Raw genomic sequence first — 111,578 nt, forward strand, 5'->3', positions numbered from 1 at the left:
GTCGCGCGGTCGTTCGGCTGGAGCGCCCAGCGAGGCGCCCTGCGTGTCTAGTTCGCGAACGCCTGTTGCACCCTGCGAACAGGCGGGCGCAACTGCTTCTCCACACGAGGAAGAGTATTGAGCTGCTGCTTGATCGCCGCGGCCTTTGCGACCCGAGTCACGAGCTGAAGCGTGCTATGGCAACAGGAGCATTCATATACTTTCAGGGCATATCCTCTGGCGATCGGAACGATCTCGACGACCGTTCTTGCCCTGCTACACACAATGCAACCGGCTTCTCCGCTCATTGATTACCCCCAAAGCTAACCAATCGATTCGCATCGCCGAGATCACATCTGATTCAGAGTCGCGTGCGAAGCGCAACGCCTGGAAGGTTGTGGGTGCGTGCGCTCAGCAACTCGTCAAGGCAGCACATCAAGCTCCCGTTGCGGGTGCAGCCGCGGCAGGCAGCATCTTCTGAGACTGCGGTGAGTTGACGCGCGCAGGTGTGAAGTGGCGGACAGTGGCGCTCAAGGCGCCGTCGTAGGCTTCGGCCATTCGCAATCAGCAACGCAGGAGGAGGGGGCCATGAACTACTCGTCCGCAGCAGAACGCGTAATCGAGGCCGTCAACCGGCTCCTCATCGCGGCGATGACGTCCGCCTGGACATCCGCGCTAAGCCATCAGCATGCAGCGCCGCCCGAGGGCGACGACGGCAACGATGATGAATCTACTCTCGATCAAGAGAATTCCTCCGCGCCGGATGGCGCCGGCAATCAACACTAAAGACGCCATCGGCTTGCGGGCGTCACACGATCAGATCGTGCAACACATGGCCTTGAACTGTACCTGCTCCGTAAGCTGGATCAACTTCAAGCGGGGATGTTTCCGGCATGGACGCCAGTTCGGACCCGCGGAATGCTCCAGCGTGGTCGTGATGACCGGCGACGTCTGAAAGATGATCCAGCACCGCGCTGTGCTGTGAACCCTGCGAAGCGTCATCCTTGAACAGGAACGAGTCGCCGAGCTGCTGCGGATCGGCGGGCTTTGACGCGGACGCTCCATGGGGCGGGTCGTGCTGCTCCGCCGCCTTGCTTGAGAGCGAGGGGTGGGCGCCGGCGGCCGATGACTTCAGAAGGTCGGGGTTGAGCGCCGTCTCTGCCGCGTCGTCGCTGGTATGACCAGCCGCTTGTGCGGCGTTTGCGGGGCGCGAGACGCCGTGATTCCCAGAATCGCTCCCTAGCGCGAGCCCGCGCCCGGCGTGCGGTTCGGCGGCGTTATGATCGAAATTCAGTGCGGCGACAGCGATGTCAGGCATCTGGCCGCTTCCGGAAATTGCGCCATTTTTGCCAGCCGTCGTGTCTGTGTCGAGCACGTGGTTGAAGACAAAACTGACCTCCGTCGGTGCGGCCATGTGCTGCAGGATCGCAGGCAGTCCGCTGGCTGAGGGAGCTACCGCGTCACTGCTGATCGTTTCGGTCGCGCGCGTTTGCGCTTCGTCTGAACCGGAGAGGCTGGAATATTCGGTCCATCCGATCTGGTCCCAGCCCCAATTCAGGCTGGAGGTCGCCTCGCTTGATTGGATTGTGGAACTCCCATCGGCGAGGAGCGTGCCGTCGCCGCTTCCGGAATCGGACGAGACCTCGGAAGTGGTCGCCATCACGGCGGTCGCGTCACTCTGCGCGGTTGCGGTGAGGTCGAGCGTTTCGCTGGCAGCCGCCATCACAGGTGCCGCCGGCGGCGCCAGGATGAAGTCCGACGCGTCGATGGTTGCAATCCCCTGCAAATGGATTTCGACCAGACCGGAATCGCCGATGTGACGGGTCTGGTCCGTTGCATTGACGTACACGATGGTTTCATTCGCCGCGCTGTCATAGAGCCAGGCGATCGTATGTGCCGGCACGGCCGTGCTTGTTGAGCTCAAGGCCAAGATGACGAACCCAAGCGCGCCAAGAGCGGTCAAGTCGATCTTGTCGGCCCCCGAGGCGAAGTCGGTGATGGTGTCGAACTGGCTTGCGTTGGAATCGGCCACGAACAAATAAGCGAAGCGGTCGTTGCCATTGCTGCCGGTGAGTTGGTCCGCACCAAATCCGCCGGTTATGGTGTCGCCGCCGTTGTTGCCGTTGATCGTATCGTTGCCCGAGCCCCCGTAGATGACGTCATCGCCGTCGTTGCCTTTGATCGTGTCATTACCGGAGCCACCATAGAGAGCGTCCGCTTTGCCGGTGCCGTTGACGGTATCGCTGCTGGCCCCCGCGTAGATGATCTGACCTGTATGGCCGCCGCCCGCGATGGTTTCGCTCCCCGGCGTCCCATAGACGTTGGGTGGATCGGAGATCACGACAGATCCGGTGGCCAGGTTATCAAAATCGTTGGGATCTGCGTCACTAGCGCCATGGATGGCGATGGTCACCGCCTGGGTCGTACCATCGATGGCAGTTACCGTGAAAGTGTCGGTCAACGTGTCGCCGACCTCGAGCGCCTGAACCACGCTATTGTTGTTGTCGAGGGTGTAAGTCCATACGCCGGCGGCCGTCATAGTGAAGGTGCCGTATCCGTCGTCGCTCGCAGTCGGCGAAGAGACCGCGGTGAAAGCGGTCGGCGCGTTGTCGACATCCGTATCGGTGAGCGCTCCGGTCGCGGTGGGAGCGCCGGGCGAGAAAGTTCCTGCCTCGGTCACTGAGCCGGTCGTGGTGCCGGAAATGATGGCCGCGTCGTTGGTGCCGTGGATGGTGATCGTCACCACCTGCGGCGTGCCGTCGACGGCTGTCACAGTGAAACTGTCGATGAGTGTGCCGCCGACATTGAGCGCCTGCACCGCACCGTTGGCGTTGTCGAGCGTGTAGGTCCACACGCCGGCGGCGGTTATCGTAAAGGTGCCATAACCACTCGTGCTTGCTTTGGGCGAACTCACGGTTGTGAAGGTATTGGACGCGTTGTCGACGTCGGTGGCAACGAGCGTGCCTGTTGTGCTCGGCGCGCCGGGTATCGCGTTGGTGACGCCTCCGGCTTCGGTCACCGAGCCGGCCGTTGTCCCGGAAATGACAGCGGCATCGTTGGTGCCATGGATGGTGATCGTCACCACTTGGGCAGTTCCGTCCAGGGTGGTCACCGTGAACGTATCGGTCAGTGTCTCGCCGGAATTGAGGGCCTGCACCGCAGCGTTGGCATTGTCGAGCGTGTAGGTCCACACGCCCGCTGCCGTCATGGTGAAGGTGCCGTAGCCAGCGGCGCTCGCCGTTGGCGAGCCGACCGCCGTGAAGGCATTTGCGGTCGTGTCGACGTCGGCGTCGGTGAGCGTACCACTCGCGCTGGCGGTGCCTGGGTTTGCATTGGCGATGCCGCCAGCCTCGATCACTGCGCCAGTCGTCTCACCGGAGATGATCGCGGCGTCACTGGTGCCGTGGATGGTGATCGTCACCACCTGGGCGGTGCCTCCGATCGTGGTTACCGTAAAGCTGTCGGTGAGTGTTTCGCCGGCGTTGAGCGCCTGCACAGCGGCGTTGCCGTCGTCCAAGGTGTAGGTCCACACGCCGGCCGCCGTCATCGTGAAGGTGCCGTAGCCACCGGCGCTGGCTGTTGGCGAGCTCACTGCGGTGAACGTATTGGGCGGATCGTCGACGTCGGTGTCGGTGAGGGTGCCGGTCGCAATTTGCGTACCGGGCGTTCCATTGGCGATGCCGCCAGCCTCGATCGTCGAGCCGATCGTGGTGCCGGAGATGATTGCCGCGTCATTGACACCGTTGATGGTGATTGTGAACGTCTTGCTCGCAGAGTTAAGGCCGTCGGAAACCGTGATAACGAAATCGTCGGTCGTGGGCGCCTTCAGCGCGTTGATCGCGACGCTGTTAGGCACGAACGTGTAGGCGCCGCTCGTACTGTTGACGTAGAGCGTCCCGTACGGACCTGGCTTTGACAGATCGTATGTCACTCCGTTGAGGATCGTCTCGCCGCCGGTCGCCCCTATGACACCAAAGGTCAGCTTGGCGCCGCTGCTGGTGCTGCTGGCGGCGAAAATTCCGCTCGTCGGAGTAAATGTATCAAACACCACCGTATCGAGCTCGGTTGGCCCCGCTCCGGTGTTGAGCGTCGGCGGTATAGGATCGAAAATGGGAATAGCAAATGGTGACACTGGGGCGAGCAGGTTCTGCGGCGCGGGCGCATCGGGCGGAATGAAATTGATCGGCTGCAGCGGCTGGGATTTGACAAAGGGTGGCGTGCTCGATCCATGTGGCCCTCGCCCGTCTGCGAGATTGGCGAGCACATCCTGCTGAGCGGCGCGCAACTCGTCCATGCGAGCGGCCGTGTTCGCGACCTGGTTGACACTGATGGTGGATCCGACCTTCTTGAGGACGATCGTCTCGCCGGGATCTTCAACGATGATGCGTCGTGGGATCCGCTCCTTGGTCACGAGTTCAAATGCACCGTGCGCAAGGTCCTTGTAGGTGATGGAGTCGTCATCCAGCAATGTGACATCCGGATCCGCGGCTTCGGCATTTTGCGCGGCCGAGAAAGTCAATGCTGCAAGCGTCAGCATCCCGAATCCGCCGGCGTGGCCCCGGGCGCGGATACCTGCAATGGGTGTATTCACCTGTAGTGATCCGGTTTCTGCCAGCCGGCCTGGTACGAAACTGAAGCTCCCTCGGGCCACGTCGAACAGGGCCCTCGGTGACATGCCTTCGGCGTCGAAGAGGAATTCGCTCAGCACGACGTGAGTGCCGCAGGCGATGTTGAACAAAGTACCGTCGATAAAGCGAAGTGTGATCTGTCCGTCGGCAACGGTCTCGATCACGTCAGCCCGGTGGACAGGCGCGTCAGCTACCGCCTGTGTGGCGACGCCGCTCGCTGGCGTGAGCGTTCCGCAACCGATCACGGTATGGATATGGCCAATGATTTGGACGGGCAGGGCCATGGCGGCCCCGCTACCAACCTGGATGCCGGACGCAACTGACATGGTTCAACCTCGCCTGGGTGATCGATTCAGGCTCGGCGTGCTGCCATGGTCTTGCTCGGGGCGCCCTCGCCAAGGGACGAAAATATCCTAGGCGCCGGCAGCCCAAAGGCTTGCCCGCCGAAATAATCAAGTTTGCTTTTGAGAGAGACGCATTTCGCGGGGGACAGTCACGCTTACTGCCATTCCCGCGCCGCCCTCCCGCCAATGTGATTAAATTAAAAAGCGAGACGTATTCAAATTGGTGGCATTTATCTAACGTTGGGCTTAATTAAGCCGGTCGAGCAAATTAAACAACAATTATATTTATTGCAGCTGCGCTTCGCGGCTCAAAAGATGGGCCGCCGATAGCGACAAGATCTTCTCAGAAAGGGGGGATCGTGTGCAGACCTACGATAGCCGCTTTGGCAACCGGCTTTGTTTTGGCGCTCGCCATTTTCGTGCCGAGTGCGGCTCGAGCGCAAATCGATTCCGCCAAGCCCGCTGTCGCTACCCCGGCTTCGAAGCCGATTGGGAAGGTGGTGGCGGCAACAGGCTCGGTCACGATCGAACATGAGGGCGCAGTGGTCGTTCAGGCGAATGTCTCGAGTGAGCCCGCCCGGACCAAGACGGGTGATTCCGTATATCTGGGTGACGTGGTGCTGACCGGGGCCGACGGCCGAGTCGGTATCAACTTTACCGATGGCAGCTCGTTCAATCTATCGAGCAACGCCCGCATGGTGTTGGATCATTATGTGTATGAGCCGGACGGCAAGTCCAATGCGACCCTGTTCAATCTCGCCAAGGGAACGTTCACTTTTGTTGCGGGCAGTGTCGCCAAGACCGGTGACATGAAGGTCGATACTCCCGTCGCCACGCTGGGGATCCGAGGCACGACGCCGCATATCGAGATTTCGGATGATGGGTCAGCCAGATTTTCGACCCTGATTGAAGAGGGCAACAGCAAGCTCCTGAAGAAGCCGCCGGCAGTCGCGGCGCCGAAGCCCGATCGAAGCGCCAATCGCAGACTCAATATCTGTCGCGGATGCTGAGAAGTCGACCTGAAGCCGCCATGATGACGCGCGGCCGATACTGGGATTAAGGCTTCGTCACTCTCGGAGTTCGGCGCCTGGTGCGAAAATGACCGCAAGAGCCAGTGTCATCAAGGCAGTGATTCTCATTCTCATTGTTGTGCTGTCCGGTTCGTCGGGCTTCGCGCAGAAGCCAAAGAAGGGCGGCTCACTCAAGAATGTTGAACTGTGTAACGGCTCAGATCGGGTGTTGCCCGAAGCTCGGATCGATGGCTGCACGGCGTTTATCGATGCGGGCGAGGGGACTGCGAACGGCTTCGCTGTCGCCCACAACAACAGAGGCAATGCCTATAGCGCCAAAAGCGACTACGAACGCGCGATCAAGGACTTCGCTGAAGCGACCAGGCTCAATCCAAATTATGCCAAAGCTTTCAACAATCTTGGCGTGGCTTATCTGAGGAAAGGCGCGCACGACCTCGCCCTTGGCGCTTTTGAGGAGGCGCTCAAGCTGAATCCAAACTATGGCGCTGCGTTTGCCAACCGTGCGGCAGCCTACCTGAAGAGCAATGCGTACGAGCGTGCAGCGCAGGACTATGATGAGGCAATTCGTCTTGATCCGAATCTGGAGGCGGTGTGGAGCGGACGCTGTTGGGCTCGAGCCGTCCTCGGCGCTTTGCAGGCTGCGCTGGACGACTGCGACAGGGCGCTTCGATCGGAAGCAAACAACGCCGCAACATATGATTCGCGAGCTCTGATAAATCTGAAAATGGGGCAACTCTCCGCGGCGATCGAGGACTACAACTCAGCGCTGCGATTCGCGCCCAAACTTGCGAGCGCGCTCTACGGCCGCGGGGTTGCCAGACTCAAGCTCGGCGACAAAGGTGGCGGCGATAGCGATATTTCGGCGGCAAGAAGAATCGACGCTGGAATCCGCGAGGATTTTGCTCGCTATGGAGTGCCGTCGAACGATTGACCAATCGCGACAGCGCTGTTGTGCAGGTGTTAACAGCTTCTTAACCGCCTGCCTCTCAAATCCAGACTTGACGGACCCGCCCTCGCTCGATCCGGCACGCCGTGCTGTCCCCAGAGCAAATCAAGATATAGCATTAACAAGTCCTTAATTGGCGAGACCTACAGTCGACGGCACCGGCCGGCGCCATTGCCGGCTTGGATTGTCGGACCGGAAGAAATGCCGCCAATGGCGCGAGAGGCTGCCGATGGATTGTGGTCGCGAGCCCGCGCAATGGCGCCGGGACTGTCGCGTCATGTCCGAAAAGCTGGCGCGCTGGCGGTCTGCCTGCTGATCGGCCTCGGCGCGCCTGCCCGGGCGGCCGATTCTGTCAGGGGCGAGGCGACCTTTTCGGCCGGCGGCGGCTTTGCCCGCCTCGTCATCAAGCTCGGCGAGGACGTTCCCTCCGAGGTGACGACAGCGGGCTCCATCCTCATCATCCGCTTCGACCGGCCCGTCGACGTCCCCGTCGACCGCGTTCCGGAGGGCGCGCCCGATTACGTCAACTCCGCGCGCCGCGATCCTGACGGCGGCGCCATCCGCCTGTCGCTGGCGCGGCGCGTCACCGTCAACACCATGAACGCCGGCGAGCGCACCTTCGTCGATTTGTTGCCGGAGGGCTGGAAGGGACCGCCGCCGAGCCTGCCCATGGACGTGGTCAAGGAGCTCGCCGAGCGTGCCCGCGTGGCCGAGCGGGCGCTGCGCGCCCAGCGCGCCGCGGCCGAGAGCAAGAAGCGTCCGCAGATCCGCGTGCGCGCTTCGGTGCAGCCGACCTTCGTGCGCTTCGTGTTCGAGATGCCCGACGGTGTCGGCGTCTCCTCCGTGCTCAACGAGCAGAAGCTCACGCTCGCTTTCAACGCCAACCTCAATTTCGATCTGGCGGACGCAATCGTCGCGGCGCCGCCGAACGTCGCCTCGATCAAGCAGAAGGCCGACATCGACCAGACCAACGTCGAGATCGCGCTGATCGGCGATTCCGACGTTCATTCGTTCCGCGACGAGAAGAACTACGTCGTCGACGTCTCCTCCCAGCCCGACAAGGGCAAGACGGCGGCGACTCCCGAGGCGGCGATCACGCAGATGAAGCCTGCCGCTCACGGACCGGCGCCTGCGCCGGAAAAGCCGGTGGCCGAGAAGCCGAAGGATGTCCATCGCGAGATCACCCCGCCGACCTCCGAGACGATCGCGCGCGACGCCAAGGTCGATGTGAAGCCTGAGGTGAAGCCGGAAGCGCCCGCCGCGATGCCGCCCACTGACGCGCCGAAACCGGCGCCTGCGACTGAGGCGGCGCACGCTCCGGAAGCGCCCAAGGAAGCTGCGAAGGAGGCCGCGAAGACGGCGCCGCCTGTTGTCGAAGCCGCTCCTGCCAAGCCCGTAGCTGCCGAAGCGCCGAAAGAGGCCGCGAAGGAAGTCGCCAAGGCTGTGCCCGCCGAGGCGCCGGCCGCGCCGCAGCCGACCGTCGCCAGCGTCGATGCGCGCCGCGACAGCGACGGCTTGCGCGTGACGTTCCCGATCCAGGTCGCAACGCCAGCGGCGGCGTTCCGCCGAGGCGACACCGTGTGGCTGGTGTTCGATACACCGAAGCCGATCGATGTCGAGGCGATCCGCGCCAGGGGCGGCGCGATGATCGGCGAGGTCGGCCGCATCCCGCTGGACAAGGGGCAGGCGGTGCGCATCCGTCTCACCCGCCCGCTGGTCTACTCGCTGGCGAGCGAAGAGGTCGGCAAGGAGACCAACTGGCTCTTGACGCTGGCCGACAAGATCCAGACGACGCCGCTGCCGCTGATGATGTCGCGCAACATCACCGACCCCGCGCTCGCCAACATCGCGATCCCCTTGGCCAATCCGGGCGTCCTGCACAAGCTCACCGATCCCGACGCCGGCGACACGCTCTATGTCGTCACCGGGCAGCGGCCGGTGCGCGGCTTCATCAAGCGGCAGGATCTCGTCGATCTCTCGCTGCTGGAATCCGCGCACGGCATCGCGATCCGGCCGAACTCCGACGAGATCGGCGTCGAGGTCGGCTCCGACAAGGTGATTCTCGGCAAGAAGGGCGGATTGACGCTGTCGCCGGTCGACATCTCGGCCGAGCGCGCGCCGACCGCGGTGCGCCCGGTCTTCAGCCCCGAAGGCTGGCGCAAAGGCCAGTCGGAAAATTTCGTGGCGCGCCAAAGCGAACTGATGACTTCGATCTCCAACGTCGAACCGGCGCTGCGCTCGCTGCCGCGGCTCGACCTTGCGCAGTTCTACATGTCGCGCGCGATGTATCACGAGGCCAAGGCCGTGACCGAATTGATGTTGAGCGATCCGCTCAACAAGGAGGAGAGCGGCGCGCTGATCATGCATGCGATCGCCAGCATCCTGATCGGCCGGCCGGCGCAGGGTCTGAAGGACCTCGCCAATCCCGTGATCGGCAACAGCCACGACTCCCAGCTCTGGAAGGCGCTCGCCTATGCGCGCCAAGGCAAATGGGCGGACGCGCGCGAGAAGTTCAAGAACGTCGAATTCGCCATTGCCTCGCTGCCGCTCGACATCCAGCGCATCGTGACGATGGACGCGATGCGCGCCTCGCTCGAGGTGAAGGACTATGCCGGCGCCTCCAAGCGCCGCAGCGAACTCGAAGTGGTCGGTGTCCCGCCAGAGGCAGCGCCCGGCTTCGCCGTGCTGCGCGGCCGGCTCGCCGAGGCGCTCGGCCACGACAAGGACGCGCTCGACGATTACAAGCTAGCGGTCGCCTCGGCCGATCGGTCGGCTGCGGCCGAGGCCAAGCAGCTCGAGGTCGCGCTGCGGCAGAAGCGCGACGAGATCGGCAAGGAAGACGCGCTGCGCGAGCTCGAGACCCTGTCGATGACCTGGCGCGGCGACGCGATCGAGGTCAAGACGCTGCAGATGCTGTCGCGGCTGTATGCCGAGAACGGGCGCTACCGGGACGCGCTCACGGCCGCGCGCACCGCGACGAAACTCCAGCCGAACGCTGAAGCCTCGCGTCAGGCGCAGGATCTCGCCTCCGAGCTGTTCACGCAAATCTTCCTGGGACCGAAGGGTGACGAGCTGCCGCCGGTCGAGGCGCTCGGGATGTTCTACGAGTTCCGCGAGCTGACGCCGATCGGCCGCCGCGGCGACGAGCTGATCCGCCGGCTCGCCGACCGTCTCGCCTCGATCGATCTGCTCGACCAGGCCGCCGAGCTGCTGCAATACCAGGTCGATCACCGCCTCGAAGGCGCCGCGCGCGCCCAGGTCGCCGCGCGCCTTTCCATGATCTATCTCGCCAACCGCAAGCCCGACATGGCGATCACCGCGCTGCGCGCGAGCCGCATCAGCGATCTCTCCGGCGAGCTCAGGCAGCAGCGCCTGCTGCTGGAAGCACGCGCGCAGAGCGACGTCGGCCGTCACGACCTCGCGCTCGACATCGTCTCCAACGTCTCCGGGCGCGAAGTGCTTCGCCTGCGTTCCGACATCTTCTGGGCAGGACGGCGCTGGCGCGAATCCGCCGAGCAGATCGAGCTCTATTACGGCGAGCGCTTCCGCGACTTCAAGCCGCTCAACACGGTGGAGAAGAGCGACATCATCCGTGCCGCCGTCGGCTATGCGCTCGCCGACGACTCGATCGGCCTGTCGCGCTTCCGCGAGAAATACGCGCCGCTGATGAGCGAGAGCGCCGACCGTCTCGCCTTCGACATCGCCAGCAAGCCGGCCGCGGCGTCCAGCGCCGAATTCGCCGAGATCGCCAAGCTCGCCGCCAGCGTCGATACGCTCGACGGCTTCCTGCGCGAGATGAAGCAGCGCTTCCCCGACGCCACAGCCCGCGCGCCTAGCTCGCCGCAGGCCAAGGAAGAGAGCGACCACACCGGCTCGCTGCCAACGATCCCCGTCGTGCGTCAGATCAAGATGACGCGGTAGGACCGGCAGAGCTTTCAGGTTGAATCAATTGCTGCGGCGGCTGGGTTCACCTCTCCCGCTTGCGGGAGAGGTCGGCGCGAAGCGCCGGGTGAGGGTTTTCTCCTCTTGGAGATTGTCCCATTGCGGAAACACCTTCTCCCCAACCCTCTCCCGCAAGCGGGAGAGGGAGTGCACACCACGGTTGCGGCAATCAAACCGGGTCTTGTCACGCGGAGTGTTATGCGACGCGGGACGGAGCCAGCTTCGTTGCGGAGGGGCGGGAAGCCCGCCTTACCCCCCGTAGCTCTGCACCAAACTCCCCGCCACCAGCGACCAGCCGTCGACCAGGACGAAGAAGATCAGCTTGAACGGCAGCGAGATCGTTGCGGGGGGTAGCATCATCATGCCCATCGACATCAGCACCGAGGCGACGACGAGATCGATGATCAGGAAGGGCAGGAACAACAGGAAGCCGATCTCGAAGGCGCGCTTCAGCTCGGAGATCATGAAGGCGGGGACGAGGATGCGAAGGGCGAGGTCGTCGGGCGTGGCCGGGAGCGGGTCGCCCGAGAGATCCAGGAACAGCTTGAGGTCTTTCTCGCGCACGTTCTTCTGCATGAAGCCGCGCAAGGGCACGGAGGCGCGCTGGAGCGCGTCCTCGACGCCGATCTGATTGGCGACGAGCGGGCGGATGCCGTCGTCGTAGGATTTCTGCAGCACCGGCCCCATCACGAAGAAGGTGAGGAACATCGCGAGCGCGATGATCACCGAGTTCGGCGGCGCGGTCGCCGTGCCCATCGCGGTGCGCAGCAGCGACAGCACGACCACGATGCGCGTGAACGACGTCATCATGATCAGGATCGACGGCGCGATCGACAGCACGGTGAGCAGCGCGATGAGCTGGATCGCGCGCTCGGTGACGCCGCCACCGCCGGCGCCGCCGCCGCCGAGATTGATGCTGATGTCCTGCGCATGCGCAAGGCTTGCGAACAAAGCCGCGCTGAACAGGACAGAAAGGAAAAGAACTCTACGCGGGAGGGACGGCAGCCTCACGAAGACGGCTTCGGACGGCCGAGCAGCGAGGCCATCTCGTCTTCGAGATTTTCAAAGCTGGTCTTTTCCGCGGCCGGCTTCGGAGGCGGGGCCGGGGGCGCCGGCGGCTCGCTGCGAGCTGCCCGCGGGGGAGCGGCCGGCGGTTCCGGCGCGACGGGAGGCGCGACCGTTTCGCCGGCGGGGCGGCGCAGCGCGGCCTCGAGCCGCTGTGCCATTTCGGCGAGGTTCTGCTCGGCGCTCGACGGGCTCGCGGCGGGCGCCGGCGGCGGAACGGGCGGCGCCGGCGGCACGGGGGGCGGAGGCGGCGGTGCAGGGACGCGCTCGGCACGCACGGGCGGCATCTTCATCGGCTCGCTCTGGCGCGGCGGACGCGGCATCAGTGGCGGCTCGCCGCGCGGGGCGCGCGGCGGCAGCGGCTCGGGCCGCGGTTCGCGCTCGGGACGGGGCGCGATCGGTTCGGGCGGAAAGCCGCCCATTGGCGGTTCGCTGCGACGCTCGGCCAGCGCGGGAGCGGGCCGGCGCACCTCGTCGGCGAAGGACGGGCGCGCGGGCCGCGGCGGCGGCTCGGGCATTTGCGGCTCGGGATGATCGAGCAGTTCCGGCCGCGGCGCTTCGTCGGCCCAGCCGCCGGCATCTGGCATGGGGGCAAGGCGCGGCGACTCGGCGGCGTTGGGACGCTGGGGAAGCTGGTCGCGGCCATGCGCGGCGCGAACGATGTTGGGCTCGACGACGATGTCGGTGGGGCCGCCGATCATCAGCAGATGCTCGACATTGTCACGCCGGACCAGCACCAGCCGGCGCCGGCCGTCGACCGCGGCGGCATCGATCACGGCGAGCCGGGGCATCCTGCCGCGCTGGGTGTTGGCGCCGAGCCGGCTGCTGGCGAATCGGCGAACCAGCCAAGCAGCGACACCGATCAACGCCAGAACGACGATGAACGCGACGATGAAGGTGATAGGGCTGCCTTGCATACTTGTCCCCGACAAATGGCGCTTTTCTCGTGCCCGTGGTCAGATGTGCCAACCACCGGCCTACGATGCCCCAAACTGCGATTTCTTAACGTCCCACGGCAAGTTTTGCCGTCCCCAACTCTTAATAACCTATGAATCGCTCGATCCAAAACGACTTCTTGGGCTGTGCACGCGCCGCCAAATGGTTGGGTTAATGCCACTTTTGGAGGCGTAGAATCACGGGGCGGAAAATCGTGTCCCAAGCGGGGACAGGTGTCGGGAACGTCCTTAACCAGCTGTTAACCATACACGCGGCAAATTCTGCCTAGCTTCGGACTTTAGAGGTCCGCAAGAGGCGGAAGGAGCCGCGACGATGTCCATCAACGACCTCCCGGTGCTGTCGGCGCTTCGCACCAAGATGCAGTGGCACCAGGAACGCCAGCGCGTCCTGTCCGAGAACGTCTCCAATTCCGACACGCCCAAATTCCGGCCGCGCGACCTGGTCGAGCCGAAACTCGACAAGGCCGGGGTCGTCACGGGCTCGATGGGGCCCCTGGCGCTCGCCCGCACCAGCGGTTCTCACATGACGCCATCGGGCGCGGCATCCGGATTCGACCAGAACAAGAATGCGGGCTTCGAGACCCGCCCCGCGGGCAATGCCGTCAATCTCGAAGAGGAGATGATGAAGGCCGCCAGCAACCAGATGGACTACGCGGCGGCGACCTCGCTCTATTCGAAGAGCCTGCATCTGCTCAAGACCGCGATCGGCAAGGCTTAGGCCATGATCCGGAAACAGAACAGCTAGAGGAGGCGCATCATGGCCAATGACAGCAGCGACTTTGCCCGCTCGATGGCGATCGCGACCTCCGGTCTGCGGGCGCAAGCCGGCCGCATGCGGGTGATCTCGGAAAACATCGCGAACGCGGATTCGACCGCGCAGACCTCAGGCGGCGATCCCTACCGCCGCAAGGTTCCGACCTTCTCCTCCGCGCTCGACCGAACGCTCGACGCGCAGGTCGTCACGCTCGGCAAGATCAAGCCCGACCAGTCCAACTTCCGCGTCAAATACGAGCCGAGCAATCCGGTCGCGGATGCCAGCGGCAACGTCAAATATCCCAACGTGAACTCGGTGGTCGAGATGACCGACATGCGCGACGCGCAGCGGTCCTACGAGGCCAATCTCAACATCATCAGTGCGACGCGCCGGATGATCCAGCGCACGCTCGACATCCTCAAGAGCTGAACAGGACAATTGAGCCATGGCATCACCGACAATCGCCGCCAATGCTTATGCCAACCTTGCCCGGGTGCTGGAGAACAGCGGTGCCGGTGCCGGCAAAGGCACCGAGGCCAGCGGGCAATCCTTTGCCTCGCTGCTGAAGGACGCCGTCGGCAGCGTCATGGAGTCCGGCCGCAAGTCGGATGCGCAGACGGTCGCGATGGCCGCCGGCAAGGCCAACGTGATGGACGTGGTGACGGCGGTCGCCGACACCGACGTCGCGGTGTCCACGCTGGTGTCGGTCCGCGACCGTGTGATCGCGGCCTATGAAGACATCATGAAGATGCCGATCTGAATTTGGATGGCGCTCGCCCCAATCGTCATTGCGAGCGCAGCGAAGCAATCCAGAATCTTTCCGCGGCGGCAGTCTGGATTGCTTCGCTGCGCTCGCAATGACGAGGGGATAGGTCTTCGCATCGCTCGGAATAGCGGTGGGGAGGTGGATAACAAAGGAAGTTTGAAATGACCGGCCCCGAAACCCTCGACGTTGCGCGCGATGCGATCTGGACCATCGTGATCGTGTCCTCACCCCTGATGGTGGTCGGTCTGGTGGTCGGCGTCATCGTGTCGCTGTTCCAGGCGCTGACGCAGATTCAGGAACAGACGCTGATCTACGTGCCGAAGATCCTGGCCATCTTTGCCACGATGCTGCTGGCGCTGCCGTTCATGGCCGACGCCCTCCACGCCCACATGCTGCGGATCTCGTCGCGAATCATCGGCGGCTGAGGCAAGATGCGTCAATTATGCGCATCGACGTCTCGCTGCTGCCGGCGCTCGCCGCTTCCTTCATGCTCGCCTTCGCCCGGGTCGGCGCGATGGTGATGCTGCTGCCTGGGCTGGGCGAGACCAATATTCCGACGCGGATCAAGCTGTCGATCGCGCTGCTGCTCACGCTGATCATCCTGCCGCTGCACCGCAACGCCTACCAGGTCGACATGGGCTCGCTCGCGCCGCTCCTGGTTCTGATGCTGCATGAGATCGCGATCGGCATCGTGCTGGGCGCGACCGCGCGCGTGACGCTGTCGGCGCTCCAGGTCGCGGGCTCGGTGATCGCGCAGCAGATGGGGCTAGGTTTCGTCACCTCGGTCGATCCGACGCAGGGACAGCAGGGCGTGCTGGTCGGCAATTTCCTGACCATGCTGGGGGTGACGCTGCTGTTTGCCACCGACAGCCATCACCTGGTGATCGCGGCGCTGAACGACAGCTATACGATCTTCTCGCCGGGCGAGACCGTGTCGAGCGGCGATGTCGCCTCGCTCGCGACGCGCGCCTTTGCCGCCGCGTTCCGCCTAGGCTTGCAGCTGTCGGGGCCGTTCCTGGTGTTCGGCCTGGTCTTCAACATCGGGCTCGGGGTGCTGGCGCGGCTGATGCCGCAGATGCAGGTCTATTTCGTCGGTGTGCCGCTCTCGATCTTCGCGGGCTTCCTGGTGCTCGCCGTGGTGCTCACGGCGATGATGGGCACGTATCTGGATTACTTCATCGGTGTCATGCACCAATTGATGCCGCTCAGGTAACGATAGACCGATGGCAGAAGACAACGATCCAGAGAGTCAAACAGAAGACCCGACGCAAAAGCGCCTGGACGATGCGCTCGAACGCGGCGACGTCGCCAAGAGCCAGGAGATCAACACCTGGTTCATGATGGCAGGCGGCACGCTCGTGGTCTCGACCTTCTCGGGCTCGGTGGGCAGCGGGCTGCTGACGCCGATGCGCAATTTGCTGGCCAATTCCTGGATGATCAAGACCGACGGCAAGGCTCTGCTCGCGCTGATGCAGCAGATCGAATTCGCCTTGCTCGCAGCGATCGGCATGCCCTTGTTGATGCTGGTGCTGGCGGCGATTGCCGGCAACATGCTGCAGCACCGCCTGGTCTGGTCGACCGAATCCCTGACACCGAAGTTCAGCAAGATCTCGCCCGGCGCCGGCTTCAAGCGCATCTTCGGCAAGCAGGCGGCGGCCAATTTTCTCAAGGGCATCGGCAAGCTGGTGCTGCTCGCCGTGGTCATGACCATGATCCTGTGGCCGGAGCGGCATCGCATGGAGGCGATGGTCAGGCTCGATCCGGCCGCCATGCTCGGCGCCAGCACCAGCATGACCATTCATCTGCTCGGGGCGGTGGTCGCGGCGCTCGCGGTCATCGCCATCGCCGATTATTTCTTCCAGTACCGCAGCTGGTTCCAGCGCCAGAAGATGTCGCTGCAGGAGATCAAGGAAGAGTTCAAGCAGTCCGAAGGCGATCCGCACATCAAGGGCAAGCTCAGGCAGTTGCGCCAGCAGCGCTCCAAGAAGCGCATGATGGCAGCGGTTCCCAAGGCCTCGGTGATCATCACCAACCCGACCCACTATTCGGTGGCGCTGTCCTACGAGCGCGGCATGTCGGCTCCGATCTGCGTCGCCAAGGGCGTCGACAACCTCGCTTTCAAGATCCGGGAGATCGCGCGCGAGCACGACATCCCGATCGTGGAGAACGTGCCGCTCGCCCGCGCGCTCTACGCCACCGTCGAGATCGACCAGGAAATCCCGACCGAGCACTATCATGCGGTCGCCGAAGTGATCGGCTACGTCATGCGGCTGAAGCAGGGATTCAGCGCGGGGCGGGGATAAAACACCCGAAAAGTATCGGAAATGGCCGTAATCTGGGAATCAGCGTACCTTTCGCCACTGCTGCCCTTGCACCTCAGGGTCCGATTCAGGCAGGGAGGACCCCACGCGCCCCGTGGCGCGTTGATTCTCTGCCGACAGGCCGCGCCAGCTTGAGATGACAGCCGAGACCGACCACGACCTCCCACGCGAGCCCGTTGCGGCGCACGAGCCGTCGCCGCGCTCGGGCAGCATTGCGCTGGTGCTGCTGGTGGCCGCCGGCCTCGTCGCCGTCGCCGTCGGGCTGATGACGCTCGGGCGGGCGCAGGCGCAGCCCTATATTCTCGGCATCCTTGCCGTGCTGGCCATGGTCGGCCTGTTCAACCTGTTCGCCTTCGCCGCCGGCATCATCCGCTTCGCCGACCGCAGTCTCGATGATCCGGTCGTGGGGCGGATCGCCGATCATGGATTCGACGGGCTCGCGGTCACCGATGCCCGCGGCCACGTGGTCTATTCCAATGCCGCCTATCTGACCCTGACCGGCGCCTCCGGCCCGCAGGACGTGCGCCCGGTGGAACGCGTCTTCATCGGCAACCCCGATGTCTCCGAAGCCGTGTTCCGTCTGCTGAAAGCCGCGCGCGAAGGCAAGCGTCAGCAGGAAGAGGTGCGCATCTCCGGCCAGGACGGCAGCCAGGGCCGCTGGCTGCGCATGCGGGTGCGTCCGCTCGGGACCGGCAAGCGCGAGTCGAAATACGCGGTGTGGTCGATCGCCGACATCACCCGCGACCGCGAGCGCCAGGAGGACGTGTTCCAGGAGCTCCAGCACGCGATCGAATATCTCGATCACGCGCCTTGCGGCTTCTTCTCGGTCAATCCCGCCGGCGAGCTCGCTTATGTCAACGCGACGCTGGCGAACTGGCTCGACTACGACCTCGCCGAGATCGGCTCGGGCGGCCTGAAGCTGACCGACATCGTCTCCGGCGACGGCGCCTCGCTGCTGACCTCGATCGTGGCAGTGCCGGGCGAGGTGAAGACCGAGGTTTTCGATATCGATCTGCGCATGCGCACCGGCAAGACCATGCCGGTGCGGCTCTATCACAAGCTCGCCTTCGGCGCCGACGGCGCGCCGGGGCCCTCGCGCACGCTCGTCATCAGCCGTGCCCGCGACGAGCGCAGCGATCCCGACCGCGCCGCCGAAGTGCGCTTCATGCGCTTCTTCGACCATACGCCGATGGCGATCGCGACCGTCGATCGTGGCGGCAACGTCGTCCGCGCCAATGCGCGCTATGCCAAGCTCGGACAGGCCCTCGGGCTCGACAGCGCCTCCAAGTCGATCTTCCGTGCGGTCAATTCGCGCGACCGGCACCTCCTGATCGCGGCCATCAACCAGGCCGCCGAAGGGCAGGCCGACATCGCGCCGGTCGAGGTGGCGCTGGAAGGGACCAAGGAGCGCTGGGGCCAGTTCTTCGTCACACCGGTCGATTCGGCCGAGAACGACGCGGAAGCCGCCATCGTGCACATGCTCGAGACCACCGAGCGGCGCGCGCTGGAGAACCAGATCAACCAGTCGCAAAAGATGGAGACCGTCGGCCAGCTCGCCGGCGGCATCGCCCACGACTTCAACAACGTGCTCTCCGCCATCATGATGGCGAACGACTTCCTGCTGAACGCGCACAAGCCGACCGATCCGTCGTTCCAGGACATCATGCAGATCAAGCAGAACGCGACGCGCGCTGCGACGCTGGTGCGCCAGCTGCTGGCGTTCTCGCGGCGGCAGACGCTGCGGCCGCAGGTGCTCGATCTCGGCGACGCCTTGAGCGATCTTGCGATGCTGCTGCGGCGCCTGATCGGCGAGAAGGTCAAGCACGAGACCATCCACGGGCGCGATCTCTGGCCGGTCAAGGTCGACGTCTCCCAGTTCGAGCAGGTGATCGTCAATCTCGCGGTCAACGCCCGCGACGCCATGCCCGACGGCGGCAAGCTGATCATCCGCACCGCCAACGTCACCACTGAGGAAGCGGCCAAGCTCGCCTACAAGGGCATGCCGGCCGCGGATTATGTCCGGATCGAGGTCGCCGACACCGGCACCGGCATTCCCGCCGACATCCGCGACAAGATTTTCGAGCCGTTCTTCTCGACCAAGGAAGTCGGCAAAGGCACTGGCCTTGGCCTTTCGACGGTCTACGGCATCGTCAAGCAGACCGGCGGTTTCATCTACGTCGATTCCGAGCCGGGGCAGGGTACCTCGTTCCACATCTTCCTGCCGCGCCACCATGCCGAGCCTGAAGTGCAGGTCGAGCAGCCGGCGGCTGCGGTCAGCGCGACCAACGGTGCCGGCAAGGACGCCGCGGCCGGCGAGGCCAAGCCGCGTACCGATCTCACGGGGCAGGGCACCATCCTGCTGGTCGAGGACGAAGAGGGCCTGCGCGCTCTGAACGCACGTGGCCTGCGCTCGCGCGGCTACACCGTGGTCGAAGCCGAGAACGGCGTCGAAGCCATGGAAATGCTGGAGGAGCAGAGCGGCGGGATCGATCTCGTCGTTTCCGACGTCGTCATGCCCGAGATGGACGGCCCGACGCTGCTCAAGGCGATGCGGGAGAAGAATCCCGACATCAAGTTCATCTTCGTCTCCGGCTATGCCGAGGACGCGTTCGAGAAGAGCCTGCCCGAAGGCCAGCAGTTCGACTTCCTGCCGAAGCCGTTCACGCTCAGCCAGCTCGTGGCGGCGGTGAAGGAGACGATGACGAAGCAGGGGTGAGGTTGGAGGCGGCGCGCCGTTCCGCATTCTCCGTCATTGCGAGCGCAGCGAAGCAATCCAGGCTGCCTCCGTGGAAAGACCCTGGATTGCTTCGTCGCAAGGGCTCCTCGCAATGACGAGGTGAGAGAGCTGGGCCCGCAATGACGGGGAAAAAGCGGGATTCCTGTCCCAAACCTGCCGGTAACCGGCGACCACGGTTCCGCCCCGGATCCCGCCAAATCCGCGTCAAATATGGGCTTTTGCCACATCCCCGCGACTGAGGGCCGCAGCCACAGGTTCCGAAACCGGCTTCACTTTTCGGGAAGTCTGCCCATCTTAAGCGCATGTCCCCATGCCGGGGATTTGGGAAACGCACATGAAGTTCTCGCTACGCTCCCGCAATCTCTTCAAGACGATCGCCGTCGTGCTGGCGCTTGCGCTGCCGACTGCGCTGGCGATCTCGTCCGCCGATGCGCGCGTCGGTGGCGGTTCCTCATCGGGTTCACGCGGCTCGCGCACCTATTCGGCCCCGCCGTCGACCACGACGGCGCCGGGATCGGCCTCGCAGTTTAACCGCACCTACACCCAGCCGGGTACAGGCATGAACTCGGCCGCAGCCGCGCCCGCGCGCGGCGGCCTGTTCGGCCGGGCTGGCGGCTTCATGGGCGGCCTTGCGGCCGGCTTCCTTGGCGCCGGCCTGCTCGGCATGCTGTTCGGCGGCGGCCTGTTTGGCGGCCTCGGCGGTCTGTCCTCGATCCTGGGCCTGATCATCCAGATCGTGCTCGTGGTGCTGGTGGTGCGGCTGGCGATGTCCTGGTGGCAGCGCCGTCACACGCCGCAGGCGGCTTATGCCAATGCCGATGCAGGCGCAGCTCCCGGACCGCAGCCGAATCAGCGCAGCGGCCTCGGCGGCTTCGGCTTCGGCGCCAATGCCAATAACGCGCCGCTCGAGATCAAGCCGAACGATTACGAATCGTTCGAGCGCCTGCTCGGCGAGATCCAGGCCGCTTGGTCGAACGAGGACGTGGCCAAGCTGCACACGCTCGCGACGCCGGAGATGGTCTCCTATTTCGAGCAGGACCTCGCCCAGAACCGCGCGCGCAACGTCGTCAACAAGGTGACCGACGTCAAGCTTCTGCAGGGCGACCTCGCCGAAGCCTGGCGCGAAGGCGAGACCGACTACGCCACGGTGGCGCTGCGCTTTGCGCTCACCGACAAGACGCTGGACCGCAACAGCGGCACGGTCGTCGCCGGCAGCGAACAGCCGGGCGAAGTCACCGAGGTCTGGACGTTTGCCCGGCGGCCCGGCAGCGGCTGGGAATTGTCGGCGATCCAGCAGACCAACTGATCGCTCGCGGAATGAGAAACCAAGGCGTCGTGCTTCCGCACGGCGCCTTTTTCTTTTCGGCGTCTGGTATCGCCGCATCGGAATAAGCAGGCGCGCGACGGGTTGAAATCAGGCGGCCAACGACAAGCACAATGGGAGGACAACGTGATCCGCATCGAGAGAACCGTGACGATTTCAGGCCTCGCGCTCGCCAAGGCTGTATTTGTAATGGCCTTGCTGGCGGCGCCATCGGCGCAAGCGCAGTCGGCCGACATGACGTTCTTCGTGACCTCCAGCGGCCCGGGCAAGGGCGCCGATCTCGGCGGGCTCGAGGGAGCCGACGCGCAATGCCAGAAGCTCGCCCAGGCCGGCGGCGCCGGCACCAAGACCTGGCGCGCCTATCTCTCGACGCAGGCCGCCGACGGCAAACCGGCCGTCAATGCCAAGGACCGCATCGGCAAGGGACCGTGGCAGAACGCCAAGGGCTCGGTGATCGCCAAGGATGTTGCCGAACTGCACGGCGCGGCCAACAACCTCACCAAGCAGACGGCGCTCAGTGAGAAAGGGGAGGTCATCAACGGCGCCGGCGATACGCCGAACCGGCACGACATCCTGACGGGAACGCAACCCGACGGCACCGCGTTCGCCGCCGGTGACGACAAGACCTGCAAGAACTGGACGTCGAGCACGCAAGGCGTCGCGGTAGTCGGCCATGCCGATCGGCGAGGTCTGCGCGACGACGAACCGTCGAAGTCCTGGAATAGCTCGCACCCCTCGCGCGGTCCCGAGGGCGGCTGCTCGCAGGCCGATCTGAAGAGCACCGGCGGCGACGGCTTGCTGTATTGTTTTGCAGCGAATTGAGTTAAGGGCGCGAAGCTCTCTCGATACGTCATTGCGAGCGTAGCGAAGCAATCCAGACTGCCTCCGCGGAGACACTCTGGATTGCTTCGCTTGCGCTCGCAATGACGTGTGGGGCCGATGTTCCGTGCCACGACGACGGAACTTGCGGCTCTATGCTACATTGGTCCGATCGTCCCCACGCTGACGGACCTCTCTCATGAAATACGAGCTCTACTACTGGCCCGAGATCCAGGGCCGCGGCGAATATGTGCGGCTGGCGCTGGAGGAGGCGGGCGCCGCTTATGCGGACATCGCGCGCGGAGCGCGCGGGACGGCTGCGATGATGAAGATGATGGATGCGAAGGGCACGCCGCCCTTTGCGCCGCCGTTCCTGAAAGCGGGCAAGCTCGTCATCGGCCAGACCGCCAATATCCTGCTCTATCTCGGCGCCCGTCATGGGCTTGCGCCCAAGACGGAAGCCGGCCGGCTCTGGTTGCACCAGCTTCAGCTCACCATCACCGACCTCGTGGTCGAGATCCACGACACGCATCATCCGCTCGGGCCCTCGCTCTATTACGAGGACCAGAAGCCGCCGGCGAAGAAGCGCACCGCCGATTTCTGGAGCGAGCGCGTGCCGAAATATCTCGGCTATTTCGAGCAGCTTCTCAACGAGAATGGCGGCGCCTATGTCACCGGCCGCAGGCTGACCTATGTCGATCTGTCGTTGTTCCAGATCGTCGCGGGGCTGCGCTATGCCTTCCCCAAGCGCATGACGGCGTTCGAGACAGACATTCCGGGCCTCGTCGGTGTGCACGATCGGGTCGCTGCGCGGCCGAACATCAAGGCCTATCTGGAAAGCCGGCGCCGCATTCCCTTCAACGAGCAGGGCATTTTCCGCCGCTATCGCGAGTTGGATGGCTAGAGCGTTTTCGAGCGAAGTGGATACCGGTTCGCGTCAAGAAAACGCGTCAAGACAAGAAACTCTAGCCGGTCCGGAGGGAGGCTGGCGGCAGCCCCCGTTCCGGACCGGCCGCGTCGGGCGCGATCAATCGCCCGAACGCGTCGTGGCCGGCGCGCACCTGTGAACGCTGCGGCCGAGAGCGGTCGTCTGAATCATCGTGGACGGGAGAGAGGTCATGCTCGTCGCGGCAGGGGGGCTTGCAGAACATCTCGCGTCTCGCGTTGTGGGTGCGGGTTCCTCTAGCGAGGTTTGCTTGCTGCGACGTCAGTCGATCGGAGGAGAGGAAGCGATTTTCTGTGCGGCGCACGGGAGAGTGGGGCGCCCTCACCAGACGCCTGGCACCAGGCGATAGCGCACCCGTGCGGCGTAGTCGGCATAGCCCGGCAGGCCCTCGCGCAAGGTGCGTTCCTCGATTCCGATGCGGATCGCGAACAAGAGGACCAGGATCGGGACCATCAGAAGTCCCCACCACGAGCCCAGCAGCAGCGGCACGCCGGCAAAGAACAGGATCATGCCGCCATACATGGGATGACGCACATGGGCGTAGGGGCCGGTCGAGATCACGCGTTGCGCGCGCTCGGCTTGCAGCTTCACCACGGGGGCAGCGAACGAGTTCTCGCGGAACACCCAGAGTGTGAACAGCGTCGAGAGCAGGAACAGCGCGAGGCCGAACGCCTGCAACGCGACCGGCATGTCAGACCATTGAATGCGCCGGTCGATGCCTATCAGCACCAGCCAGGCCAGCATCGCAATGACGAAGACGCTCATGAACACCTTGTCGGCGGCGGGCTGGTCCTGCTGCAGGACCGGCCGCAGACGTTCGGCGAGCAGCGCCGGATCGATCCGGTAGAGCCACCAGCCGCAGAGCGGGCCGAGCAGGGTACATGTTGCGAGGAACACCCAGGCCGAGGGCCAGCGCAAGGTCCCTGCAGACGCGAACAGCAGCGCGCCCATCGCGACGGTGGTGATCGTGTTCTGCAGCAGCAGTTTGGCGATCATTGTCGATCTTGTTCCATCCCACGCCGGTGCATTGATCGCACTTGTTTCCGGCAAACATGCGACCGCGACGCGACAGCGATTGTGGTCAGACCTTGATCGGTGGCGTAATGGCCGCCACGAGCCGAACCAGATCCGCCTGTCGTTTGGTTCCGGTCTTGGCGAAGATCCGGACGAGATGAGTCTTGATCGCCGTTTCGGCGATACCCATGCTTCTGGCGACGTCAGGAACCCCGCCGATCTCGACAATGGACAGCAAGACGCGCAGCTCGGTCGACGTCAGCTTGAACAGCTTCCGGACGAGGTCGGGCGCGACGATCGTATCGAGCGCGGCCTTGCTGACGAACAGCAGGGCGCAGGCGTCGTAGCTGGCTGCGAATCTTTGCCGCCGCCCGGCGGTCAGCGGCAGGAGATGGGCGACATAATGCGAGCCGTCGCGGGCCGTCGGATGCAACGAGATGCTCCGGATCGACCGAATTGGGCGATCCGTCTTCGAGAGGATCGATCAGGCGAGCTGATCGATCCGCGTGCCCTGACCCGGCGGCAGCGGCGCGGGCGGCTGCGGCTTGTAGGTCGGGTCGGCGTCCTTGGTCTTGGTTTGATCGTCCTGCTGCTTGGTCGTGTCGTAGCTCGGAACCACGATCGCGATCGGCGGCGGTGCTACGGTAGAAACCTTCATCCGCAAATCCTCACACATGGAAACAATTGACCCTGCGCTGAGAGGACCGAAAATTCCTTCAAGCCAATCGTTAAAATGCGAGGGATCTGGTGCGGTGGAAGAGGCTGCTTTCGCGTCCGCCACGCGCCAATTGCGTGAGACGACGAGACGTCTCCTCGTCATTGCGAGGAGCTCGTGCGACGAAGCAATCCAGACTGCCTCCGCGGAGAGGTTTCTCGATTGCTTCCGCCTTCGCCAAGGCTTCGGCGGACAAGTCGCTGCGCTTGCAATGACGGAATGTGTGGTGGGCGGCGTCGCGATGCGTTGCGACGCCGAGCGCGTAATAAGAGCGAAGGCAGTGCCCCGCCTATTCGTCCTTGCCGCGCGTGATGGCGATCGACGCATCCTTCTTGGTGCGCGTGCATTCCATGTTGAGCCGCCGATAGCGCATGCTGATCCTGTCGCCGCGCAGCAGCCCCATCCGCTTCAGGCAGCGTGTCGCGCCCGTCGTGGTGTCGTCCTTCGTCACGGTGAAGACGATCGCCGCCATCGATCCCACCAGCGCATAAAACTCCGGCGTGGGCTTGCGATCACCCTTGGCATAAAGCTCGATGGAATATTTGTCGCCGCGGCAGCCGACGGACAACTCCTTGGCCGCCGGGTGCGTCAGGTAAACGACGTTGGCTGCCCGGAAATTCACCTTGAGGCGATCGACCTGGTTCGCCAGCTCCTTGGCGCTGTCGTCGCAGCGGTCGGCGCGCGCAGGCGAGGCGAGGGTCACAAGGCCGGTGATGGCGGCGGCGACCAGGATCGCGCCGCGGACGTTCAGTTTCAATGTCATGATGAAAAGCCCCTTAGGGCGCGCATTCAACCGTCGTCGCGCCCGGAGTGCAAGGGCGGGCGCGAGCCTTTCCACGTGCTGTACCAGTGCCTTCCTGAGCCCGAGCCTACCTCCCCCATGCGCGCCGTTCCCTTCCCTTTCCGCTCAAAATGGGCTTAGAACGCTTCTACGCCGAGGCCCCGAGAGGCCCAAACCCCGAGATTCGCCCATGAACGCTCCCACCGCCTTTCCCGACCCGTCAAAACCCGTTCCGCCCTACAAGCACACCCCGCTGTTCCCGCTGGGCAAGGATGAGACGCCCTACAAGAAGATCACGGCCGAGGGCGTGCGGGTCGAGAAGGTCCTGGGCAAGGACATGCTGGTGGTGTCGCGCGAGGCGCTGCGGGCGTTGTCGGAAGCGGCTTTCGGCGACATCAACCATTACCTGCGGCCGGGCCATCTGAAGCAGCTCCGCGCCATCCTGGAGGACGGCGAGGCGAGCCCGAACGACAAGTTCGTCGCGCTGGACTTTTTGAAGAATGCCAACATCGCCGCCGGCGGCGTGCTGCCGATGTGCCAGGACACCGGCACTGCGATCATCATGGGCAAGAAGGGCTGCAACGTCATTACCGACGGCGACGACGAGGCAGCGCTCTCGGAAGGCGCGCGCGATGCGTACCTGCGCCGCAATCTGCGCTACTCGCAGGTCGCGCCGCTCTCGATGTACGAGGAGAAGAACACCGCCAACAACATGCCGGCGCAGTGCGAGATCTACGCCGAGGGCGACGACGCCTACAAGTTCATGTTCATGGCGAAGGGCGGCGGCTCCGCCAACAAGAGCTTCCTGTTTCAGGCGACGCCCTCGGTGCTGACCAAGGACCGGCTGCTTGCCTTCCTGAAGGAGAAGATCCTCACATTGGGCACGGCGGCATGCCCGCCCTATCACCTCGCCATTGTGATCGGCGGCACCTCGGCCGAGCTGTGCATGAAGACGGTGAAGTTGGCCTCCGCGCGCTATCTCGACGCGCTGCCGACCCATGGCTCGCCCGACGGCAACGCCTTCCGCGACGTCGAGATGGAGAAGGAAATCCACAAGATGACGCAGTCGCTGGGTGTCGGCGCCCAGTTCGGCGGCAAATATTTCTGCCACGATGTGCGTGTGATCCGCATGCCGCGTCACGGCGCCTCGCTGCCGATCGGGCTTGGGGTGTCCTGCTCGGCGGACCGCCAGGTGCTCGGCAAGATCACCAAGGACGGCGTCTATCTCGAGGAGCTCGAGCACAACCCGGCGCAATATCTGCCTGAGGTCGAAGAGGCGCTCGGCGGCGAGGTCGTCAAGATCGACCTCAATCAGCCGATGAAGGACATCCTGGCGACGTTCTCGAAGCATCAGATCAAGACGCGTGTCTCGATGACCGGCACCATGATCGTGGCGCGCGACTCCGCCCATGCCAAGCTGCGCGAGCGGCTGGAGAAGGGCGAGCCGCTGCCGGATTACTTCAAGAACCATCCGGTCTACTACGCCGGCCCCGCCAAGACGCCCGAGGGCTACGCCTCCGGTGCGTTCGGTCCGACCACGGCCGGCCGCATGGATTCCTTCGTCGACCAGTTCCAGGCCGCCGGCGGCTCGATGGTGATGGTGGCCAAGGGCAATCGCGCCCCGGCCGTACGCGAGGCCTGCAAGAAATACGGCGGCTTCTATCTCGGCTCGATCGGCGGCGCCGCGGCGAACCTCGCCGAGCACTGCATCAAGAAGGTCGAGGTGCTCGAATATCCCGAGCTCGGCATGGAAGCGATCTGGCGCATCGAAGTCGTCGACTTCCCCGCCTTCATCATCGTCGACGACAAGGGCAACGACTTCTTCAAGGAGTTGAATCTAGGCTAGGTTACATCACCGCGCTGGCGCGCAGTGATGTTGCATGTATCTCCGCAGGAGACCGTCATGCCCGGGCTTGTCCCGGGCATCCACGTTCTTCGTGCTGCGAGCAAGGCGTGGATGGCCGGGACAAGCCCGGCCATGACGATGCGGAAACTTCAGCGGCCTAACTGCAATTCGTGACCTGGTTGGAGCACAGCGAGCGCCACCAGCCGCGGACGCCGTCATGGCTCTCGACGAGGCCCCAATATCCGCTGCAGGCGAGAATGCGCTTCGGCCCGCCGTCGCCGTCGATCGGGCCGCCGAGTTCGCGCTGGGCGGGCATCCATTTGGCGTCGACGAAGGGCGCCTGGAAAAGTCCGCCGGCGCGCGTGTAGCCGTTGGCATAGCTGGCGCCGACCTTGTTGGCCGCGACCCAGCCGCGCCCGGCATAGGGTTTTGGCGCGCTACGTGGATATTTCTTGTCGTCCTCGTAGTCCTTGCCGGGCGGCTTCGCGCCTTCGATCAGAAACCAGCCGCTCTTGAAGCCGATGATACGGAATTCGGTGAGCCAGCCGCCCTCGGGCGTGTTCTCGGCGCCGCCCAGTTTGAGCCGATAGGGCGGCGGCAGCGTGCCGAGCACGCGCGCTTTCACCGACGGCTCGGCGCGCACGTTGAGGCCGCTGGGATCCTTGTCGACGGACCGAGCGCCGAGACTGCAGGGCTCGGTGCCATCGGGCAGTGCCCCGCGTCTGGCGGCAAGATCGGCGTGCAGCTTGGCGAAATCGGTGTCGTCGTCGTCAGGGGCTGGCTCCGCGCGCGGCTTCAACTCGGCTGATATCGCGCGCGTCGCATCCGGTATCAGCCTGACGACGAGGCTCTCGCGCGCAGCGAACACGCTGGCCGGCGTTTTCGGATCGTTCGATGTCTCGGGATAGACGGCGAGGTAGCCGGTCGCACCTTCGGTGCGATAGGCGGTGCCGGCCACGTAACCCGCCGGCACCAGGGCGAGCGCGCTTGCGCGCCACGCCGGGTCGGTGTCATCCGCGCGCGCCGCTTGTGTCGCGACGCACAGGATCGTCGCCGCGATGAGACGGAGCACGCGCACTGTGCGGCCTTACGCGCGGGCGCCCGTGAAGGGGAAGCTGCCCATCGGACCGATGCCCATCTCGCCGCTGATGCTGTCGCCGGAGACCGTGCCGGCAAATTCGAGCGTGAGCGGCATCGGGTTGTCGATCGAGACCTTCCACGAGACGTTGTCGCCAGAGACGGTGCCGTCGAAGATCTCGGCGGTATTACCTTCCGCGCCTTGCGTGCCCGTGAGCGTGCCGCCGGCGGCCTTGAGGCTCAGCGTCGCCTGGCGCTCGCCCATCGGCGTCGTCATGGTCAGATTCCAGTTGCCGTCTACGGCCATTCCCGTCTCCCAAAATCCCGGCAGGCCACGACGATCCGCGGCCAGTCCTGAGCGAGCCTATAGCCCAACTCGTCGCGCGTGCCTAACGCTGCATTGGAGGCATTTAGGCGCGGGCGGCGGCGCGCCGGCGGCTGGTGACGATGAGCCGGAGCACAACATACTGCACGGCGAAGGCGAGGATCTTGGCGCCGCCTGCGACCACCGTGAGGTAGAACGCCCACAGCTTCAGATCGCCTGTGGAGGCGACGGCGATCATGCCGACGCCGATCACGAACATCAGCACCGCCCAGGCATAGCCCGCAGCCGTCACATATTCCGGGACGGTCTCGACGACGATCGGTGGCATATAGCGCAGCATCCAGCCGCGCTTGAGCATGATCGCGCCGATCGCGAAATGCGCGATCGAAGGCTTTGCCATCATGAAGCGGGGATCATGGGTCAGCAGTGTGATCGCGCCGAGTCCGACGACGAGCGCGAGGCTCGCATAGGTCATGTAGTTGAGTTGCTGCCCCTTGATACGCGCGTAGATCACCTGCGCGATCGCGCCGGCGATCGCCACCGATGTCGCCAGGATGACGTTGTCGGTGACGAGATAGACGACCAGGAAGACGATGGCGGAGAAGAGATCGGAGGCGAGGCGGGCGAATACGTCCTTCATCTTCAATCCTGTTCAGCGAACGTTGGGCAATGTGCGGGCGGGCGTACCGTACTTGATCTGGCGATACTCGGGATACCACTTTGTGAAGTAAATCGCGCTGTTGCGCGCGGCGAAGGCGACCGCAAGGCTCGACCAGAGCGGCAGGCCCGGGACATAGAGCAGCACGACATTGGCGGCCGCCATCAAGAGTGTGGCCGCGGTCCAGGCGCCGGTGATGACGTAATTGGCGTGGAGAAAGCCCGGCATCGCCGCGGTCTCGGCCGGCACCGCTTCAAGCGCATATTGCAACGTGAAGGGACGGCGGACCAGCATCGAGCCGAGCGAGATGGCGAAGATGCCGAGATCGACCGACAGCTTGACGCCGAGCGCTCCCAGCGTCGGATCGAGCAGCGCGAGGTAGAGGCCGATCGCAGCGAACACGACAGCCGAGCCCGCGGCCAGGGTCTTCACCGAACGGCCGCAAGCCACATCGATCGCGACGGTGCCGAGGCAGATCGTGGAGGCCGCGAACATACTAACCGTGGCCGACGTCACCAGCATCAGGAAGGTGTAAGCGCCGTAGGGCGCGAGGATCAGGAAAATCGCCATTGCCCACCTCGGTCAGGCCGATCTTTACGATGTAAAGATCAATAATTCAGGAGAGATCCCGGGTCAAGCGAAATCTTTACAGTGTCAAAATAACGTAAGCGACCTCCAAAAAATGAAGCGCTGCAACGGCTTGGTCGGACGCCTCGCCGGCCAATTCCATCCAAGACAGACGCGACAGGATCGGCAGCGCGGCGGCGATGAGAAGGCCGGCGGCGAGCAGGATGCCGCCGTTGAAGATGACGTGGCTGCTTCGCCGACGCCGGATCATCTGGAGCGTGAGCGCGACGCAAGCCAGGGTGAGGACAGCGAGAAAACTCGCAGTGATCGAGGGCATGTGCATGAGACATCTCTTTGGTAACGCATCTGCGCTGTCATTCCGGGCGTGCTAAACCGCGCTCACCCAGTTGCCGTGAAAACCATCGGGCACGCGGTGGCCGAGCTGCACCAGCGCGACGGGGCCCGCCTCGATATCGGTGGCGTTGAACACGGCGAGGTCGCTGCGGTTCTCCCGCGCGCGCCAGACCACCGCCAGCAGCCAGCCATCGCCCTCAGTCGCATCCTTCGATCGCTCGACGAACACCGGTTCGGAGATGGTGTCGCCGGCGGGCAGAAGATAATGGCCGAGCCGGCGGCCGTTGCCGTCGACATGGACGACGCCGCAGAGCGCGCCGAACATCGGCAGCCGCGGATTCGCGCAGGCGTACCAGCCGTGACGGTTTTTCAGCCCGGCGCGGCGGTCGTCGATGCGCGGGAATTCGCCGGTGAGATCGTCCAGGTAAGTCTGCTGGAAGCGGTCGGTATTGCCTGAGAGGTCGAAGGTCCAGCGGCAATGCCGGGCGCGCGACTTCTCCGGATCGGTCGGCCGGCCGTCGGGATGCGGAAACAGCGGCGCTTCCTCGAACTGCATGACGTCGGCGACGATGCGGTTCTCGTCCTCCCACGCATTCATGACGTGGAAGACGTAGCAGGCCTCAGCTCGAAACCAGACGATCTCTTTGGCCGTGCCGCTCCGCTTCATCACGCCGACATAGGCGCCCTTGTCCGGCTCCCAGGCGTAGGGCGGCCGTCCGCTCATTGCACGCTCCATGCTGCCGGTGACCGGGAGGATCGGAAACAGCACATGGTTCGCGGTGACGATGAAGTCGTGCACCATGCTGGCATAGGGCGCCTCGAACCGCTCGAATCGCGTCGTCTTGCCGGAGGCGTCGATCGAGCCGTAGGAGAGGGCGGGCGTCAGCGGACCTGCCGCGTTGTAGCCGAAGAACACCAGTTCGCCGGTCGCAGGGTCGATCTTCGGATGCGCGGTAAAACTGCCGGCGACGCGGCCCTGGTAGTTGTGATAGCCGCGCGTCGCCAGCGTGCCCGGCTCGATCTCGGTCGGCAGATGCGCCTCTTCCAGCGCCAGCAGCTTGCCGGCATGGAAAATGATGTTGGTGTTGGCGACGCCGCTATCGGTGAGATCGGCCGGCGCATCCGGCAGCTTGCGGCCGAAGCCGCCGAACAGGGCGCGGCCGGCATCGTGCTCGGCAAGCCATTTCGGAGTGCGGACCCAGCGGTTGCGGTAGCTGGCGCGCCCATTGTCGAGCTGGAACGCGTGCAGCATGCCGTCGCCGACGAACCAATGCGCGCCGGGCGAAGCGAATTGCGGATTGGGGCCGTTGCGATAGAGCGTGCCGTTCAGCTCGCGCGGCAATTCGCCGATGATCTTCAGGAATGGCGCGTCCGCTTCGAACGGGATCGGCGCGATATTGTTGCGGCGCTCAGTGATGGAGTCGTGCTGCACGGCATATCCTCCTGATCTTTACATCGTAAAGATTCGATAGCGCCGATTGCCGCATTGGTCAAGCGAAATCTTTACACTGTCAATATTGCGTCTTATAGCTTGTCTCATGAGCAAGAGTGAACCCAGGACCGAAACCGCGCGCGGCGCGCGTAGGCCGCGAAAGACATCATCGTCAGCGGGCGCGCCGACGCGGTCCGCGCGTCGTCCGCCGAGTGTCAAGACCGAGACGCCCTATCATCACGGTGCCCTGCGCGAGGCGCTGCTCGAGGCCGCCGAACGAGTGCTGGAACGCGATGGGCTCGCCGGTCTCACATTGCGCGCGGTGGCACGCGAGGCGGGCGTCTCGCATGCCGCGCCGACCCATCATTTCGGTGACCTCACCGGGCTTCTCAGCGAGCTCGCCGCCGTCGGCTTCCGCCAGTTCAACGCCGCGATGGCCTCGTCCTCGGACGCAGCCAGCACCCCGCTCGAATGCGCATTGGCGCGGCCGAAAGCCTATGTCGCCTACGCGCAGGCTCATCCCGGCATGTACGGGATCATGTTCCGCACCGAGCGGCTCGATTATTCGAGACCCTCGCTGCACGAGGCCGCCGAAGCCTCCTTCGCCGGACTTGCGAATGCCATCGGCGCGATGCGGCAGGAGCAGATCAGCGAAGATGCGCTGACGCTGAACCAGGGTGCGGCGATCGCGCGCGCCTGGTCGATGGTGCACGGCTTCACCATGCTGCTGCTGGACGGTCGGCTGAAGGACATTCTGGAGCGGCTGCCCGAGGGGACGACGGCCGAGCGACTGCTGGAGGCGATGCTGACCGCGCCCATCACGGCGAAGCTGCCAAGCCGCTGATCGACCCGCGGCGCCCTAGCGCATCGTCGCCAGCTCGACGGCGCGGCCGCGCGCGCCGATGATCTTCACCTCGTCCTTGCCGCACGCGAAGCCGCGCGCGAAATCGTCGGCGGCCTTGCGGGCAAGCTCGTTGGCGGTGGGGTTGGCGACCGCATCGACATAGGCGACGTGGCAGACCGGGCCCGGCGGCAGCCGGGTCACGACCAGTATGGCCTTGGTGTTCGGCCGCCCCTGCTTGTCGGGATCGGTGCTGTCGGCGATGTGCCAGCGCTGGATGATCGCGAACGGCTTCGTGCCCGCGGCGCGCCATTCGATCGTGGTCTCGGATGAATTGAACGGGGCGAACCAGACCTTGGCCGCAGGTTCCTCGGCCGCTTCCTTGCGATTGCGGCCGACCGAGACGATTTCGCGAAGATCGTCCTCGGCAATCAGCAACATGAGGCCGTCCTTGCCCGGACAGATGCGCGTCGTGCTGCCGTCGAGCTCGCTGGGCTTGCCGATCTGGCGGCAGTTCTTTGGCGCCCTCGAGGTGTAGGTGCTGCCCACGGATTGGGCGTCGGCGCTGTTCGTGCCGATGCAACTCATCAAGGCAGCGAGGCCTATGCGGGTGACGTGGCTCATCATGAGGGCTTTGATAGTACGGGAACTCCGTCCCATCAGACGTCTTCATTGTGGGCAAGGTTCAAACAGGAGTGGGATATACCTGACAGCGGCGCGGAATCGTTCTAGAAGAGCGGCTTCGCTTGGGCTCTTCCAGCCTCGTTCGCGTCCTCGTTTACTTGATCATGCCAGCCATCTCCTCGCAAAAACCCTATCGCGTCGGCCGCTCCAAGACCGGACTCGGCCTCTTCGCCACCAAGCCGATCAAGAAGGGCACCCGGATCGTCCGCTATTTCGGACCGATCCTGGATTCGCGGATCCCGGCACATGACGAGATCGAGAACAAATATCTGTTCGAGCTCAACGGCCGCTGGACCATCGACGGCTCGGTGCGCAAGAACCTCGCCCGCTACATCAACCATTCCTGCCGGCCCAACGCCGAGTCCGACGTCCGCCCGCGCGAGCGCAAGGTGTTCATTCGGGCCATCAGGAACATCGAGCCGGGCGACGAGATCAACTACGATTACGGCACCGACTATTTCAAAGCCTATCTGAAGCCGATCGGCTGCAAGTGCGACTCCTGCGAGAAGAAGCGCAAGAAGCTGCGCGCCGAGGCGCGGGCGGAACGTGCCAAGGTGAAGGCGGGCACCGAACGCAAGGCCAAGAAGGCGGGGGCCAAGAGTGCCAGCAAGGCCGCCAAAAAGAAGAAGCTCAACGGCCACGCCGTGGCCAAACCGAACGGCCGCGCGCGGGCGTAGCCTCCGCTCTCGTGCCCCGGACGCGGCGCAGCGCCTCTTCGGCGGTGCGCTGCAGAGCCGGGGCCCATCCCAGCGCAATTCGTACAATCTGGGTCCCGGCTCTGCGCCGCAACGCCAAAAGCGTTGCAGCGCGTTCGGGACACGAGAGGCCTCACGCCGTCACCACACTCCCACTTCTGCGCAATCCCACATATTGCAGCTCGGCGAACACGCCGGTCGCGATGGCCTGCGCCACGACCATCAGCTCGCCCGCAAGGTTCGGCGACACTGCGCCAGACAGTAGCAGCGTGATGCTGCCCACCGTCCATGCGGCGTTGCCGATCACGACCAGCAGCACGAGCGCCCTGGAAACGTATGGGCGCGAAGCGAGCCAGCCGACCAGCGCGGTATAGGCGATCAGGAACAGGCCGGTCTCGCGCAGCAACGCCTCGGGCAGGTTGAACAGCTCAGCGAACGCGCTCGCGCCGAAGGTGAAACCGAGAGCGGCAACGCCGCTGAAGATTGCGTCGGCGAGCAGGGCGCGGCGCAGGAAAGTGGATGCTTCGATCATCGTAGGTCTCCTTGCTTGGGTTGGGCTCGGGTGGAAATCAACGCAATCCGCGCCACCAGGCGCGGAGCAGGCGGGCGAGGCGGTACGGACAGAGGCTCCTGCCGACGCCATGCTCGAAGGCGATGACCTGCGCGACGACATAATCGCCGGTCGAATGCACGAGCGGCTCCGGCATGTTGAGGCTGCGCGCCAGGATGCGGGTCGCGAGCGTCATGGCCCACGGAACAACATGGTCTGCAACGGTCCGATAGAGCAGCAGCGCGATCATGATCATCTCCTGTTGCAGCCGAAGATGCGCCGGCCCGAGGGCCAATTCGATTACCTCGCGGGTAATGGAAGGGCCGAAATCCGCATGATAGGTTTCTGGTCATGAACGCACATGCATCCACGGCCCAGGCCGAACGCAGCCAGCCGATCCATATCGGCGACCATTTGCGCGAATGGCGGCAGCGCCGCCGCATGAGCCAACTCGATCTCGCCGGCGAGGCCGAGATCTCGGCGCGGCACCTGAGCTTCGTCGAGACCGGCCGCGCCGCGCCTTCACGCGACATGGTGCTGCGGCTCGCCGAGCGTCTCGACGTGCCCCTGCGCGAACGCAACGTGCTGCTGGTCGCCGCCGGCTATGCGCCGGCATTTCCGCAGCGCCAGCTGGAGGATCCGGCCTTGAAATCAGCTCGCCAGGCGATCGACCTCGTCCTTAGGGCGCACGAGCCCAATCCCGCGCTTGCGGTGGACAGGCACTGGAACCTTGTCTCCGCCAACCGCATGGTGGCGCCGCTGCTCGACGGCATCCCACAGCATCTGCTCGGCCAGCCCCTCAACGTGCTGCGGCTAGCGTTCCATCCCGAGGCGCTGGCGCCGCGCACGGTCAACCTTGCAGAATGGTGCGGGCATCTGTTGGAGCGGCTGCACCGGCAATGCGAGGCGACCGCCGATCCTGAGCTGATCAAGCTCTACAACGACCTGAAGAGCTATCCCATTCCGGCGCGCGCGGCCCCGCTGTCGAGCGACAATGTCGCGATCCCGTTCAAGCTGCGACATGACGGCGAGATCCTCAGTTTCTTCTCCACCACCATGGTGTTCGGCACGCCCGTGGACATCACGCTGTCGGAGCTGGCGCTGGAGACCTTCTTTCCGGCGGACGAGCGCACCGCCGAACGGCTGAAGCAGATGGCAGCCGGTTTGCCATAGCGGCGTTTACAGGCAGGAGCGGCCCCCGCATAATCTGCGGATGGACACACGCGCGTTCCGGCGATTGCGGCCGGCCAATCCCGTCGGTGATCTCCTGCGCGGCTGGCGCATGCGCCGCGCCTCGAGCCAGGCGCAGCTGGCGTTCGAGGCCGGCATCTCGGTCAAGCATCTGAGCCATGTCGAGACCGGCAAGGCGGCAGCAAGCCGGGACATTTTGCTGCAACTCGCATCCGCTCTCGATTTGTCGCTGCGCGACCGCAACGCGCTGCTCGAGGCCGGCGGCTTCGCCCGGCAATATGGCGAGCGCGACCTTGCCGCGCCCGAACTTGCCGATGCGCGGCGCGCCATCGATCTTCTGCTGCGACGGCACGAGCCGTTCCCAGCGATCGTGACCGATCGAGGCTGGAATGTGAAGCAGGCCAATCGCGCCGCCTCGCGCCTGATGACCATGCTGCTCGGCTCTGAGCGCATGCAGCGGCCGCTCAATCACATGCGCATGTTCCTGGCGCCGAATGAGCTCAAGCCGTTCGTCGAGAACTGGCCCGCCGTCGCTGCTGCTCTGCTGTCGCGGGCGCGCCATGAAGCGATGGCCGCGCCGCTCGATGAGGCCCTGCAATCGACCTGGCGCGAATTGATGCGGCTGCCGGAGCTTCCCGCACTTGGGATCGAGGACAGCGCCGTGCCGGGGCCGCTCTGCGAGGTGCGCCTGCGCAAGGGCGACGTCGGCATCGGCCTGATCGGTGCGGTGCTGACGCTCGGCACGCCGCAGGACGTGACGCTGCAGGAGCTTCGCGTCGAGATGTTCATGCCTGTTGATGCCGCATCCGAGGCCGCCCTGATCACGCTCGCGGCTCAGGACGCCTGAGCCTGCACGGCGTCGCGGCGCTCGAAGCTCATGGCCTGCATCACCTCGGCGAACGCTCCGTTGCGGTCGCTCAGTGTCGCCGTGGTGAGACCCGCGCTATTGGCGCCAACACGCGTCGTGGCGCGGATCAGGATCCATTCGCCCTCCGGCGGACGAAAGAAATAGAGGCTGATCTCCGGATTGATGAAGGTCCAGTCGCGCATGTCGACGATCTGCGCGACGCCGCTGGAAAAGTCCGCGGCCTGCACTGCTTGCAAGAGCGGCGTGTTCGGCTCGCCCTCGACCAAGGCTGCGTCGAGCCGCATCCATGCCGCCGCCGGGCCCGGCTTCTCCAGTGCGCCCTCGATCAGCCGCACCGAGACGTTCTGGAAATAGCGGCTCCATTTCTGCGTGAAGGCCGGCGGCGGAGCGCCCGCCTCGGGCCCCTTGTCAACCGCCGCAGGCCTCGCAAAGGGATCGACGGGCGAGTCTGCGCTCGGCGCCGTCAGCAGTGCCGTGCAACGGCCGATTTCCGTCTCGCCGTCCATCAGGCGCACCTGCAAGGTCTTGGCCTTGCGGCCGTCGCGCAACAATTCGCTGACCGTCCTGAAGGTGCGCAGGCCCGCCGGCCGCCACAGATCGAAGGTCAGGCGCCGCACCGCGAAGCCGGATTCGGCGGCGAGACGCTCGACCTCGCGGGTCATCAGAGCGTGGTGGCGCTTCCCTGCAGCATGTCCGGCGACCACGGGCCGCCGGCACGCTCCGTGGCCCGGAACTGATGGCCTTCCGGCTTGAAAATGGCGCTCATTGCGGTCTCCCCTTCTTGTCCCCGGGCTTGATCGTGGCCGCGAGTATCGGGGCGGGTGGGACCTGTCACAATAACCGCAGAGGTGAAGTCGTGAGCCATGCAGAGCCGGTGCCTTGCGCCGTCTTCGGTTCGGCTTATCTTCCGGCGAACCCGCTACCCGCCCGAAGGAGGCGCCTGACATGAGCACGCTCAAACCGCTCCAGATCGACGTCGTCTCCGACGTGGTGTGCCCCTGGTGCTATATCGGCAAGCACCGGATCGAGAGCGCGCTGGCGCTCGTGCCGGACGTCCCGGTCAAGCTCAATTTCCGCCCGTTCTTCCTCAATCCCTGGGTGCCGCGCGAGGGCATCAGCCGCGAGGCCTATCTCACCCAAAAGTTCGGCTCGGTCGAGGCCTACAAGGGCATCGCGGGCCGCGTCGTCGCGGCCGCGAGCGAGGAGGGGCTCGTCTACAAGCCCGAGCTGGTCGCCCGTCAGCCTAACACGACCGACTGCCATCGCCTCATCCTGTGGGCGGAAGCGATCGGCAAGGCGCCCGAGATGAAACAACGCCTGATGGAGCTGTATTTCCGTGACGGCGGCGATCTCACTGATGTGAACGTGCTGGTGCAGGCGGCCGCCGATGTGGGCCTCGATGCCGACGACGTGCGCAAGCGCCTTGCCAGTGACGAGGACGTCGCGCGCGTCTCGGCGGACGCCCAGGAGGCCGCCGAGAAAGGCATCTCCGGCGTGCCGACCTATGTCTTCGCGCAGAAATACGCCGTCTCGGGCGCGCAGGATCCGAACCTGCTCGCCCGCGCCATCCGCCAGGTCTCGGAGGAGATCAACGCGCAGGCGGCGGAGTAGCTTTCGCTTATTTGCGGAGCCGGCGAACCATGCGTCGCGCAGTCTCATGCACGGCGTTAACGCCAACCAGCGCTCCATGAATGAGCGCCACCACCGGATCGTGCCGCCGCAGCGGGACCAGCACGTCACCGATCGCAAAACGTCCCCGCCAGATCGGGTTGATCATGGGGTGGTCGGAGCCTGCGGTGGAATCCGCGCTGGCGATGGCCGGATCGGCGCAGAGATGGCGGGTGAGGTCCAGCGTGAGCTGGACGCCCGGCGAATATCTCGCAAAGCGCTCGTCGATGCCGAGCTTGAAGAAGAAGGCGCGATCCTGATGGCGCAGCACGATGCCGGCGGCAATCGGCGTCGCGCCGGCGCGAAGCGTGATGATCTCGCACTGCGCGGTCTCCGCCAGCGCCGGGACGGCGCGGCGAACGAAGGTCGCATCACCCGCATGCTGGACCAGTGCGGTGCCGCGCTTGCCTTTCCAGCCGCTGGCTTCGAGCTGCAAGAATGCTTCGAGCGCAGGTCCGATCTCGTCAGGCCGGCGTGCGACGTCGAACGTAACAGGGCCGTGCTCTTCGAGCCGATGGCGCAGGCGGCGCAGCTCCTTGAGCTTTTTGGTGCCGAGCGCGTCGCGCAGCAGCGTTTCGCCATCCTGCGTCGCGTCGAGGCTGGCGCGGATGTAGGAGGAAAGCACGCGCGGCTTCAGGCCGTCGCGGCTCAGGACCTGCTTGAATGCATTCATCGCAGCACCGTCGAGCGCGACGTCGTTCAGCACGAGCGCATGCGCGCCGGCCTCACGCGCCCTCTGCAACAGAGACGCGGCCGCCTCGATCGGGGCGTCGCGGTCGATCAGCGGACTGCACAGCGTGCCGTAGGGATGCGCGCTCACCAGCGCGGGCAGGGGAATCTTCCAGGCCCGCCACAGCGAGATCACCGGCATCAGCCCGATCAGCCGCGTCGAAGAACTGTCGAATACGGGCAATGCCGAGGCTTTGGTGCGGCCGCGCGCGGTTGCGCTGACGGCGAGCTCCCAGGGGGGCAGGTAATATCCGTTCGGCTCGACCGCGCGCTGCGCGAGCGCGCGCCATTGGCCCGGGTCGATCGCCGTCAGCGGGACGCGCGCGCGCGCGGCTCCGGCATCCGTTGCCGGATTGATCGCCGCCTGCTGCGCGATGTCGACCACGTCCCGTCGTCCCCAATCACGCGGGCTGAGCCCGTGTTACGCGGGTCATCCTTAGCGCAAAGGATGGAAAATACCGTTGGGACGTCGCTTCAATTCGATCGGTAATATTAACGTCTCGTTGAGCATGCGGGAGGGTGTAGAGTGCGAGGGGAGCGCGCGGTCCGGAGGGTCGAATGGTTGCGACGTCTTTCACGCCAATGGCTTCGCTTGTAGGCGGCGCGCTGATCGGCCTCGCCGCCGTGCTGCTGATGTGGGCGACGGGACGGGTCGCCGGCGTCAGCGGGATCGCGGCGCGGCTGTTTCCGCCCTACGAGGACGGCGAATTCGCCGGCCGGCTGGCCTTCGTCGCGGGTCTTGTCGCCGCACCCTTGCTGGTACGGCTCGCCACGGGAAGCCTGCCGCCGCAGACGATCGAGGCGGGAACGGTCACCCTGATTGTCGGTGGCTTGCTCACCGGCTTTGGCTCGGTGTGGGGCAGCGGCTGCACCTCCGGGCACGGCGTCTGCGGCCTGTCGCGGCTCTCGCCGCGCTCATTGGTTGCGACCGTCATCTTCGTGGCTGCCGGCATGGCGACCGTCTTCGTCATGCGGCACTGGAGCTGACGCCGATGGCCATCCTCATTCAATTCGTGATCGGCCTGATCTTCGGTCTCGGTCTCATCGTCTCCGGCATGTCCGACCCCGCGAAGGTTCTGAACTTCCTCGACGTTGGCGGCATTCCGGCGGGGACATGGGATGCGAGCCTTGCCTTCGTGATGGCCGGTGCGGTGGCTGTGACCTTCATCGGCTTTGGCTACGTCCTGAGGCGCGCGCGTCCGTTTTTCGCCGAACGATTCTATCTCCCCACGCGAAGAGACATCGATTCCAGAATCGTCGCAGGTCCGGCGATCTTCGGGATCGGCTGGGGAGTGGCGGGTTTCTGTCCGGGGCCGGCGCTGACCGCGCTCGGGTTCGGTTCTTCTTCCGCCTTCATCTTCGTCGCGGCGATGTGTGCCGGCATGGTGCTCGCGCGCTTTGTCGCCAACCTGCCGTCGCTGACGCGCTTCGTCGCGCCGGCCGATCCGCTCGAAACCTGACGACGCGAAAAGGACCGGACGACGATCGTCGTCCGGTCCTTTCGCCTTACCTCGTGGTCACTACCAGCGGTCGTCGCCGACACCCACGCCGACGCTGACGCCAGGCGCGCGAATGCCGACGCCGGCGCGCGGGCCGTCATCCCAGTCGCGATGATACGACCGGCGCTCATAATAGCGTTCGCGCGGCATGGAATTATAGGAATCGCGCACGATCACGCGCGAACCGCCGCGGGTTCGATAGCAGCGGCCGGCGTCGTCACAGACAAGCCGTACCTGCTGGACCAGATCCGGATTAGCGTACTCGCTGCTTGTGTAAATATCGGACGCCTTCGCACTCGACGCGGCTGCCAAAGCACCGACGCCCGCCAACAGCGCAATCGTGAATGTCTTCATCCTGTCCTCCTCCGAAACTGCCCTCGGCGGTAACAAGAAGGGGAGGCGGTGATCGTTCCCCGCTACGATGCTGGTTTTTCCCGGAACTGCCCGTCTTTTGGGCGGTTCCTAGATGGGCTCGTAAGTCTCGGTCCCGCAGATGTCGTCGGCTTCCGCACGTCGTCGGTCGACAACCTTTCCGCCCGTTATCGTCACGATGTAGGTCTGGGCACCGAGCGAAGTGCCAGTCGCGGAGGTGAGCTGCGCGCGGACGCAGGAGGTCCAGCCCGGTCCGCGCACCTCACGATGGGGCGGGGCGACCTGCACCTCGCGCGGATAGGAGGTGGTCAGGAAGACGACATCCATCTGCTCGCGTACCAGGCGCTTGACGTCGGGAGGCGCTTCGGGCGGCGGCTGCTCGGCCTCCCTCATGCGCATGAACTCAGGCACCGGCGCGCGGCTGTCGGCAAAGCCGCAGGCACCCAGCGCGAGCGCGCCGGCGAGCAGCGCCGCATGAGCAATAGTCCGCAACATCCGTGAAGGTCCCCTGGGACAACAGATAGGCAGCAATGCGATCCGGCGAAGTCCCTGGCGATCAAGATTTGCTGAAGTGCTGGAACTCGCGGCATTTCATATTCCGGAATTGCAGGCTAGGTTTGTACCCCAGACGAAGGGGATTGCACCGATGAGGATTTTGGTCATAGCGGCCGCTGTGCTGGCACTGACGGCCGGCTCGGCGCAGGCGCAGGGCCGGCGGCCAGCAGCTGACCCGGCCAAGCCGGCCGACAACAAGCCCAAGGTCGACGAGAAGGCCTACAAGGCCGCGCTCGAGCGCATTCCCGAGCCCAAGGACAAGTACGACCCGTGGGGCGGAGCCCGCCCGAGCGAACCCGCCAAAAAGCCGAAATAGGGTAGACGGCCTCTGGCGCTTCAACGGGGGTTGCGCGATCCCCGCACGGGCGCGCAGAGCTACCACCCGAGGGCCGTGATCAATCAGCCTTCCGCCGATCGTTGAGTCTGAGGCGGCGTCACTCACGGGATCGACGACTAGGTGCCCGCGAGCGCGCGCTTGCAGGGCAGCGCCGCCGTCGCCGCACGCAATCATAACCGTGCTGTGGATGCGATGCGAACGCTCGTTCACATCGTGCGCATTATTGCACGAAGGCGAGGCCGACGCGCTTGTCACTCCTCAATACTGGCGCTACTTGCACAGCGCTTCAGACTTCGATTGCGACGCTGGAGCGGACAGTCAGTTCCGCCGACTTTGCTCACAAGCCTTTCTTTTATGGCGTTACGCGCCGATGGAGATTCCGATGAAGACCACGCTTTCGCTTCTGCTCGCCGCCGCGTTCTCGCTGTCGTCGATGCCCGCCCACGCCGTCAAGTGGGACCTCTCGACCATGAGCTGCAAGCAGTTCCTCGAGAGCGGCGAAGACAACATCCAGGTCGTGCTGACCTGGATGGACGGCTGGTACAAGGGCGACGAGGACAACGCGATCATCGACACCGACGTGTTCATCGAGAACGCCAAGAAATTCGGTGCCTATTGCGGAAAGAATCCGACCGCCAGCATCGTCACCGCAGCAGACGAGGTGCTCGGCAAGTGATTTGAGGCGTGCGGACCGAAGCGCGACTGCAATCGCGCTTTGGTCCCTTGCTTCGACACGATCGTGATGGGGAGCCGCGGTGCGCTGTGCGCTCACGCGGCTCTCTTCTTTCGTGCTGATGCTCAGCCCGGCAGCATAGCGAACGCGCTCGACACCATCGCCACCGGCTTGTTGTCCGCAGCCGAGAGCAGCGTGACGCGGCCAAAGCTCATGGTACGCCCGAGCCGCACCACGCGCGCGTCCGCCAGCACGTCCATTGAGGAGACCGCGCGCATGAAATGCGTGGTCTGGTCGACCGTGGTCATGGGGCGATAGCCGCGATTGGCAGCGAGGATCGCGATGACCATCGCAGTGTCGGCGAGCGCCATCAGGGCCTGGCCGCAAACCACGCCGCCGTTCCGGCACAGTCGCTCCGAAAACGGCATGCGCAGGAGCGCGCCCGGCTGCCAGTCCGGCACATCCGCCGGCTGCGCGTGCTCGATGCGCTCGACCGCGAGGTTGAGATCCTGGACCCAGGGCGCAAAAACCTCGCCGAGGATGCGTCTGGCGTCGGGGAGGCCGAATTCGGCGTCTGGCTGCATTTGCATTGCTGTCGCGCTCTCCTGTATTGCCTGATGTTTCGGGCATTGTGCGCGCATCGGCGCGGCAAAGTCACCCGGTCTCGCGCCGGTCCCGTCGGCTTGAAAATGCCTGACTTGGGCCGATATGATGCCTGGCTTGGGTAGGGGTGGATGATGTTGCGTCGGTATGTCCTCGTCTTCTCTATGGTCGCGCTCGGCCTCGCGCTGAGCGGGTGCACCAAATGCGGTCCGATCTGGGACGATTGGCTGCATGGGCCCAAATCGTGCCGATCGGATCGGCTCTAGCCGGCCTCGAACGGCCTCGGCGACCGCGACAAGGATGACGAGGTACGGGCGATCCGTGCCTCATGGGATGATCAAGGAGTAGACGATGAAGCTTTTCCGTTTGGCCGCGGTGCTGGCCGTGGTGGCGGGACCTGCCTATGCGCAAATGCCCAATCTCAATTTGCTGCAGGACGCCCCGAGCAAGACCCCGGAGGAGAAGGCGGCCGAAGCCGAGCGTGACAAGGCCTATAAGGAAACGCTGAAGAAGATTCCGGATTCCAAGACGTCCAACGATCCCTGGGGCGGCATGCGCTCCGATCCGCCGAAACAGACCGCGGCGCCGAAGGCATCGGCCGCAACCAGCGCGCCGAAGAAGAAGTCCGGCACGGCTGCCAACTGACGCAGCCCCGTTCCGGGGGCAGCAAGGACGCCCTTCGAACAGGACTCCTCTTCATGCGGCCCGCGCCCTACATTGGTTGCAAGCGTAGCGCGTAGAGGAGGGCAGGGCATGGCCGATCGTCCGCGGGATCTTGCCGAGCGGATGGCGCGCCGGCGCAAGCTGGCCGGCAAGCCCGGCCAAACGGTCGGCGACGGCTATCTGCGCGAGACCTTCACGCTGCCGCGCGCGGCGGCGCGGGAACGGGCGCAGGCCTTCTTCGCTCGCTACCCCAAGGCCGGCTATATGAGCGCGGTCGAGACCTGGCGCGAACTGCCTGGCGGCGACATCGAATTCACCATGCGGCGGCTGCCCAGCGCGGACTAAAGCGGGCTTGATCCGCAGGCCTTGCTAGTCGAGGGTTTCGGCAACGATGCGGATCCGGAACACGGGCTCCTTGGCCTCGTCCAGCAGCTCCATGTGCCATTCGGAATTTTCCTGGAGCTTGCGGGCAAGGCCGGCGGTCATGTCGGCGCAGACACTGGTCATCTCTTTCCAGGCCGAATTGCGATCGGCAAATTCCGTCGCCTGGTCGGCGCAGCCGGAATAGAGGCCGTTCCGGATTCGAAAGAAATAGAGCGGCATGGCTGGCACCGAATCGCGCACGTGATGGCCTCGTCCCGAAGGCCATGGGCGCGCGCACTCCAATCCCAAACCCGCGTCAGATCAATTCCGGGCGGCTACGGATGATGCCGCCGATTTCATCCGGCCGGTTCAGGCGGCCTTTCGGCCGATCGCTTCAGCTCCCGATCGATGCGCAGCTGCACGCGCCGGATCGCCAGCAGGTCGATTTTGGTCTCGGTCCTGCCGGACTTGATCTGCTCGCCGATGCGGAACTGCCACTGCCAGATTCCGGGAATCGCTGTCTTGGCGACGGTGAACTCGATGCCCCTGTGATTCATGGTGACCTCCACGATTCACGTCCATGATTGCAAACATGCTGGTCGTCTTGATATTCCCGAGACAAGCAAAATCTGTCGGTAAGCCCTGGATAGTTCAGGGATCTCTCGAACGCGCGCGCGCCCCGAAACAAGCGAAGCCGTGTTTCGGGAGACTCCGGTCCGTCAGCAAGACTGTCGGACCCCCGTGGTTCTCCGACCATGAACAGAGTTCCTGAGCTTGCGTCCCGGTGCGTTCACGTACCGAGACCCGCCCGTGGGGCCCGCCAGGGACCGACTCCATGCTGCGGCATGTGCTTTGCTTGGTGTGATGACGGCAAGCAACATGGGCCCGTCATGCTCGGCATTCCCCGCCGCTACAGTCACTTCGTCTTCGGAATCATCCAGTCCGGACTGACCTCGCTGATCGCGGCGGGGATCGCCAGCCTTCCCGCAGGCAGTGCGATGATCTTCGTTGGGCATTGGATGGTGTCGTGGCTGATCGCCTGGGCCGCGATGCTGCCGATCGTGCTGTTGGCGGCGCCCGCGATCCGCGCCTTCGCACTGCTCCTGACCCAGGAGGAGAGGGAACCGCGCGCCGGCAGCCAGGCATGAAAAAGCCCCGCCTGGGGAGAGCCAAGCGGGGCAGAGAGTTATTGGAGGCTGAGGTGCTGGGCTGCAACACCATAGCCCCGTCATCCTAGCGGGCTCCGCTTACGACAGCCTGACAGGCGGCCAATTTCCGGGCTCGATGCTGAGGCCGCAGACAGGCCCCGCACCCGTCCCAATTTCGACATTTGTTCGCACAACTGCGGACACACCCGTCGGCAAGATTCCAAACCGTTCGGCGCAGCCATGGGGGAAACGTGGCACGCCGGCAACGGGGTGGCATCATGGATAACGTAGAGCGGTCTTTCGCCGCCGCGACAGCGGCTGGCTTCGTGGTGCTGGTGATCGGCCTCGTGCTGCTGGCGCTGCTGTAGGACAGGCGCGCGGGCGGCAGCCGTGCCCTGCGATGATCGAGGGTACGAGCGTGCCGCCATTCGCAAAACTGGAAAACAACCCCATGCACAGTAGGCTGCATGGGAATTTCGTTGTTCTTTCAGTGGCTTGAAAGTAGTGTTTAGATACCGTTGAGTGCGGAGCGCGGGTGATGCGCGTCATCCCAACGATGCCGTCCCTTGCGGGGACCGGGCGATCGCTAGCGGCCATCTCCGCGCGCGGTCGGCGTGAGAGCGCCGTCCGCCGGACCGGCGTCATCGATCGAAGCCGGCCTGGCGGGCCTTTAGTGGATCTTGATGTCGTTCAGGGGAAGATGGAGCTCGCTGGCGCGCTCTTCGCGGTCCCTCTTGCGGAACTCGTTTTCCTTGCGCTCGAACTTGATCATCTCCTCATGCGCCGCCTCGAGCAACGGATTGCGCCGGATCGTTTCGCGGTGCTTGTCTTCGGTCATGACTGAGGTCCCCAGAGTTGCGGTCTCATCCTGAAGAAGGCCCCAGACCGCGAAAAGGTTCGGTGCCGTACGATTGCGGAATTATGACGGCGACGCGCGGCCGCGTCTTTGACGGGCGTCAGCTTTAGTCGGGCAAGGACGTCGCGGCTGCTCTGCTATTTCGGCGGTTGCAGGCCGGGGGATTTGACCCAGTCGTGCAGATGATTGGCCAGCTCGGCCTGGCGGGCCTTCTTGAGCAGGGCGTCCCTTTCGGGACCAGGTGGAAGCCTGGAGGCGTCTTCCTTGACCTGCTTCACCCATGCGGAGAGCCGGTCTTGAAGGGTCAGTTGTTGCCTGAAACGTCGTCGCTTGAGCATGGCGCGCTCCTGTCCGTGTGAGGAAGGCGGGAGCGCAATCAGCGTTCTCAACCCCGATAGCAGCCACGGCCGGGGCGGTGACGATTGATTAGGGTCCATAAACGGAACGGCGTCTGTTCAGTTGTGCGCATAACGCGCCCAGGGGGTGGAAAGGCCGCAGATCCAAAAAGAACATATTGCGAACCTGGAACAAATGGGGTACATTGCTTTTATCGCGGAGCCGCCTCGCAACCGTTTGTCCCTCACGCGAATCCTCGCCATAAGGAGCACGACCCAATGTCCGCCACTGCCCTGCGTATCGTCGAAGGATCTTCCATGGACAAGAGTAAAGCTCTGGCCGCCGCGCTCTCTCAGATCGAGCGCCAGTTCGGCAAGGGCTCGGTGATGAAGCTCGGCAAGAACGACCGCTCCATGGACATCGAAGCGGTGTCCTCCGGCTCGCTCGGCCTCGATATCGCGCTCGGCATCGGCGGTCTTCCCAAGGGGCGCATCGTCGAGATCTACGGGCCGGAATCCTCGGGCAAGACGACGCTGGCGCTGCATACGGTTGCGGAAGCGCAGAAGAAGGGCGGCATCTGCGCCTTCATCGACGCTGAGCATGCGCTCGACCCGGTCTATGCCAGGAAGCTCGGGGTCAACATCGACGAGCTCTTGATCTCGCAGCCCGACACCGGCGAGCAGGCGTTGGAAATCTGCGACACGCTGGTGCGCTCGGGCGCCGTCGACGTGTTGGTGATCGATTCGGTTGCGGCGCTGGTGCCGAAGGCCGAGCTCGAGGGCGAGATGGGCGATGCGCTGCCGGGACTTCAAGCGCGGTTGATGAGCCAGGCGCTGCGCAAGCTGACGGCCTCGATCAACAAGTCCAACACCATGGTGATCTTCATCAACCAGATCCGCATGAAGATCGGTGTGATGTACGGCTCGCCTGAGACCACCACCGGCGGCAACGCGCTGAAATTCTACGCCTCCGTCCGCCTCGACATCCGCCGCATCGGCGCGATCAAGGAGCGCGACGAGGTGGTCGGCAACACCACCCGCGTCAAGGTGGTGAAGAACAAGCTGGCGCCGCCCTTCAAGCAGGTCGAATTCGACATCATGTACGGCGAGGGCGTCTCCAAGATGGGCGAGATCCTCGATCTCGGCGTCAAGGCCGGCATCGTCGAAAAGTCCGGCGCCTGGTTCTCCTATGACAGCCAGCGCCTCGGCCAGGGTCGCGAGAACTCGAAAGCGTTTTTGAAGGCCAACCCCGACATCACCGCCAAGATCGAGACCTCGATCCGCCAGAACTCGGGCCTGATCGCCGAGCAGATCCTGGCCGGCACCCCGGAGCGCGACGCCGACGGCGAGGAGCCGGCGGAGGAGTAAGACTTAACAGTCAAGTTTTTCGCGAGGAGCGGGCGCTGAAGACGTTGAGTTGCCGACGTCGTCAGTGCCCGTTTCGTTTGATGATACAAGGGATACCGGATCAGTTCTTGAGACCGGGATTGCCATGAGTTGGAATCAATCCGAGACCATTGCGGCTCGCCAGATCATTATTGAGGCGGCGAAAGGCATACTGTCCGGAAGCGTGTCCCCGGTGGAAGGTGCCAGGACAATTGCAAGGCACAGCTTCAAGGCACGCCTCGAAGATGATTCCGATATCTTGCCTTTTGTCGGAGTTGCTTCGGAGACCGAATCCTTGCCGCTCGGATACGAAAGGGCGCACTGGCAGGCGCGTGCGCTTGCTGATCTCCAGGGCAAGATCGATGAATCCCAAGCCTGGGCGCTCACAGTCGCGAGCCCCCATTGCCAGAGCCTCGTGGCCCGATCTGGAAGCCTGATGCGTTGGCCTGACGGCTAGGACCGTAGGGTGGATAAGCCGAAGGCGTAATCCACCATTGTTCGTCTCCGCGGAAGCTGAAGTGGTGGGTTACGCGAGCGGACTGCGCTGTGCGCAGCCGCCCGCTAACCCACCCTACGAAGCCGCTACTCCGCGGCTTCCGCGTAATCGCTCACCGGCGGGCAGGAGCACACCAGATTGCGGTCGCCATAGACGTTGTCGACGCGCCCGACAGGGCTCCAATATTTGTCGGTGCGCGAGCTTCCCGCGGGGAAGCAGCCTTCGGCGCGGGTGTAGGCGCGCTTCCAGTCGTCGTCCGCGATGTCGTGCACGGTGTGCGGGGCATTGCGCAAGGGCGATGCCTCGATCTTGAATCGGCCGGCCTCGACCTCGGCGATCTCCTTCCGGATCGCGATCATGGCGTCGCAGAAGCGGTCGAGCTCGGCCTTGGATTCCGACTCGGTCGGCTCGATCATCAGCGTGCCCGGCACCGGGAAGCTCATGGTCGGCGCATGGAAGCCGTAATCGATCAGGCGTTTTGCGATGTCGTCGACGGTGACGCCTGAGGTCGTCTTCAGCGGACGCGGATCGACGATGCATTCGTGCGCGACGCGACCCTTGGCGTTCTTGTAGAGCACCGGGAAGTGCGGATCGAGGCGCGCAGCAATGTAATTGGCGTTGAGGATCGCGATCTCGGTGGCGCGCTTCAGGCCGTCACCGCCCATCATCAGGATGTAGATGTAGGAGATGGTGAGGATCGAGGCCGAGCCGAACGGCGCGGCCGAGACCGGGCCGACCGGGGCATCCGCCTGCGCCGCCGGATGACCGGGAAGGAACGGGGCGAGATGCGCTCTTACGCCGATCGGACCCATGCCGGGGCCGCCGCCGCCGTGCGGGATGCAGAACGTCTTGTGCAGGTTGAGATGGCTGACATCGGCGCCGTAATCGCCGGGCCGGCTCAGACCGACCTGCGCGTTGAGGTTGGCGCCGTCCAGATAAACCTGGCCGCCATGGTCGTGGACGATGTCGCAGATCTCGCGGATGTGCTCCTCGAACACGCCGTGGGTCGAGGGATAGGTGATCATGATCGCGGCAAGATCGTTCGAATGCTTCTCGGCCTTGGCGCGAAGATCATTGACGTCGACGTCGCCGTTCTTCTCGCAGGCGACTACCACTACGTCCATGCCGACCATCGCGGCGGAGGCCGGGTTGGTGCCGTGGGCGGAGGAGGGGATCAGGCAGATCTTGCGGTGCGTCTCGCCGCGCGAGGCATGGTACCCACGGATAGCCAAAAGCCCGGCATATTCGCCCTGCGCGCCCGAGTTCGGCTGCAGCGAGATCGCGTCATAGCCGGTGATGTCGCACAGCCACTTCTCCAGCCGCGCGAACAGCGCGTGGTAGCCCGTGGCCTGCTCGCGCGGAACGAACGGGTGCAGCGAGCCGAACTCCGGCCAGGTCAGCGGCATCATCTCGGTGGTCGCGTTCAGCTTCATGGTGCAGGATCCCAGCGGGATCATCGCGCGGTCGAGCGCGAGGTCGCGGTCTGAGAGCTTGCGCATGTAGCGCAGCATCTCGGTCTCCGAGCGATGCGCGTGGAACACGGGATGGGTGAGGAACGAGGTCGCGCGCTTCAGGCCGTCCGGCAGCGCCTCGCGCGTCTCCGCGTCGATCTCGGCATAGGCAAGCTTGCCGCCGAAGGCGCGCCAGACCGCCTCGACCGTCGCGGGCGTCGTGGTCTCGTCGAGCGCGATGCGCAAGCTGGTCTCGCTGATGCCGAGATTGATCTTCTCGGCCGCCGCGCGCGCGACGATCTCGGCGCGCTTGGCGCCCGCATCGACGCTGAGCGTGTCGAAGAAACTGCCCGACTGCGGCACAAAGCCGAGCTTGCGCAGGCCAGCCGCGAGCACGGCGGTGCGGCGATGGACGTTGCGCGCGATCTGCGTCAGGCCTTCGGGACCGTGATAGACCGCATACATCGAGGCGATCACGGCGAGCAGCACCTGCGCGGTGCAGATGTTGGAGGTCGCCTTCTCGCGGCGGATGTGCTGTTCGCGGGTCTGCAGCGCGAGGCGATAGGCCGGCATCCCGCGCGAGTCCACGGAGAGACCGACGATGCGGCCCGGCAGCGAGCGCTTCAGCGCATCGCGCACCGCCATATAGGCCGCGTGCGGTCCGCCATAGCCCATCGGCACGCCGAAACGCTGCGCCGAGCCGATCGCGATGTCCGCCCCGAGTTCGCCGGGCGAGGCGAGCAGCGTCAGTGCCAGGAGATCGGCGGCCATGATCGCGAGCGCGCCCTTGGCCTTCAATGCTGATATCGCGGGCCGGAGGTCGCGCACCGCGCCCGAGGTTCCAGGATATTGCAGCAGCGCACCGAGTACGTCGGCCTTGTCGAGATCGGTGAGGGGATCGCCGACGATCAGGGTCCAGCCGAGCGGCTCGGCGCGGGTGCGCATCACGGCCAGCGTCTGCGGATGCACGTCCTTGTCGACGAAGAACGCCTTTGCCTTCACCTGCGAGTGCCGCTCGGCGAGCGCCATGGCTTCGGCCGCGGCGGTGGCTTCATCGAGCAGCGAGGCGTTGGCGACGTCGAGCCCGGTGAGGTCGCAGATCATGGTCTGGAAGTTGAGCAGCGCCTCCAGCCGGCCCTGGCTGATCTCGGGCTGATAGGGCGTGTAAGCGGTGTACCAGGCCGGGTTCTCCAGGATGTTGCGCTGGATCACCGCGGGCAGGATGGTGCCGGAATAGCCCTGGCCGATCAGTGAGGTGAAGACCTGGTTCTGGCTTGCGAGCTCGCTCATATGCGCGATCGCCTCGGGCTCGCTGAGCGCCTTGCCGAGGTCGAGCGGGGCGGCCTGCCGGATCGAGGCCGGCAGCGTCTCTGCCATCAAGGCATCGACGCTTTTTGCGCTCACAGTTTCGAGCATTGCGGTGACGTCGCGCGCCGACGGGCCGATATGGCGGCGAACGAAACTGGCGGCGGTGTCGCCGTTGGTCTTGCGGTGCGCGGTCATCGCTTGCTCCATCGTCCTTAAGCCGTATGTGCCTTGTAGGCGGCTTCATCCATGAGGCCGCCGAGCTCGCTCTTGTCGGCAATCTTGATCTTGAAGAACCACGCCTTGCCTTGCGCGTCCGAGTTCACCAGCGCCGGCTCGGCGGCGAGCTCGGCATTGGTCTCGAGCACCTCGCCGGTGACGGGGGCATAGACGTCGGAGGCGGCCTTCACCGATTCCACGACCGCGGCGGCTTCCGCCTTCTTCATCGTGCGGCCGACCTTCGGCAGTTCGACGAACACGACGTCGCCGAGCTGCTGCTGGGCGTAGTCGGTGATGCCGACGGTGGCGACGTCACCCTCGATGGCCAGCCATTCATGGTCGGAGGTGTACAGCGTCGTGGTCATTGTCTCGTCCTCAGCGTTTGTAGGTGTTTTTAACGAAGGGCATGGCGGCGACTGCGAGCGGCAGTCGCTGGCCGCGCACCTCGGCGAAGAGTTTGGTGCCGAGCGCGGCGAGGGCCAAAGGCACGTAGCCCATGGCAACCGGCGCATTCAGGCTCGGGCCGAAGCCGCCCGATGTGACCTGTCCGATCGGCTCCGCTGCCGGCTCGTCCGCAAACAGCAGCGCGCCCTCGCGCACCGGTGCGCGGCCCTCGGCGCGCAGACCGACGCGGCGGCGAGAGGCCCCATTATTGAAATGAGCGAGGATTTTTTCCGCGCCGGGGAAGCCGCCGGCACGCGCGCCGCCGCTGCGGCGGCTCTTCTGCACCGACCATTCCAGCGCGGCCTCGACCGGCGTGGTGGCGGTGTCGATGTCGTGGCCGTAGAGGCAGAGCCCGGCTTCCAGGCGCAGGCTGTCGCGCGCGCCCAAGCCGATCGGCAGCACATCGGTGTTTTCAAGCAGCGTTTTGGCGAGACGTTCGGCATCGCCTGCGGGAACCGAAATTTCAAAACCGTCCTCGCCGGTGTAGCCGGAGCGCGAGACGAAGCAGTCGATGCCGGCAACCTTGCGCGGGCCGGCATCCATGAATGTCATGGACGGTGCCTCTGCACATAATTTCGCCAGCACCGCTTCCGCCTTCGGACCCTGCAGCGCGATCAGCGCGCGGTTGCCAAGGGACTCGATGATGCAATCGTCCGAGAGATTCGCGCGCAGATGCGCCTCGTCTTCGGCCTTGCAGGCGGCGTTGACGACCAGGAACAGGTGGTCGCCGAAATTGGCGACCATCAAATCGTCGAGGATGCCGCCATCCGCATTGGTGAATTGGGCGTAGCGCTGCCGTCCCGGCGCAATCGCCACGATGTCCTGCGGCACCAGCTGTTCCAGCGCGCGGGCCGCGTCTTCGACCTTGCCGGACTTCGGCCGGAGCGCGAGCTGGCCCATGTGTGAGACGTCGAACAGGCCGGCGGAGGCTCGGGTATGGAGGTGCTCCTTCAACACGCCCGCCGGGTATTGCACGGGCATGTCATAGCCCGCGAACGGCACCATCTTGCCGCCCAGGGACACATGAAGCCCGTGAAGGGGCGTACGTTTCAGGGAGTCTTGGTCGTCGCGTGCTGGCATCACAGGGGCCCTCGGCGGTTCCCCAGGGACGATTCCCTGAGCCAACCAGTCGAAGCCCCATCTGTCGCTGTGCCTGAGAGTATTATCCCGTCGGCGGGTGCCATCCGGGTCTAGACCCGTCGGCGCCTCTTTCCAGATGCTGTCAAAGCCACGCGGTCCTTTTGCCTGAGAGTTTCCGGGGCGGTTGCTCCTTCGGCGCCGGCTGCCTAAAGCCGGTCTCTCCCGACGTGGCCGTACGATACAGATGGGTACAGACCACAGGCTAGCCAAGCCTGTCAACGCGTCCGCTTGCCCTATCAACGGGATTGCAAAGGGGTTGCGCTGATACGGCAACCCTCTGATCTCTCTGCACAGTTTCTGGACAGCGAAGCTGGCCTTGTCTAAAAGCGCTTTGGCCCGCAGATATCAGCCTTAACGTTACGGTTTGGATGGCGAGAAGCGGGTCCAAGCACACCCGATTGGATGAACATGAGCGGCGTCAACGAGATCAGGTCGACCTTTCTGAACTTCTTTGCCGAGAACGGGCACGAGATCGTGTCGTCCTCGCCATTGGTGCCGCGCAACGATCCCACGTTGATGTTCACCAATGCCGGCATGGTGCAGTTCAAGAACGTCTTCACCGGCGTCGAGAAGCGGCCCTATCAGCGCGCCACCACGTCGCAGAAATGCGTGCGCGCCGGCGGCAAGCACAACGACCTCGACAATGTCGGCTACACCGCGCGGCATCTCACCTTCTTCGAGATGCTCGGCAACTTCTCCTTCGGCGACTACTTCAAGGAGCGGGCGATCGAGCTCGCCTGGACGCTGATCACCAAGGAGTTCGGGCTCAAGAAGGACAAGCTGCTGGTCACGGTCTACCACACCGACGACGAGGCGGCGGGCCTTTGGAAGAAGATCGCCGGCTTCTCCGACGACCGCATCATCCGCATCCCGACCTCGGACAATTTCTGGGCGATGGGCGACACCGGCCCGTGCGGCCCGTGCTCGGAGATCTTCATCGACCGCGGCGAGCACATCTGGGGCGGACCGCCGGGCTCGCCGGAAGAGGATGGCGACCGCTTCCTCGAATTCTGGAATCTCGTGTTCATGCAGTACGAGCAGGTGACGAAGGAGGAGCGCGTGGATCTGCCGCGTCCCTCGATCGACACCGGCATGGGGCTCGAGCGCATGGCCTGCATCATGCAGGGCGTCGACAGCGTGTTCGAAACCGATTTGTTCCGCCAGCTGATCGATGCGACAGCCTCGGCGCTCGGCAGCGGGCCGAACGAGCAGACTGTGGCCTCGTTCCGCGTCATCGCCGACCATCTGCGTTCCTCGGCCTTCCTGGTCGCCGATGGTGTGCTGCCCTCGAACGAGGGCCGCGGTTACGTGCTGCGCCGGATCATGCGGCGCGCCATGCGCCATGCGCAGCTGCTAGGGGCCAAGGAGCCGCTGATGCATCGGCTGGTCTGGGCGCTGGTGCGCGAGATGGGCCAGGCCTATCCCGACCTGATGCGCGCGGAGAATCTAATCGAGGAAACCCTGCGGCTGGAAGAGACCCGCTTCCGCAAGACGCTGGTTCGCGGCCTTGCCATCCTCGACGAGAAGAGCGCGTCCCTGAAGAAGGGCGACATGTTCGACGGCGACGTCGCCTTCACGCTGTACGACACCTACGGCTTCCCGCTCGACCTGACGCAGGACGCGCTGAAGTCGCGCGGCATCGGCGTCGACCAGGCTTCCTTCTCCGATGCGATGGAGCGGCAGAAGGCGAAGGCGCGCGAGTCCTGGAAGGGCTCTGGCGAGGCAGCATCCGAGGCGATCTGGTTCCCGCTGCGCGAGAAGCTCGGCTCCACCGAATTTCTGGGCTACGAGACCGAGAGCGCCGAGGGCGTCGTTTCCGCGCTGGTCAAGGATGGCGCTGAAGTCGCCAGCCTGAAGGCCGGCGAGACGGGCGCGATCGTGCTGAACCAGACGCCGTTCTATGCGGAGTCCGGCGGCCAGGTCGGCGACACCGGCGTGCTTCTTGGGGAGGGCGGCATCAAGTTCCGCGTCACTGACACGCAGAAGAAGCTCGGCGATTTCTTCGCTCACGTCGGGACGGTCGAGAGCGGCGAGCTGAAGCTCGGCACCGCGCTGCAGCTCGAGGTCGATCATTCCAGGCGCTCCTCGATCCGCGCGCATCACTCGGCGACGCATCTCATTCATGAAGCGCTGCGCCAGGTGCTCGGCGACCACATTGCCCAGCGCGGCTCGATGGTCGCGCCCGATCGTTTGCGCTTCGACTTCGTGCATCCCAAGCCGATCACGGCGGAGGAGCTTGCGCGCGTCGAGGACATCGCCAACGACGTGGTGCTGGAGAACGACGAGGTCACCACCCGCGTGATGGGCGTCGACGAGGCCCGCGAAGCCGGCGCGCGCGCTTTGTTCGGCGAGAAGTATGGCGACGAGGTTCGCGTCGTCTCGATGGGCCGGACCGCGCGCGAGCGCGGCGCCAATGCGCTCGGCTGGTCGGTCGAGCTCTGCGGCGGCACCCATGTCAAGCGCACCGGCGATATCGGCCTGATCACGCTGACCGGCGAGAGCGCGGTCGCTTCGGGCGTGCGCCGCATCGAGGCGCTGACCGGCAATTATGCGCGCAGGCACGCCAACGAGACCATGGCGCTGGCGAAGACCGCGGCGAACGAGCTGCGCACGTCGCTCGACGACGTGCCGGCGCGCATTGCCGCGCTGATGGAGGAGCGTAAGAAGCTCGAGCGCGAACTCTCCGACGCCCGCAAGAAGCTGGCGATGGGCGGCGGAGCGGCCGCCGGCAGCAATGGCGCGGCCTCAGGCGTGCGCGAGGTCGGCGACGTCAAGCTGATGGCGCGCGCGGTCGAAGGCATCGAGATGAAGGATCTCAAGAGCCTTGCCGACGACGGTAAGAAGCAGATCGGCTCCGGCGTCGTCGCCATCGTCGGCGTCACCGAGGACGGCAAGGCGGGTGTCGTGGTCGGCGTCACCGCCGACCTGACCGCGCGCTTCAATGCCGTGAACCTCGTGCGCGTCGCCTCCGAGGCGCTCGGCGGCAAGGGCGGCGGTGGCCGGCCCGACATGGCGCAGGCCGGCGGTCCCGACGGCGCCAGGGCGACCGACGCACTGGCGGCGATCGAAAAAGCGATGGCGGGCGCGTGAGCCTGTGCGCCCCGTTCCGCGAGGACGTGGCTTGCGCGATCCCAACCTAAGGGATCGCCTCTACGAATTGCTGGAGCACGATCCGCTGGCCTACTCAGTCGGGTCGCGCTTCATCCAGATCATCATCGGCGTCATCGTGCTCAATGTGGCCGCGATGATCCTCGCCTCGGTGCCGGAGCTGGACGCGCAGTTCGGCACGCTGTTCGCGGCCATTACCATCCTGTCGGTGGTCGTGTTCGCGCTGGAATATCTGGCGCGGCTGTGGACCGTGGCGGGCCACACCCAGCGCAAGGCGTCCGCGCTGTCCGACCGGCTCGGCTATGCCTTCTCGGCGCTCGGCATCATCGACCTCATGGCGTTCCTGCCCGCTTCCATCGTGCTCGCCGCCGGCCGGCACGCGACGCTGGCGGCCCTAGGTGTGCTGCCGTTCTTCAAGCTGATACGGTACTCGCCGGCGATGCGCTCGCTGCTCGCCGCCGTGCATGCCGAGCGGCGGGCTCTGATCGGCTGCATCGTCATCCTGATCGGCGCGGTGCTGACCTTCGCCTCGCTGCTCTACGCCATCGAGCGCGACGTGCAGCCGGACAAGCTCGGCACCATCCCGCAGGCGATGTGGTGGGCCATCGTGACGCTCGGCACCGTCGGCTATGGCGACGTCGTGCCGGTGACGCCGCTCGGCAAGCTGATCTCCACATTCGCGATCATCAGCGGCTTCGCCATGATCGCGCTGCCGGTCGCGATCATCTCCACGGCCTTTGCCGAAGAGGTGAAGCGGCGTGATTTCGTCGTCACCTGGGGCATGCTGGCGCGGGTGCCGCTGTTCTCGCATCTGGCGGCCGCGGAGATCGCCGACATCATGCGGCTGCTCAGGGCGCGCACCATCGAGCAGGGCGAGATTCTGGTGCGGCGGGGCGATGTGGCGTCCTCGATGTATTTCATCACCGCCGGCGAGGTCGAGATCGCGCTGCCGAGCCAGCATGTGCGGCTCACCGACGGTACCTTCTTCGGCGAGATCGCGCTGCTGCACAAAACAAAGCGCAGCGGCACGGTGACGGCGACGCGCAAAACGCGCCTCTTGGTGCTCGACGCCCAGGATTTTCACGCCCTGATCGAGCGCATGCCGACGCTCGCCGACCACGTCCACACCACCGCCAAGGCACGGCTCGCCGATACCGGCGATCTCGCGCTGGCGGAACTGGCGCAGGCGGAGAAGGAAGGCGGGGGCAAGGCGAGCTGATCAGGCGTGCTTCGTCTCAGCCCTTTTTCAGGAAAACGTAATCGGCCGCGTACGGGGCGCTCCTGAACTCGCCGGCCTTCTCGCAGGCACCGTCGAGCTTGCCGCCATGGGTGTTGATGCGCTGGACCGTGGTGACGGGCGTGAGCACGCCGTTGCCGCGGCGGGCGGTGACTTCCAGCTTCAGCCAGGGAATATCGGCGGCCGTCGCGCCCGGCGCGTTGCCGATGGCCTTGCCGACCACGGCGCTGCCGTCGCTGTGCTCCCAGTTCGGGCCGGCATAGTGGCGGCCGATCGTCTTGCCGTCCGAGAGCAGCGTCGCGATCGGCTCGCGGAAAGCCCAGGCGAGCTTGCCGTCGGCGGCGGCCTTGCACTCATAGACCTGCGCGCCCTCGGCGTGGACGCTGAGCACGACGCTTTCGCCCGGTGCAGTGATGGCGTCGGGGAGCGGGTCGGCGGCCGCAGCCGGTCCAGCGAGCAGCAACAGGCAGGGGACGGCAAGCTTGATCGACATGGTCATCTCCGCGAAAGCTCTCAAAAAAGAAACGGGCCGCGCTTCAAAGCGCGGCCCGTGATGATGTCCGGCCCAGTCGGGCGAAATTGCGGACGGCTTAGGCCGCCAGCTCCTTGGTCAGGTTCTCGGCGACCTTGTCCAGGAAGCCGGTGGTCGAGAGCCAGCGCTGGTCGGCGCCGACCAGCAGCGCGAGGTCCTTCGTCATGTAGCCGGCCTCGACGGTGTCGACGCAGACCTTCTCCAGCGTGTTCGCGAACTTGGCGAGCTCGGCATTGTTGTCGAGCTTGGCGCGGTGGGCGAGGCCACGCGTCCAGGCGAAGATCGAGGCGATCGAGTTGGTCGAGGTCTCCTTGCCCTTCTGGTGCTCGCGGTAGTGGCGGGTCACCGTGCCGTGGGCAGCCTCGGCTTCCACGGTCTTGCCGTCGGGGGTGAGGAGGACCGAGGTCATCAGGCCGAGCGAGCCGTAGCCCTGCGCGACCGTGTCGGACTGCACGTCGCCGTCGTAGTTCTTGCAGGCCCAGACATAGCCGCCGGACCATTTCAGCGCCGAGGCCACCATGTCGTCGATCAGGCGGTGCTCGTAGGTCAGGCCCTTGGCCTCGAATTCCTTCTTGAACTCGCGGTCGTAGATGTCCTGGAAGATGTCCTTGAAGCGGCCGTCATAGACCTTCAGAATCGTGTTCTTGGTCGAGAGATAGACCGGGTAGTTGCGCAGCAGGCCATAGTTCAGCGAGGCGCGCGCGAAGTCGATGATGGAGTCGTCGAGATTGTACATCTCCATGGCGACGCCGGCACCCGGAGCCTTGAACACTTCCTTCTCGATCACGGTGCCGTCCTCGCCGACGAACTTCATCGACAGGGTGCCCTTGCCGGGGAACTTGAAATCGGTGGCGCGGTACTGGTCGCCATAGGCGTGGCGGCCGATGATGATCGGCTTGGTCCAGCCGGGAACCAGGCGCGGCACGTTCTTGCAGATGATCGGCTCGCGGAAGATCACGCCGCCGAGGATGTTGCGGATGGTGCCATTCGGCGACTTCCACATCTGCTTGAGGTTGAACTCCTTCACCCGGGCTTCATCAGGGGTGATGGTGGCGCACTTGACCCCGACGCCGACCTTCTTGATGGCTTCGGCGGCGTCGATGGTGACCTGATCGTTGGTGTGGTCGCGGTATTCCATGCCCAGGTCGAAATAGAGCAGCTCGACATCGAGGTACGGGTTGATCAGCTTGTCCTTGATGTACTGCCAGATGATCCGGGTCATCTCGTCGCCATCGAGTTCGACGACGGGATTGGATACCTTGATTTTTGCCATGATCGGGGAAGCCTCTTGGAACGGCGCTTTGGGCGCGCCACGGGAATATCCGGCGCCTCTTAGCACCCAGACGCGGCGGGCGAAAGCCAAGGGATTATGCACTTTTAGCTCATCCAGCTTGCCCAGATGGGGGGCGGGCGGCGGCCCTCGCCCGGTCGCGGGGTCACGTTCCCGGCGAGATTCAAAAGTCGAATCCAACCCGTTATTTCCCTTGAGAATTTTGTCAGGACAGGCAAACGACAGGCGAGCGGGACGAGGCCGTCCGGAAGGGGCGGCTTGGATCAATTCCTAAGGCGACCTCTGCAAGGCCTTGAGAACCAGTGTGAAAGCGAAATCAGATGTCGGGGACTGACAAGAGCAAGGCGGGTTTGTCCCTCGACGGTCCCATCGTCATCCTGGTCGAGCCGCAGCTCGGTGAAAACATCGGCATGGCCGCGCGCGCCATGGGCAATTTTGCGCTTGGCGCCCTGCGCATCGTCAACCCCAGGGACGGCTGGCCCAACATCGCCGCCCAGCGCGCCGCGGCCGGCGCCGACCACATTCTGGAAAAGGTCGAACTGTTCGACACCGTGGAGCAGGCCGTCGCCGACCTCGATCTGCTGTTCGCCACCACGGCTCGCCCCCACGATCAGGCCAAGCCCGTGGTCGGGCCGGAGGCCGCGGCCAGCGAGATCGCCGGCCACGTCGCGACCGGCGGCAAGGCCGGTATCCTGTTCGGCCGCGAGCGCTGGGGGTTGACCAACGAGGAGGTCGGGCTCTCCAACCGCATCATCACCTTCCCGGTCAATCCGGGCTTCGCCTCGCTCAATCTCGCCCAGGCCGTGCTGCTGATCGGTTATGAATGGTTCAAACGGGCCACGTCGGGCGAGTTGCCGCACGCCATGCCGGAGCGCTCCGAGCGCGCCTCGCAGCACCAGATGCAGGCCTTCTTCGACAATCTCATCCGCGAGCTCGACAAGGTGGAATTCCTGCGCCCGGCCGAGAAGCGCGACACCATGCTGGTGAACCTGCGCAACATCTTCAGCCGGATGGAGCCGACCAAGCAGGACATGCACACCCTGCACGGCGTGGTGATGGCGATCGCCGAGGGGCGCAAGGGCCCGGCCAAGGGCGGCGTGCTCGACGGCGAGCAGGCGACGCGCCTGCGCGCGCTGCTGGCCGAGCACGGGCAGGGCGGCGTGCCCGACAGCGGCTCGACGGTGCGCGGGCTCGCCCGCCTGCTCCGCCGCAACCCGACCGACGCCGAGCGCCTGCTCTGGCAGGCCCTGACCCGCGACCGCCGCTTCGCAGGTGGGTTCAAGCGCCAGACCCCGGTGGGGCGCCACATCCCGGACTTCGTCTCGTTCTCGCACCGGATCGCGATCGAGCTGGTCAACGCGGGCGAAGGCGAGGCGATCGCGGCCGACCGTGCGTCAAGGCGGGCGTGGCTGGAGGCGCGGGACTATCGCGTGCTGGAGATTCGCGCGGCGGATGTGGAGCGCGATCTGGAGGCGGAGTTGGTGCGGCTCGCGGAGATGATGGAGCAGAGCGCGTAGGTCTCGGGGCGTGACGGTTTCGTAGGGTGGGCAAAGCTTCCGCCGTAGCTCGAAGAGCGAAGGCGTGCCCACCATCTCGACCAACGAGGCCGGGACTGAAGTCGTGGGCACGGCGCTGCGCGCCTTTGCCCACCCTACGAGACTCATGCCGGATTTGGGCCAACCGCACCCTGGCCGATCAGCGCCCGTTCAGCGCTGAAAGACAACTTTGCCGCCGACCAGGGTCAGGTCCGCCTTGATGTCCTTGATCTGGTCCTCCGGCACGGCCGTGTAATCCGCGGAGAGCACCACGATGTCCGCAAGCTTTCCGGGCTCAATGGTCCCTTTATGTGCTTCATCGAACGTGTAGCGCGAAGCCGCGCTGCTGTAGAGCCGTAGGGCCTGCTCGCGCGTAATGGCTTCTGCCGCGCCATAGACGTTTCCGTTGGGGTCCTTCCTGGTCACCATGATGTACATGTTGAGGAAGGGATTGATCGGGTTGACGGGAAAGTCCGTTCCGGCGCCGAGGCTATTGAGCCCCATTTTTTCGATCAACGTCCTGGTTGGTACGGCGCGATCAGCGGTCGCTTTCCCGAGAAACCGTTCGACGGTGGCTGCTTTATCCCACATGAAAGCGTTCTGGAAATCGACACGGGCTCCCAGCCTTTGCGCACGCTCCATCTGTTCTGGCCGGATCAGGCTGGCGTGAATGAGGACGAAGCGGCGGTCTCGGATCGATTTCTCCTTATCCGCTGCCTCGAACGCATCGAGCACCTGGTCAATACCAAGGTCACCCACCGCGTGGACACCGACCCGCCAGTCATATCGGTTGCAGATGGAGATGAGTTGCTTCAGCCGCTCAGGCGTTTGCTGCGCAACACCATGATAGTTGTCATGTGAATCGGGATACACCTCGCGCATGAGCGCTGTCTTCAGCGTCATGCCGCCGTCGTAGAAGATCTTGATGCCAGCGAACTTGAGCCAATCGTCACCAAAGCCCGAAGAGGCCCCATTGCCTGCCATGATCGCTTCCCATGCGGTCAGATCGGCCGGGGGCTCCGGTCGAAACATCACGCCGGTGCGCAACGTGGCTTTCCCGGATGCGACAAGCTTCTGGAGCATGCGGATATCGCGTGCCTCTGTCGCGCCTTCGACCACGCTCGTGATACCGAAGCTGTTCAGCACGCCTTCGGCAATTGTGAATTGCCGCATCTCGTCGTCTTCCGTCCAGGGCGGTACGGCCTTCTCGACCCGATCGATCGCCGTCTCCACGAGCACGCCAGTCAATTCACCGGCGGCGTCGCGCTCAAACTTTCCCCCACTCGGGTCCTCGGTGGTCTTGTCGACTCCGACCCGCTTTAGAGCCATGGTGTTCGCCATCGAGAAATGCCCGACGGTGCGAAGATAGACCGGATTGTCTGGAGCAACGCTATCGATCTCCTGCCTCGTCAGATAGCGCTTCTCCGCCAATTGTGACGGCGGATGCCACGCGCCACCTACGATCCACTCGCCGGGCTTCTTCTTCGCAGCGAATACCTTGATGGCCTCGAGCGCTTCCGCGACCGTCTTGGCTCGGCCCATGATGACAACATAGTCGCCAAGACCAGCGGCCTTGAAGTGGGCGTGCGTATCGATCAATCCGGGGATGACGGTCTTGCCAGCTACATCGAGCACGCGAGTCCGAGCGCCGGCAAGCGACCTCATCGAAGCACTGGTTCCGGTTGCGAGGATCCTTCCATCCGCGACGGCCACTGCCTCCGTGACCGTCGATCGCTCATCCAGCGTCAGAACCTTTCCGTTGATGAGGACCAGGTCAGGCGCGTTGAGCTCCGGCTGCTGCGCCTCAACATTTGCGACGCCAGCGATACACATGCCCGCGGCAACGATTGCAAATGCCGTTATCTTGCGAACCATCACGTCCCCCTAGATCTTGTTTTTGCTGGACGAAGATTTTCAAGGGTATCTTTGATCAAACATGGGTTCAACGCTTCTCGATGCCTGGCAGCGTCCACATGGTGGGCAAAGTGGATCGCGCCCCGAGCCAGCGAAAACCTGCCCGGCGCGAGCCGCCCGTCTCGTCTCTACGAAAAACGCCCGAGCTGCACCTCGCGCTCCACCGCAATCCACGTCGTCCGTGCGACCGCCAGCAATTTCCCGGCCTCGTCATGCAGCGCGGCCTCGGCGCTGCGCTTGCGGCCGTCGCGGCCGGTTGGCCAGGCGGTGATGATGCAGGGGTTGCCGGGTCGCGGCCGGGACTCGATCCGCGCTGACATGCGGCCCAGCAGCAGCGGCGTCTTGTCGAAGCTGCCGCTCCGTGAATCGTAATTGCAGGCAAAGCCGGTGGGGCAATCGAGCGCGGACCAGAGAAACTCGGACGCGACGAGGCCATCCTCGCCGGCGAGATTCGGATCGGGTGCCCAGCTTGCGGCGAGAACGGGCGCCCGTGCTTGACGGCTGAGCGGGCCGGCGAAGATGCGCAGGCCGTCGCCTAGCGTCCTTGCGGGGCCGCAGACGAAACAGTGCGGCAGCGGATGCTCGTGCGGCCTGAACAGCGCCAGCAATTCGGCCGCGCGGGCTTCCGGCAAGGTCGCCGTCTCGACTTGCGCGAGCTCGACGCTCGCGGCGCGGGCGGCGGCAACGGCCTTGGCGCCGTCGCGAAGCTCCCATGTGCCGTCGTCCGTCGCGATGGCATCGAGCGGTGTGTCCAGCGGCGGCGGTGCGCGTAGCGTCACTTCCGCAGGCCCGGGAATATGACGGGCAAGCCGGCCGCAGACATAGCCGCCGTTACCGGAGTTCGGAGGACCGCAATAGCGCTTGTCGATGATGATCGGTGTCATCGGTTCTCTCTTCGTCGTTGGCGCACTCTACCTGATCTTGAGCACAATTCGCCCCTGAACCGTCCGGTTGGCCACGGCGCGCATCGCGTCGCCGACCTCCTCCAAAGGGAGGATACGATCGATATGCGGGCGAATTTGTCCGTCGGCCAGCAATTGCATCAGCGTGTCATTCATGCGCGCGCCCTCGTGCGGGAATTTCTCCGCCCAGGCACCGGCGAAGACGCCGACGATCGAATAGTTCTTCAGCAGCGGCAGGTTCATCGGCAGGGACGGAATCTCGCCGCCGGTGAAGCCGATCGGCATCAGCCGTCCGCCCCATGCCATCAGCCGGGCCATCTGCTCGAAGGTCGCGCCGCCTACATTGTCGAAGCCGATATCGATGCCGTCGCCGCCGGTAATCGCCTTGATCCGGTCGCGCAGATCGTCCCTGCGGTAATTGACGACGTCGCTGGCGCCGTAACTCTGCACGAGGGCGGCCTTGGCGTCGGAGCCGACGCCGGCGACGACGCGCAGGCCCAGATGGCGGCCTAAATCGACGGCGGCAAGTCCAACCCCGCCGGCCGCACCCGTGACAAATAGCGTTTCGCCGCGCTCCGCTCGTGCCCGCTCGGCCAGCGCGTACCAGGCCGTGCCGTAATTGTGCAGCACCGTCGCCGCGGCCTCGAACGCGACGCCGTCGGGTAGCCGCACGCTCTTCGATTCCTTTGCAATCATCCGTTCGGCGTAGCCGCCGGTCCATGCGCTGCACGCCACGCGATCGCCGGGCGCGAATCTTGTGACCTTGTCGCCGACCGCGACGACGACACCGGATGCTTCCGTACCAGGCACGAAGGGCGTCGGCAGCCGCATCTGGTAGAGACCCGAGACCAGCAACTGGTCCATGAAGCTCACGGACGCTGCGTGGACGTCGATCACAATTTCGTCGCGGGCGTGCTTGGGCTCATCGATCTCACTGAGGCGTAAATCGCCCGGTCCGGTGAAGGAATGGCACAGAACCGCTTTCATCGTGTCGCTCCAACGGATTGTCTAGATTCGGCAGGTTCTCTCAATGGCGTCGCATAGCCCGCGACGAGCTTGACGAAATCGGCCTGTCGCGCCGCACCGGTCTTTTCGAACAGGCGACGGACATGCGTTTTGACCGTTGTGCTGGCAACGCCGAGCGCCGCCGCCACTTCGGGAACGCCGCCGAGCTCGACGATCGCGAGCATCACACGCAACTCGGCCGGCGTCAGTCTGAAGGCCTTGCCGATCACTTCGGAACGAGGCGGTATCGTCAGCGCCGCCCTGCGAACAAACAATGCTGCCACGGCGCTGTAGGCCACGCCCGCACGCCGGCGCATGCCGGAGATCAACGGCATGGCATGGGCGACGTGGCGCTGCCCATTCCGGCCGATCATCGGCACTGCGATTCCGTTGGCGCCGAGGATCGCGTTTTCCCGCCCGGCCGCAGCGAAAAAATGCTGCAATGTCCGGTTAACCGTTACATCGCAAGCCGCGAGGTGCCCGCGGATTTCGAGCAGGATATCGCGCGCATCGACAATGGCTTGGCCGGCAGTATTGGCGTGAAGGAGACGCGCGTTCGCGTCAACGAGATACAGGCCGACGTCAAGCCCATCGAGCGTATCGGCGAATGTGGCGGCGTCCGCGGACATTCGGGGGATAGGGGACATGACGTTCATCGAGGCGCTCCAACAGGCCGAGGCGGCTGGCGATCTTCGGTCCGGCGGGATCCGAAAATCCTGGGCATCAGCATGGGAACGCGCCGGCGATACTGCTGGTAGGTCGCGCCGAACTCCGCGATCAGATCCCTCTCCTCGAACTGCAGCCCGACCAGTATGTAGGCTGTGTTCGCGATCGCGAACAGCAAGTGGCCGGCGGTCATCTCAGGCGTAGCCCAGAACGCGAGCAAAAAGCCCAGCATAATCGGATGCCGCACGATCCTGTAGAGCAGCGGCGCCTTGAAGGATTGACCGGGCAGCTCGGTCCCGCGCAGCGCCGAGAAGGCTTGGCGCAGGCCGAACAGGTCGAAATGATCGATCATGTGGGTCGAGGCGAAGGCGATCAGCCAGCCGAGCCAATGGACGCCGGTCAGCAACCAGGCCACGATTCCGCTGGTCTGCCAAATCGGTATCGGGATCGGACGCCACTGCCAGAACAGCAGCAGCAGGATCAGGCTGGAGAGCAGCACGTAGGTGCTGCGCTCGCAGGCCACGGGAAGAACCTCGGTCCACCAGCGTTTGAAGCCCGGGCGCGCCATGACGCTGTGCTGGATGGCAAACAGGCTCATCAGCAGCAAGTTGACGACGATGGCCTCGGTCAAAGTCGAAGGGCTGCCGACTTGGAGAGAGCGATCGATTGACTTGGGTACGACATAATTGCCGACGAAACCGAGCGCATAGAGAAATGACACCGTGAATACGGCATAGCTCACGATTGCGTAGAGCAGGATTGCGAGGCGCGAAAACATGGTTTTTCCTGTTGTGCCTGATCCGGCGGTGCCGCATGCAGAGCTTGAGGCGGTCGCCGGCGAGCGAGTTCGATCTGGGCCGATGGCTACCGCGGCGCCGTCCCCTGTGCGTCCCCTGAGGACGTCCCAAGGCGAGAGAGGATTTCGATGACGGCTTTCTCGCTGGAGACATTCGGGTTCCCGGAGGTCCATGCCGACGGCCGCCCGATCAAGTTGAACCTACGCAAGGGTCTTGCGCTGCTCGTCTATCTCGCGGAGGCCAAGGCTGCGGTCGCGCGCGACGTCATCGCCACGCTGCTTTGGGCCGAGACCGATCGCGAGACGGGCCTTGCGCGGTTGCGGCGCCTGCTTCATCGCGTGGAGCTCACGCTCGGGCAGTCGGTTTTCGAGACTGACCGCACGACCGTGCGATGGTCTCCGGCGGTCGAGCTGAAGATCGATACGCATCTGTTCGAGAGCGCCTGCGATCGCGGCGCCTTTGAAGAGGCCTGCTTGATCTATCGGGGCGACTTCCTTGCGGGCTTCGCTCTGGGCGACTGTCCCGAATTCGACGAGTGGGCCTTCTTTCGCCGGGAGGCGCTGCGGGGACGGCTCATGCATGCGCTGGAGCGTCTGGTGCAGGACAACAACGCCGCCGGCGATCATTTCGCCGCGACAGCTCATGCGGGACGCCTGGTTGAGCTCGATTCATTGAGCGAAGTGTATGGCCGGCATCTGATCCGCAGCCTTCTGCTCGCCGGCGACCGAAGCGCGGCAGAGCGTCATCACGCAGCCCTGACGCAGCGGCTGCGCGACGAGCTTGGGGTTGCGCCGGAGGCCGAGACCGAGGCGCTGATGAGTCCCGCGGCGGCGCCGCATGCCGCCCCGCTGACGCGCTACGTGAAAGGCGCCGGGGTTCATCTGGCCTATCAGACCCACGGAAGCGGTCCGCTCGATATTCTGGTGATGCCCGGCTTCGTGTCGCATGTGGAGCGTGCCTGGGAGAACCCTGCGAGCCGGACGTTCCTGGCGTCATTGATGCGGCTCGGACGCCTCATCGTGTTCGATCGTCGCGGGATCGGGCTGTCCGACCGGGTCGGATCAGCCCCTGGCATCGATGTCACCGCGGAGGATATCGGCACCGTCCTGCGGGCGGTGAACTCGCGCCGAATCGTGCTGTTCGGCGCGTCCGAATGCGGGCCGGCCTGCATCAAGTTCGCGGTCGACGAGCCGCGGCGGGTGGCCGGGCTGATCCTGTTCGGCGCGCTGGCCAAGGGCTGCTGGTCGCAGGACTATCCGCACGCGCTGCGCGCCAGCCAGTATGATGCCTGGAGCAAGCATCTGATCGCGCAATGGGGCGGGCCAGTTGGAATCGAAACCTTCGCACCGAGCCTTGCTGGCGATCCCCAGGCGCGCGCCTGGTGGGCGGGGCTGTTGCGTGCAGCGTCCAGTCCCGGCGGTATCTCGGCCGTGCTCGAAGCGTTTCGCGACGCCGACGTGCGGCATCTCTTGCCTGAAATCACTATGCCGACGCTGGTGCTGCACCGGCGCGGCGACCAGGCCGTGCGCATCGCGGCCGGTCGCGATATGGCGAGCCGGATCAAGGGCTCAGAGTTCGTCGAGCTCGACGGTAACGATCACTGGTTCTTTGCCGGGGATCAGCGGCCGGTGCTGGTGGCGATCGGGGAATTCATGAAACGGATCTTGTAGGGTGGGCAAAGCGAAGCGTGCCCACGATGTCGTTCGAGTAAGACGGAGGCAGGTCGTGGGCACGGCGCATTGCGCCTTTGCCCACCCTACGAGATCTGCGCAAGCTCACACCGCCTCTAGCTCACGCTTCTTCTTCGCTTTCGTTTGTCCGAGCAGGGGGCCCGCGGTCAGTGCCGCGGTGTCCGCCACGCCCGGATCGCGCGAGATCATTGCGGCGACGATGGCACCGTCGATCAACAACCCGAGCTGATGCGCGAGCACCGCGGGCTCGCTCGAGCCGAGCTCGCCGGCGAGCTTCTCGATGTGGCCGAGCACGATCTTCTTGTGCTTCAGCGCGATATTGCGGAACTGCTTGGCGTCCTTGTCGTGCTCGCCGACCGCGTTGATGAAGGGGCAGCCGTAGAAGCGCTCCTCGGCAAACCAGCTCTTCAGGGCCGGGAAGATGCGCGTGAGCTTCGCCTGCGCGTCGCCGCCGCCTTCCTCCATGGCGGCGATAAACCATTCACGCCACTGCTTGCCTTCGCTTTCCAGCACCGCGTTGACGAGATTGGTCTTCGAGCCGAACAATTTGTAGAGCGTGGTCTTCGCGGTGCCGGCCTCCTCGATGATCGCATCGATGCCGGTGGCGTTGATTCCGTTCTTGCAGAACAGATGCGAGGCGGCGCTGAGCAGGCGCCCGCGCGCGGATTCGTCGTCGCCAGTGGCGGCGTGCGGCGAGGTCTTCTTCGATGACGTCTTTGCCATGGCGACGAACTTAATCGCAGCCGCGCGGTATCATCAAGCCGCATCTGCTTCGCGCCGAAAAGATTCGCATTCGCTCATGCATCTGCATCCCCTTTGAGCAGAGCGCGGCTGATCAATCCGCAGGCAGCGACCTTAAGCGGCTCCAATGCCTCGCATTTCGTTTTCGGCCGTCTTTGGCACGCCCTATGCAAGGAAACAGACCGTTCGGTATCCTGCCGTTTTTCACGGCTGCCAGGGAGAAGATGATGACTGCCGTCGTTCAAAAGACCGTGCTGACGGGGTGCCTTGCGCCCATCGACAAGAATGGCCTCGAGCAACTGATTGCGAGCGGCAAGGCCAATCCGAAGGTCGTCAAGACCTTGAAATGCAAGACGGTCGCCGAAGGAAAATTCCGCCACGCCAACTACATCCGCAATCTGCCGCCCTACATCGTCGACGAGCCGCCGGGACTCTTGGGCGACGACACCGCGCCCAATCCGTCGGAAGCCTCGCTCGCCGCGCTCGGCTCGTGTCTTGCCGTCGGCCTGCATGCCAATGCGGTGCATCGCGGCTGGATCGTCAACAAGCTCGAGCTCGAGCTCGAAGGCGACCTCAACATCACCGCGGTCTGGGGTACTGGCGATACCTCGGACAAGCCGGTCGGCTTCACCGACGTCCGCGTCAAGGTCGATATGGAATGCGAGGGCATCGCGCAGGACGAGATCAATGCGCTGGTGGCTCATGTGAAGACATGGTCGCCGGTCGCCAACACCTTCACCCGCCCGGTTAATCTCGAGGTCGGCATCTAGCCGATAGCAATCAGGACAAGGTGCGGGAGACGATCATGAGTTCACTGGCTTTATCGCGGGTCGAAGTTTTGGATCAGCCCGCACCGTCCATTGCAGGCGAGGTGGCGCGGATCGCGCGGGAGCAGCTCGCGCCGCTCGCGGTCGGCATCGACGACGGCTCGGTCTATCCGGCCGAGGTGCTGCGCAAGTTCGGCGAGATCGGCGCCTGGGGCAGTCACGTGCCGCACGAAGGTCCCGCCGATCTGCGCTGCGCGATCCAGGCGATGGCGGCGATCGGTGAAGTCTGCGGCGCCACGGCCTTCATGGCTTGGTGCCAGAACACGCTGGTCTGGTACGCGGCAAACTCGACGAACATCAAGCTGGCAAAACGCTTCGGCGATGCCTTCTCGACCGGCCGCGTGCTCGGCGGCACCGGGCTCTCCAATCCGATGAAGAGCTTTTTCGGCATCGAGAAATTGAAGCTGAAGGGACGCAAGGTCGAGGGCGGCTACATCGTGCGCGGCGCGCTGCCCTGGGTCTCCAATCTCGGTCCCGACCATTATTTCGGGACCATCTTCGAGCGCGAGGACGAGCCGGGCATCGCAAGCGGCGAGCCGGGCACCGTCATGTTTCTGGCGGATTGCGCCGATCCCGCCATCACGCTGACGCCGTGCAAGCCGTTCATGGCGATGGACGGCACCGGCACCTATGGCGTGCAGTTCCGCGACGCGTTTGTGCCGGACGAGCTGATCCTCGCCGATCCCGCCGGGCCCTTCGTCAAGAAGATCCGCGCCGGCTTCATTCTCCTGCAGGCCGGCATGGCGCTGGGCGTGATCAAAGACTGCATCAACATCATGGACGAGGTGGATAGCCCGCTCGGCCATATCAACCGCTATCTGCCGCAGCAGCCGGTGCACTTTCGCGATCTCGCCGCCGAGCTCGAGGCCGAGACCATGGCGCTGGCACGCGATCCCTACAACGAGGAGGAAACCTACTGGCGCAAGGTAATCGCGCTTAGGCTTCGCGCCGGCGAGGCCAGCGTCGCGGCAGCGCATGCGGCGATGCTGCATTGTGGCGCCCGTGGCTACCTGAAGAGCCACCGCGCGCAGCGGCGCCTGCGCGAGGCCTATTTCGTCGCGATCGTCACGCCGGCCACCAAGCAGCTGCGCAAGATGCTCGCTGATTTCTGAGCTTCACGAGTCCACCCCAGAAGACCACTTAACCTCAACGGAGAGGCTGCCAATGACGGACGTTCTGATCTCTGCCAGCGAACTTGCCGATCTCTTGAAGACGGCGCCGTGTGTCGTGATCGACACCCGCAATCCCGACGCCTATGGCGCCGGGCACCTGCCGGGCGCCGTGAACGTGCATGAAATCTTCACGTTCCTCGCAACCTCGACGCCGGAGGGCATCAGCGAGCTGAAGACCAAATTCGCCGACGCCTTCGGCGCCGCCGGCCTCTCCGGCAAGGAGACGGCCGTGATCTACGAGCAGTCGATGAATTCCGGCTTCGGCCAGTCCTGCCGCGGCTACTACCTGCTCACCATGCTCGGCTATCCCAAGGTGAAGGTGCTGCATGGCGGCTTCGACGCGTGGGCCGCCGCGGGTCTTCCGGTGACGAAGGACGTCCCGGCGCCGGCCAAGGCCTCGTTCGCAATCGTGCCGGAAGCGGGCGAGATTCTGATCGACGCCAAGACCATGCTCGCCGCGGTCGGCAAGCCCGGCGTCGCCATCCTCGACGTGCGCGACGTCGACGAGTGGATCGGCGACAGCTCGTCCCCGTACGGCAAAGACTTTTGCCCGCGCAAGGGCCGCATCCCCGGCGCGGTCTGGCTGGAATGGTACCGCATGATGAAGCCGACCGCCGAAGGCCCGCGCTTCAAGTCCAAGGACGAGATCCTGGCGGAATGCGCCACCGTCGGCATCACGCCCGCTACGCCGGTTTACCTCTACTGCTTCAAGGGCGCGCGGGCCTCGAACACCTTCCTGGCGCTCAAGAATGCCGGCGTGAAGGACGTGCGGATGTATTTCGGCTCCTGGAACGAATGGTCGCGCGATCCCTCGCTGCCGATCGAGCAGGGGCTGCCTGTGGCTGCCCAGGTAACAGGCAAGGCGGCATAGAACCTGCATGTTTCCAATGGCCCGGCTGCACAAGGCGCGGCCGGGCCATGACGGAATTCTGACCTGACGCGGCGGACAACGGCGTCCCTCGCGCAGTGTGACAAAGGGGCGCAGCAGCATGTCCACGTTCGACGATCCGTTTGATGCCGTCCGCAGTCTCCAGGCGGGCTGCGTGTGCGGCCAGCACCGTTCGGCGGCAGAGCACGAGCAGGCGCCGCTGGCTTTGCGCTGCGAGCCCGTCGAGAGCGAGGAGAAGCGCTACGAGGGTGTTGTCGCCTCCGCCGTGATGCGCGCGATGTTTCCGCAGGACCTGGCGCGGCGTGCGTTCCTGAAATCGGTCGGGGCCTCCACGGCGCTGGCCGCGCTGTCGCAGTTCTTCCCGCTCAAGACCGCGACGGAGCTGTTCGCGCAAACGGGTGCGCCCGAGAAGAAGGACCTCAAGGTCGGCTTCATTCCGATCACCTGCGCCACGCCCATCATCATGGCGGCGCCGATGGGCTTTTACGCCAAGCACGGTCTCAACGTCGAGGTGGTCAAGACCGCCGGCTGGGCCGTGATCCGCGACAAGACCATCAACAAGGAATACGACGCGGCGCACATGCTGGCGCCGATGCCGATCGCGATCTCGCTCGGGCTTGGTGCCAACGCCATTCCGTTTGCGGTGCCTGCGATCGAGAACATCAACGGGCAGGGCATCGTGCTGGCGGCCAAGCACAAGGAGAAGCGCGATCCCAAGGATTGGAAGGGCATGAAGTTCGCCATCCCCTTCGACTATTCCATGCACAATTACCTGCTGCGCTATTATCTCGCCGAGCATGGTCTCGACCCCGATACCGACGTGCAGCTGCGCTCGGTGCCGCCACCGGAGATGGTCGCGAATTTGCGTGCCGACAACATCGACGGCTTCCTCGCCCCTGATAACATCTGCCAGCGCGCGATCTATGACGGCGTCGGCTTCATGCATCTGCTCTCCAAGGAGATCTGGGATGGTCATCCCTGCTGCAGCTTTGCCGCCAGCCGCGAGTTCATCACGACCGCGCCGAACAGCTTTGCGGCGCTGACGCGGGCGATCGTCGATGCCACCGCCTATGCATCGAAGGCGGAGAACCGCAAGCAGATCGCGGAAGCCATCGCGCCCGCCAATTACATCAACGCGCCGGTCACGGTGTTGGAGCAGGTGCTGACCGGCACCTATGCGGACGGTCTCGGCGGCGTGAAGACCGATGCCAAGCGCGTCGATTTCGATCCGTTCCCGTGGCAGTCCTTCGCGGTGTGGATGCTGACCCAGATGAAGCGTTGGGGGCAGATCAAGGGCGATGTCGACTACAAGGCCGTCGCCGAGCAGGTGTATCTTGCCACCGACACCAAGAAGCTGATGACCGAGATGGGCCTGTCGCCGCCTGCGAGTGCCTACAAGTCGTTCGCGGTGATGGGCAAGACTTTCGATCCGGCCAAGCCGGAGGACTATGTCGCGAGCTTCAAGATCAGGAAGTCGTCGTGAGGCGACCTCTCTCAGCATCGTCGTCCCGGCGAACGCCGGGACCCATACCGCGGAATCCATCGATTGTGATCAGTAGAAGTACCGGACAACGAGTCTTCGCCAAACGTCTCCCTGGGGTTATGGGTCCCGGCGTTCGCCGGGACGACGGGTGGAGAGGTCTTGCGCGATGACATCGTCTCTCCGTCTCCGCGCCGGCCTTGTCTCCATTGTGCTGCTCGCCGCGTTCCTCGGTATCTGGCATCTCGCCACGCGCTCGACGGCGCCCGTGACTACGATGAGCCCGGAATATGCCAGGCTGATGGGGTTGACGGCAACGCAAGGCAAGTCCGCCATGCCGGGGCCGCTCGATGTCGGTGCCAAGCTGTGGGAGCATTTGAGGCGGCCGTTCTACGACAACGGTCCGAACGACAAGGGCCTCGGCATCCAGCTCGCTTATTCCATCGCGCGCGTCGGCACAGGCTATTTGCTGGCCGTGCTGGTCGCGATTCCGCTGGGGTTCCTGATCGGCATGTCGCCGCTGCTGAGCAAGGCGCTCGATCCCTTCATCCAGGTGCTGAAGCCGATCTCGCCGCTGGCCTGGATGCCGCTGGCGCTCTACACTATCAAGGATTCCTCGATCTCGGCGATCTTCGTCATCTTCATCTGCTCGATCTGGCCGATGCTGCTCAACACCGTGTTCGGCGTCGCCAGCGTGCGCAAGGAATGGATCAACGTCGCGCGCACGCTGGAGGTCGGCACGCTCAGGCGCGCCTTCACCGTGATCCTCCCCGCTGCGGCGCCGACGATCCTGACCGGCATGCGCATCTCGATCGGCATCGCCTGGCTCGTGATCGTCGCCGCGGAAATGCTCGTCGGCGGCACCGGGATTGGCTATTTCGTCTGGAACGAGTGGAATAATTTGTCGATCACCAACGTCATCATCGCGATCCTCCTGATCGGGATCGTCGGCATGCTGCTCGACCAGATCCTGGCGCGCTTCACGCGCATGGTCACCTTTCCGGAGTAGGGGCGATGACCGACAAATTCATCTCCATCGAAGGCATCGGCAAGCGCTATTCCGGCGCGGGCGGCGCCGCGACCACCGTGTTCGAGAATCTCTGGCTGTCGATGGCGCGCGGCGAGTTTGCCTGCGTGATCGGCCATTCCGGCTGCGGCAAGACCACGGTGCTCAACATCCTCGCCGGCCTCGACGCGCCGAGCGAGGGCGCGGTCATCGTCGACGGACAGGCGATCTCCGGCACCAGCCTCGACCGTGCCGTGATCTTCCAGAGCCATGCGCTGCTACCCTGGCGCACCGTGCTCGGCAATGTCGCCTATGCCGTGAGCTCGAAATGGCGAAGCTGGGATCGCGCCAAGGTGAGGGCGCATGCGCAAGAATTCATCGATCTCGTTGGTCTCACCGGCTCCGAGCACAAGCGGCCGTCAGAACTGTCGGGCGGCATGAAGCAGCGCGTCGGCATCGCGCGGGCGCTGTCGATCACGCCGAAGATGATGCTGATGGACGAGCCGTTCTCGGCGCTGGACGCGCTGACGCGCGGCACGCTGCAGGACGAGGTCCGGCGCATTTGCCTGGAGACCGGGCAGACCGCGTTCATGATCACCCATGACGTCGACGAGGCGATCTATCTCGCCGACAAGATCTTTCTGATGACCAACGGGCCCGGCGCGGTGCTCGCTGAGGTGGTCGAGAACCCGCTGCCGCGGGATCGCGGCCGGATCGATCTGCACCGCCATCCGCTCTACTACGCGCTGCGTAACCACATCGTCGATTTCCTGGTGACGCGCAGCAAGACGTTTACCACCGAGACACCCGGTCACGATCCGCGTAATGTGCCGGTGGTGCAGATCGGCAAGCCGGGACTGACGGTCGCGGCTGCCAGCGATGAGCCACGGCAAACGTGGATGCCCGGGAGCAGCCCCGGATTAAGTGCCTAACCAAGGAGACCTCCAAATGAAACGCGAAGACCTCACCGAAAAGCTGCTCGACATCAAGCGCGAGAAGGGATGGAGCTGGAAGCACATCTGCGACAAGATCGGCGGCTATTCCGAGGTGCTCATCGTCGGCGCGATCCTCGGCCAGATGAAGCTGACGAAGCCGCAGGCCGCCAATGCCGGCGAGCTGTTCGGCCTGTCGAAGGCGGAAGTTGCGATGCTCAACGAGGTGCCGATGCGCGGCACCGGCACGCCGATGCCGCCGACAGATCCTCTGATCTACCGCTTTTACGAGATGGTGATGGTGAACGGTCCGGCCTGGAAGGCGCTGATCGAGGAGGAGTTCGGCGACGGCATCATGTCGGCGATCGACTTCGACATGGCAATGGAGCGCGTCGCCAACCCGAAGGGCGACCGCGTCAAGATCACGATGAGCGGCAAATTCCTGCCGTACAAATATTACGGCGCCAGCGGCAACGTGCCGGAATACGGCTTCAGGGAGGACTGACCGACGCGAAGGCCTCGCGCAGCTCGCCGACCGGAGCCATCTCGCGAACGTAGGTGAAGGATCCCTTGTCCTTCATCTCGCGCGCGCAGTTCAGGAACGCGGCGAGCGCGTAGCGCGACATGGCGCCGCCGACGCTGATGCGCTTGACGCCGGCGGTGGACAATTGCCCGACTGTCAGCGTCGGGTCGGCGAAGCCCATCACGTGGTTGAACGGCTTGCCGAGCGAGGAGACGACGGTCCGGATCGTGGCGAGGTCGTACAGGCCGGGCGCATACAGGACGTCGGCGCCCGCAGCCTCGAAGGCCTGCAGTCGGCGAATCGTGTCGTCGATGTCCTTGCGGCCGTGCAGGAAGTTCTCGGCCCGCGCAGTCAGCGTGAACGGAATTGGCAGCGCGCGCGCCACTTCGACGGCGGCCTGGACGCGCTCGACGGCGTGGGAAAAGTCATAGATGGGACGATCGCGGTCGCCGCTGTAATCCTCGATCGAGCCGCCGACGGCGCCAGCCTCGGCGGCACGCCGTATGGCTTCGGCCGCACGTTGCGGCTCATCGGCGCCGCAATTTTCGAGATCGACGCTGACCGGAAGGTCGGTGGCATCGACGATCGCGCGCGCATTGGCGAGGATGACATCGAGACTGACGCCGCCGCTGCCGAGCATGTTGGCGACCCCGAGGCTCGTGGTTGCCAGGGCCTCGAAGCCCATCGCCGCGAGCAGCTTGGCCGTGCCGGCATCCCATGGATTGGGAATGATGAAGGCGCCAGGCCGCTCGTGCAGCGCGCGAAACGCTGTCGCCTTGTCCAGTTGGCTCGTCATGGCTCGTCTCCGCGTTGTCCGTCGATGCAGCCTTAGGAGCATTTTCGCCATCCGCCAAATTTGTTATTCTTGCAGCGAACATCAGTTTTTTGCATGAGGTCGCGATGGACAGTGACGCCCTCGACACCTTCCTGGCGGTTCATCGCAGGGGCGGGATCTCCAATGCCGCGAAATTCCTGCACCGTTCGCAGCCGGCGATTTCGCGCCGTATCGCGCTGCTGGAGCAGGAGCTCGGCGTGCCCCTGTTCGAGCGGGTGGCGGGCCGCACCCGGCTCAGCGATGCCGGGCGCGTGCTGATCCCCTATGCCGAGCGGGCGGTCGCTGCGGCGCAGGACGCCGAACAGGCGATACGTGCGTTGACCAAGCAGAATGCGGGGCCGGTGTCGCTGGCCGTGACCGGCACGCTCGCCGATGGCCGCCTGTCGACCATCATGAAGCGGTTTGCCAGGGAAAATCCCGCCGTCACGCTGACCTTGCGGACGGCGACCAGCGCGGAGGTCAGCGATCTCATCCGGCGCGGCGAGGCCACAATCGGCCTGCGCTACAACGTCGACCGCGCCGGCGATCTCGCCTGCGAGCCGGTGCTGACCGAGGCGTTGCAGGTCGTTTGTGCGCCCGAACATCCGCTGGCCGGCAAGCGCGTGAAGCGGCTTGCCGAGCTTCGCAGTGAACGCTGGATCGCATTTCCGGAAACGCGCGGACGCCGCGAGATCGCCGCGGCCCATGTGTTCGCGCTGTTTCTCACGCTAGGGCTCGGAGAGATCGAATGGACGGCAGTCGACAGCCTCACCGCGCAGAAGCGCCTGGTGGAGGCAGGCTTCGGTCTCGCGCTGCTGGCGAGGAGTCACTTGGCTGAGGAGCTGCGCGCGGCCTCGATCGCGACGATCGCCGTCGGCGATCTTGCCGCGGATCAGGACACCGTCCTCGTGACGCGTCGCGACGGCTTTCTGAGCGCTGCCGCCGAGCGCCTGCTCGACACCATCCGCCGTAACTTTGCCGGGCGGGATGGTTCGGCCCCAGAGGACGTCAGAAAGAGAACGCCGGCGCGCAAGGTTGTTGCGCGCCGGCGGCTCGCCTGAATGGATTATTTCCCCGCCTTCACCTCGGCGGCTGCCACCGCGAGCAGTTCGCTCATCTTGGCGCGAATCGCCTGTTCGGTGACAGCGACGTTCTTGGCGGTAAAATCGGCGGTGAGCTTGCGCAGGACGTCGGCATCGCCGGCCTCCTCGAAATCGGCCGCGACCACTTCCTTGGCATAGGCGGTGGCGGCATCGCCTGACATGCCGAGCTTTTCGGCCGCCCACAGCCCGAGCAGCCGGTTGCGGCGGGCCTCCGCCTTGAATTTCTGCTCCTCGTCGAGGGCGTATTTCTTCTCGAAACCTTCCTGGCGCTTGTCGAACTCGCTCATGCCTTGTTCCAAATCCCTCTGAATGGAGCGGGGGCCTTCCGTTGCGACCGCCCGGCTGCGTGCCTACATAGATAGCACATATCGGCAAAACAACGGGCCGTTAAGCCGCAGGCGAGACGGTATAAGTTGGCGCCGGGACGGCCGGATCGATTGTGCTCGGTCAGCCAATCGGATAGGTTGCCTAAGGCTTGGTTCCCGCTCTGTTTCCAAGGGTTCGAGACGGGTTCCTGGCCGTTCACGGCAGCTCCGCTGTGGGTCGTAAATCCTAGTAACCGGAGCACACCAAATTCATGGATTTCAACAAAACACGGTACATCCCAATGAGCCGTCGGCGTCGCATTTATGAAGGCAAGGCAAAGGTTCTCTATGAAGGCCCGGAGCCCGGTACCCTGATCCAGCACTTCAAGGATGACGCCACCGCGTTCAATGCGAAAAAGCATCAGGTGATCGAGGGCAAGGGTGTCCTCAACAACCGGATCTCGGAGTACCTGTTTCAGCACCTCAACGACATCGGGGTGCCGACCCATTTCATCCGTCGCCTCAACATGCGCGAGCAGTTGATTCGCGAAGTCGAGATCGTGCCGCTCGAAGTGGTGGTGCGGAACGTCGCCGCCGGCTCGCTGTCGCAGCGCCTCGGCATCGAGGAGGGCACGCAGCTGCCCCGTTCGATCATCGAATTTTACTACAAGAACGACCAGCTCAACGACCCCATGGTGTCGGAAGAGCACATCACCGCCTTTGGCTGGGCGACGCCGCAGGAGATCGACGACATCATGGCACTCGCCATCCGTGTCAACGACTTCCTCACCGGCCTCTTCCTCGGCATCGGCATCCGCCTCGTCGACTTCAAGATGGAGTGCGGGCGCCTGTTCGAGAACGAGATGATGCGCATCATCGTCGCCGACGAGATCTCACCGGATAGCTGCCGTCTGTGGGACATCAAGTCGAACGAGAAGCTCGACAAGGATCGCTTCCGCAGGGATCTCGGCGGTCTGCTCGAGGCCTATACCGAAGTTGCAAAACGCCTCGGCATCCTCATGGAGAACGAGCGTCCGCAGGGCTCCGGCCCGGTGCTGGTGAAGAGCTGAGGGGATTTGACGTGAAGGCACGTGTTACCGTTACCTTGAAGACGGGCATCCTCGATCCACAAGGCAAGGCCATCGAAGGCGCGCTGAAGTCGCTCGGCGTCGACGGCGTCGCCAGCGTCCGCCAGGGCAAGGTGTTCGACATCGAGCTCGCCGGCGCCGACAAGACCAAGGCGGAAGCCGCGCTGAAGGAGGCGGCCGACAAGCTGCTGGCGAATACCGTGATCGAGAATTATCGGGTCGAGATCGTCTAGGTCTGCCTGCCCTCGTAGCCCGCGGACGGAGCGAAGCGAAATCCGGGGCCTGTCCGCGGCGGCGCTGTCCCGGATTGCGCGGAGCCTGTCATCGGGCGGCGCTTCGCGCCGGCCCGTTGGCTCCATCCGGGCTACAAAGCTGGAGTAACTCCCTCACAGCCACCCGGCGCGGCGAAAACGCCAGTACAGCGCGGTGCACGCCGTCAGCATCACGCCGAGCAGCATGTAATAGCCGTAGTCCCACTCCAGCTCCGGCATGTGCTTGAAGTTCATGCCGTAGATGCCGGCGAGCGCGGTCGGGATCGCGATGATCGCAAGCCAGGAGGCGAGCTTCTTCGACACCGCCGTCTCCTGTGCCTGGCCGACCAATAGGCTCGCCTCGAAGGCGAAGGCCAGCACCTCGCGCATGGAATCGATGCGCTCCTGGATGTTGCGGACGTGGTCGGTGACGTCCCGGAACAGCGGCTGCATGGCCTGTCGCACCATCGACAGCTCGTCATGCTCCAGCCGGCGGCAGACTTCCACCAGCGGCCCGATCGCGTTGCGCAGCCGCAACAGGTCGCGGCGCAGCATGTAAAGTCGTTCGATCTGCGCCTTGGTGATCGCGTGCGCGAGCACGTCATCCTCGATCGCCTCGATCTCCACGTGAATGCTCTCGAGCACGGGCGAGTAGTTGTCGACGATGAAATCGAGGATGGCGTAGAGGATGTAATCCTCGCCGCGTGCGAGCGCCCGCGGACAGCTTTCGCAGCGTTCACGGACTGGCTTGTAAGACGTCGAAGCGCCGTGGCGCACCGAAACCAGATAGCCTTCGCCGACGAAGATGTGGGTCTCGCCAAAGGCGATGCGGCCCTCGATCAATTGCGCGGTGCGGGCCACGATGAAAAGGGCCTCGCCATATTGCTCGATCTTCGGCCGCTGATGGGCGTGGTTGGCGTCCTCGATCGCGAGCTCGTGCAGGTCGAACTGCTTCTGCACCGCGCCGAGCAGCGCCATGTCGGGCTCGTGCAGGCCGATCCAGACGACGTGGCCAGGTTTGGACCGCCAGCTCGAGGCCTCGCTGATGGCGATATTGGCGATGCGCCGGCCATCGACATAGGCGCCGGCCGCGACGACGCCCTCGGTTGATACCGGCTCGGAGGGGGAGGTGGGCAGCGACGGGACATTCATGGCTTCAATCCCAGGCAAATCGACCGACCGAACGGGTGCGGCCGCAGCTTATGTGCATGGCCTGTGCACAAGGCCCTCTGCCGAGGCTAGCACTGGTAAAATCCCCGTCAAATGGTTATGTCTCTTCACGAATTGGCCCGTTGGCCAGCCCCGATTCCAGCCACTGTCGGAACCTCTGCCATGAAAGCCGCCATCCTCGTCTTTCCCGGAATCAACCGCGAGCGCGACATGGCGCGTGCGCTGAGGATGATCTCCGGCAGCGAGCCGGCAATGGTCTGGCATGCCGAGACGTCACTGCCTGTGGGCACGGATCTCGTGGTGGTGCCGGGCGGTTTCTCCTACGGCGACTATCTGCGCTGCGGTGCCATCGCGGCGCGCGCGCCGGTGATGGACGCGGTGCGCGACTATGCGGCCAAGGGCGGCCTCGTGCTTGGCGTCTGCAACGGTTTTCAGATCCTCTGCGAGTCCGGCCTCCTGCCGGGCGTCTTGATGCGCAACGCGCGGCTGAAATTCATCTGCCACGACGTGCATCTGCGCGTCGAGCGTTCCGACACGCCGTTCACCCGCGGCTACAATGCCGGACAGGTGATCCGCGTGCCGGTTGCCCATGGCGAGGGAAATTACGAGGCGGATGAAGAGACCATCAAGCGGCTCGAAGGCGAGGGACGGGTGCTCTATCGCTACTGCTCCGCCGACGGCGTGGTCGACGAGGCGCACAATATCAACGGCGCGGCGCATTCGATCGCCGGCATCGTCAACGACAAGGGCAACGTGCTCGGCATGATGCCGCATCCGGAAAACCACGTCGAAGACATCATGGGCTGCACCGACGGCCGCGGCCTGTTCGCCGGCCTCGTCCAGCATCTGGAAAAGGCCGCGTGATCCGGTTCGTGGTGAAGCGGGCGCTCGCCGCGATCGCGGCGCTGACGCTTGCGAACGCGGCGTTCGCGCAGGATTTCCCCAAGCGTCCGATCACCATGATCGTGCCGTTCGCGGCCGGCGGCACCTCGGACGTGATCGCGCGCACGGTCGCCGAGCAGATGGGCATCGCGCTCGGCCAGACCATCGTGATCGAGAACGTTGCGGGTGCCGGCGGCTCGACCGCGCTGGCGCGCGCCTCCCGCGCCGAGTCTGACGGCTACACCATCGCGATCGGCAATGCCGGCACCAACGCCGCGACCTACACGATCTATCCGAAACTTCCGTTCACGCCGGACTCCTTCGTGCCGATCGCCATGGTGGCAAAGACATTCGGCATCGTCGCGCTGCGCAAGGATTTTCCGGCCAAGGACCTGAAAGAGTTCATCGCCTACGCCAAGGCAAATCCCGGCAAGATCAATCTCGGCCATGCCGGAGTCGGCTCCTCGAACTATCTGATCTGCAAGAGCTTCGTGACCGCCGCCGGCATCGACGCGACGCTGGTCGGCTATCGCGGTGCCGCGCCCGCGCTGACCGATGCGGTCGGCAGCCAGATCGACGGCGTCTGCGACGCGGCCGCCTCGGTCTCGCAGTCGATCAACGAGAAGCTGGTGAAGGGGCTCGTGGTCGGCTCGACCGTGCGCCTCGCCACGCTGCCCGACCTGCCGACGTCGGCGGAAGCCGGCCTGCCGGAATTCGAGGCGCAGGGCTGGAATGGCCTGTTCGCGCCCAAGGGCACGCCGCCGGCGGTCATCGCCAAGCTCAACGCCGCCGCGCGTACCGCCGTTGAGACCGACGCGGTGAAGAAGCGCTTTGCCGACCTTTCGACCGTCGCTCCCGATGCCAACGAGCATGCGCCGGAGCTGCTGCAGCAGCTCGTGACGCGCGACGTCGAGAAGTACCGGAAGATGCTGGCGGACGACGCCAAGTAGTAGCTAGCGCAGCTTCAGCCGTTCAACCGGCACCGTCATCGCGGCGACGCCGGCCATGACCAGCAGCAGGCCCAGCGCGAGGTTTGACGGCACGCTCTCGCCGAGCAGCAGCACGGAGAGGCCGACGCCGATCGGGATGCGCAGATACCCTTGCGCATTCGTGGTCAGCGTGCCGAGCCGGCCGAGGCAGACGTAGAACAGCATCAAACCCAGCGCGCTTGAGACGATGCCCATGACGATGGTGGCGACGATCGCCGTCGGCGTTGGGTGTAGTGTCCAGGGCTGGTCAATGATCAGCGATGGCGGCAGCAGGATGATGCCGCCGAACAGCAGCGAGCCGGCCGCCACCACCATCGGGTCGTATTCCGACAGGCGAAGACCGAAGATCGTCGCGCAGGCAAAGGAGATCGTGGCGAGCAGGGTCGCGATCTCCGCGACGATCTCGCTACCGAAGCCGCGCAGCGCGTCGAGCCCAACGATGGCGACAGTGCCGGCGAGCCCCAAAATCGCGCCGGCGAGCTTGAGCAGTGTTGCCGGCTCGTGCCGGGTGATCAGCGAGGTGATCAGGAAAGCGAAGATCGGCGTCGTCGAGGCCAGCACCACCGTGTTCGACGCCGGCACATATTGCTGCGACCAGGTGATGATCAGGAATGGTAAGGTCGAGTTGATCAATTGCTGGGTTGCGAACAGCTTCCAGGCCTTGGCGTCGGTCGGGATCCTGATGCCGCGGATCCACAGGATCGCGAACAGGAAGGCGGCCGCAATCAGCGAGCGCGCCGAGATGAAGGTGATGGGCGGGATCGTGGGAAGCGCGAGCTTGGCCAGCGGATAGGTCGAGCTCCAGCAGCAGGCGAGCGCGAGCAGCAGGGCATAGTCGCGCCAGTTGCGTGCGCCGGTTGTGGCAATGGGCGACAGTGGTGCGGCGGCCGTCGCGCGATCCGTCGGCGATGTGCTCTGCGGCACCTTGTTCTTGCTCCCCGGCGCAATAGCGCTTGCCGGGAAGTCTGGGCGAGGGCGCGCGAAAAGGGAAGGCGTCGAGCTATGCGTTTGGCTGGGGCTGCGGCTTCCGCTTCATCCGCTTGATCGTGCCGGAAAAGGTGAGCAGCAGCCGCTCGCCGGACATCATCTGGCCGCGCAGGAAGATCAGCGAGCCGCCGGCCCGGCTCACGTCTCCGGTGCATTCGATCAGCTCGCCCTCCCGTGCCGCGTCGAGGAATTCGCAGGAAAAATTGGTGGTCACGGCCCGGCTGTCCAGGACATGGGTGGCGATCGCAAACAGGGAATAGTCGGCAAAGGCCATGTAGCAGCCGCCATGGACGTTTCCGGAGCCGTTGAGGTGCTTCTTCTCGACCCGGAAGGCGCTGCGGACGCTGCCGTCCGCCTCGATCCGGTGCCAGAAGGGGCCGACATGGGACTCAAAACTGTCGCGAATCCAGGTCCGCCAGCCCTCAAATTCGCCCTCAGTGGCGACGTGGAGGTCAGGGCGGCGGGGCGGGGGTGCTTTGGTCAATTCGTGCAAGGAAATAGGCCTTCAATTGCGGGTCTTCAGCCCTTAAATCCGATCCGTCCGCGCCGTGCAATTCCTGTTCCCGCAGGCGGCCTGCCGCAAAATGTGGGACAGCGGGAAAATGCGCCATAAAGGGCTTTTCGCGAGCCCCGGATGTTCCTAAGAACGGCCAAACCGCCGCCGAAAGCCTGGAATCCATGAAGAACGAACCCAAGATCACCCCCGAACTGGTTGCCGCCCACGGGCTCAAGCCCGACGAGTACGAGCGCATCCTGAAGCTGATCGGGCGGGAGCCGAGCTTCACCGAGCTCGGCATCTTCTCGGCGATGTGGAACGAGCACTGCTCGTACAAATCCTCGCGCATCCATCTCAAGGGGCTGCCGACCAAGGCGCCCTGGGTGATCCAGGGCCCCGGCGAGAATGCCGGCGTGATCGACATCGGCGACGGCCAGGCCGTGGTCTTCAAGATGGAGAGCCACAATCACCCGAGCTATATCGAGCCCTACCAGGGCGCGACCACCGGCGTCGGTGGCATTTTGCGCGATGTCTTCACCATGGGCGCGCGCCCGATCGCCTGCCTGAATGCGCTGAGCTTCGGTGCGCCCGAGCATGCCAAGACACGGCACCTCGTCTCCGGCGTGGTCGCCGGCGTCGGCGGCTACGGCAATTCCTTCGGCGTGCCGACGGTAGGCGGCCAAGTGCGCTTCCACACCCGCTACGACGGCAACATCCTCGTCAACGCGATGGCGGTGGGCCTCGCCGATGCCGACAAGATCTTCTATGCGGCCGCCTCCGGCGTGAACATGCCGATCGTGTATCTCGGTTCCAAAACGGGGCGCGACGGTATCCACGGCGCTTCGATGGCCTCGGCCGAGTTCGACGACAAGTCCGAGGAGAAGCGTCCGACCGTGCAGGTCGGCGATCCCTTCGCCGAAAAACTGCTGCTCGAGGCCTGCCTCGAGATCATGGAGAAGGGCTGCGTCATCGCGATCCAGGACATGGGCGCGGCCGGCCTGACCTGCTCGGCGGTGGAGATGGGCGCCAAGGGCGACCTCGGCGTCGACCTCGATCTCGACGCGGTGCCGACCCGCGAGACCGGCATGAGCGCCTACGAGATGATGCTCTCGGAAAGCCAGGAGCGCATGCTCATGGTGCTCAAGCCCGAGAAGGAAAAGGAAGCCGAGGCGATCTTCAAGAAGTGGGGCCTCGACTTCGCCGTCGTCGGCTACACCACGCCGAGCAAGCGTTTCGTGGTCAAGCATGGCGGCGACGTCATGGCCGATCTGCCCATCAAGGAGCTCGGCGACGAGGCGCCGCTCTATGACCGCCCGCACGTTCCCTCGGCCGCGTTGCCGGTCGTGCACGCCCGCGACGTGCCGGCGCCGATGAGCCTCGGCGCCGCGCTGGAGAAGCTGATCGGCACGCCCGACATGTGCTCTAAGCGCTGGGTCTGGGAGCAGTACGACCACGTCATTCTCGGCAACACGATGCAGCGCCCCGGCGGCGATGCCGCCGTCGTGCGCGTTGAGGACGGGCCGAAGGGACTTGCGCTGACCGTCGATGTCACGCCGCGCTATTGCGAGGCCGATCCGTTCGAGGGCGGCAAGCAGGCGGTGGCGGAGGCCTGGCGCAACATCACCGCGGTCGGCGGCAAGCCGCTCGCGATCACCGACAATCTCAATTTCGGCAACCCTGAGCGGCCCGAGATCATGGGCCAGTTCGTCGGCTGCCTGAAGGGTATCTCGGAGGCCTGCCGCACGCTGGACTTCCCGGTCGTGTCCGGCAATGTCTCGCTCTACAACGAGACCAACGGCCGCGCGATCCTGCCGACGCCCTCGATCGGCGGTGTCGGCCTGCTCGACGACTTCACCAAATCCGCCTCGCTCGCCTTCAAGGCGGAGGGCGAGGCGATCCTCTTGATCGGCGAGACCCATGGCTGGATCGGCCAGTCCGTTTACCTGCGCGATATCTGCGGTCGCGAGGAGGGCGCGCCACCGCCGGTCGATCTCGCCGCCGAGAAGCGCAATGGCGATTGCGTGCGCGGCATGATCCATGGCGGTACCGCGACCGCCGTGCATGATCTCTCCGATGGCGGCCTCCTGATCGCGCTCGCCGAAATGGCGATGGCGAGCGGCATCGGCGCAAAACTGCTGGCGGCGCCGACCGCGCTGGTGCCGCAGGCCTATTGGTTTGGCGAGGATCAGGCGCGCTATCTCGTCACCGTGCCGGAAACGGAAGCCGGCCGCGTGCTCGCCAAGATGCGCGGCTGCGAGGTGCCCTGCGTGCGGATTGGCACCACCGGCGGCGATGCGATCGCGATCGCGGGCGAGGCGCCGGTTGCGATCGACGTGCTGCGGAAATCGTTCGAGCGCTGGCTGCCGGAATATATGGGCGGGAAGGCGGCGTAAGGCGCTGCCGCTCGCAATTGTGCATGTTCGGCAATGACGGAGACCGCCGGGGTCACAGCACCTTGGTCGCCCCGGGGATCTGGCGCAAGGCGCGCGTTAGCGCCCAACTGAACGCGACCGTCAGCACGAAGCCGATCGTCGCCTTGACGATCGCTGGCAGGTCATAGTCGAACAGCCAGTATTGCAGCCAAAGCGCGATCGGGTAGTGCACCAAAAAGATACCGTAGGCGTCCGCCTGCATCGGATCGAGTAGCTTGGCCGAGCCTGATTGTCTGAACCTCTGGAAAAAGGCCAGGATCAGAAGCATGATGGCCACGCTGAAGACAGCGAAGCAGATGGCATAAAGCCCCTCATACCAGTTCGGCAGGGGCGACGGATTTCCCAGTATTTCGCGCTTGATGAAGATCAGCACCCAGAGCAGGCAATATGGAACGATCGCCAAGACCATCCAGTCCCAGCTGACCCTCGCCATCCGGCCGTCTGCCGCGAGCAGGCCGCGATCCATATTCGCGACGCCAATGCCGGCACCGAAAAAGAAGTAGCTCGCATAGAGCATCACACGCCCGTGCTGCACCGAGAACGGCCCGAATTCGAACCAGTTGCTTGGTCCATAATACATCAGCCCGGGAACATAGAACGCTGCGGTGACGGCGAGCATGACCGCGAAGAACAACTCGGGCCGACGGCGACCCTGCAGCGAGAGGCGGTTGATCGGATCGAGCAGGTTGGGTGACAGCCGATGTAGTATGCAGGCCACCACGTCGAAGCCGAGCAGGACCCAAAGAAACCAGATCGGCCCGCTCGGCCACGGGCCCTTCGTGACCATATTCCACCAATATTCCGAAAAGCCGATCTCGGGATGGTGCCGGAGCGAGATGGCGTAATAGGCGAGCGGAATGATCGTGAATGCGCAGATCACGAACGGCAGGCCAAGCCGAAGCAGGCGATCTGCCAGATAGCTCAGCGCGCCCTTGCGGGCGATGCCCGACCACGCAAACAAGCCCGACAGGAAGAAGAACATCGCCATGAAGAAGCTGTCGGTGGCCAGCACGATCATGTCGAAGCCGAAGAAGAATTTCGGGTCGGTATGGCCGAAGTAGGTATAGGGGATGACGGCATGATGCAGCAGCACCACCAGCGTCAGGAAGGTGCGGGCGCGATCGAGCGACAGATTGCGCGCCTTGCTCTTCGGCGCGACGTGCGCTTCCGCGCCGATCGTCGCTGAATGTGACATCGTGGTCATGGCTGCCCCGCGCTCCTGATCCCCGGCGGACTGTGCCGTCGGGAACCGGATTCAGCAAGCCTCGTTTGAGCAGGTCTTCGGGCCCGACAGGATTAGGAACCAGTTCCGAGCAGCAAGGTTAGCGTTCGCCAAAAGGGCGTGAGGCCGCGGGCAAGCGGCGGCACCAATTCGGAGCTGGCTATGACGATCCTGAAATGGGCGCTGATTTTCCTGCTGATCTCGATCGTGGCCGGCGTGCTCGGCTTCACCGGCATCTCGGCCGCCTCCGCCGATGTCGCCCGTTTCCTGTTTTACGTCTTCGTCGTGATCTTCCTGGTGCTGCTGATTCTGGGGCTCACGATCTTCAGGGCGTAGCCTGGCTGTGCCAGCACTCTCAGTCGTCATGCCCGGGCTGTCCCGCCTGCGCGGCCGAAGCCGCTTCGGCGAGGCGAAGGCCCAGGCATCTACGTTCTTCTGTAGCCGCGATTGGCCAAGAACGTAGATGGCCAGGACGAGGCCCGGCCATGACGGCGGTGGCCTACCCCACTTCCTCGATCTTCACCTTGTCCGGGTAGAATGCGAGATGGCCGGAAATCTCCGTCATCGCGGGGAAGGGTGTCTCATAGGTCCAAATCGCGTTGTCCAGCGTCTTGCCGTCAGCCTTGACGCTGTAATAGCTCGCGTCCCCCTTGTAAGGGCAATGGGTGACGCGGTCGGTGCGCTCGAGCAGGGCCATCTTGGTGTCCTCCCGCGGCACATATTGCACTGCCGGATATTTGGCCTCCTTCAAGGTCAGCGCCTTGTTGGTCTCGGCGATCACGATGTCGCCCGCCGTGACGCGGACGCGCCTCGGGTTCTGGGTGATGGTGATGGGATGGTCGGGCCCTGGAAGCTTCATGATTTCACGCCTTTTCGATCAATCTGCCGCGCGCGGCACTTTGTCGTGCCTTTATCCTGATGAGATCATGGATATAGTGCCGGAAAGCGTGACGCAGAAGGCCGTTCACGCTAAGTTTGAGCCTGCCGGCGAGGGGACCTCCGGCAGCGATTCGAGACCAGAAGGAGCCAGACCCGAATGCCCATGGACGCCCACGATATCGAGGCGATGATCAAGGCAGCGATCCCCGATGCCGAGGTGACCATCCGTGACCTCGCCGGCGACGGCGACCACTATGCCGCGACCGTGATCTCGGAATCCTTCCGCGGCAAGTCCCGCGTCCAGCAGCACCAGATCGTCTATCAGTCCCTGCGCGGCCAGATGGGCGGCGTGCTGCATGCGCTGGCGCTGCAAACCGGCGTGCCGGGCGCTTGATCTGATCGCGCGACGGGGGACGACGATGGCTGCGGACAATCCTCGCGGCGCGATGTTTCGCGTCATCGTGCCAAACCAGCACAGCCGCGTCACCAATGTCGAGCTGTTCTTCGACCTCGTCTTCGTCTTCGCCGTCACGCAGGTGTCGCACACGCTGCTGCACCATTTCACGCCCCTCGGCGCTGTGCATGTCACCGTGCTGTTCCTCGCGGTGTGGTGGGTGTGGGTCTACACCGCCTGGGTCACCAACTGGCTCAATCCCGAGCTGACGCCGGTCCGCGTCATGCTCTTCCTGATGATGCTGGGCGGCCTCGTGCTGTCGACGACGATCCCGACCGCGTTCGAGGGGCGGGGCCTGTGGTTTGCGATCGCCTACGCGACGATGCAGCTCGGGCGCACCGCCTTCTGGCTGTTCGCAACGCCGCGGCATCGGACGGCGGTGCGCCACAACGCGATCCGCATCCTGACCTGGCTCGCGATCTCCGCTGTGCTGTGGGTCGCCGGCGGCCTGTCCGAGGGCGAGACGCGGCTATGGCTGTGGATTGCTGCCGTCGCCTGGGAGTACATCTCGCCGGCGGCACGCTTCTGGGTCCCCAAGCTCGGCTTCTCGTCGGTCGAGGCATGGGCCGTCGAGGGCGGCCATATGGCCGAGCGCTGCTCCCTCTTCGTCATCATCGCGCTCGGCGAAGCCGTCGTGGTCAACGGCGCGACCTTTGCCGAGCTGGAGTGGACCGCGGACAACATCATGGCCTTCGTCTCCGCACTGGTCGGCGCCATCGCGATGTGGTGGGTCTATTTCCACAAAGGCGCGGAGGCCGGCTCCGAGCGGATCTCGAAGTCCGCCGAATCCGGTCGCCTGGCGCGGCTCGCTTATACCTATCTGCACATGCCGATCATCGCCGGCATCATCCTGACCGCGGTGTCGGACGAACTGGTGCTGAAGCACCCAAGCGGCCATTCCGATATCAGGACGATCGTGAGCACGATCGGTGGACCGCTGGTGTTCCTGATCGGCACCATCCTGTTCAAGCACGCGATCCGCGGCTTCCTCCAGCTCTCGCACGGCATCGGCATCATCCTGCTGCTGATGCTGTGGTGGTTCGCCGCCGATCTCCCGCCGCTCTGGCTCTCGGTCGCGACGACCGCGATCCTGATCGTGGTGGCGGTGTGGGAGTCGGTGTCGCTGGGATCGGCAACCGAGGAGGCCGAGGAGCATTGAACGGCGCGCGGCGGTGGCGCAGCGTCTACTCCGCCACCTCCAGCGCATGCACGGAGAACATCTTGGCCGAGTCCGTCCAGCTTTCACGCACCCGCCAGCCGGCGCCCTGCGCCAGCGTGGCGAAGCGTTCGAGGCTGTACTTGTAGCTGTTCTCGGTGTGGATGCTCTCGCCCGGACGGAACGAGAAGCTGGTGCCGAGCAGGCGCACGGTCTGGCTCTTCCTGCTGATCAGATGCATCTCGATCCGATGCCGCTCGCGATTGTAGATCGCGCGGTGGGTGAAGGCGGACAGGTCGAAATTGCCGCCGAGCTCGCGGTTGATGCGCACGAGCACATTGAGGTTGAAGCGCGCGGTGACGCCGGCGGCGTCGTTATAGGCGTCATGCAGCACGCGCTCTTCCTTTTCGAGATCGGCGCCGATGATCATCTGCGCGCCCCGGCCCAGGATGGCGCGCGCACTCTTCAGGAAGGCCTGCGCTTCATGCGGCTCGAAATTGCCGATGGTCGAGCCGGGGAAGAAGCCGACCTTGGGCATGGATGCGACCTGCCTGGGCAGCTCGAACGGCGTCGTGAAGTCGGCTGCGACCGGATAGATGCCGAGCGTCGGGAAGTCACGCTTCAGGCCGCTCGCCTGCGCCTTCAGGAAGTCGCCGGAGATGTCCACGGGCACATAGGCGGCAAACTTGCACTGGCCCAGCAGCAAGCGGACCTTCGTGGTCGCGCCGGCGCCAAACTCGACCAGAGCTGCGTGCGCCGGAATGATCTTCGCGATCTCGCTGCCGCGCTCCTTCAGGATCGATAGCTCGGTGCGCGTCGGATAATATTCCGGCAGCTTCGTGATCGCCTCGAACAGCTCGGACCCGGTCGCATCGTAGAAATATTTCGGCGAGAGCTTTTTCGGCTGCTGCGAGAGGTCATCGATGGCCTCGCGGGCGAAGGCGGTGGTCTGCTCGTCGGGAAGATGGGCTTCGGCCAAAGCGCTGGCGTGCACATTCATGATACTCTCCTGAACGCGCTGTCCGGCGCGCATTTGTCGTCGGAAAAGAATGTTACTGGTAGTCGGCGAGCCGCAGCCCCGTGAATTGCCAGCGGTGATGCGGATAGAAGAAGTTCCGATAGGTGATACGGCTGTGGCCCTCAGGAGTTGCAAGCGAGGAGCCGCGCAGCACCAATTGGTTGACCATGAACTTGCCGTTGTACTCGCCGAGCGCGCCTTCGATGGCGCGGTAGCCGGGGTAGGGCGCGTACGAGCTGCGGGTCCACTGCCAGACGATGCCGAAGGCGTCGTTGAGCTGGCCTGCGCGGGCCGCGACCTCCCATTCTATTTCGGTCGGCAGATGCTTTCCAGCCCAGCGCGCGAAGGCGTCGGCCTCGTAATAACTGACGTGGCAAACCGCTGCGTCGGGATCGACCGGCTTGAGGCTGGCGAGCGTCATCACTTGCCAAGCGCCATCAACTTCGCGCCAATGGCCTGGGGCCTGCCAGTCTTCCTTGTTGGCCGCGGCAAAGCCGTCCATCAGCCACAGCGTTGCGGTCCGGTAGCCGCCGTCGCGCATGAAGGCGAGCCACTCGCCGTTGGTGACGAGATTGCGCGCGACGTTGACCGGGCCGACCAGGGCGCGGTGCGCCGGCTTCTCGTTGTCGAAATGAAAGCCCTCGTCGACGTGACCGACGGTGTGGATGCCTTCGTTCAGCATCAGCCAATCCTCGCCTGAACGCGTCGCGGCGGGGAAACGCCAGTCCGGGTCGTAGGCTGGATAGACCGGGTTCTGCGCAAAGGCGTGCAGGATGTCGGTGAACATCAATTCCTGATGCTGCTGCTCATGGTTCAGCCCGACCTCGACCAGCGGCGCGATCTCGCGAAGCGTGTCCGCGCCGGCCTCGCGGAAGAATTTGACGACGGCCGCATCGACATATTTGCGATAGGTGCCGACCTGATCGGCGCTGGGTCGGGTGATATCGCCGCGATGATTGCGGGCATGACGCGGGCCGGCGCTGACGTAATAGGAATTGAACAGGAACGCGAAGTCGGGGTGGAAGGACCGATAGCCCGCAGCGTGCTCGCCGAGCAGGAATTGCTCCCAGAACCAGGTGGTATGCGCCCGATGCCATTTTGTCGGGCTCGCATCGGGCATGGACTGGATCTGCTGGTCCTCCGGCGACAGCGGCGCGGCCCGGCGTTCGGTCTCATTGCGGACGGCAACAAACGCGTCTTCCAGCCTCTGGGCGAGGCCGCCCTGACCGGACGGTGACGAAAGCGGGGCGGTGGCCGTAGCGGAGGCTTGTTTCGTCACGTTTTTCTCCAGACAGGACAAGAGAACGTTGTTGGCGTTGCCCGGTTCCAAAAACGGGGTTCGTCCTAGATAGGGGCTCCGTTACGGTATGAAAGTCCTCCCGGACGATGATATTCGCGTCATCATGCAATGCGGCCGGCGTCACCAAAGGCCGGCCGGCCAGGGGCTGTTCGCCGCCATTTTACTTTGGATGCACAACGGTTTGGGCTACATATATGAGCAGATATCGGGTTAGATCGGCTGAGCCGGCCCGAAGCGATCGTTGAGGCCCCAGAAGGACACGGATATGAGCATCGAGGAATTCATCGCCAACGAAGTGAAGTCGAACGACGTGGTTTTGTTCATGAAGGGCACGCCGCAATTTCCGCAGTGCGGTTTCTCCGGCCAGGTCGTCCAGATCCTCGACCATATCGGCGTCGGCTATAAGGGCCTCAACGTGCTCGAATCCGCCGAACTGCGCAACGGCATCAAGACCTTCTCCAACTGGCCGACCATCCCACAGCTCTATGTGAAGGGCGAGTTCGTCGGCGGGTGCGACATCATCCGCGAGATGTTCCAGGCTGGCGAATTGCAGCAGCTCCTCTCCGAGAAGGGCGTCGTCGTCGCGGCTTGATCCGTGACCCGGCTGACGCGCCGGATCGGCGGTGCCGAGCTTGAGGTCGTTGTCGCCGACATCACCACGCTGAGCGTTGACGCCATTGTCAACGCGGCCAACACGTCGCTCCTTGGTGGGGGCGGCGTGGATGGTGCGATCCATCGGGCGGCCGGGCCCGATCTGGTCGCCGAATGCCGCATGCTTCACGGCTGCAAGACCGGCGATGCCAAGATCACCAAAGGCTACCGGCTCAAGGCCGCCCATGTGATCCACACCGTCGGGCCGGTCTGGAATGGCGGTACGCTCGGAGAGGACGATCTGCTCGCCTCCTGTTATCGCCGGTCGATGGAGCTGTGCGGGAAGCACAAGCTAACCTCGGTGGCATTCCCCGCGATTTCGACCGGCATTTTCCGCTTCCCCGCCGACCGGGCCGCCGATATTGCCGTTCGCACGACGGTCGAAGGGCTCTCTGCCGCGCCATCCGTGGCCCGCGTCGTGTTCTGCTGCTTCTCCGAGCCAAGCGCCAGCCTCCATGCGGAGGCGCTTGTGCGGTACGGCAGCCCTTGTGCCTGATGACGCGGTCGGTACACTCCGCCGGACCATGTTCCGGGGAGGGGATATGATTTTACAGTCTGGACTGCGTGCGCTGCTCTGCGGCGCGCTGGTGTCGCTCGGCGTGATCTCGCTGGCGCGGGCGGAAGGCGCCTACGAGATTCCGGCCGGCGCGCATTTCAATCAGGACAAGCTCGCGCGGATCAGCGATTTCTTCAAGAACGAAGTCGCGACCGGCAAGATCGCCGGCGCAACCGTGCTGATTCAACAGCACGGCAAGCCGGTCTATCACGAAGCCTTCGGCGTGCAGGACGTCGTCAGCAAGGCGCCGATCACGGACAAGACGATCTTCCGCCTGTTCTCGATGAGCAAGGCGATCACCTCGGTGGTCGCGGTGCGGATGATCGAAGACGGCAAGATCAAGTTGGATGATCCCGTCTCGAAATACATTCCGTCGTTCGCCAATGTGAAGGTCGGCGTCGAGAAGAAGGCCGAGGACGGCACCAAATCGCTCGAACTGGTGCCGCCCAGCCGGCCGATGACCGTGCACGATTTGATGACGCACACCTCGGGCATCACCTATGGCTTCTATGGCGACAGCCTGGTCCGCAAAGCCTATCGCGAGGCCAACATCTATGGCGGCGATTTCGATCTCGCCGAGTTCGCAGAACGGATCGCAAAACTGCCGCTGCACAACCAGCCGGGCGCGCTCTGGCAATACGGCCATTCCACCGACGTCCTCGCGCGTGTGATGGAGGTCGCGTCCGGCAAGCCGCTGATCGACATCATGCGGGACAGGCTGCTCGATCCGCTCGGCATGGTCGACACCGGCTTCTTCGTCACGGCCCCCGAGAAACAGAAGCTGCTGGCGCAGCCAGTGCCGAACGACAGCGATTTCCGGGTCGGCCGGATCAACGATCCGACGGTGGTCAAGAAGATCCAGTTCGCCAGCGGCGGCATGGTGACGACCATGGCCGACTACGAGCGCTTCGCGCAGATGCTGCTCAACGGCGGCAGCCTCGACGGCAAGACCATTCTCAAGCCCGAGACGTTCAAGCTGATGGTGACCGATCAGGTCGGCCCGGGCTCGGGCGTCGATCGCGATTATTTCTACTTTCCGGGCGACGGTTTTGGCTTCGGCCTCGGGCTCGCGGTCCGCACCGATCCCGGCAATGCCAAGCCGCCGCCGCCCGGCGATCTCGGCGAGTTGAAATGGGACGGCGCCTCCGGCTGCTATTTCGTGATCGACCCGAAGCAGGACATGTTCTTCGTGCTGCTGGAGCAGACCCCGACCGAGCGCCAGCGCGTGCAGCGGACCTTGAAGCAGTTGGTCTATGAAGCCATGGAGAAATGATATGAGCGTGCGCCGCGCGTTGATCGCGGCGCTCGTTCTGCTGGTCGGAGTGGTCGGTGCGCGTGCAAGCTCCGAGCGCGCCGCGCACAAATTCTCAGCCGAAGGCCTCGCAAAGGTCTCTGACTACATCCGGAACGAGGTTGCGACCGGAAAGATTCCCGGGGCCATCCTGCTGATCCAGCAACACGGCAAGTCGGTCTACTACGAGAATTTCGGAGTTCGCGACGTCGCGACCGGGATCCCGATGAGCGCGGACACGATCTTCCGCCTCTATTCGATGTCGAAGCCGATCACGTCAGTCATGGCGATGATGCTGGTCGACGACGGCAAGCTTTCGCTCGATGATCCTGTCTCGAAATACATTCCCGCCTTTGCCGGGATGAAGGTCGGCGTCGAGAGAAAAGCCGAGGACGGCAAGGTTACGCTGGCGCTGGAGCCGCTCGCGCGCCCGGTCACCATCAAGGACCTGCTGCGCCACACCTCGGGCCTGCCCTATGGCTATCATGGTGGCGACATGGTGAGCGAGCTCTATGCCGAGGCTAATCTCTTCCAAAGCAATCTCAGCAATGCCGACTTCGTTGCGAAGATCGTCACGCTGCCGCTGGCCGAGCAGCCGGGCACGGTGTGGGACTATGGCTTCTCCACCGACGTGCTCGGCCGCGTTGTCGAGGTAGCCTCGGGCAAGACGCTGCTCCAGTTCGAGAAGGAGCGGCTGCTGGACCCGCTCGGCATGACCGAGACCGCCTTCTACGTGGCCGATCCCGCCAAATTCCCGCGCGTCGCCGAGCCGATGCCTGAGGATCGCAACATCAACCCGACAACGCCGGTTCGCGACATCAGGCGGCCGTTGCAATGGCAATCCGGCGGTGGCGGCATGGTCGGCACCATCGGCGACTACACCCGTTTCGCGCAGATGCTGCTGAATGGCGGCAGCTACGAGGGGCGGCGCTATCTCAAGCCCGAGTCCATCGCGCTGATGGCGTCCGACCACATCGGCCCTGAGACCAGGATCGCGCGCGACCAGAACTATTATCCGGGCGGCAATTCCGGCTTCGGCCTCGGCTTCGCCGTGCGCACCTCGGTGCCGCCGGGAACGTCATGGCCACTTGGCGAGTATCGCTGGGATGGCGTCGGCGGCACGTTCTTCTTCATCGATCCCGAGGATGATCTGTTCGGGATCTTCATGGTGCAGACGCCCTCGCAACGCGGCCGGATTCAGCTGGCGTTGAAGACGCTGATTTATCAGGCGATGGGGCGGTAGTCGCGGTCGGTGCGTAGCCCGGATGGAGCGAAGCGCAATCCGGGACTCTCGCCGCCGAAAGACTGCCCCGGATTTCGCTGCGCTCCATCCGGGCTACGGCAGCTCACTTACGCCCCGCGGACGATCTCGCGCACGTATCCGATCGTCTCCTCGATCTGGCGCGCATTGACGTCGAGATGGGTGCAGGCGCGGATGCGGCCGTCCATCATCGCAAGCGTCACGCCGCGCTGGCGCAGTGCCGCGACCATCTTGTCGCCGGCAATGCCGGCGCCGTCGGGCTTGAAGAACACGAGATTGGTCTCGGGCTCCTGCACTTCGATGCCTGCGATCTGCGACAGCCCGCGGGCGAGCGCGCGCGCATTGGCGTGGTCGTCGGCGAGCCGCTCGACGTGATGATCGAGCGCGTAGATGCAGGCGGCCGCGCAAACACCGGCCTGCCGCATCGAGCCGCCGAGGCGCTGCTTCCACTGCCACACGGCGTCGATGAAGGCGCGCGAGCCCGCCAGCACACCGCCGATCGGCGCGCCCAGGCCCTTGGAGAAGTCGATCCAGGCCGAATCCCAGCCTGCGGTCATGTCGCGCGGCGAGATGCCGCTCGCCACAGTGGCGTTGAGGAGGCGCGCGCCGTCCATGTGGGTGATGAGGCCGTGTTGTTTGGCGATCGCGACGATCTCGTCGAGATCAGCCTTCTTCCAGATCGTGCCGCCGCCGATATTGGCCGTCTGCTCGACGCTGACGACCGTCTGCGGCGGCTGATAGCGCGTGCGCGGATGCAGGGCTTTCCGGAACGTCTCCGGCGTGAACTGGCCGTCCGGCCCCTTGAGCTGGGTCACCTGGAAGCCGCCGATCGCGGCATGCGCGCCGCCTTCGCGCGCAATGATGTGCGCGGTCTCATGCGCCAGGATCTCGTCGCCGGGGCGGCAATGCACCAGCGTCGCGGTGACGTTGCACATCGTGCCCGAGGGCATATAGACCGCAGCTTCCTTGCCGAGCAGATCGGCAACGCGCTCGCACAGCGCATTGACGGTCGGATCGTCGCCGACCTGCTCGTCGCCGACCTCCGCCCGCGCCATCGCCTCGCGCATCGCAGGCGTCGGCCTGGTCTGCGTGTCCGAGAGCAGGTTGATGCGCACCGGCGGCGCCTTGGGATCGATCGGGGGCGGGGTGTAGAGCATCAACTTGCTCCCTGAGGGAATGACGTGTGCTCGCGGTCAGCGAGTTCTGGGGGGACGCCGGGCGGCGTGGCGAAACCGCATAATAACGATTTCTGTCTCGGTCACACGATAATCGATCAGATAGGGATAAGGGTTGACCGGTAAGCGACGGACGTATGCACGAGTGGTCTGCCGTCCTGCATACGGGTGATCCCCAAGCAGCGCGATGAGCGCGATGATGCGGTCGCGCACGTGATTGGCTCCTCGAGGGGAACGCGCATCGATGTAGGTCAGAACTTCGTCGATTTGGGCGAGCGCCCGCTTCGTGTAGCGGACCTTCACAGCCCGTGCTTGGCCCACATCGCGCGGACTTCGGCGGCGCTGGCTAACTCGCCGCGGGCGATTTCAGCCTCGGCCTCGGCGAGATCTGCCTCTTCCGCCGCCGTTAGCTGGATAGGAGGTTGATCGACCCCGGCGAGTTCGAGCAGGGCTCGCGCCAATTCGTCCTGCTCTGAATCGGGCAGGCCGGAAACCTTGCTGAAAGCCTCTTCCAGAAGACGCGTCATGGTCAACTCCGCTAGGTGCGAGCATAGCACGGACGGGCTGAAACATGGGAGTGGCTGCCTGAAATGAAAAGGCCCCGGAAAACCGGGGCCTTTGAATGTCGTTCTGCCGTGCCTATCAGCGCGAATAGAATTCGACGACCAGATGCGGCTCCATCTGCACCGGGAACGGCACGTCGGAGAGATGAGGGATGCGCACGTATTTCGCGGTCATCTTGCCGTGGTCGACTTCGAGATAGTCGGGAGTGTCGCGCTCGGGGAGCTGGCTGGCTTCGAGGACGTGGGCGAGCTGCTTGGAAGCTTCCTTGACCTCGATCACATCGCCGATCTTGACCTGATAGCTCGAGATGTTGACCTTGCGGCCGTTCACCTTGACGTGGCCGTGGTTGATGAACTGGCGCGCGGCGAAGATCGTCGAGACGAACTTGGCGCGGTACACGACCGCGTCGAGACGGCGCTCGAGCAGGCCGATCAGGTTCTCGCCGGTGTCACCCTTGAGGCGGCTGGCCTCGACATAGATGCTGTGGAACTGGCGCTCAGAGATGTTGGCGTAATAGCCCTTCAGCTTCTGCTTGGCGCGCAGCTGCACGCCGAAGTCGGAGAGCTTGCCCTTGCGGCGCTGGCCGTGCTGGCCGGGGCCGTACTCGCGGCGGTTGACGGGGCTCTTCGGGCGGCCCCAGATGTTCTGGCCCATACGGCGATCGAGTTTGTACTTCGCCTCACTGCGCTTAGTCATCGCGTCCTCTTCAGGTTCATGGTTTGAGGAAACGCGCCCTCCTGTGTGACGGGGCTAGCCCGGCACTGACAGGTCCGATCCCCAAAGCTTAAGGGACAAGACCACGGGTCGCGAAACGCTTCGCGGGCCGAAATCGGCCCGCGAGCAGGCGGCTTTTAGGGGAGTTTGGGGCTCGCTGTCAATGCGAATGGCCCCGGAATCAGGTCCCGACCGCCCGGATCGGCTTTGACCCGGCCGCCCGCAATTCGGCAGCGATTTCAGTGTTCAGGACCTGTTCCAGCCGGGTCAGGACCCGGGCGATCGGGGCGGCGTCGGTGACCCGGTGATCCCAGCGGATCACGACATGAATGGTCTGGTCCGCCTCGACCATTCCATAGCTGACGATAAAGGGGCCTGGCGTAATGGGGTGGAGCTCGCCGCCGCCGTAGGCGGCCACCGAGCTGACCGCAAAGCTGCCGAACCAATTGCCGCGCTGCCGGCCGAAATTCAGGCCGACCGCCCAGGACAGGCGCCGCAGCGGTAGCGGCAGTCGGGTCGCCCGCATGATCTTGCGGAACATCGGGACGTCCTCGATTGGTGCCGACTTGGCGCGTCGGATCTCGGCATCGACGGCCGCCAGCGCCATCGTGTCGGGGGCCGCGATTCGCTGCGGGATCACGCATTCCTCGCCATCGTCGACCCGGGCGATCGCCACCAGGGCCACGCTTCTCGGCAGCTCGTAGAGGGTCGGCCAAGGCCATTTGGCGTAGACGGTGCGCAGGATCGGCTCGTCCCTGGCCACGAGGGCGAAAGCCTTGACGAACATCGCGGCCCAGCCGGCAGGCGCCGTTGCGCCCGCGCGGGCCTCCAGCACAGGGCGGATATTGAGCGAACGGGATAGCGAAACGAACGGCACGCCCATCGAGGCATGCATGAGGTCGCAAATCAAACGGCGCCGCAGCGAGATGGTCTTGGGCGTCCCGCGCATTGGTCTCCGGTTCCGGATCAAAGATTAAAGTATGTGCAGCGAGCGGGGCCCGCCCGCTCGCTCTAGCACGAACCAACCCGCTTGGGGCCGGTCGGTTCGCCGCATCAGGGCGCGGGCGACGCCAGCGGCTTGGTCTTGTCGACGACGTAAACTCCCAGCACTTTCATGGCCTTATCGCCATGAGCCTTGGCGTCGTGCACGACGCCTGCGGGGATCTGGTAGGAATCACCGGCTTTCAGGGTCTTGTCCGGCTGCCCGTCGATCAGAAGAGTGAGCTCGCCTTCCAGGACGTAGCCCGTCTCAATTCCGGGATGGGTATGGCGTCCGGCCGCGCCGCCCGCCGGGACTTCCGCGATGGCGGTGATGGTGTTGTAGCCATCCGGGAACTCGACTTTCTGAAGCGGGGTGCGCTTGATGCCGGGCTGCTGGGCGAAGGCCGCAAAGGCAAGGCCTGCAAAGGACAGAGCGAGCAAAGTCTTTTTAAGCATGGTTTTCCTCCCTGGATCGACCCTAGCAGCGCGGCAGTTCCCGGCAAGATGGCAATCGGCTTGTTCAGCGTCTGATCCCCTCGAATGCCGCCATGATGCCGCGCTGGAACAGCGACCAGTCGAAGCCGAGCGCGATCGCGCGGTAGCCGCGGTCGATGAGGGCGTTGGCCTGGTCGGAGGTGCGGGCCACGCCGCCGATCGGCACGCCGCTTCTGAGGATGCCGGCCTCGGCGCGCGCGACCAGTTCGAGCAACTCCGGGTCGTCCATCTGGCCGCGCTTGTTGATGGACGTCGCGAGGTCGCCGGGCCCGATCACCGCGACGTCGATGCCCGGCGTCGCCATGATCTCGTCGATGCGGTTGACGGCATCGACATGCTCGATGGTGATCATGCAGATCATCTCGTCATCGGCTGATGCCATGTACTCCGGCATCGACTGGCCCCAGCGGAACGGTGCATGGAACGGACCCCAGAGCCGATCGCCGCGCGGCGGGTAGCGCACGCTGCGCACCGCCTTCTCGGCATCGGTGCGGTTGGTGATCATTGGAAAGTTGATGCCGAAGGCCCCGATATCCATCGGCGCCTTCGCAAGCCAGGGCTCGTTCGCCGCGATCCGCACCAAGGGGGTGCACGGCGTGCCCGTCGTCGCCGCGATCATCGCATGCGCTTCGGTGAGCCCGATCGGTCCATGCTCGAGATCGACGATGATCCAGTCGAGCGAGCGCGCCATGATCTGCACGGTCTGCACGCTCGGGATGGTCGCAATGGCGCCGAAGGCGGGACGGCCTTCGCGCCAAAGCTGGCGGAGACGGTTGAGCGGCGTGGTCGGGACCGACATGGAGGAGGCCTGCGGCTAGGTGACGACGGCCAAAACCTAGCAGCGCACCGTCGCCGCGCAAAGTCAGGCCAGGGCGCGACCGCCGAAGAACGGCGTCAGCATGGTCGAAAGGCCATGCACGCGGTTCGAGGTGAAGATCATCTTGGCGCGGTCCTGCGCGATGCCGCCAATCCGCGGGCCGAGCAGGTCCGAGACGCGGCGGGCGATCGCCGGCGCCGGATCGATCCAGTCGACAGGCCATGGGGCCAGCCGCTTCAGCCGGTCGAGCAGCAGCGGATAATGCGTGCAGGCGAGCACGACGGTGTCGGTGCGGGATGCCACATTCCCGGCCTCGCCGACGAAGCAGGGAGCGAGTTCGGCGCGGATGGCCTCGTCGCTGATCGGAGCGCCGCTGAGCTCGGCTTCAGCCAGCGAGGCGAGCTCGGGCGAGCCGACCAGCGTCACCTCGCACCCTTGCGCGAAATCGCGGATCAGAGCCTTGGTGTATTCGCGCTTTACCGTACCCTTGGTGCCGAGCACCGAGACGCGGCGGGTCCTCGACTGCGCGCAGGCCGGCTTGATCGCCGGCACGGTGCCAACAAAGGGCACGGAATAAGCGGCGCGCAGGTGCGACAGGACCAGGGTGGACGCCGTGTTGCAGGCGATGACGACGAGGTCGGGATCATGCGTGCCGATCAGTTCACCCATCAGCGGCACCACGCGGGCGATGATTTCGTCCTCGCTGTGGTGGCCGTAGGGGAAAAAGGCATCGTCGGCGACGTAGGCAAAGTGCGCGTCCGGCCGCGCGGCCCCGACCTCGCGGAGCACCGTGAGCCCGCCAAGGCCGGAATCGAACACCAGGATCGTCGGAGAATTGGTCACAGAATTACCCTAGCCCGCCATGGTTACCATTCGGTTTTTAGGGCGATTTTGCGGCGGGGACCGCTTGGGGCCGATTTGGAAGGCTTGAATGTGCCGGGACATGTCCGCAAAATTCCGGGAAGCCAGCAATCACGAAGTATGATGCGGCGTCACAGTGCTCCCATTTGCGTCCGCAGGAGGCCTCATGCTTACCGTCCATCATCTCGGCAAGTCCCAGTCCGAGCGCATCGTCTGGCTGTGCGAGGAGCTGGGAACTCCATATGAGCTGAAGCGCTACACGCGTGATGCCGCGACCATGCTGGCACCGGCCGAGTACAAGGCGCTGCATCCGGCCGGCACGGCACCGGTCATCACCGAGGGCGAGCTGGTGCTTGCGGAATCCGGCGCCGTCGTCGACTACATCGTGGCAAAATACGGCAACGGCCGACTCGTGCTCGGCCCCAATGATCCCGTCTTCGCGCAGTTTCTGTATTGGCTTCATTTCGCCAACGGCACGTTGCAACCCGGCATGGGGCGGATGATGATCCTGAACCGGCTCGATCTCGCCAAGGACAACGCGATCCTGCGCGCGATGAAGGGGCGCCTCGATCGTGCTTACGACCTTCTCGACGCCAGGCTTGGCGAGGCCGAATATCTGGCGGGCAGCGCCTTCACCACCGCCGATATCATGACGGTGTTCTCGCTCACCACGATGCGCTACTTCCAGCCTTATGATCTCCAGCGTTGTCCGAACGTGGTCGGATATCTCGGCCGCATCGGCGACCGTCCGGCCTACCGGCGCGCGATGGAGAAGGGCGATCCGGGCATGGCGCTGCTGCTGAGCTGAGCTGCGGTCACGCGATCCTGTTCGTCGTGGCCGACCGCGCCGTCGCCAGCTGCTTCTGCAGGCGATCGATGTTTTGCAGCAGGCGCTGGCTGGTCAGCACCAGGAAGTAATAGCCGAACTGTGGATCCTGGAAGTAGATCTCCAGCAGGCGGTCATAGGTGATCGTCAGCACCTGGCCGTCCTCGATGCATTCGATCGTTCCGGTGCGGCGGTTGTCCGGCGTCAGGAAGCCAAGCTCGCCCATCAGTGCGCCCGGCCCGATCTCGACGTTGATCTCCTTGACCAGGAACTTGCCGGTGACCGTGAGCAGCATCTCCTTGGCGGGATCGCCCAGCTTGAAGAGCGTATCGCCCCGGCGATATTTGCGCTCGGTCATGAACGGCTTGAGCCATTCGATCGACATGTCGCCTTCGGCGGCGTGGCGTGCCTTCTTGACCAGCTTGAGCATCTGCCGCAGGCGCAGGGCGTTGATCGGAAGCAGCAGCAGATAGAGCAGGAACGTCGCGACGTTGGCGGTGAGCGCGCCGAACACGGCGAAGAACGCGCAGCCGACCATGTTGGCGACGCGCAGTGGCACCATGGTCCGCATCAAGAGGGTGGCGACGAAGAAGCCGGCGCCGACCGCGGCGAACAGATTGGCGAACGTGATGTTGTGGACAAAGATCTCCAGCAGGCGATTGAAGATCGCGTCATAGGTGACGTTGTTGGGATCGAGGCCCATCTGGACCAGGATCTTCGCGATCCTGAGGTTGTCCGTGGCCGCATCGAGAATGCGGTCGAGGATCGAGGAAATGTCTGCGCTGCCGGACGGCATGGTACTAACCCCGCGTAAGGCCTTCAGTCCTGGTCGGTATGCTCGATACGTATAGCCGAAATCGGATGACGGCCGCCTGAAATGAAGCCTTCGGCCGCCACGCCGCAAGAGGCAAATTTTAGCCTGATCGGGCGTTTCGGCAATTGCCCGTTGGTTGCGCGTCTGGCTGCAACACGGCCGTGATTCGGGGCGGCTTCGGCGTCGCGAGGGGGCTGGATGCCCCAGGCGGGGCGTTGGACGATCTTCGCCTTATGGCTTGGCGGCGGGTTGGACGACCTGCTGCTCGACGAGGCCAAGACGACCGGGCAGCGAGCCGGCGCGCAGCAGCATGGCGACGCTGTTGGCCTCATCCAGGGTAAAGTTGCCGGAAATCTGGCCGGAGCCGCCGGTGATGGGCTCGCGGATCACGGGGGCGGAAATCACCTTGTCGTCGAGCGCGATGGCGAAGGGCATTCCAACGTTCTCTGCGGTGATATGGGCGAAGCGCCGCGTACCGCGGCCGTTGAAGCGGAACGAGGCGATCGGCTCCTTCGTCCCGCTGGCAAATCCCGGGCCTGCATAGCTGATGTCGTCACCGTCGAGCGCGCTAGCCTTGACGAGATAGGGAAGCTTGTCCTTGAAGCCGAACATGACTTCCGTCCCCGCCGGAGGCGTGCCCGATTGCGCCTGCTCCGCCGACATCGTGACATCGATCAGGCGGAAGCTGACCTTGACCTTCCTGGCGAAGATCGCGGTGATGCGCTCGGGCTCCATCATCCCCGGCAGGAAGATGCGGATGCGGTCCGTTCCCTCAGGCTGGACGCTGGCCAGTGTGACGCCGGCCTCCTTGAGGCGCTGCTCGATCATGGCGATGGAATCTTCGACAAGATCGCGTAGCCGCGCGGCGGATGCGGCATCGGTCGGCGCGAGCCTGATCAGCCCGTCTCCGGCGTCGGTCACGGTGAGCGCGTGCGTTGGCAATCCCTCTGCCGCCGAGGCGAGCTTGCGCGTGAGCAGGTCACGGCCCTTGGCGTCCGCGATCTTCAATTCGATGCCGCCGTCACGGATCGCAAGGCCGGAGAAGGCGATCCGGCCCTCGCGCATGGTCTTGTAGACGTCGTCGCGCAGATCCGTGGTGACCGCCTCCCGCAAGGCGTCGCTGTCCACCTTGTAGATGATGCGCGATCCGCCCAGCTTCTCCATCTTGTCGGTGATGAATGCCGCGACCTTCGCGCGCATTTTGTCGAGCTGGCTATCCGCGGCAAATGTTGCGGAGGGCAGGGCCATCGTGGCTGCGATGGCGAACGCAGCGATCAGCCGGTTGATGCGGTTCCGCGCGGGCGTCGTCATGATGACCTCAAGTCTTGCGGCAGGGCGCTGGCGAGCGAATTCCCGCGCCAGTTCTTGGTCCCCGGATCGGCCCCAGAGGTTCAAGCGTCGCGGGCCTAGGCAATGGACGAACGCCAAATCATCCATCATTCTGTCCGCGCTCGGCCGGCTATCGGCCGAGGCGTCGCCGCACCAAAATGTCAAAAGACAGGGGCGGGGACATGCATCTGAGGGAGGACGGAATTCCATGGCGGGTACCCATGCGCTCGATCGCTTTATCGGCAACGACTATCCGGACCTGGCGACGGACGCGGATGTCCGGGCCTTCGAGCAGGTCCCTTACGCCGATCGCATCGCGGCCGAGAGCACCTATGACGCCATCATGTTGGGTGCGGCACGCAATCCCGACGGGGCGGCGATCCAGTTCCTGCAGAACGCGGATCCCGCCGACACGCCGGTCGCAGTCACCTACCGCGATTTCATCGCGCGCGTCACGCAGGCCGCCAACATGTTTCATGCGCTCGGTGCGGAGAAGGGCGACGTCATCAGCTTCATGCTGCCGCTGGTGCCCGATGCGTTCGTGACGCTGTTCGGGGCCGAGGCTGCGGGCATCGCCAATCCCGTCAATCCGCTGCTGGAGCCGCATCAGATCGCGGAGATCCTGGAGGCCGCGAACACGAAGATCTTGGTGGCGCTCGGTCCGATGCCGGGCACCGATATCTGGCAGAAGGTTGAGCAGATCCGACCGCAGCTGAAGAATCTCAAGGCGATCGTGCAGGTGTTCGGCGGCGGCGATCCCGCCAAGGGCATCTTTGCCTTCAGCGACCTGATCAAGCAGCAGCCGTCCGACCGGCTCGTCAGCGGGCGCAAGATTTCGGGTGCCGACATCGCCGCCTATTTCCACACCGGCGGCACCACCGGCACGCCAAAGCTGGTGCGGCACAGTCATACCAATCAGGTCTATCAGGCCTGGGCGCTCAACCTGCTGCTGAAGGCGAAACCGGGCGCTAATTTGCTGTTCGGCATGCCGCTGTTTCACGTCGGCGGCTCGCTGACGCAGGTGCTGCTGACGCTGTCGGCCGGCGGCTCGCTGGTCGTGCTGTCGCCGAGTGGCTGGCGCAATCCGAATGCGGTGAAGAATATCTGGCAGCTTGTCGAACGCTTCAAGCCGGAGGCGCTGTCGAGCGTGCCGACGGTGCTGGCCGCGACGCTCGCGGTGCCGCCTGGCAACGCTGATATCTCCAGCCTGAAATACGCCGCCGGCGGCGGCTCGGCGATTCCCGTCGCCGTGGGTTCGGCGATCCAGGACAAGCTGAAGCTGCCCGTGGTCGAGGTCTACGGCATGACCGAGACCTCGAGCGTGCATACGCTCGCCTATCCGTCGCGGCCGATCCGGCTCGGCTCGGTCGGCCTGCCCATGCCTTATTCGCGCGTGCGCATCGTGCAGCTCGATGCCGAAGGCCGCCTGATCCGCGACTGCAAGCCGGACGAGATCGGCGTCGTCATCATGGCCGGGCCCGGGGTGTTCGGCGGCTATCTCAACGACGAGCACAACAAGGGCGCTTTCGTCGACGAGGTCTGGGTCAATTCCGGCGATCTCGGCCGGCTGGATGCCGACGGCTATCTCTGGATCACCGGCCGCGCCAAGGACCTCGTGATCCGCGGCGGCCACAACATCGATCCGGCGCCGATCGAGGAGATCATGTTCCGTCATCCCGCCGTCGGCTTCGCCGCCGTGGTCGGCCAGCCCGACGCCTATGCCGGCGAGCTACCGGTGGGATACGTGCAGCTGAAACCGGGCGCCAAGGTCGAGCCGGGGGAATTGGAGACGTGGGTGCGCGAGCGCACGCCGGAGCGCGCCGCTGTTCCGGTGCAGGTCATCCCGATCGATCCGATGCCGGTGACCGGCGTCGGCAAGGTGTTCAAGCCGCAGCTGCGCTGGGACGCGGCCGAGCGCGTGTTCACCAAGGTGCTCACGCCGCTGGTCGAGCGCGGCATCGATTGCAGGGTCAAAGTCGGTGCCCATGGCAGTCATGGATCGATTGCGACTGTCACGCTTGCCGGTCTGGCGGTCGACCAGCGCGAGCAGGTTGCGAGCGAGGTGCACGCGCTGCTTGCACCGTTCGTGATGCGCCACGAGGTGGTGCAAATGTAGCGCGGTTTCTGCATAGCTCGAAGCAGGCCGACGCTTCGCCGCATTATCCTTACCCCCGTTCGAGGAGCCCTATGTGACAGGTGTCACATAGGAAGAATTAGCAATCTGCGACGCTACCGAATAGTCTCAGGGAATTGCATCCGGGGGGACGCAAGTGATTCCGTTTCGGTTATTTGCATTGTTGATATTGGCGATGGGACTTGCCTGCGGACCGGCGCATGCCGACCGCCGGGTGGCGCTCGTCATTGGCAATTCAGCTTACAAAAGCGCTCCCAAGCTGGGTAACCCTGCGAACGATGCCACTCTGGTCGGTGGCATGTTCAAGAAGGCCGGCTTCGATTCCGTCGACGTCAGGCTGGATCTCAGCGCCAGCGAGATGCGGCGCATGTTGCGTGAGTTTGCCGCCAGGACGCGCGATGCGGAGATGGCGGTGATCTATTACGCCGGCCACGGCATCGAGCTCGACGGAACCAACTATCTCATTCCGACCGACGCGTCGCTGGAGACGGACGGCGACGTTCTCGACGAGACAATCCCGGTCGAGCGTGCGTTGTACGCCGTCGAGCCCGCCAAGCAACTGCGCCTGATCATCCTGGATGCCTGCCGCGACAACCCGTTCGCGAAGTCGATGAAGCGCACGCTGGCGTCGCGCGCGATCGGACGCGGCTTGGCCAAGGTCGAGCCGACCAGTCCCAACACTATGATTGCCTTCGCGGCAAAGGCGGGATCGACCGCGTCCGACGGCGATTCCCGAAACAGCCCGTTCGCCGCCGCGCTGGTCGAGCATCTGCCGAAGCCGGGCCTCGATTTGCGCAAGGCCTTTGGCTTCGTGCGCGACGATGTGCTCAAGAGCACGGGCTACAAGCAGGAGCCCTATGTGTACGGCTCGCTCGGCGGCGACGACGTGCCCCTCGTCGCGAAGCAAGCCCCAACCGGTCCCCAGGCCAACCCGCAGGAGGCCGTGCGCAGGGACTATGAGCTCGCGCTTCAGCTGGCGACCCGCGACGGCTGGGAAGCATTTCTGGCGGCGTATCCGGACGGCTTCTACGCCAACCTCGCCAAGGGGCAGCTGAACAAGATCGGCGCTGAAGAGACGCGCGCTTCGGCCGAACAGAAAGCCAGGGCAGCCGAGCAGGAAAAGGCGAGACTCATCTCCGAGCGCGCCCAGAAGGCCGAGCAGGAGAAGGCAGCGGCTGCGGCCAAGGCTGCCGAAGAGGCGCGAATCGCGGCGGAGAAGCAGAAGCAGATCGAGCAGGCGAGGGCCGAGGCGGCCGAGCACCAGCGCAAGCTGGCTGAGGCGGCGGCGGCGAAGGCATTGGCCGAGAAGCAGGCGGCGGAAAAAGCCAAGGCCGAGCTCGCTGCAAAGCAGGCGGCGGAGAAAGCGGAGCAGGTTGCAAAGCCTGCCGCCGATCGGCAAATGCCCGAAGTCGAGAACCAGAAAGTGGCCGCGCTCTCGCCCGGTACGGCATCCACGTTATCGGCCGCTGACCTCGCCAAATCCATACAGAGCGAATTGCGTCGCGTCGGCTGCCTGACCTCGTCTGCGGAAAGCGAGTGGAGTTCGGCCGCGCAGCGCTCGCTGACGCTGTTCAACAAATATGCCGGCACCCAGTTCGACGTGAAGCTCGCCAGCCTCGATGCGCTCGATGCACTGAAGGCGAAGCCAGGACGCGTCTGCCCGCTGGTCTGCAATTTCGGCTTCAAGGCCGACGGCGATCAATGTGTGAAGATCAGCTGCCGTGCCGGCTATCGCGTCGGCGACGACAACGAATGCGAGAAGATTCCGGAGAAGAAGCCGGTTGCGACGCGGGACGAGTCGAGGAGGAGAGATACGGAGCGAAAGCAAACCGAGTCCGCGCCGTCGAAGCCGGAGGCTTCGGGACAGATCTATTGCAGTTCTACCGGGTGTCGGCCGGTGCAGAAGGGATGCAGGCTGGTGAACGGGGTTGTCTTCGGCCGGGGCAGCCCGAATGGCGCAACTGGTGGAAATTACGAAGTCTGTAACTGATCGCTTCGTCGATCAAAACCGCGGATGAATAGTGTGACTATCGCTCGATATTTCGGCGCATTGATTTTTGCATCTCTCGTCGCCTGCTCGTCCGCGCAGGCCGAGAAGCGGGTCGCGCTCGTCATCGGCAATTCCGCCTACAAGAGCGTGCCGAAGCTTGCCAATCCGGCGAACGACGCCGGCTTGGTCGGCGGCATGCTGAGGAAAGCCGGTTTCGACACGGTTGACGTCAGGCAGGACCTGAACGCGCCCGAAATGCGCAAGGCGCTGCGCGAATTCGGCACCAGGACGCGGGATGCCGATGTTGCGGTCATCTACTACGCCGGTCACGGCATGGAGGTGGACGGCACCAACTATCTGATCCCGACGGACGCCGCTCTGGAGACCGACACCGACGTCTATGACGAGGCGTTGCCGATCGATCGCGTGCTCGTGAGCATCGAGCCTGCCAAGCAGCTTCGGCTCGTCATCCTCGACGCCTGCCGCGACAACCCCTTCTCGAAGACGATGAAGCGCACGGTGGCCTCGCGCGCGATCGGGCGCGGGCTTGCCAAGGTCGAGCCGACCACCCCGAACACGATGATCGCCTTCGCGGCCAAGGCCGGTTCGACGGCGTCCGACGGAGACTCCCGAAACAGCCCGTTCGCCACGGCTCTCGCAGACCACCTGCCAAAGCCCGGCCTGGATCTGCGCAAAGCGTTCGGCTTCGTGCGCGATGATGTGCTGAAGAGCACCGCCAACAAGCAAGAACCCTTCGTGTATGGCTCGCTGGGCGGCGATGACGTGCCGCTGGTTCCCGCCAAGCCGGTTGCGACCGGCCCGCAACCGAATCCTCAGTCTGAGCTTCGGCGAGACTATGAACTTGCGCTCCAGCTCGGTACCCGGGATGGCTGGGAAGCGTTCCTGGCGCAATATCCCGAAGGCTTTTATGCCAACCTCGCCAAGGGCCAGCTGAACAAGATCGGCGCCGAAGAGACGCGCGCCTCCGCCGAGCAGAAGGCGAAGGCGGCCGAACAGGAGAAGACGAGGCTCATTGCTGAGCGCGCCCAGAAGGCCGAGCAGGAGAAGGCGGCCGCGGCGGCCAAGGCCGCCGAAGAGGCGCGGGTCGCGGCGGAGAAGCAGAAGCAGATCGAGCAGGCGAGGGCTGACGCGGCCGAGCAGCAGCGCAAGGTGGCCGAGGCGGCGGCTGCGAAAGCGCTGGCCGAGAAGCAGGCGGCTGAGAAGGCCAAGGCGGAGCTTGCCGCCAAACAGGCTGCGGAGAAGGCGGAGAAGGCGGAGCAGGCCGCAAAGCCGGCGGCTGATCGGCAACTCCCCGAAGTCGGGAACCAGAAAGTGGCCGCGCTCTCGCCCGGGCCGGCGTCCACATTGTCAGCCGCTGACCTCGCCAAATCCGTGCAGAGCGAATTGCGCCGTGTCGGGTGCCTGGCGTCCGCTGCTGAGGGCGAGTGGACGCCCGCCGCGCAGCGCTCGCTGACGCTGTTCAACAAATATGCCGGCACCCAGTTCGACGTGAAGCTCGCCAGCGTGGATGCGCTCGACGCGCTGAAGGCCAAGCCGGGACGGGTCTGCCCGCTGGTCTGTAATTTCGGCTTCAAGGCCGACGGCGATCAATGCGTGAAGATCACCTGCCGTGCCGGCTATCGCGTCGGTGACGACAACGAATGCGAGAAGATCCCGGAGAAGAAGCCCGTTGCCCGTGACGAGCCCAAGCGGCGGGATCAGGAGCGAAAAGACGCCGAGTCCGCGGCACCGAAATCGCAGGCATCCGGGCAGATGATCTGCAACAGCGCGGGCTGCCGGCCGATTGCTAAAGGGTGTCGGCTCGGAACGACCAATAGTTCCTTCAATCCGGCGGTCAAGCTCCCAGCAGAAATCTGCAACTGAAGACGGAGCGATTCCGCCATTCAGCTTGAAGCTCTCGTTTCCCCGCCACGGTTCGAATTCTGCGGGAGCCGTGTGGATTATACGAGCGGACTGCGCTTCTTCGACGTCGCAGTCCAATCCACCTTACGACCCCGACTACCCCGCCGGCATCCGCGTCTCGACGAGGCGCGCCCAGAATGACGCGCCATGGCCGAGGATGTTGTCGTTGAACACGTACGACGGGTGGTGGCACTCGTTGCCGTCGCCCATGCCGACCAGCACCATCGCGCCGGGGCGCGCCTCCAGCATGAAGGAGAAATCCTCGGCGCCCATCATGGGAATAAACTTGTCGTTGACGCGGTCAGCGCCGACGATGTCGCGGGCGACGTCGGCGGCAAGGCCGGCCTCGCGCGCATGGTTCATCGTCACCGGATACATCCGTGTGTATTTCGTCTCGGCCGAGCCGCCATAGGCGCGGGCGACGCTGTCGGCGACTTCGCCGATGCGGCGCTCGACGAGATCGCGCACCTCAGGATCGAGCGTGCGCACGGTGCCGCCGAGCTCGGCGACCTCCGGGATGATGTTGAAGGCCGTGCCGGAGTGGAATTGCGTGATCGAGATGACCGCCGATTTGAGCGGATCGACGTTGCGCGCCACGATCGATTGCAGCGCGTTGACGATCTGCGAGCCGATCAGCACGCTGTCGACGGATTTGTGCGGACCGGCGCCGGCATGACCGCCCTTGCCATGGACCGTGATCTGGATGTTGTCAGAGGAAGCGAGCATCGCGCCGGGCGTGGTTGCGAAATGGCCTTCCGGCAGGCCCGGCATGTTGTGCATGCCGTAGACCTCCTGGATGTTCCAGCGCGTCATCAACCCGTCCTCGACCATGGCCTTGCCGCCGCCGCCGCCTTCTTCGGCGGGCTGGAAGATCAGAACCGCGGTGCCGTCGAAATTGCGCGTCTCGGCGAGATATTTGGCGGCGCCCAGCAGCATCGCGGTGTGGCCGTCATGGCCGCAGGCGTGCATCTTGCCGGGGACTTTTGAAGCGTAGGGCACACCCGAGGTTTCCATGATCGGCAGCGCGTCCATGTCGGCGCGAAGGCCGATGGTCTTGCCGGAGGCGGACTTGCGGCCGCGGATCACGCCGACGACTCCGGTGCGGCCGATGCCCGTCACCACCTCGTCGCAGCCGAACTCGCGCAGCTTGTCGGCGACGATGCCGGCGGTGCGGTGGACCTCGTAAAGCAATTCGGGATTCTCGTGGAAGTCATGGCGCCAGGCGGCCATTTCGTCGGAGAGGGCGGCAACGCGGTTGACGATGGGCATGAGGTGGGATCCGTTTTGTTTTTGCGGTAGCCCGGATGAGCGAAGCGACATCCGGGATCTCTGTGAGAGGGTCCCCGGGTATCGCTGCGCTCACCCGGGCTACGCATCGGTGCTCAGCTTTCCCCGAACACGCGCTTGAAGATCGTGTCGACGTGCTTGAGGTGATAGCCGAGGTCGAACTGCTCCTCGATCTCGGCGTCGGTGAGATATTTCTTCACCTCTGCGTCCTTCTTCAGGAGCTGCAGGAAGTCGCCTTCGCCGCGCCACACCGGCATGGCGTTGCGCTGCACGAGCTTGTAGGCGTCCTCGCGGCTCGCGCCCTTCTGCGTCAGCGCCAAGAGCACGCGCTGCGAATGCACGAGGCCGCCGAGGCGGTCGAGATTCTTCTGCATGTTGGCGGGATAGACCAAGAGCTTGTCGATCAAGCCGGCGAGGCGCACCAGCGCGAAGTCGAGCGTCACGGTCGCGTCCGGGCCCATCATGCGCTCGGCCGAGGAGTGCGAGATGTCGCGCTCGTGCCAGAGCACGACGTTCTCCAGCGCCGGCGTCACATAGGCGCGCACCATGCGGGAGAGGCCGGTGAGGTTTTCCGACAGCACCGGGTTGCGCTTGTGCGGCATCGCGGACGAGCCCTTCTGCCCTTCGGAGAAGAACTCCTCGGCCTCCAGCACCTCGGTGCGCTGCATGTGGCGGATCTCCACCGCGATGCGCTCCACCGAGGAGGCGATCACGCCC

The 111,578-nt window shown here is 64.6% G+C and carries 114 protein-coding genes and 1 riboswitch (1 of these 115 only partly in view); of the genes, 57 read left to right on the forward strand and 57 right to left on the reverse strand.

Annotated features, from left to right (window positions below):
• Positions 1–567: 567 nt before the first annotated feature.
• Positions 568–765 (forward strand): hypothetical protein, encoded by a 198-nt coding sequence (locus IVA81_RS34955; protein ID WP_247326721.1) that lies wholly within the window; start codon positions 568–570, stop codon positions 763–765.
• A gap of 22 nt (positions 766–787) precedes the next feature.
• On the opposite strand, the gene IVA81_RS34960 is transcribed toward IVA81_RS34955, so the two are convergent.
• Positions 788–4,933, reverse strand: a complete 4,146-nt coding sequence (locus tag IVA81_RS34960) for a VCBS domain-containing protein (RefSeq protein ID WP_247326723.1) — start codon at positions 4,931–4,933, stop codon at positions 788–790.
• 401 nt (positions 4,934–5,334) lie between these two features.
• Between IVA81_RS34960 and IVA81_RS34965 the strand changes: the two genes are divergently transcribed.
• From IVA81_RS34965 to IVA81_RS34975, 3 genes are all read left to right on the forward strand, one after another.
• Entirely contained in the window at positions 5,335–5,961 is a 627-nt protein-coding gene (locus IVA81_RS34965) for a FecR family protein (RefSeq protein WP_247326725.1), read from the forward strand.
• An 88-nt stretch (positions 5,962–6,049) separates the two neighbouring features.
• Entirely contained in the window at positions 6,050–6,913 is an 864-nt protein-coding gene (locus tag IVA81_RS34970) for a tetratricopeptide repeat protein (RefSeq protein ID WP_247326728.1), read from the forward strand.
• Positions 6,914–7,138: 225 nt separating this feature from the next.
• On the forward strand, positions 7,139–10,849 hold the full coding sequence (locus IVA81_RS34975) for a tetratricopeptide repeat protein (protein ID WP_247326731.1): 3,711 nt from the start codon (positions 7,139–7,141) through the stop codon (positions 10,847–10,849).
• A 270-nt stretch (positions 10,850–11,119) separates the two neighbouring features.
• Here the strand turns inward: IVA81_RS34975 and fliP are convergent, their stop codons facing one another.
• Together fliP and IVA81_RS34985 are read right to left on the reverse strand one after the other, a co-directional pair.
• The gene (gene fliP, locus IVA81_RS34980) at positions 11,120–11,881 is read right to left on the reverse strand and encodes a flagellar type III secretion system pore protein FliP (RefSeq protein ID WP_247326735.1); all 762 of its coding nucleotides are present in this window, start codon (positions 11,879–11,881) and stop codon (positions 11,120–11,122) included.
• On the reverse strand, positions 11,878–12,852 hold the full coding sequence (locus IVA81_RS34985) for a flagellar biosynthetic protein FliO (protein ID WP_247326739.1): 975 nt from the start codon (positions 12,850–12,852) through the stop codon (positions 11,878–11,880). The genes fliP and IVA81_RS34985 overlap by 4 nt, the downstream gene beginning before the upstream one ends.
• Positions 12,853–13,204: 352 nt before the next feature.
• On the opposite strand from IVA81_RS34985, the gene flgB reads away from it, so the two are divergent.
• The 10 genes from flgB (at position 13,205) to IVA81_RS35035 (ending at position 22,516) form a co-directional block, all read left to right on the forward strand.
• Positions 13,205–13,609, forward strand: coding sequence for a flagellar basal body rod protein FlgB (gene flgB, locus IVA81_RS34990; RefSeq protein ID WP_247326742.1), 405 nt, complete (start codon positions 13,205–13,207; stop codon positions 13,607–13,609).
• Between the two features lie 39 nt (positions 13,610–13,648).
• Positions 13,649–14,074 carry a flagellar basal body rod protein FlgC gene (gene flgC / locus IVA81_RS34995; protein ID WP_246931033.1) on the forward strand — a complete coding sequence of 142 codons (426 nt, stop codon included), beginning with the start codon at positions 13,649–13,651 and terminating at the stop codon, positions 14,072–14,074.
• Positions 14,075–14,090: 16 nt separating this feature from the next.
• The gene (gene fliE, locus IVA81_RS35000) at positions 14,091–14,405 is read left to right on the forward strand and encodes a flagellar hook-basal body complex protein FliE (RefSeq protein WP_246931032.1); all 315 of its coding nucleotides are present in this window, start codon (positions 14,091–14,093) and stop codon (positions 14,403–14,405) included.
• A 167-nt stretch (positions 14,406–14,572) separates the two neighbouring features.
• The gene (gene fliQ / locus IVA81_RS35005) at positions 14,573–14,836 is read left to right on the forward strand and encodes a flagellar biosynthesis protein FliQ (protein ID WP_018321865.1); all 264 of its coding nucleotides are present in this window, start codon (positions 14,573–14,575) and stop codon (positions 14,834–14,836) included.
• A gap of 17 nt (positions 14,837–14,853) precedes the next feature.
• Entirely contained in the window at positions 14,854–15,624 is a 771-nt protein-coding gene (gene fliR / locus IVA81_RS35010; RefSeq protein ID WP_246931031.1) for a flagellar biosynthetic protein FliR, read from the forward strand.
• 10 nt (positions 15,625–15,634) lie between these two features.
• Positions 15,635–16,714, forward strand: a complete 1,080-nt coding sequence (gene flhB, locus IVA81_RS35015) for a flagellar biosynthesis protein FlhB (RefSeq protein WP_247326744.1) — start codon at positions 15,635–15,637, stop codon at positions 16,712–16,714.
• A gap of 154 nt (positions 16,715–16,868) precedes the next feature.
• A complete protein-coding gene (locus tag IVA81_RS35020) occupies positions 16,869–19,448 on the forward strand; it encodes a PAS domain-containing protein (RefSeq protein WP_247326746.1) in 2,580 nt (859 codons plus the stop codon).
• 331 nt (positions 19,449–19,779) lie between these two features.
• Positions 19,780–20,775: a Tim44 domain-containing protein gene (locus IVA81_RS35025; RefSeq protein WP_247326747.1), complete on the forward strand. Its 996-nt coding sequence runs from the start codon at positions 19,780–19,782 to the stop codon at positions 20,773–20,775.
• A 144-nt stretch (positions 20,776–20,919) separates the two neighbouring features.
• Entirely contained in the window at positions 20,920–21,615 is a 696-nt protein-coding gene (locus tag IVA81_RS35030; protein WP_247326748.1) for a lectin, read from the forward strand.
• A gap of 196 nt (positions 21,616–21,811) precedes the next feature.
• Positions 21,812–22,516, forward strand: a complete 705-nt coding sequence (locus tag IVA81_RS35035) for a glutathione S-transferase (protein WP_247326749.1) — start codon at positions 21,812–21,814, stop codon at positions 22,514–22,516.
• A gap of 363 nt (positions 22,517–22,879) precedes the next feature.
• Here the strand turns inward: IVA81_RS35035 and IVA81_RS35040 are convergent, their stop codons facing one another.
• The 4 genes from IVA81_RS35040 to IVA81_RS35055 all read right to left on the reverse strand — a co-directional run bounded on the left by IVA81_RS35040 (position 22,880) and on the right by IVA81_RS35055 (position 25,050).
• Positions 22,880–23,554: an isoprenylcysteine carboxylmethyltransferase family protein gene (locus tag IVA81_RS35040; protein ID WP_247326750.1), complete on the reverse strand. Its 675-nt coding sequence runs from the start codon at positions 23,552–23,554 to the stop codon at positions 22,880–22,882.
• A gap of 85 nt (positions 23,555–23,639) precedes the next feature.
• On the reverse strand, positions 23,640–24,005 hold the full coding sequence (locus IVA81_RS35045; RefSeq protein ID WP_247326751.1) for a LuxR C-terminal-related transcriptional regulator: 366 nt from the start codon (positions 24,003–24,005) through the stop codon (positions 23,640–23,642).
• A 51-nt stretch (positions 24,006–24,056) separates the two neighbouring features.
• Positions 24,057–24,230: a hypothetical protein gene (locus tag IVA81_RS35050; protein WP_018321873.1), complete on the reverse strand. Its 174-nt coding sequence runs from the start codon at positions 24,228–24,230 to the stop codon at positions 24,057–24,059.
• Positions 24,231–24,576: 346 nt separating this feature from the next.
• On the reverse strand, positions 24,577–25,050 hold the full coding sequence (locus tag IVA81_RS35055) for a hypothetical protein (RefSeq protein WP_247326753.1): 474 nt from the start codon (positions 25,048–25,050) through the stop codon (positions 24,577–24,579).
• A 208-nt stretch (positions 25,051–25,258) separates the two neighbouring features.
• Here IVA81_RS35055 and IVA81_RS35060 point away from each other — a divergent pair, with 208 nt between their 5' ends.
• Positions 25,259–26,914 carry a fumarate hydratase gene (locus IVA81_RS35060; protein ID WP_247326756.1) on the forward strand — a complete coding sequence of 552 codons (1,656 nt, stop codon included), beginning with the start codon at positions 25,259–25,261 and terminating at the stop codon, positions 26,912–26,914.
• Between the two features lie 157 nt (positions 26,915–27,071).
• On the opposite strand, the gene IVA81_RS35065 is transcribed toward IVA81_RS35060, so the two are convergent.
• The 6 genes from IVA81_RS35065 to IVA81_RS35090 all read right to left on the reverse strand — a co-directional run bounded on the left by IVA81_RS35065 (position 27,072) and on the right by IVA81_RS35090 (position 31,327).
• A complete protein-coding gene (locus IVA81_RS35065) occupies positions 27,072–27,992 on the reverse strand; it encodes an SH3 domain-containing protein (RefSeq protein WP_346659430.1) in 921 nt (306 codons plus the stop codon).
• Positions 27,993–28,001: 9 nt separating this feature from the next.
• The gene (locus IVA81_RS35070) at positions 28,002–28,298 is read right to left on the reverse strand and encodes a hypothetical protein (protein ID WP_247326758.1); all 297 of its coding nucleotides are present in this window, start codon (positions 28,296–28,298) and stop codon (positions 28,002–28,004) included.
• A gap of 103 nt (positions 28,299–28,401) precedes the next feature.
• Entirely contained in the window at positions 28,402–28,956 is a 555-nt protein-coding gene (locus tag IVA81_RS35075; protein ID WP_247326759.1) for a septation protein IspZ, read from the reverse strand.
• 12 nt (positions 28,957–28,968) lie between these two features.
• Entirely contained in the window at positions 28,969–29,544 is a 576-nt protein-coding gene (locus tag IVA81_RS35080; RefSeq protein WP_247326760.1) for a hypothetical protein, read from the reverse strand.
• A gap of 76 nt (positions 29,545–29,620) precedes the next feature.
• Positions 29,621–29,884 (reverse strand): hypothetical protein, encoded by a 264-nt coding sequence (locus IVA81_RS35085; protein ID WP_247326761.1) that lies wholly within the window; start codon positions 29,882–29,884, stop codon positions 29,621–29,623.
• A gap of 45 nt (positions 29,885–29,929) precedes the next feature.
• A complete protein-coding gene (locus tag IVA81_RS35090) occupies positions 29,930–31,327 on the reverse strand; it encodes a carotenoid oxygenase family protein (RefSeq protein WP_247326762.1) in 1,398 nt (465 codons plus the stop codon).
• A gap of 106 nt (positions 31,328–31,433) precedes the next feature.
• Between IVA81_RS35090 and IVA81_RS35095 the strand changes: the two genes are divergently transcribed.
• On the forward strand, positions 31,434–32,171 hold the full coding sequence (locus IVA81_RS35095; protein WP_247326763.1) for a TetR-like C-terminal domain-containing protein: 738 nt from the start codon (positions 31,434–31,436) through the stop codon (positions 32,169–32,171).
• A gap of 15 nt (positions 32,172–32,186) precedes the next feature.
• Here the strand turns inward: IVA81_RS35095 and IVA81_RS35100 are convergent, their stop codons facing one another.
• On the reverse strand, positions 32,187–32,828 hold the full coding sequence (locus tag IVA81_RS35100) for a hypothetical protein (protein ID WP_247326764.1): 642 nt from the start codon (positions 32,826–32,828) through the stop codon (positions 32,187–32,189).
• 128 nt (positions 32,829–32,956) lie between these two features.
• Here IVA81_RS35100 and IVA81_RS35105 point away from each other — a divergent pair, with 128 nt between their 5' ends.
• Positions 32,957–33,529 (forward strand): SET domain-containing protein, encoded by a 573-nt coding sequence (locus IVA81_RS35105; RefSeq protein WP_247326765.1) that lies wholly within the window; start codon positions 32,957–32,959, stop codon positions 33,527–33,529.
• Between the two features lie 151 nt (positions 33,530–33,680).
• Here IVA81_RS35105 and IVA81_RS35110 read toward each other — a convergent pair whose 3' ends face one another.
• Entirely contained in the window at positions 33,681–34,079 is a 399-nt protein-coding gene (locus IVA81_RS35110; protein ID WP_247326767.1) for a hypothetical protein, read from the reverse strand.
• Positions 34,080–34,116: 37 nt separating this feature from the next.
• The gene (locus IVA81_RS35115; protein ID WP_247326769.1) at positions 34,117–34,347 is read right to left on the reverse strand and encodes a hypothetical protein; all 231 of its coding nucleotides are present in this window, start codon (positions 34,345–34,347) and stop codon (positions 34,117–34,119) included.
• Between the two features lie 101 nt (positions 34,348–34,448).
• On the opposite strand from IVA81_RS35115, the gene IVA81_RS35120 reads away from it, so the two are divergent.
• Both IVA81_RS35120 and IVA81_RS35125 read left to right on the forward strand, forming a co-directional pair.
• Positions 34,449–35,270, forward strand: coding sequence for a helix-turn-helix transcriptional regulator (locus tag IVA81_RS35120; protein ID WP_247326771.1), 822 nt, complete (start codon positions 34,449–34,451; stop codon positions 35,268–35,270).
• 40 nt (positions 35,271–35,310) lie between these two features.
• On the forward strand, positions 35,311–36,135 hold the full coding sequence (locus IVA81_RS35125) for a helix-turn-helix transcriptional regulator (RefSeq protein ID WP_247326773.1): 825 nt from the start codon (positions 35,311–35,313) through the stop codon (positions 36,133–36,135).
• On the opposite strand, the gene IVA81_RS35130 is transcribed toward IVA81_RS35125, so the two are convergent.
• The gene (locus IVA81_RS35130; RefSeq protein WP_247326775.1) at positions 36,123–36,818 is read right to left on the reverse strand and encodes a thioesterase family protein; all 696 of its coding nucleotides are present in this window, start codon (positions 36,816–36,818) and stop codon (positions 36,123–36,125) included. The two genes, IVA81_RS35125 and IVA81_RS35130, sit on opposite strands and share 13 nt — an antisense overlap.
• 283 nt (positions 36,819–37,101) lie before the next feature.
• On the opposite strand from IVA81_RS35130, the gene IVA81_RS35135 reads away from it, so the two are divergent.
• On the forward strand, positions 37,102–37,767 hold the full coding sequence (locus tag IVA81_RS35135; RefSeq protein ID WP_247326779.1) for a DsbA family oxidoreductase: 666 nt from the start codon (positions 37,102–37,104) through the stop codon (positions 37,765–37,767).
• A gap of 7 nt (positions 37,768–37,774) precedes the next feature.
• Here IVA81_RS35135 and IVA81_RS35140 read toward each other — a convergent pair whose 3' ends face one another.
• The gene (locus IVA81_RS35140; protein WP_247326781.1) at positions 37,775–38,938 is read right to left on the reverse strand and encodes a GNAT family N-acetyltransferase; all 1,164 of its coding nucleotides are present in this window, start codon (positions 38,936–38,938) and stop codon (positions 37,775–37,777) included.
• Positions 38,939–39,111: 173 nt separating this feature from the next.
• Between IVA81_RS35140 and IVA81_RS35145 the strand changes: the two genes are divergently transcribed.
• Both IVA81_RS35145 and IVA81_RS35150 read left to right on the forward strand, forming a co-directional pair.
• A complete protein-coding gene (locus IVA81_RS35145; RefSeq protein WP_247326783.1) occupies positions 39,112–39,540 on the forward strand; it encodes a YeeE/YedE family protein in 429 nt (142 codons plus the stop codon).
• A gap of 5 nt (positions 39,541–39,545) precedes the next feature.
• Positions 39,546–40,013, forward strand: a complete 468-nt coding sequence (locus IVA81_RS35150) for a DUF6691 family protein (RefSeq protein ID WP_247326785.1) — start codon at positions 39,546–39,548, stop codon at positions 40,011–40,013.
• Between the two features lie 60 nt (positions 40,014–40,073).
• On the opposite strand, the gene IVA81_RS35155 is transcribed toward IVA81_RS35150, so the two are convergent.
• Positions 40,074–40,406 (reverse strand): hypothetical protein, encoded by a 333-nt coding sequence (locus tag IVA81_RS35155; RefSeq protein WP_247326788.1) that lies wholly within the window; start codon positions 40,404–40,406, stop codon positions 40,074–40,076.
• Between the two features lie 108 nt (positions 40,407–40,514).
• Entirely contained in the window at positions 40,515–40,919 is a 405-nt protein-coding gene (locus IVA81_RS35160) for a hypothetical protein (RefSeq protein WP_247326789.1), read from the reverse strand.
• Between the two features lie 151 nt (positions 40,920–41,070).
• On the opposite strand from IVA81_RS35160, the gene IVA81_RS35165 reads away from it, so the two are divergent.
• The gene (locus IVA81_RS35165) at positions 41,071–41,295 is read left to right on the forward strand and encodes a hypothetical protein (RefSeq protein WP_247326790.1); all 225 of its coding nucleotides are present in this window, start codon (positions 41,071–41,073) and stop codon (positions 41,293–41,295) included.
• A gap of 403 nt (positions 41,296–41,698) precedes the next feature.
• Complete coding sequence (locus IVA81_RS35170; RefSeq protein WP_162307619.1) at positions 41,699–41,992, forward strand: HdeA family protein; 294 nt, start codon at positions 41,699–41,701, stop codon at positions 41,990–41,992.
• 122 nt (positions 41,993–42,114) lie between these two features.
• Here the strand turns inward: IVA81_RS35170 and IVA81_RS35175 are convergent, their stop codons facing one another.
• Positions 42,115–42,579 carry a PaaI family thioesterase gene (locus IVA81_RS35175; RefSeq protein WP_247326791.1) on the reverse strand — a complete coding sequence of 155 codons (465 nt, stop codon included), beginning with the start codon at positions 42,577–42,579 and terminating at the stop codon, positions 42,115–42,117.
• A 364-nt stretch (positions 42,580–42,943) separates the two neighbouring features.
• On the opposite strand from IVA81_RS35175, the gene IVA81_RS35180 reads away from it, so the two are divergent.
• Both IVA81_RS35180 and IVA81_RS35185 read left to right on the forward strand, forming a co-directional pair.
• Positions 42,944–43,237, forward strand: a complete 294-nt coding sequence (locus IVA81_RS35180) for a hypothetical protein (RefSeq protein WP_247326793.1) — start codon at positions 42,944–42,946, stop codon at positions 43,235–43,237.
• Between the two features lie 108 nt (positions 43,238–43,345).
• The gene (locus IVA81_RS35185; protein ID WP_100178529.1) at positions 43,346–43,600 is read left to right on the forward strand and encodes a hypothetical protein; all 255 of its coding nucleotides are present in this window, start codon (positions 43,346–43,348) and stop codon (positions 43,598–43,600) included.
• A 24-nt stretch (positions 43,601–43,624) separates the two neighbouring features.
• On the opposite strand, the gene IVA81_RS35190 is transcribed toward IVA81_RS35185, so the two are convergent.
• Together IVA81_RS35190 and IVA81_RS35195 are read right to left on the reverse strand one after the other, a co-directional pair.
• Positions 43,625–43,858 (reverse strand): hypothetical protein, encoded by a 234-nt coding sequence (locus IVA81_RS35190; RefSeq protein ID WP_247327120.1) that lies wholly within the window; start codon positions 43,856–43,858, stop codon positions 43,625–43,627.
• 116 nt (positions 43,859–43,974) lie between these two features.
• Positions 43,975–44,175, reverse strand: a complete 201-nt coding sequence (locus tag IVA81_RS35195; protein WP_247326795.1) for a hypothetical protein — start codon at positions 44,173–44,175, stop codon at positions 43,975–43,977.
• Positions 44,176–44,508: 333 nt separating this feature from the next.
• Between IVA81_RS35195 and IVA81_RS35200 the strand changes: the two genes are divergently transcribed.
• Positions 44,509–44,766, forward strand: a complete 258-nt coding sequence (locus tag IVA81_RS35200; protein ID WP_247326797.1) for a DUF2798 domain-containing protein — start codon at positions 44,509–44,511, stop codon at positions 44,764–44,766.
• Between the two features lie 670 nt (positions 44,767–45,436).
• Here the strand turns inward: IVA81_RS35200 and IVA81_RS35205 are convergent.
• Both IVA81_RS35205 and IVA81_RS35210 read right to left on the reverse strand, forming a co-directional pair.
• On the reverse strand, positions 45,437–45,604 hold the full coding sequence (locus IVA81_RS35205) for a hypothetical protein (protein WP_247326800.1): 168 nt from the start codon (positions 45,602–45,604) through the stop codon (positions 45,437–45,439).
• 155 nt (positions 45,605–45,759) lie between these two features.
• Entirely contained in the window at positions 45,760–45,960 is a 201-nt protein-coding gene (locus IVA81_RS35210) for a hypothetical protein (RefSeq protein WP_247326803.1), read from the reverse strand.
• Between the two features lie 276 nt (positions 45,961–46,236).
• On the opposite strand from IVA81_RS35210, the gene recA reads away from it, so the two are divergent.
• Both recA and IVA81_RS35220 read left to right on the forward strand, forming a co-directional pair.
• Positions 46,237–47,325, forward strand: coding sequence for a recombinase RecA (gene recA, locus IVA81_RS35215; RefSeq protein WP_100176636.1), 1,089 nt, complete (start codon positions 46,237–46,239; stop codon positions 47,323–47,325).
• A gap of 124 nt (positions 47,326–47,449) precedes the next feature.
• Positions 47,450–47,800 (forward strand): hypothetical protein, encoded by a 351-nt coding sequence (locus tag IVA81_RS35220; protein ID WP_247326806.1) that lies wholly within the window; start codon positions 47,450–47,452, stop codon positions 47,798–47,800.
• Positions 47,801–47,925: 125 nt separating this feature from the next.
• Here the strand turns inward: IVA81_RS35220 and gcvP are convergent, their stop codons facing one another.
• The 3 genes from gcvP to gcvT are packed head-to-tail and all read right to left on the reverse strand — an operon-like array spanning position 47,926 to position 52,338.
• Positions 47,926–50,793: an aminomethyl-transferring glycine dehydrogenase gene (gcvP, locus tag IVA81_RS35225; RefSeq protein WP_247326809.1), complete on the reverse strand. Its 2,868-nt coding sequence runs from the start codon at positions 50,791–50,793 to the stop codon at positions 47,926–47,928.
• Positions 50,794–50,810: 17 nt separating this feature from the next.
• The gene (gene gcvH / locus IVA81_RS35230; RefSeq protein ID WP_247326811.1) at positions 50,811–51,179 is read right to left on the reverse strand and encodes a glycine cleavage system protein GcvH; all 369 of its coding nucleotides are present in this window, start codon (positions 51,177–51,179) and stop codon (positions 50,811–50,813) included.
• A 10-nt stretch (positions 51,180–51,189) separates the two neighbouring features.
• Positions 51,190–52,338: a glycine cleavage system aminomethyltransferase GcvT gene (gcvT, locus tag IVA81_RS35235; RefSeq protein ID WP_247326813.1), complete on the reverse strand. Its 1,149-nt coding sequence runs from the start codon at positions 52,336–52,338 to the stop codon at positions 51,190–51,192.
• Positions 52,339–52,482: 144 nt separating this feature from the next.
• Positions 52,483–52,573: riboswitch (glycine riboswitch) on the reverse strand.
• 233 nt (positions 52,574–52,806) lie between these two features.
• On the opposite strand from gcvT, the gene alaS reads away from it, so the two are divergent.
• Positions 52,807–55,488, forward strand: a complete 2,682-nt coding sequence (alaS, locus tag IVA81_RS35240) for an alanine--tRNA ligase (RefSeq protein ID WP_247326815.1) — start codon at positions 52,807–52,809, stop codon at positions 55,486–55,488.
• A gap of 4 nt (positions 55,489–55,492) precedes the next feature.
• Positions 55,493–56,725: a cyclic nucleotide-gated ion channel gene (locus IVA81_RS35245; protein ID WP_247326817.1), complete on the forward strand. Its 1,233-nt coding sequence runs from the start codon at positions 55,493–55,495 to the stop codon at positions 56,723–56,725.
• A gap of 16 nt (positions 56,726–56,741) precedes the next feature.
• Here IVA81_RS35245 and IVA81_RS35250 read toward each other — a convergent pair whose 3' ends face one another.
• Entirely contained in the window at positions 56,742–57,236 is a 495-nt protein-coding gene (locus IVA81_RS35250) for a DUF3455 domain-containing protein (RefSeq protein WP_247326821.1), read from the reverse strand.
• Positions 57,237–57,333: 97 nt separating this feature from the next.
• Complete coding sequence (locus IVA81_RS35255; protein WP_246931798.1) at positions 57,334–58,548, reverse strand: NADP-dependent isocitrate dehydrogenase; 1,215 nt, start codon at positions 58,546–58,548, stop codon at positions 57,334–57,336.
• Positions 58,549–58,886: 338 nt separating this feature from the next.
• Between IVA81_RS35255 and IVA81_RS35260 the strand changes: the two genes are divergently transcribed.
• Positions 58,887–60,083 (forward strand): TrmJ/YjtD family RNA methyltransferase, encoded by a 1,197-nt coding sequence (locus IVA81_RS35260; RefSeq protein ID WP_247326822.1) that lies wholly within the window; start codon positions 58,887–58,889, stop codon positions 60,081–60,083.
• A 189-nt stretch (positions 60,084–60,272) separates the two neighbouring features.
• Here the strand turns inward: IVA81_RS35260 and IVA81_RS35265 are convergent, their stop codons facing one another.
• The 5 genes from IVA81_RS35265 to mddA all read right to left on the reverse strand — a co-directional run bounded on the left by IVA81_RS35265 (position 60,273) and on the right by mddA (position 65,366).
• Complete coding sequence (locus IVA81_RS35265) at positions 60,273–61,976, reverse strand: amidohydrolase (protein WP_247326823.1); 1,704 nt, start codon at positions 61,974–61,976, stop codon at positions 60,273–60,275.
• A 167-nt stretch (positions 61,977–62,143) separates the two neighbouring features.
• Positions 62,144–62,899 (reverse strand): hypothetical protein, encoded by a 756-nt coding sequence (locus tag IVA81_RS35270; RefSeq protein ID WP_247326824.1) that lies wholly within the window; start codon positions 62,897–62,899, stop codon positions 62,144–62,146.
• 27 nt (positions 62,900–62,926) lie between these two features.
• On the reverse strand, positions 62,927–63,904 hold the full coding sequence (locus IVA81_RS35275) for an NADPH:quinone oxidoreductase family protein (protein ID WP_247326825.1): 978 nt from the start codon (positions 63,902–63,904) through the stop codon (positions 62,927–62,929).
• Positions 63,901–64,578, reverse strand: coding sequence for a helix-turn-helix transcriptional regulator (locus IVA81_RS35280; protein ID WP_247326826.1), 678 nt, complete (start codon positions 64,576–64,578; stop codon positions 63,901–63,903). The genes IVA81_RS35275 and IVA81_RS35280 overlap by 4 nt, the downstream gene beginning before the upstream one ends.
• A complete protein-coding gene (mddA, locus tag IVA81_RS35285; protein WP_247327123.1) occupies positions 64,575–65,366 on the reverse strand; it encodes a methanethiol S-methyltransferase in 792 nt (263 codons plus the stop codon). The genes IVA81_RS35280 and mddA overlap by 4 nt, the downstream gene beginning before the upstream one ends.
• A gap of 147 nt (positions 65,367–65,513) precedes the next feature.
• On the opposite strand from mddA, the gene IVA81_RS35290 reads away from it, so the two are divergent.
• Positions 65,514–67,055: an alpha/beta fold hydrolase gene (locus tag IVA81_RS35290; protein WP_247326827.1), complete on the forward strand. Its 1,542-nt coding sequence runs from the start codon at positions 65,514–65,516 to the stop codon at positions 67,053–67,055.
• 105 nt (positions 67,056–67,160) lie between these two features.
• Here the strand turns inward: IVA81_RS35290 and IVA81_RS35295 are convergent, their stop codons facing one another.
• Entirely contained in the window at positions 67,161–67,799 is a 639-nt protein-coding gene (locus IVA81_RS35295) for a TetR/AcrR family transcriptional regulator (protein ID WP_247326828.1), read from the reverse strand.
• Positions 67,800–68,044: 245 nt separating this feature from the next.
• Here IVA81_RS35295 and IVA81_RS35300 point away from each other — a divergent pair, with 245 nt between their 5' ends.
• From IVA81_RS35300 to cynS, 7 genes are all read left to right on the forward strand, one after another.
• The gene (locus tag IVA81_RS35300; RefSeq protein ID WP_247326829.1) at positions 68,045–68,587 is read left to right on the forward strand and encodes an OsmC family protein; all 543 of its coding nucleotides are present in this window, start codon (positions 68,045–68,047) and stop codon (positions 68,585–68,587) included.
• A 35-nt stretch (positions 68,588–68,622) separates the two neighbouring features.
• Positions 68,623–69,756: an acyl-CoA dehydrogenase family protein gene (locus IVA81_RS35305; RefSeq protein ID WP_247326831.1), complete on the forward strand. Its 1,134-nt coding sequence runs from the start codon at positions 68,623–68,625 to the stop codon at positions 69,754–69,756.
• A gap of 52 nt (positions 69,757–69,808) precedes the next feature.
• Positions 69,809–70,687: a sulfurtransferase gene (locus IVA81_RS35310; RefSeq protein WP_247326833.1), complete on the forward strand. Its 879-nt coding sequence runs from the start codon at positions 69,809–69,811 to the stop codon at positions 70,685–70,687.
• Positions 70,688–70,805: 118 nt separating this feature from the next.
• Positions 70,806–72,188: a CmpA/NrtA family ABC transporter substrate-binding protein gene (locus IVA81_RS35315; RefSeq protein WP_247326834.1), complete on the forward strand. Its 1,383-nt coding sequence runs from the start codon at positions 70,806–70,808 to the stop codon at positions 72,186–72,188.
• Between the two features lie 166 nt (positions 72,189–72,354).
• Positions 72,355–73,194, forward strand: coding sequence for a nitrate ABC transporter permease (gene ntrB / locus IVA81_RS35320; protein ID WP_247326835.1), 840 nt, complete (start codon positions 72,355–72,357; stop codon positions 73,192–73,194).
• 5 nt (positions 73,195–73,199) lie between these two features.
• Positions 73,200–74,123 (forward strand): ABC transporter ATP-binding protein, encoded by a 924-nt coding sequence (locus IVA81_RS35325; protein ID WP_247326836.1) that lies wholly within the window; start codon positions 73,200–73,202, stop codon positions 74,121–74,123.
• A 16-nt stretch (positions 74,124–74,139) separates the two neighbouring features.
• The gene (gene cynS / locus IVA81_RS35330; RefSeq protein ID WP_247326837.1) at positions 74,140–74,628 is read left to right on the forward strand and encodes a cyanase; all 489 of its coding nucleotides are present in this window, start codon (positions 74,140–74,142) and stop codon (positions 74,626–74,628) included.
• On the opposite strand, the gene IVA81_RS35335 is transcribed toward cynS, so the two are convergent.
• Positions 74,615–75,442, reverse strand: coding sequence for an isocitrate lyase/phosphoenolpyruvate mutase family protein (locus IVA81_RS35335; protein WP_247326838.1), 828 nt, complete (start codon positions 75,440–75,442; stop codon positions 74,615–74,617). The genes cynS and IVA81_RS35335 overlap by 14 nt on opposite strands.
• Positions 75,443–75,546: 104 nt before the next feature.
• Between IVA81_RS35335 and IVA81_RS35340 the strand changes: the two genes are divergently transcribed.
• A complete protein-coding gene (locus tag IVA81_RS35340) occupies positions 75,547–76,521 on the forward strand; it encodes a LysR family transcriptional regulator (RefSeq protein WP_247326841.1) in 975 nt (324 codons plus the stop codon).
• Between the two features lie 5 nt (positions 76,522–76,526).
• On the opposite strand, the gene IVA81_RS35345 is transcribed toward IVA81_RS35340, so the two are convergent.
• Positions 76,527–76,850, reverse strand: a complete 324-nt coding sequence (locus IVA81_RS35345; RefSeq protein WP_247326842.1) for a DUF1476 domain-containing protein — start codon at positions 76,848–76,850, stop codon at positions 76,527–76,529.
• Positions 76,851–77,170: 320 nt separating this feature from the next.
• Here IVA81_RS35345 and purC point away from each other — a divergent pair, with 320 nt between their 5' ends.
• On the forward strand, positions 77,171–77,938 hold the full coding sequence (purC, locus tag IVA81_RS35350) for a phosphoribosylaminoimidazolesuccinocarboxamide synthase (protein WP_173015815.1): 768 nt from the start codon (positions 77,171–77,173) through the stop codon (positions 77,936–77,938).
• A gap of 11 nt (positions 77,939–77,949) precedes the next feature.
• The gene (gene purS, locus IVA81_RS35355; protein ID WP_028142840.1) at positions 77,950–78,189 is read left to right on the forward strand and encodes a phosphoribosylformylglycinamidine synthase subunit PurS; all 240 of its coding nucleotides are present in this window, start codon (positions 77,950–77,952) and stop codon (positions 78,187–78,189) included.
• A 153-nt stretch (positions 78,190–78,342) separates the two neighbouring features.
• On the opposite strand, the gene IVA81_RS35360 is transcribed toward purS, so the two are convergent.
• Positions 78,343–79,359: a magnesium and cobalt transport protein CorA gene (locus IVA81_RS35360; RefSeq protein WP_247326843.1), complete on the reverse strand. Its 1,017-nt coding sequence runs from the start codon at positions 79,357–79,359 to the stop codon at positions 78,343–78,345.
• 180 nt (positions 79,360–79,539) lie between these two features.
• Here IVA81_RS35360 and purQ point away from each other — a divergent pair, with 180 nt between their 5' ends.
• Both purQ and IVA81_RS35370 read left to right on the forward strand, forming a co-directional pair.
• Entirely contained in the window at positions 79,540–80,241 is a 702-nt protein-coding gene (purQ, locus tag IVA81_RS35365; protein ID WP_247326845.1) for a phosphoribosylformylglycinamidine synthase subunit PurQ, read from the forward strand.
• Positions 80,238–81,209: a tripartite tricarboxylate transporter substrate binding protein BugD gene (locus tag IVA81_RS35370; RefSeq protein ID WP_247326847.1), complete on the forward strand. Its 972-nt coding sequence runs from the start codon at positions 80,238–80,240 to the stop codon at positions 81,207–81,209. Before purQ ends, IVA81_RS35370 begins: the two co-directional genes overlap by 4 nt.
• Positions 81,210–81,212: 3 nt before the next feature.
• Here IVA81_RS35370 and IVA81_RS35375 read toward each other — a convergent pair whose 3' ends face one another.
• Entirely contained in the window at positions 81,213–82,172 is a 960-nt protein-coding gene (locus IVA81_RS35375; RefSeq protein ID WP_247326849.1) for a DMT family transporter, read from the reverse strand.
• Positions 82,173–82,248: 76 nt separating this feature from the next.
• On the reverse strand, positions 82,249–82,728 hold the full coding sequence (locus tag IVA81_RS35380) for a PaaI family thioesterase (protein ID WP_247326851.1): 480 nt from the start codon (positions 82,726–82,728) through the stop codon (positions 82,249–82,251).
• A 185-nt stretch (positions 82,729–82,913) separates the two neighbouring features.
• Here IVA81_RS35380 and purL point away from each other — a divergent pair, with 185 nt between their 5' ends.
• Positions 82,914–85,124, forward strand: a complete 2,211-nt coding sequence (purL, locus tag IVA81_RS35385; RefSeq protein ID WP_247326853.1) for a phosphoribosylformylglycinamidine synthase subunit PurL — start codon at positions 82,914–82,916, stop codon at positions 85,122–85,124.
• Between the two features lie 52 nt (positions 85,125–85,176).
• On the opposite strand, the gene IVA81_RS35390 is transcribed toward purL, so the two are convergent.
• The gene (locus IVA81_RS35390; protein ID WP_247326854.1) at positions 85,177–86,367 is read right to left on the reverse strand and encodes an acyltransferase; all 1,191 of its coding nucleotides are present in this window, start codon (positions 86,365–86,367) and stop codon (positions 85,177–85,179) included.
• 180 nt (positions 86,368–86,547) lie between these two features.
• Between IVA81_RS35390 and IVA81_RS35395 the strand changes: the two genes are divergently transcribed.
• Complete coding sequence (locus tag IVA81_RS35395) at positions 86,548–86,721, forward strand: DUF1328 domain-containing protein (protein WP_092228199.1); 174 nt, start codon at positions 86,548–86,550, stop codon at positions 86,719–86,721.
• Between the two features lie 163 nt (positions 86,722–86,884).
• Here IVA81_RS35395 and IVA81_RS35400 read toward each other — a convergent pair whose 3' ends face one another.
• A complete protein-coding gene (locus IVA81_RS35400) occupies positions 86,885–87,244 on the reverse strand; it encodes a DUF427 domain-containing protein (protein WP_247326855.1) in 360 nt (119 codons plus the stop codon).
• Positions 87,245–87,421: 177 nt separating this feature from the next.
• Here IVA81_RS35400 and IVA81_RS35405 point away from each other — a divergent pair, with 177 nt between their 5' ends.
• Positions 87,422–87,658: a BolA family transcriptional regulator gene (locus tag IVA81_RS35405; RefSeq protein ID WP_018316584.1), complete on the forward strand. Its 237-nt coding sequence runs from the start codon at positions 87,422–87,424 to the stop codon at positions 87,656–87,658.
• A gap of 25 nt (positions 87,659–87,683) precedes the next feature.
• Positions 87,684–88,877 (forward strand): low temperature requirement protein A, encoded by a 1,194-nt coding sequence (locus IVA81_RS35410; RefSeq protein ID WP_247326857.1) that lies wholly within the window; start codon positions 87,684–87,686, stop codon positions 88,875–88,877.
• A gap of 25 nt (positions 88,878–88,902) precedes the next feature.
• On the opposite strand, the gene egtD is transcribed toward IVA81_RS35410, so the two are convergent.
• Both egtD and egtB read right to left on the reverse strand, forming a co-directional pair.
• Entirely contained in the window at positions 88,903–89,874 is a 972-nt protein-coding gene (gene egtD / locus IVA81_RS35415) for an L-histidine N(alpha)-methyltransferase (RefSeq protein WP_247326859.1), read from the reverse strand.
• A gap of 52 nt (positions 89,875–89,926) precedes the next feature.
• A complete protein-coding gene (egtB, locus tag IVA81_RS35420; protein ID WP_247326862.1) occupies positions 89,927–91,222 on the reverse strand; it encodes an ergothioneine biosynthesis protein EgtB in 1,296 nt (431 codons plus the stop codon).
• 235 nt (positions 91,223–91,457) lie between these two features.
• Here egtB and grxD point away from each other — a divergent pair, with 235 nt between their 5' ends.
• The 4 genes from grxD to IVA81_RS35440 are packed head-to-tail and all read left to right on the forward strand — an operon-like array spanning position 91,458 to position 94,933.
• The gene (grxD, locus tag IVA81_RS35425; RefSeq protein ID WP_247326865.1) at positions 91,458–91,784 is read left to right on the forward strand and encodes a Grx4 family monothiol glutaredoxin; all 327 of its coding nucleotides are present in this window, start codon (positions 91,458–91,460) and stop codon (positions 91,782–91,784) included.
• 3 nt (positions 91,785–91,787) lie between these two features.
• The gene (locus IVA81_RS35430) at positions 91,788–92,339 is read left to right on the forward strand and encodes an O-acetyl-ADP-ribose deacetylase (RefSeq protein WP_247326867.1); all 552 of its coding nucleotides are present in this window, start codon (positions 91,788–91,790) and stop codon (positions 92,337–92,339) included.
• A gap of 46 nt (positions 92,340–92,385) precedes the next feature.
• Positions 92,386–93,672 (forward strand): serine hydrolase domain-containing protein, encoded by a 1,287-nt coding sequence (locus tag IVA81_RS35435; protein ID WP_247326869.1) that lies wholly within the window; start codon positions 92,386–92,388, stop codon positions 93,670–93,672.
• A 1-nt stretch (position 93,673) separates the two neighbouring features.
• On the forward strand, positions 93,674–94,933 hold the full coding sequence (locus IVA81_RS35440) for a serine hydrolase domain-containing protein (protein ID WP_247326871.1): 1,260 nt from the start codon (positions 93,674–93,676) through the stop codon (positions 94,931–94,933).
• 107 nt (positions 94,934–95,040) lie between these two features.
• On the opposite strand, the gene IVA81_RS35445 is transcribed toward IVA81_RS35440, so the two are convergent.
• The 8 genes from IVA81_RS35445 to murI all read right to left on the reverse strand — a co-directional run bounded on the left by IVA81_RS35445 (position 95,041) and on the right by murI (position 100,540).
• Complete coding sequence (locus IVA81_RS35445) at positions 95,041–96,108, reverse strand: threonine aldolase family protein (RefSeq protein ID WP_247326873.1); 1,068 nt, start codon at positions 96,106–96,108, stop codon at positions 95,041–95,043.
• A 36-nt stretch (positions 96,109–96,144) separates the two neighbouring features.
• Positions 96,145–96,429 (reverse strand): type II toxin-antitoxin system RelE/ParE family toxin, encoded by a 285-nt coding sequence (locus tag IVA81_RS35450; protein ID WP_247326875.1) that lies wholly within the window; start codon positions 96,427–96,429, stop codon positions 96,145–96,147.
• Positions 96,426–96,653, reverse strand: coding sequence for a hypothetical protein (locus tag IVA81_RS35455; protein WP_247326876.1), 228 nt, complete (start codon positions 96,651–96,653; stop codon positions 96,426–96,428). The genes IVA81_RS35450 and IVA81_RS35455 overlap by 4 nt, the downstream gene beginning before the upstream one ends.
• A gap of 115 nt (positions 96,654–96,768) precedes the next feature.
• Entirely contained in the window at positions 96,769–97,386 is a 618-nt protein-coding gene (gene rpsD, locus IVA81_RS35460; protein WP_094895629.1) for a 30S ribosomal protein S4, read from the reverse strand.
• A gap of 199 nt (positions 97,387–97,585) precedes the next feature.
• Positions 97,586–98,353: an acyltransferase gene (locus IVA81_RS35465; protein ID WP_247326877.1), complete on the reverse strand. Its 768-nt coding sequence runs from the start codon at positions 98,351–98,353 to the stop codon at positions 97,586–97,588.
• A 104-nt stretch (positions 98,354–98,457) separates the two neighbouring features.
• A complete protein-coding gene (locus IVA81_RS35470; RefSeq protein ID WP_247326878.1) occupies positions 98,458–98,841 on the reverse strand; it encodes a cupin domain-containing protein in 384 nt (127 codons plus the stop codon).
• Positions 98,842–98,905: 64 nt separating this feature from the next.
• Positions 98,906–99,679, reverse strand: coding sequence for an aldolase/citrate lyase family protein (locus tag IVA81_RS35475; RefSeq protein ID WP_247326880.1), 774 nt, complete (start codon positions 99,677–99,679; stop codon positions 98,906–98,908).
• A 63-nt stretch (positions 99,680–99,742) separates the two neighbouring features.
• On the reverse strand, positions 99,743–100,540 hold the full coding sequence (murI, locus tag IVA81_RS35480; RefSeq protein WP_247326881.1) for a glutamate racemase: 798 nt from the start codon (positions 100,538–100,540) through the stop codon (positions 99,743–99,745).
• Positions 100,541–100,724: 184 nt separating this feature from the next.
• Here murI and IVA81_RS35485 point away from each other — a divergent pair, with 184 nt between their 5' ends.
• Positions 100,725–101,366 carry a glutathione S-transferase family protein gene (locus tag IVA81_RS35485; protein WP_247326882.1) on the forward strand — a complete coding sequence of 214 codons (642 nt, stop codon included), beginning with the start codon at positions 100,725–100,727 and terminating at the stop codon, positions 101,364–101,366.
• A gap of 7 nt (positions 101,367–101,373) precedes the next feature.
• Here the strand turns inward: IVA81_RS35485 and IVA81_RS35490 are convergent, their stop codons facing one another.
• Both IVA81_RS35490 and IVA81_RS35495 read right to left on the reverse strand, forming a co-directional pair.
• The gene (locus IVA81_RS35490) at positions 101,374–102,180 is read right to left on the reverse strand and encodes a cyclic nucleotide-binding domain-containing protein (protein WP_246918663.1); all 807 of its coding nucleotides are present in this window, start codon (positions 102,178–102,180) and stop codon (positions 101,374–101,376) included.
• A 249-nt stretch (positions 102,181–102,429) separates the two neighbouring features.
• Positions 102,430–103,509, reverse strand: a complete 1,080-nt coding sequence (locus IVA81_RS35495; RefSeq protein WP_247326883.1) for a preprotein translocase subunit SecD — start codon at positions 103,507–103,509, stop codon at positions 102,430–102,432.
• A gap of 226 nt (positions 103,510–103,735) precedes the next feature.
• Here IVA81_RS35495 and IVA81_RS35500 point away from each other — a divergent pair, with 226 nt between their 5' ends.
• The 3 genes from IVA81_RS35500 to IVA81_RS35510 all read left to right on the forward strand — a co-directional run bounded on the left by IVA81_RS35500 (position 103,736) and on the right by IVA81_RS35510 (position 109,535).
• On the forward strand, positions 103,736–105,643 hold the full coding sequence (locus tag IVA81_RS35500; protein WP_247326884.1) for an acyl-CoA synthetase: 1,908 nt from the start codon (positions 103,736–103,738) through the stop codon (positions 105,641–105,643).
• Between the two features lie 193 nt (positions 105,644–105,836).
• Entirely contained in the window at positions 105,837–107,651 is a 1,815-nt protein-coding gene (locus IVA81_RS35505) for a caspase family protein (RefSeq protein ID WP_247326886.1), read from the forward strand.
• Between the two features lie 33 nt (positions 107,652–107,684).
• A complete protein-coding gene (locus tag IVA81_RS35510; RefSeq protein ID WP_247326888.1) occupies positions 107,685–109,535 on the forward strand; it encodes a caspase family protein in 1,851 nt (616 codons plus the stop codon).
• A gap of 135 nt (positions 109,536–109,670) precedes the next feature.
• Here IVA81_RS35510 and IVA81_RS35515 read toward each other — a convergent pair whose 3' ends face one another.
• Both IVA81_RS35515 and purB read right to left on the reverse strand, forming a co-directional pair.
• Complete coding sequence (locus IVA81_RS35515; RefSeq protein WP_247326890.1) at positions 109,671–110,843, reverse strand: M20 aminoacylase family protein; 1,173 nt, start codon at positions 110,841–110,843, stop codon at positions 109,671–109,673.
• 113 nt (positions 110,844–110,956) lie between these two features.
• Positions 110,957–111,578 carry the 3' end of an adenylosuccinate lyase gene (gene purB / locus IVA81_RS35520; protein WP_247326891.1) on the reverse strand. The gene runs 686 nt beyond the window's last position, so only the last 622 of its 1,308 coding nucleotides appear in the window; its start codon lies beyond the right edge, outside the window; it ends in the stop codon at positions 110,957–110,959.

The organism is Bradyrhizobium sp. 141, from assembly GCF_023074055.1.
In the GTDB taxonomy this organism is placed as follows: Bacteria; Pseudomonadota; Alphaproteobacteria; order Rhizobiales; family Xanthobacteraceae; genus Bradyrhizobium.

Coding starts and splice junctions, on each gene's coding strand:
- fliR (WP_246931031.1), top strand. CDS start 14,854: ATGCGCATCGACGTCTCGCTGCTGCCGGCGCTCGCCGCTTCCTTCATG.
- IVA81_RS35270 (WP_247326824.1), bottom strand. CDS start 62,899: ATGACACCGATCATCATCGACAAGCGCTATTGCGGTCCTCCGAACTCC.
- IVA81_RS34985 (WP_247326739.1), bottom strand. CDS start 12,852: ATGCAAGGCAGCCCTATCACCTTCATCGTCGCGTTCATCGTCGTTCTG.
- IVA81_RS35185 (WP_100178529.1), top strand. CDS start 43,346: ATGGCCGATCGTCCGCGGGATCTTGCCGAGCGGATGGCGCGCCGGCGC.
- IVA81_RS35490 (WP_246918663.1), bottom strand. CDS start 102,180: ATGCCGTCCGGCAGCGCAGACATTTCCTCGATCCTCGACCGCATTCTC.
- gcvP (WP_247326809.1), bottom strand. CDS start 50,793: ATGACCGCGCACCGCAAGACCAACGGCGACACCGCCGCCAGTTTCGTT.
- IVA81_RS35445 (WP_247326873.1), bottom strand. CDS start 96,108: ATGCTCTACACCCCGCCCCCGATCGATCCCAAGGCGCCGCCGGTGCGC.
- recA (WP_100176636.1), top strand. CDS start 46,237: ATGTCCGCCACTGCCCTGCGTATCGTCGAAGGATCTTCCATGGACAAG.
- IVA81_RS35505 (WP_247326886.1), top strand. CDS start 105,837: ATGGGACTTGCCTGCGGACCGGCGCATGCCGACCGCCGGGTGGCGCTC.
- flgC (WP_246931033.1), top strand. CDS start 13,649: ATGGCCAATGACAGCAGCGACTTTGCCCGCTCGATGGCGATCGCGACC.
- IVA81_RS35180 (WP_247326793.1), top strand. CDS start 42,944: ATGAAGCTTTTCCGTTTGGCCGCGGTGCTGGCCGTGGTGGCGGGACCT.
- IVA81_RS35395 (WP_092228199.1), top strand. CDS start 86,548: ATGACGATCCTGAAATGGGCGCTGATTTTCCTGCTGATCTCGATCGTG.
- IVA81_RS35340 (WP_247326841.1), top strand. CDS start 75,547: ATGGACAGTGACGCCCTCGACACCTTCCTGGCGGTTCATCGCAGGGGC.
- IVA81_RS35050 (WP_018321873.1), bottom strand. CDS start 24,230: ATGAAGGTTTCTACCGTAGCACCGCCGCCGATCGCGATCGTGGTTCCG.
- IVA81_RS35265 (WP_247326823.1), bottom strand. CDS start 61,976: ATGGTTCGCAAGATAACGGCATTTGCAATCGTTGCCGCGGGCATGTGT.
- IVA81_RS35465 (WP_247326877.1), bottom strand. CDS start 98,353: ATGCGCGGGACGCCCAAGACCATCTCGCTGCGGCGCCGTTTGATTTGC.
- rpsD (WP_094895629.1), bottom strand. CDS start 97,386: ATGACTAAGCGCAGTGAGGCGAAGTACAAACTCGATCGCCGTATGGGC.
- IVA81_RS35440 (WP_247326871.1), top strand. CDS start 93,674: ATGAGCGTGCGCCGCGCGTTGATCGCGGCGCTCGTTCTGCTGGTCGGA.
- IVA81_RS35310 (WP_247326833.1), top strand. CDS start 69,809: ATGACGGACGTTCTGATCTCTGCCAGCGAACTTGCCGATCTCTTGAAG.
- IVA81_RS35205 (WP_247326800.1), bottom strand. CDS start 45,604: ATGACCGAAGACAAGCACCGCGAAACGATCCGGCGCAATCCGTTGCTC.
- IVA81_RS34970 (WP_247326728.1), top strand. CDS start 6,050: ATGACCGCAAGAGCCAGTGTCATCAAGGCAGTGATTCTCATTCTCATT.
- IVA81_RS35160 (WP_247326789.1), bottom strand. CDS start 40,919: ATGTTGCGGACTATTGCTCATGCGGCGCTGCTCGCCGGCGCGCTCGCG.
- IVA81_RS35400 (WP_247326855.1), bottom strand. CDS start 87,244: ATGAAGCTTCCAGGGCCCGACCATCCCATCACCATCACCCAGAACCCG.
- IVA81_RS35100 (WP_247326764.1), bottom strand. CDS start 32,828: ATGGGACGGAGTTCCCGTACTATCAAAGCCCTCATGATGAGCCACGTC.
- gcvT (WP_247326813.1), bottom strand. CDS start 52,338: ATGCCAGCACGCGACGACCAAGACTCCCTGAAACGTACGCCCCTTCAC.
- IVA81_RS35155 (WP_247326788.1), bottom strand. CDS start 40,406: ATGAAGACATTCACGATTGCGCTGTTGGCGGGCGTCGGTGCTTTGGCA.
- IVA81_RS35210 (WP_247326803.1), bottom strand. CDS start 45,960: ATGCTCAAGCGACGACGTTTCAGGCAACAACTGACCCTTCAAGACCGG.
- IVA81_RS35315 (WP_247326834.1), top strand. CDS start 70,806: ATGTCCACGTTCGACGATCCGTTTGATGCCGTCCGCAGTCTCCAGGCG.
- IVA81_RS35040 (WP_247326750.1), bottom strand. CDS start 23,554: ATGATCGCCAAACTGCTGCTGCAGAACACGATCACCACCGTCGCGATG.
- IVA81_RS35200 (WP_247326797.1), top strand. CDS start 44,509: ATGCTCGGCATTCCCCGCCGCTACAGTCACTTCGTCTTCGGAATCATC.
- IVA81_RS35260 (WP_247326822.1), top strand. CDS start 58,887: ATGTCGGGGACTGACAAGAGCAAGGCGGGTTTGTCCCTCGACGGTCCC.
- IVA81_RS35060 (WP_247326756.1), top strand. CDS start 25,259: ATGAACGCTCCCACCGCCTTTCCCGACCCGTCAAAACCCGTTCCGCCC.
- IVA81_RS35110 (WP_247326767.1), bottom strand. CDS start 34,079: ATGATCGAAGCATCCACTTTCCTGCGCCGCGCCCTGCTCGCCGACGCA.
- IVA81_RS35255 (WP_246931798.1), bottom strand. CDS start 58,548: ATGGCAAAAATCAAGGTATCCAATCCCGTCGTCGAACTCGATGGCGAC.
- flgB (WP_247326742.1), top strand. CDS start 13,205: ATGTCCATCAACGACCTCCCGGTGCTGTCGGCGCTTCGCACCAAGATG.
- IVA81_RS35470 (WP_247326878.1), bottom strand. CDS start 98,841: ATGCTTAAAAAGACTTTGCTCGCTCTGTCCTTTGCAGGCCTTGCCTTT.
- flhB (WP_247326744.1), top strand. CDS start 15,635: ATGGCAGAAGACAACGATCCAGAGAGTCAAACAGAAGACCCGACGCAA.
- IVA81_RS35500 (WP_247326884.1), top strand. CDS start 103,736: ATGGCGGGTACCCATGCGCTCGATCGCTTTATCGGCAACGACTATCCG.
- IVA81_RS35295 (WP_247326828.1), bottom strand. CDS start 67,799: ATGGCAAAGACGTCATCGAAGAAGACCTCGCCGCACGCCGCCACTGGC.
- IVA81_RS35220 (WP_247326806.1), top strand. CDS start 47,450: ATGAGTTGGAATCAATCCGAGACCATTGCGGCTCGCCAGATCATTATT.
- fliE (WP_246931032.1), top strand. CDS start 14,091: ATGGCATCACCGACAATCGCCGCCAATGCTTATGCCAACCTTGCCCGG.
- IVA81_RS35080 (WP_247326760.1), bottom strand. CDS start 29,544: ATGGCGATTTTCCTGATCCTCGCGCCCTACGGCGCTTACACCTTCCTG.
- IVA81_RS35055 (WP_247326753.1), bottom strand. CDS start 25,050: ATGACATTGAAACTGAACGTCCGCGGCGCGATCCTGGTCGCCGCCGCC.
- IVA81_RS35145 (WP_247326783.1), top strand. CDS start 39,112: ATGGTTGCGACGTCTTTCACGCCAATGGCTTCGCTTGTAGGCGGCGCG.
- IVA81_RS34960 (WP_247326723.1), bottom strand. CDS start 4,933: ATGTCAGTTGCGTCCGGCATCCAGGTTGGTAGCGGGGCCGCCATGGCC.
- IVA81_RS35435 (WP_247326869.1), top strand. CDS start 92,386: ATGATTTTACAGTCTGGACTGCGTGCGCTGCTCTGCGGCGCGCTGGTG.
- IVA81_RS35305 (WP_247326831.1), top strand. CDS start 68,623: ATGAGTTCACTGGCTTTATCGCGGGTCGAAGTTTTGGATCAGCCCGCA.
- grxD (WP_247326865.1), top strand. CDS start 91,458: ATGAGCATCGAGGAATTCATCGCCAACGAAGTGAAGTCGAACGACGTG.
- fliQ (WP_018321865.1), top strand. CDS start 14,573: ATGACCGGCCCCGAAACCCTCGACGTTGCGCGCGATGCGATCTGGACC.
- IVA81_RS35390 (WP_247326854.1), bottom strand. CDS start 86,367: ATGACCACGATGTCACATTCAGCGACGATCGGCGCGGAAGCGCACGTC.
- IVA81_RS35335 (WP_247326838.1), bottom strand. CDS start 75,442: ATGACGAGCCAACTGGACAAGGCGACAGCGTTTCGCGCGCTGCACGAG.
- IVA81_RS35025 (WP_247326747.1), top strand. CDS start 19,780: ATGCCGGGGATTTGGGAAACGCACATGAAGTTCTCGCTACGCTCCCGC.
- alaS (WP_247326815.1), top strand. CDS start 52,807: ATGAGCGGCGTCAACGAGATCAGGTCGACCTTTCTGAACTTCTTTGCC.
- IVA81_RS35170 (WP_162307619.1), top strand. CDS start 41,699: ATGAAGACCACGCTTTCGCTTCTGCTCGCCGCCGCGTTCTCGCTGTCG.
- IVA81_RS35485 (WP_247326882.1), top strand. CDS start 100,725: ATGCTTACCGTCCATCATCTCGGCAAGTCCCAGTCCGAGCGCATCGTC.
- IVA81_RS35250 (WP_247326821.1), bottom strand. CDS start 57,236: ATGTCGATCAAGCTTGCCGTCCCCTGCCTGTTGCTGCTCGCTGGACCG.
- IVA81_RS35125 (WP_247326773.1), top strand. CDS start 35,311: ATGGACACACGCGCGTTCCGGCGATTGCGGCCGGCCAATCCCGTCGGT.
- IVA81_RS35105 (WP_247326765.1), top strand. CDS start 32,957: ATGCCAGCCATCTCCTCGCAAAAACCCTATCGCGTCGGCCGCTCCAAG.
- IVA81_RS35300 (WP_247326829.1), top strand. CDS start 68,045: ATGACTGCCGTCGTTCAAAAGACCGTGCTGACGGGGTGCCTTGCGCCC.
- IVA81_RS35165 (WP_247326790.1), top strand. CDS start 41,071: ATGAGGATTTTGGTCATAGCGGCCGCTGTGCTGGCACTGACGGCCGGC.
- purL (WP_247326853.1), top strand. CDS start 82,914: ATGAAGAACGAACCCAAGATCACCCCCGAACTGGTTGCCGCCCACGGG.
- IVA81_RS35495 (WP_247326883.1), bottom strand. CDS start 103,509: ATGACGACGCCCGCGCGGAACCGCATCAACCGGCTGATCGCTGCGTTC.
- IVA81_RS35150 (WP_247326785.1), top strand. CDS start 39,546: ATGGCCATCCTCATTCAATTCGTGATCGGCCTGATCTTCGGTCTCGGT.
- IVA81_RS35275 (WP_247326825.1), bottom strand. CDS start 63,904: ATGAAAGCGGTTCTGTGCCATTCCTTCACCGGACCGGGCGATTTACGC.
- IVA81_RS35120 (WP_247326771.1), top strand. CDS start 34,449: ATGAACGCACATGCATCCACGGCCCAGGCCGAACGCAGCCAGCCGATC.
- IVA81_RS35325 (WP_247326836.1), top strand. CDS start 73,200: ATGACCGACAAATTCATCTCCATCGAAGGCATCGGCAAGCGCTATTCC.
- IVA81_RS35130 (WP_247326775.1), bottom strand. CDS start 36,818: ATGACCCGCGAGGTCGAGCGTCTCGCCGCCGAATCCGGCTTCGCGGTG.
- IVA81_RS35035 (WP_247326749.1), top strand. CDS start 21,812: ATGAAATACGAGCTCTACTACTGGCCCGAGATCCAGGGCCGCGGCGAA.
- egtD (WP_247326859.1), bottom strand. CDS start 89,874: ATGAATGTGCACGCCAGCGCTTTGGCCGAAGCCCATCTTCCCGACGAG.
- IVA81_RS35190 (WP_247327120.1), bottom strand. CDS start 43,858: ATGCCGCTCTATTTCTTTCGAATCCGGAACGGCCTCTATTCCGGCTGC.
- IVA81_RS35360 (WP_247326843.1), bottom strand. CDS start 79,359: ATGAATGTCCCGTCGCTGCCCACCTCCCCCTCCGAGCCGGTATCAACC.
- purC (WP_173015815.1), top strand. CDS start 77,171: ATGAGCCGTCGGCGTCGCATTTATGAAGGCAAGGCAAAGGTTCTCTAT.
- IVA81_RS35075 (WP_247326759.1), bottom strand. CDS start 28,956: ATGAAGGACGTATTCGCCCGCCTCGCCTCCGATCTCTTCTCCGCCATC.
- IVA81_RS35070 (WP_247326758.1), bottom strand. CDS start 28,298: ATGGCCGTAGACGGCAACTGGAATCTGACCATGACGACGCCGATGGGC.
- IVA81_RS35280 (WP_247326826.1), bottom strand. CDS start 64,578: ATGAACGTCATGTCCCCTATCCCCCGAATGTCCGCGGACGCCGCCACA.
- IVA81_RS35085 (WP_247326761.1), bottom strand. CDS start 29,884: ATGCACATGCCCTCGATCACTGCGAGTTTTCTCGCTGTCCTCACCCTG.
- gcvH (WP_247326811.1), bottom strand. CDS start 51,179: ATGACCACGACGCTGTACACCTCCGACCATGAATGGCTGGCCATCGAG.
- IVA81_RS35475 (WP_247326880.1), bottom strand. CDS start 99,679: ATGTCGGTCCCGACCACGCCGCTCAACCGTCTCCGCCAGCTTTGGCGC.
- IVA81_RS35515 (WP_247326890.1), bottom strand. CDS start 110,843: ATGCCCATCGTCAACCGCGTTGCCGCCCTCTCCGACGAAATGGCCGCC.
- IVA81_RS35290 (WP_247326827.1), top strand. CDS start 65,514: ATGACGGCTTTCTCGCTGGAGACATTCGGGTTCCCGGAGGTCCATGCC.
- ntrB (WP_247326835.1), top strand. CDS start 72,355: ATGACATCGTCTCTCCGTCTCCGCGCCGGCCTTGTCTCCATTGTGCTG.
- cynS (WP_247326837.1), top strand. CDS start 74,140: ATGAAACGCGAAGACCTCACCGAAAAGCTGCTCGACATCAAGCGCGAG.
- IVA81_RS35410 (WP_247326857.1), top strand. CDS start 87,684: ATGGCTGCGGACAATCCTCGCGGCGCGATGTTTCGCGTCATCGTGCCA.
- IVA81_RS35020 (WP_247326746.1), top strand. CDS start 16,869: ATGACAGCCGAGACCGACCACGACCTCCCACGCGAGCCCGTTGCGGCG.
- IVA81_RS35175 (WP_247326791.1), bottom strand. CDS start 42,579: ATGCAAATGCAGCCAGACGCCGAATTCGGCCTCCCCGACGCCAGACGC.
- IVA81_RS35135 (WP_247326779.1), top strand. CDS start 37,102: ATGAGCACGCTCAAACCGCTCCAGATCGACGTCGTCTCCGACGTGGTG.
- IVA81_RS35115 (WP_247326769.1), bottom strand. CDS start 34,347: ATGATCGCGCTGCTGCTCTATCGGACCGTTGCAGACCATGTTGTTCCG.
- IVA81_RS35345 (WP_247326842.1), bottom strand. CDS start 76,850: ATGAGCGAGTTCGACAAGCGCCAGGAAGGTTTCGAGAAGAAATACGCC.
- IVA81_RS35095 (WP_247326763.1), top strand. CDS start 31,434: ATGAGCAAGAGTGAACCCAGGACCGAAACCGCGCGCGGCGCGCGTAGG.
- IVA81_RS34955 (WP_247326721.1), top strand. CDS start 568: ATGAACTACTCGTCCGCAGCAGAACGCGTAATCGAGGCCGTCAACCGG.
- IVA81_RS35405 (WP_018316584.1), top strand. CDS start 87,422: ATGCCCATGGACGCCCACGATATCGAGGCGATGATCAAGGCAGCGATC.
- IVA81_RS34975 (WP_247326731.1), top strand. CDS start 7,139: ATGGCGCGAGAGGCTGCCGATGGATTGTGGTCGCGAGCCCGCGCAATG.
- IVA81_RS35195 (WP_247326795.1), bottom strand. CDS start 44,175: ATGAATCACAGGGGCATCGAGTTCACCGTCGCCAAGACAGCGATTCCC.
- purQ (WP_247326845.1), top strand. CDS start 79,540: ATGAAAGCCGCCATCCTCGTCTTTCCCGGAATCAACCGCGAGCGCGAC.
- mddA (WP_247327123.1), bottom strand. CDS start 65,366: ATGTTTTCGCGCCTCGCAATCCTGCTCTACGCAATCGTGAGCTATGCC.
- IVA81_RS35455 (WP_247326876.1), bottom strand. CDS start 96,653: ATGACGCGTCTTCTGGAAGAGGCTTTCAGCAAGGTTTCCGGCCTGCCC.